General features: G+C 50.3%; 110 protein-coding genes and 4 pseudogenes (2 of these 114 running past the window's edge). 47 read left to right on the top strand and 67 right to left on the bottom strand.

Features of this window, described 5'->3' with window-relative positions; translation table 11 throughout:
• From tssI (KGP21_RS00430) to KGP21_RS00475, 10 genes are all read right to left on the bottom strand, one after another.
• On the bottom strand, positions 1–825 hold the 5' end (the start) of the coding sequence (gene tssI, locus KGP21_RS00430; protein ID WP_223536815.1) for a type VI secretion system tip protein TssI/VgrG. The gene continues 1,476 nt to the left of window position 1, outside the view; 825 of the gene's 2,301 nt are visible here — the first part of the coding sequence; the start codon lies at positions 823–825; the stop codon falls past the left edge of the window.
• Between the two features lie 20 nt (positions 826–845).
• The gene (tssF, locus tag KGP21_RS00435) at positions 846–2,591 is read right to left on the bottom strand and encodes a type VI secretion system baseplate subunit TssF (RefSeq protein WP_223536817.1); all 1,746 of its coding nucleotides are present in this window, start codon (positions 2,589–2,591) and stop codon (positions 846–848) included.
• 20 nt (positions 2,592–2,611) lie between these two features.
• On the bottom strand, positions 2,612–3,640 hold the full coding sequence (gene tssG, locus KGP21_RS00440) for a type VI secretion system baseplate subunit TssG (RefSeq protein WP_037409155.1): 1,029 nt from the start codon (positions 3,638–3,640) through the stop codon (positions 2,612–2,614).
• A complete protein-coding gene (gene tssF / locus KGP21_RS00445; protein ID WP_223536819.1) occupies positions 3,637–5,379 on the bottom strand; it encodes a type VI secretion system baseplate subunit TssF in 1,743 nt (580 codons plus the stop codon). The genes tssG (KGP21_RS00440) and tssF (KGP21_RS00445) overlap by 4 nt, the downstream gene beginning before the upstream one ends.
• Before the next feature lie 24 nt (positions 5,380–5,403).
• Positions 5,404–6,864, bottom strand: coding sequence for a type VI secretion system contractile sheath large subunit (tssC, locus tag KGP21_RS00450; RefSeq protein ID WP_223536822.1), 1,461 nt, complete (start codon positions 6,862–6,864; stop codon positions 5,404–5,406).
• Positions 6,865–6,928: 64 nt separating this feature from the next.
• Positions 6,929–7,192, bottom strand: a complete 264-nt coding sequence (locus tag KGP21_RS00455; protein ID WP_223536824.1) for a PAAR domain-containing protein — start codon at positions 7,190–7,192, stop codon at positions 6,929–6,931.
• Between the two features lie 192 nt (positions 7,193–7,384).
• The gene (locus KGP21_RS00460; protein ID WP_223536828.1) at positions 7,385–7,930 is read right to left on the bottom strand and encodes an inovirus-type Gp2 protein; all 546 of its coding nucleotides are present in this window, start codon (positions 7,928–7,930) and stop codon (positions 7,385–7,387) included.
• 155 nt (positions 7,931–8,085) lie between these two features.
• The gene (locus KGP21_RS00465; protein WP_223536830.1) at positions 8,086–8,664 is read right to left on the bottom strand and encodes an inovirus-type Gp2 protein; all 579 of its coding nucleotides are present in this window, start codon (positions 8,662–8,664) and stop codon (positions 8,086–8,088) included.
• A 168-nt stretch (positions 8,665–8,832) separates the two neighbouring features.
• Positions 8,833–9,435: a hypothetical protein gene (locus tag KGP21_RS00470; protein WP_223536832.1), complete on the bottom strand. Its 603-nt coding sequence runs from the start codon at positions 9,433–9,435 to the stop codon at positions 8,833–8,835.
• A gap of 79 nt (positions 9,436–9,514) precedes the next feature.
• Entirely contained in the window at positions 9,515–9,739 is a 225-nt protein-coding gene (locus KGP21_RS00475; RefSeq protein ID WP_223536833.1) for an AlpA family transcriptional regulator, read from the bottom strand.
• Positions 9,740–10,191: 452 nt separating this feature from the next.
• On the opposite strand from KGP21_RS00475, the gene KGP21_RS00480 reads away from it, so the two are divergent.
• The 12 genes from KGP21_RS00480 to KGP21_RS00530 all read left to right on the top strand — a co-directional run bounded on the left by KGP21_RS00480 (position 10,192) and on the right by KGP21_RS00530 (position 18,568).
• On the top strand, positions 10,192–11,019 hold the full coding sequence (locus KGP21_RS00480) for a CopG family transcriptional regulator (RefSeq protein WP_223536834.1): 828 nt from the start codon (positions 10,192–10,194) through the stop codon (positions 11,017–11,019).
• A gap of 490 nt (positions 11,020–11,509) precedes the next feature.
• Positions 11,510–12,391: a GTPase family protein gene (locus KGP21_RS00485; RefSeq protein WP_223536835.1), complete on the top strand. Its 882-nt coding sequence runs from the start codon at positions 11,510–11,512 to the stop codon at positions 12,389–12,391.
• A 654-nt stretch (positions 12,392–13,045) separates the two neighbouring features.
• Positions 13,046–13,456: a hypothetical protein gene (locus tag KGP21_RS00490; protein WP_223536836.1), complete on the top strand. Its 411-nt coding sequence runs from the start codon at positions 13,046–13,048 to the stop codon at positions 13,454–13,456.
• Between the two features lie 65 nt (positions 13,457–13,521).
• Entirely contained in the window at positions 13,522–14,463 is a 942-nt protein-coding gene (locus tag KGP21_RS00495) for a hypothetical protein (RefSeq protein ID WP_223536837.1), read from the top strand.
• 135 nt (positions 14,464–14,598) lie between these two features.
• Entirely contained in the window at positions 14,599–14,724 is a 126-nt protein-coding gene (locus KGP21_RS29610) for a hypothetical protein (protein ID WP_256461389.1), read from the top strand.
• Between the two features lie 374 nt (positions 14,725–15,098).
• The gene (locus KGP21_RS00500) at positions 15,099–15,545 is read left to right on the top strand and encodes an antirestriction protein (RefSeq protein ID WP_223536838.1); all 447 of its coding nucleotides are present in this window, start codon (positions 15,099–15,101) and stop codon (positions 15,543–15,545) included.
• A gap of 17 nt (positions 15,546–15,562) precedes the next feature.
• On the top strand, positions 15,563–16,051 hold the full coding sequence (radC, locus tag KGP21_RS00505) for a DNA repair protein RadC (RefSeq protein ID WP_223536841.1): 489 nt from the start codon (positions 15,563–15,565) through the stop codon (positions 16,049–16,051).
• Positions 16,045–16,365, top strand: a complete 321-nt coding sequence (locus KGP21_RS00510) for a DUF5983 family protein (protein WP_223536844.1) — start codon at positions 16,045–16,047, stop codon at positions 16,363–16,365. The genes radC (KGP21_RS00505) and KGP21_RS00510 overlap by 7 nt, the downstream gene beginning before the upstream one ends.
• Before the next feature lie 63 nt (positions 16,366–16,428).
• The gene (locus tag KGP21_RS00515; protein WP_223536847.1) at positions 16,429–16,911 is read left to right on the top strand and encodes a hypothetical protein; all 483 of its coding nucleotides are present in this window, start codon (positions 16,429–16,431) and stop codon (positions 16,909–16,911) included.
• Between the two features lie 13 nt (positions 16,912–16,924).
• Complete coding sequence (locus tag KGP21_RS00520) at positions 16,925–17,260, top strand: TA system toxin CbtA family protein (protein ID WP_223536849.1); 336 nt, start codon at positions 16,925–16,927, stop codon at positions 17,258–17,260.
• A 76-nt stretch (positions 17,261–17,336) separates the two neighbouring features.
• The gene (locus KGP21_RS00525) at positions 17,337–17,621 is read left to right on the top strand and encodes a type IV toxin-antitoxin system YeeU family antitoxin (protein WP_223536852.1); all 285 of its coding nucleotides are present in this window, start codon (positions 17,337–17,339) and stop codon (positions 17,619–17,621) included.
• 89 nt (positions 17,622–17,710) lie between these two features.
• Positions 17,711–18,568: a DUF4942 domain-containing protein gene (locus tag KGP21_RS00530; protein WP_223536855.1), complete on the top strand. Its 858-nt coding sequence runs from the start codon at positions 17,711–17,713 to the stop codon at positions 18,566–18,568.
• Between the two features lie 425 nt (positions 18,569–18,993).
• Here KGP21_RS00530 and KGP21_RS00535 read toward each other — a convergent pair.
• From KGP21_RS00535 to KGP21_RS00555, 5 genes and pseudogenes are all read right to left on the bottom strand, one after another.
• Positions 18,994–19,262: pseudogene (locus KGP21_RS00535) on the bottom strand (transposase); the annotation flags it as partial.
• A gap of 278 nt (positions 19,263–19,540) precedes the next feature.
• A complete protein-coding gene (locus KGP21_RS00540) occupies positions 19,541–20,704 on the bottom strand; it encodes a DUF4238 domain-containing protein (RefSeq protein ID WP_223536857.1) in 1,164 nt (387 codons plus the stop codon).
• 476 nt (positions 20,705–21,180) lie between these two features.
• A complete protein-coding gene (locus KGP21_RS00545; RefSeq protein ID WP_223536860.1) occupies positions 21,181–22,065 on the bottom strand; it encodes an HNH endonuclease in 885 nt (294 codons plus the stop codon).
• A gap of 1 nt (position 22,066) precedes the next feature.
• Complete coding sequence (locus KGP21_RS00550) at positions 22,067–23,194, bottom strand: AAA family ATPase (RefSeq protein ID WP_223536862.1); 1,128 nt, start codon at positions 23,192–23,194, stop codon at positions 22,067–22,069.
• A 93-nt stretch (positions 23,195–23,287) separates the two neighbouring features.
• Entirely contained in the window at positions 23,288–23,608 is a 321-nt protein-coding gene (locus KGP21_RS00555; protein WP_223536864.1) for a hypothetical protein, read from the bottom strand.
• A gap of 445 nt (positions 23,609–24,053) precedes the next feature.
• On the opposite strand from KGP21_RS00555, the gene KGP21_RS00560 reads away from it, so the two are divergent.
• From KGP21_RS00560 to KGP21_RS00590, 6 genes are all read left to right on the top strand, one after another.
• Positions 24,054–24,488, top strand: a complete 435-nt coding sequence (locus KGP21_RS00560) for a hypothetical protein (protein WP_223536866.1) — start codon at positions 24,054–24,056, stop codon at positions 24,486–24,488.
• A 214-nt stretch (positions 24,489–24,702) separates the two neighbouring features.
• On the top strand, positions 24,703–25,740 hold the full coding sequence (locus tag KGP21_RS00565; RefSeq protein WP_223536867.1) for a tyrosine-type recombinase/integrase: 1,038 nt from the start codon (positions 24,703–24,705) through the stop codon (positions 25,738–25,740).
• A gap of 432 nt (positions 25,741–26,172) precedes the next feature.
• Entirely contained in the window at positions 26,173–27,753 is a 1,581-nt protein-coding gene (locus tag KGP21_RS00575; protein ID WP_223536868.1) for a type I restriction-modification system subunit M, read from the top strand.
• On the top strand, positions 27,750–28,880 hold the full coding sequence (locus KGP21_RS00580; protein WP_223536869.1) for a restriction endonuclease subunit S: 1,131 nt from the start codon (positions 27,750–27,752) through the stop codon (positions 28,878–28,880). Before KGP21_RS00575 ends, KGP21_RS00580 begins: the two co-directional genes overlap by 4 nt.
• Before the next feature lies 1 nt (position 28,881).
• On the top strand, positions 28,882–30,051 hold the full coding sequence (locus tag KGP21_RS00585; RefSeq protein WP_223536871.1) for an anticodon nuclease: 1,170 nt from the start codon (positions 28,882–28,884) through the stop codon (positions 30,049–30,051).
• A complete protein-coding gene (locus KGP21_RS00590; protein WP_223536872.1) occupies positions 30,044–33,145 on the top strand; it encodes a type I restriction endonuclease subunit R in 3,102 nt (1,033 codons plus the stop codon). Before KGP21_RS00585 ends, KGP21_RS00590 begins: the two co-directional genes overlap by 8 nt.
• Positions 33,146–33,836: 691 nt before the next feature.
• On the opposite strand, the gene KGP21_RS00595 is transcribed toward KGP21_RS00590, so the two are convergent.
• The 3 genes and pseudogenes from KGP21_RS00595 to KGP21_RS00605 form a co-directional block, all read right to left on the bottom strand.
• A complete protein-coding gene (locus KGP21_RS00595) occupies positions 33,837–34,151 on the bottom strand; it encodes a hypothetical protein (protein WP_039996087.1) in 315 nt (104 codons plus the stop codon).
• A gap of 548 nt (positions 34,152–34,699) precedes the next feature.
• A pseudogene (locus KGP21_RS00600) lies at positions 34,700–34,964 on the bottom strand (IS5/IS1182 family transposase); the annotation flags it as partial.
• Positions 34,965–35,021: 57 nt separating this feature from the next.
• Positions 35,022–35,384, bottom strand: coding sequence for a hypothetical protein (locus KGP21_RS00605; RefSeq protein ID WP_223536873.1), 363 nt, complete (start codon positions 35,382–35,384; stop codon positions 35,022–35,024).
• A 22-nt stretch (positions 35,385–35,406) separates the two neighbouring features.
• Between KGP21_RS00605 and KGP21_RS00610 the strand changes: the two are divergent.
• Positions 35,407–35,535 (top strand): annotated as a pseudogene (locus KGP21_RS00610) (integrase); the annotation flags it as partial.
• A gap of 497 nt (positions 35,536–36,032) precedes the next feature.
• Positions 36,033–39,329 carry a P-loop NTPase fold protein gene (locus KGP21_RS00615; protein ID WP_223536875.1) on the top strand — a complete coding sequence of 1,099 codons (3,297 nt, stop codon included), beginning with the start codon at positions 36,033–36,035 and terminating at the stop codon, positions 39,327–39,329.
• A 385-nt stretch (positions 39,330–39,714) separates the two neighbouring features.
• Here the strand turns inward: KGP21_RS00615 and KGP21_RS00620 are convergent, their stop codons facing one another.
• The 10 genes from KGP21_RS00620 to KGP21_RS00665 all read right to left on the bottom strand — a co-directional run bounded on the left by KGP21_RS00620 (position 39,715) and on the right by KGP21_RS00665 (position 45,157).
• Complete coding sequence (locus KGP21_RS00620) at positions 39,715–40,671, bottom strand: hypothetical protein (protein WP_223536877.1); 957 nt, start codon at positions 40,669–40,671, stop codon at positions 39,715–39,717.
• Positions 40,672–41,247: 576 nt separating this feature from the next.
• Positions 41,248–41,496: a hypothetical protein gene (locus KGP21_RS00625; protein ID WP_223536879.1), complete on the bottom strand. Its 249-nt coding sequence runs from the start codon at positions 41,494–41,496 to the stop codon at positions 41,248–41,250.
• Positions 41,497–41,505: 9 nt separating this feature from the next.
• Positions 41,506–41,784 (bottom strand): hypothetical protein, encoded by a 279-nt coding sequence (locus tag KGP21_RS00630; RefSeq protein WP_223536881.1) that lies wholly within the window; start codon positions 41,782–41,784, stop codon positions 41,506–41,508.
• Positions 41,769–41,948: a ClpX C4-type zinc finger protein gene (locus KGP21_RS29660; protein ID WP_371824834.1), complete on the bottom strand. Its 180-nt coding sequence runs from the start codon at positions 41,946–41,948 to the stop codon at positions 41,769–41,771. Before KGP21_RS29660 ends, KGP21_RS00630 begins: the two co-directional genes overlap by 16 nt.
• Positions 41,949–42,127: 179 nt before the next feature.
• A complete protein-coding gene (locus tag KGP21_RS00640; protein WP_223536884.1) occupies positions 42,128–42,532 on the bottom strand; it encodes a zinc-ribbon domain-containing protein in 405 nt (134 codons plus the stop codon).
• On the bottom strand, positions 42,520–42,924 hold the full coding sequence (locus KGP21_RS00645; protein WP_223538555.1) for a zinc-ribbon domain-containing protein: 405 nt from the start codon (positions 42,922–42,924) through the stop codon (positions 42,520–42,522). The genes KGP21_RS00640 and KGP21_RS00645 overlap by 13 nt, the downstream gene beginning before the upstream one ends.
• 94 nt (positions 42,925–43,018) lie before the next feature.
• Positions 43,019–43,636 carry an inovirus-type Gp2 protein gene (locus KGP21_RS00650; RefSeq protein WP_223536886.1) on the bottom strand — a complete coding sequence of 206 codons (618 nt, stop codon included), beginning with the start codon at positions 43,634–43,636 and terminating at the stop codon, positions 43,019–43,021.
• Positions 43,596–43,763: a zinc-ribbon domain-containing protein gene (locus KGP21_RS29665; protein ID WP_223536888.1), complete on the bottom strand. Its 168-nt coding sequence runs from the start codon at positions 43,761–43,763 to the stop codon at positions 43,596–43,598. The genes KGP21_RS00650 and KGP21_RS29665 overlap by 41 nt, the downstream gene beginning before the upstream one ends.
• Before the next feature lie 382 nt (positions 43,764–44,145).
• Positions 44,146–44,409 carry an AlpA family transcriptional regulator gene (locus KGP21_RS00660; RefSeq protein ID WP_223536890.1) on the bottom strand — a complete coding sequence of 88 codons (264 nt, stop codon included), beginning with the start codon at positions 44,407–44,409 and terminating at the stop codon, positions 44,146–44,148.
• Positions 44,410–44,554: 145 nt separating this feature from the next.
• Positions 44,555–45,157, bottom strand: coding sequence for an inovirus Gp2 family protein (locus KGP21_RS00665; protein WP_223536892.1), 603 nt, complete (start codon positions 45,155–45,157; stop codon positions 44,555–44,557).
• 1,494 nt (positions 45,158–46,651) lie between these two features.
• Here KGP21_RS00665 and KGP21_RS00670 point away from each other — a divergent pair.
• Positions 46,652–47,515, top strand: a complete 864-nt coding sequence (locus tag KGP21_RS00670) for a hypothetical protein (protein ID WP_223536895.1) — start codon at positions 46,652–46,654, stop codon at positions 47,513–47,515.
• A gap of 64 nt (positions 47,516–47,579) precedes the next feature.
• On the opposite strand, the gene KGP21_RS00675 is transcribed toward KGP21_RS00670, so the two are convergent.
• The 3 genes from KGP21_RS00675 to KGP21_RS00685 form a co-directional block, all read right to left on the bottom strand.
• Complete coding sequence (locus KGP21_RS00675) at positions 47,580–48,062, bottom strand: hypothetical protein (RefSeq protein ID WP_223536897.1); 483 nt, start codon at positions 48,060–48,062, stop codon at positions 47,580–47,582.
• 258 nt (positions 48,063–48,320) lie between these two features.
• Positions 48,321–48,728, bottom strand: a complete 408-nt coding sequence (locus KGP21_RS00680; RefSeq protein WP_223538559.1) for a hypothetical protein — start codon at positions 48,726–48,728, stop codon at positions 48,321–48,323.
• Between the two features lie 91 nt (positions 48,729–48,819).
• A complete protein-coding gene (locus KGP21_RS00685) occupies positions 48,820–49,428 on the bottom strand; it encodes a hypothetical protein (RefSeq protein WP_223536898.1) in 609 nt (202 codons plus the stop codon).
• 435 nt (positions 49,429–49,863) lie between these two features.
• On the opposite strand from KGP21_RS00685, the gene KGP21_RS00690 reads away from it, so the two are divergent.
• From KGP21_RS00690 to KGP21_RS00740, 11 genes are all read left to right on the top strand, one after another.
• A complete protein-coding gene (locus tag KGP21_RS00690; protein WP_223536901.1) occupies positions 49,864–50,751 on the top strand; it encodes a GTPase family protein in 888 nt (295 codons plus the stop codon).
• A gap of 62 nt (positions 50,752–50,813) precedes the next feature.
• Positions 50,814–51,284 carry a hypothetical protein gene (locus tag KGP21_RS00695; RefSeq protein WP_223536903.1) on the top strand — a complete coding sequence of 157 codons (471 nt, stop codon included), beginning with the start codon at positions 50,814–50,816 and terminating at the stop codon, positions 51,282–51,284.
• A 131-nt stretch (positions 51,285–51,415) separates the two neighbouring features.
• On the top strand, positions 51,416–51,772 hold the full coding sequence (locus KGP21_RS00700; protein ID WP_223536905.1) for a hypothetical protein: 357 nt from the start codon (positions 51,416–51,418) through the stop codon (positions 51,770–51,772).
• Positions 51,773–51,961: 189 nt separating this feature from the next.
• Positions 51,962–52,399, top strand: a complete 438-nt coding sequence (locus KGP21_RS00705) for an antirestriction protein (protein WP_223536907.1) — start codon at positions 51,962–51,964, stop codon at positions 52,397–52,399.
• 18 nt (positions 52,400–52,417) lie between these two features.
• A complete protein-coding gene (gene radC / locus KGP21_RS00710; protein WP_223536909.1) occupies positions 52,418–52,906 on the top strand; it encodes a DNA repair protein RadC in 489 nt (162 codons plus the stop codon).
• Positions 52,900–53,232, top strand: coding sequence for a DUF5983 family protein (locus KGP21_RS00715; RefSeq protein ID WP_223536911.1), 333 nt, complete (start codon positions 52,900–52,902; stop codon positions 53,230–53,232). Before radC (KGP21_RS00710) ends, KGP21_RS00715 begins: the two co-directional genes overlap by 7 nt.
• Positions 53,233–53,294: 62 nt before the next feature.
• Entirely contained in the window at positions 53,295–53,780 is a 486-nt protein-coding gene (locus tag KGP21_RS00720) for a hypothetical protein (protein WP_223536913.1), read from the top strand.
• A 5-nt stretch (positions 53,781–53,785) separates the two neighbouring features.
• Positions 53,786–54,118: a TA system toxin CbtA family protein gene (locus KGP21_RS00725; RefSeq protein WP_223536916.1), complete on the top strand. Its 333-nt coding sequence runs from the start codon at positions 53,786–53,788 to the stop codon at positions 54,116–54,118.
• 76 nt (positions 54,119–54,194) lie between these two features.
• Entirely contained in the window at positions 54,195–54,569 is a 375-nt protein-coding gene (locus KGP21_RS00730; RefSeq protein ID WP_223536919.1) for a type IV toxin-antitoxin system YeeU family antitoxin, read from the top strand.
• An 87-nt stretch (positions 54,570–54,656) separates the two neighbouring features.
• Positions 54,657–55,514 (top strand): DUF4942 domain-containing protein, encoded by an 858-nt coding sequence (locus tag KGP21_RS00735; protein WP_223536922.1) that lies wholly within the window; start codon positions 54,657–54,659, stop codon positions 55,512–55,514.
• A gap of 485 nt (positions 55,515–55,999) precedes the next feature.
• On the top strand, positions 56,000–57,118 hold the full coding sequence (locus KGP21_RS00740) for a PIN domain-containing protein (protein ID WP_223536926.1): 1,119 nt from the start codon (positions 56,000–56,002) through the stop codon (positions 57,116–57,118).
• Between the two features lie 115 nt (positions 57,119–57,233).
• On the opposite strand, the gene KGP21_RS00745 is transcribed toward KGP21_RS00740, so the two are convergent.
• The 4 genes from KGP21_RS00745 to KGP21_RS00760 all read right to left on the bottom strand — a co-directional run bounded on the left by KGP21_RS00745 (position 57,234) and on the right by KGP21_RS00760 (position 62,699).
• Positions 57,234–58,394, bottom strand: coding sequence for an IS30 family transposase (locus tag KGP21_RS00745; RefSeq protein ID WP_223536928.1), 1,161 nt, complete (start codon positions 58,392–58,394; stop codon positions 57,234–57,236).
• A 589-nt stretch (positions 58,395–58,983) separates the two neighbouring features.
• Positions 58,984–59,913 (bottom strand): hypothetical protein, encoded by a 930-nt coding sequence (locus KGP21_RS00750; RefSeq protein ID WP_223536930.1) that lies wholly within the window; start codon positions 59,911–59,913, stop codon positions 58,984–58,986.
• A 416-nt stretch (positions 59,914–60,329) separates the two neighbouring features.
• Entirely contained in the window at positions 60,330–61,085 is a 756-nt protein-coding gene (locus KGP21_RS00755; protein ID WP_223536932.1) for a DUF2971 domain-containing protein, read from the bottom strand.
• 348 nt (positions 61,086–61,433) lie between these two features.
• A complete protein-coding gene (locus tag KGP21_RS00760) occupies positions 61,434–62,699 on the bottom strand; it encodes a hypothetical protein (protein WP_223536934.1) in 1,266 nt (421 codons plus the stop codon).
• A 458-nt stretch (positions 62,700–63,157) separates the two neighbouring features.
• Between KGP21_RS00760 and KGP21_RS29670 the strand changes: the two are divergent.
• Positions 63,158–63,298: pseudogene (locus KGP21_RS29670) on the top strand (hypothetical protein); the annotation flags it as partial.
• A 203-nt stretch (positions 63,299–63,501) separates the two neighbouring features.
• On the opposite strand, the gene KGP21_RS00770 reads toward KGP21_RS29670, so the two are convergent.
• The 11 genes from KGP21_RS00770 to KGP21_RS00820 all read right to left on the bottom strand — a co-directional run bounded on the left by KGP21_RS00770 (position 63,502) and on the right by KGP21_RS00820 (position 79,441).
• Entirely contained in the window at positions 63,502–64,128 is a 627-nt protein-coding gene (locus KGP21_RS00770) for a DNA-binding protein (protein ID WP_179252641.1), read from the bottom strand.
• A 757-nt stretch (positions 64,129–64,885) separates the two neighbouring features.
• Complete coding sequence (locus KGP21_RS00775) at positions 64,886–65,269, bottom strand: hypothetical protein (protein WP_223500619.1); 384 nt, start codon at positions 65,267–65,269, stop codon at positions 64,886–64,888.
• Positions 65,266–69,174: an RHS repeat-associated core domain-containing protein gene (locus tag KGP21_RS00780; protein WP_223536938.1), complete on the bottom strand. Its 3,909-nt coding sequence runs from the start codon at positions 69,172–69,174 to the stop codon at positions 65,266–65,268. Before KGP21_RS00780 ends, KGP21_RS00775 begins: the two co-directional genes overlap by 4 nt.
• 13 nt (positions 69,175–69,187) lie before the next feature.
• Positions 69,188–70,321, bottom strand: a complete 1,134-nt coding sequence (locus KGP21_RS00785; RefSeq protein WP_179252652.1) for a hypothetical protein — start codon at positions 70,319–70,321, stop codon at positions 69,188–69,190.
• A complete protein-coding gene (locus KGP21_RS00790; protein WP_223536941.1) occupies positions 70,321–71,037 on the bottom strand; it encodes a DUF4123 domain-containing protein in 717 nt (238 codons plus the stop codon). Before KGP21_RS00790 ends, KGP21_RS00785 begins: the two co-directional genes overlap by 1 nt.
• Positions 71,038–71,067: 30 nt before the next feature.
• Complete coding sequence (gene tssI, locus KGP21_RS00795) at positions 71,068–73,050, bottom strand: type VI secretion system tip protein TssI/VgrG (RefSeq protein ID WP_223536944.1); 1,983 nt, start codon at positions 73,048–73,050, stop codon at positions 71,068–71,070.
• A gap of 20 nt (positions 73,051–73,070) precedes the next feature.
• A complete protein-coding gene (tssF, locus tag KGP21_RS00800) occupies positions 73,071–74,816 on the bottom strand; it encodes a type VI secretion system baseplate subunit TssF (RefSeq protein WP_223536946.1) in 1,746 nt (581 codons plus the stop codon).
• A gap of 18 nt (positions 74,817–74,834) precedes the next feature.
• Positions 74,835–75,863 (bottom strand): type VI secretion system baseplate subunit TssG, encoded by a 1,029-nt coding sequence (tssG, locus tag KGP21_RS00805; protein WP_059199175.1) that lies wholly within the window; start codon positions 75,861–75,863, stop codon positions 74,835–74,837.
• Positions 75,860–77,602 carry a type VI secretion system baseplate subunit TssF gene (tssF, locus tag KGP21_RS00810; RefSeq protein ID WP_223536948.1) on the bottom strand — a complete coding sequence of 581 codons (1,743 nt, stop codon included), beginning with the start codon at positions 77,600–77,602 and terminating at the stop codon, positions 75,860–75,862. The genes tssG (KGP21_RS00805) and tssF (KGP21_RS00810) overlap by 4 nt, the downstream gene beginning before the upstream one ends.
• A gap of 24 nt (positions 77,603–77,626) precedes the next feature.
• A complete protein-coding gene (gene tssC, locus KGP21_RS00815) occupies positions 77,627–79,087 on the bottom strand; it encodes a type VI secretion system contractile sheath large subunit (protein ID WP_223500633.1) in 1,461 nt (486 codons plus the stop codon).
• A 90-nt stretch (positions 79,088–79,177) separates the two neighbouring features.
• The gene (locus tag KGP21_RS00820; protein ID WP_037376478.1) at positions 79,178–79,441 is read right to left on the bottom strand and encodes a PAAR domain-containing protein; all 264 of its coding nucleotides are present in this window, start codon (positions 79,439–79,441) and stop codon (positions 79,178–79,180) included.
• A gap of 268 nt (positions 79,442–79,709) precedes the next feature.
• On the opposite strand from KGP21_RS00820, the gene KGP21_RS00825 reads away from it, so the two are divergent.
• A complete protein-coding gene (locus KGP21_RS00825) occupies positions 79,710–80,747 on the top strand; it encodes a virulence RhuM family protein (protein WP_223498693.1) in 1,038 nt (345 codons plus the stop codon).
• Between the two features lie 106 nt (positions 80,748–80,853).
• Here the strand turns inward: KGP21_RS00825 and KGP21_RS00830 are convergent, their stop codons facing one another.
• The 7 genes from KGP21_RS00830 to KGP21_RS00860 form a co-directional block, all read right to left on the bottom strand.
• Positions 80,854–81,960 carry a hypothetical protein gene (locus KGP21_RS00830; protein ID WP_223536950.1) on the bottom strand — a complete coding sequence of 369 codons (1,107 nt, stop codon included), beginning with the start codon at positions 81,958–81,960 and terminating at the stop codon, positions 80,854–80,856.
• Entirely contained in the window at positions 81,957–84,548 is a 2,592-nt protein-coding gene (locus KGP21_RS00835) for a fimbria/pilus outer membrane usher protein (protein WP_223498695.1), read from the bottom strand. The genes KGP21_RS00830 and KGP21_RS00835 overlap by 4 nt, the downstream gene beginning before the upstream one ends.
• A 61-nt stretch (positions 84,549–84,609) precedes the next feature.
• Positions 84,610–85,344, bottom strand: coding sequence for a molecular chaperone (locus KGP21_RS00840; protein WP_021807351.1), 735 nt, complete (start codon positions 85,342–85,344; stop codon positions 84,610–84,612).
• Positions 85,341–86,060 (bottom strand): molecular chaperone, encoded by a 720-nt coding sequence (locus KGP21_RS00845; protein WP_059199169.1) that lies wholly within the window; start codon positions 86,058–86,060, stop codon positions 85,341–85,343. The genes KGP21_RS00840 and KGP21_RS00845 overlap by 4 nt, the downstream gene beginning before the upstream one ends.
• Positions 86,061–86,067: 7 nt before the next feature.
• On the bottom strand, positions 86,068–86,628 hold the full coding sequence (locus KGP21_RS00850) for a fimbrial protein (protein WP_223536951.1): 561 nt from the start codon (positions 86,626–86,628) through the stop codon (positions 86,068–86,070).
• A complete protein-coding gene (locus tag KGP21_RS00855; protein ID WP_094982571.1) occupies positions 86,603–87,328 on the bottom strand; it encodes a molecular chaperone in 726 nt (241 codons plus the stop codon). Before KGP21_RS00855 ends, KGP21_RS00850 begins: the two co-directional genes overlap by 26 nt.
• Before the next feature lie 44 nt (positions 87,329–87,372).
• On the bottom strand, positions 87,373–87,921 hold the full coding sequence (locus KGP21_RS00860) for a fimbrial protein (protein ID WP_094982572.1): 549 nt from the start codon (positions 87,919–87,921) through the stop codon (positions 87,373–87,375).
• A 775-nt stretch (positions 87,922–88,696) separates the two neighbouring features.
• Here KGP21_RS00860 and KGP21_RS00865 point away from each other — a divergent pair.
• The gene (locus KGP21_RS00865) at positions 88,697–88,954 is read left to right on the top strand and encodes a FaeA/PapI family transcriptional regulator (RefSeq protein ID WP_021181614.1); all 258 of its coding nucleotides are present in this window, start codon (positions 88,697–88,699) and stop codon (positions 88,952–88,954) included.
• 76 nt (positions 88,955–89,030) lie between these two features.
• Positions 89,031–89,603, top strand: coding sequence for a response regulator transcription factor (locus KGP21_RS00870; RefSeq protein ID WP_179252661.1), 573 nt, complete (start codon positions 89,031–89,033; stop codon positions 89,601–89,603).
• 110 nt (positions 89,604–89,713) lie between these two features.
• Here the strand turns inward: KGP21_RS00870 and KGP21_RS00875 are convergent, their stop codons facing one another.
• From KGP21_RS00875 to KGP21_RS00930, 12 genes are all read right to left on the bottom strand, one after another.
• Entirely contained in the window at positions 89,714–91,213 is a 1,500-nt protein-coding gene (locus KGP21_RS00875; protein WP_218520008.1) for a helix-hairpin-helix domain-containing protein, read from the bottom strand.
• A gap of 30 nt (positions 91,214–91,243) precedes the next feature.
• Positions 91,244–92,845, bottom strand: coding sequence for a PP2C family serine/threonine-protein phosphatase (locus tag KGP21_RS00880; protein WP_209529096.1), 1,602 nt, complete (start codon positions 92,843–92,845; stop codon positions 91,244–91,246).
• Positions 92,845–93,885 (bottom strand): TerY-C metal binding domain-containing protein, encoded by a 1,041-nt coding sequence (locus tag KGP21_RS00885; protein ID WP_071682766.1) that lies wholly within the window; start codon positions 93,883–93,885, stop codon positions 92,845–92,847. Before KGP21_RS00885 ends, KGP21_RS00880 begins: the two co-directional genes overlap by 1 nt.
• A gap of 95 nt (positions 93,886–93,980) precedes the next feature.
• Entirely contained in the window at positions 93,981–94,619 is a 639-nt protein-coding gene (locus tag KGP21_RS00890) for a VWA domain-containing protein (RefSeq protein WP_021807360.1), read from the bottom strand.
• Positions 94,616–95,260, bottom strand: coding sequence for a TerD family protein (locus KGP21_RS00895; protein ID WP_021181609.1), 645 nt, complete (start codon positions 95,258–95,260; stop codon positions 94,616–94,618). Before KGP21_RS00895 ends, KGP21_RS00890 begins: the two co-directional genes overlap by 4 nt.
• 20 nt (positions 95,261–95,280) lie before the next feature.
• Positions 95,281–95,919 carry a VWA domain-containing protein gene (locus tag KGP21_RS00900; RefSeq protein ID WP_021807361.1) on the bottom strand — a complete coding sequence of 213 codons (639 nt, stop codon included), beginning with the start codon at positions 95,917–95,919 and terminating at the stop codon, positions 95,281–95,283.
• Between the two features lie 508 nt (positions 95,920–96,427).
• Entirely contained in the window at positions 96,428–96,901 is a 474-nt protein-coding gene (locus KGP21_RS00905) for an HTH domain-containing protein (protein ID WP_223536952.1), read from the bottom strand.
• A 2-nt stretch (positions 96,902–96,903) separates the two neighbouring features.
• On the bottom strand, positions 96,904–97,860 hold the full coding sequence (locus KGP21_RS00910; RefSeq protein WP_021807707.1) for an HpcH/HpaI aldolase/citrate lyase family protein: 957 nt from the start codon (positions 97,858–97,860) through the stop codon (positions 96,904–96,906).
• Positions 97,860–98,939, bottom strand: coding sequence for a cysteine protease StiP family protein (locus KGP21_RS00915; RefSeq protein WP_021807708.1), 1,080 nt, complete (start codon positions 98,937–98,939; stop codon positions 97,860–97,862). The genes KGP21_RS00910 and KGP21_RS00915 overlap by 1 nt, the downstream gene beginning before the upstream one ends.
• A gap of 1 nt (position 98,940) precedes the next feature.
• Entirely contained in the window at positions 98,941–99,714 is a 774-nt protein-coding gene (locus tag KGP21_RS00920) for a hypothetical protein (RefSeq protein WP_059199160.1), read from the bottom strand.
• Positions 99,707–100,837, bottom strand: coding sequence for a phosphoribosyltransferase domain-containing protein (locus KGP21_RS00925; RefSeq protein ID WP_179249318.1), 1,131 nt, complete (start codon positions 100,835–100,837; stop codon positions 99,707–99,709). Before KGP21_RS00925 ends, KGP21_RS00920 begins: the two co-directional genes overlap by 8 nt.
• Before the next feature lie 3 nt (positions 100,838–100,840).
• Positions 100,841–101,905 (bottom strand): ATP-grasp domain-containing protein, encoded by a 1,065-nt coding sequence (locus tag KGP21_RS00930; RefSeq protein WP_037376572.1) that lies wholly within the window; start codon positions 101,903–101,905, stop codon positions 100,841–100,843.
• A gap of 322 nt (positions 101,906–102,227) precedes the next feature.
• Between KGP21_RS00930 and KGP21_RS00935 the strand changes: the two genes are divergently transcribed.
• The 7 genes from KGP21_RS00935 (at position 102,228) to KGP21_RS00965 (ending at position 108,249) form a co-directional block, all read left to right on the top strand.
• Positions 102,228–102,815, top strand: coding sequence for a TerD family protein (locus tag KGP21_RS00935; RefSeq protein ID WP_021181601.1), 588 nt, complete (start codon positions 102,228–102,230; stop codon positions 102,813–102,815).
• On the top strand, positions 102,815–103,981 hold the full coding sequence (locus tag KGP21_RS00940) for a TerD family protein (protein WP_021807712.1): 1,167 nt from the start codon (positions 102,815–102,817) through the stop codon (positions 103,979–103,981). Before KGP21_RS00935 ends, KGP21_RS00940 begins: the two co-directional genes overlap by 1 nt.
• A gap of 23 nt (positions 103,982–104,004) precedes the next feature.
• Positions 104,005–104,460, top strand: a complete 456-nt coding sequence (locus KGP21_RS00945) for a tellurite resistance TerB family protein (protein WP_059199156.1) — start codon at positions 104,005–104,007, stop codon at positions 104,458–104,460.
• Positions 104,461–104,483: 23 nt separating this feature from the next.
• The gene (locus KGP21_RS00950; RefSeq protein WP_021807714.1) at positions 104,484–105,527 is read left to right on the top strand and encodes a TerC/Alx family metal homeostasis membrane protein; all 1,044 of its coding nucleotides are present in this window, start codon (positions 104,484–104,486) and stop codon (positions 105,525–105,527) included.
• A 57-nt stretch (positions 105,528–105,584) separates the two neighbouring features.
• Entirely contained in the window at positions 105,585–106,163 is a 579-nt protein-coding gene (gene terD / locus KGP21_RS00955) for a tellurium resistance membrane protein TerD (protein WP_021807715.1), read from the top strand.
• Positions 106,164–106,235: 72 nt separating this feature from the next.
• Positions 106,236–106,811, top strand: a complete 576-nt coding sequence (locus KGP21_RS00960; RefSeq protein ID WP_021807716.1) for a TerD family protein — start codon at positions 106,236–106,238, stop codon at positions 106,809–106,811.
• 193 nt (positions 106,812–107,004) lie between these two features.
• Positions 107,005–108,249 carry a VWA domain-containing protein gene (locus tag KGP21_RS00965; RefSeq protein WP_223536953.1) on the top strand — a complete coding sequence of 415 codons (1,245 nt, stop codon included), beginning with the start codon at positions 107,005–107,007 and terminating at the stop codon, positions 108,247–108,249.
• 70 nt (positions 108,250–108,319) lie between these two features.
• Here KGP21_RS00965 and KGP21_RS00970 read toward each other — a convergent pair whose 3' ends face one another.
• The gene (locus KGP21_RS00970; protein WP_037376573.1) at positions 108,320–109,018 is read right to left on the bottom strand and encodes an HAD family hydrolase; all 699 of its coding nucleotides are present in this window, start codon (positions 109,016–109,018) and stop codon (positions 108,320–108,322) included.
• Positions 109,019–109,460: 442 nt separating this feature from the next.
• Here KGP21_RS00970 and KGP21_RS00975 point away from each other — a divergent pair, with 442 nt between their 5' ends.
• The gene (locus KGP21_RS00975) at positions 109,461–109,697 is read left to right on the top strand and encodes a DUF4282 domain-containing protein (protein ID WP_021807719.1); all 237 of its coding nucleotides are present in this window, start codon (positions 109,461–109,463) and stop codon (positions 109,695–109,697) included.
• A gap of 65 nt (positions 109,698–109,762) precedes the next feature.
• Here the strand turns inward: KGP21_RS00975 and KGP21_RS00980 are convergent, their stop codons facing one another.
• The gene (locus KGP21_RS00980; protein ID WP_179253824.1) at positions 109,763–110,512 is read right to left on the bottom strand and encodes an NAD(P)-dependent oxidoreductase; all 750 of its coding nucleotides are present in this window, start codon (positions 110,510–110,512) and stop codon (positions 109,763–109,765) included.
• A gap of 629 nt (positions 110,513–111,141) precedes the next feature.
• Between KGP21_RS00980 and bglF the strand changes: the two genes are divergently transcribed.
• The 3 genes from bglF to KGP21_RS00995 form a co-directional block, all read left to right on the top strand.
• A complete protein-coding gene (gene bglF / locus KGP21_RS00985) occupies positions 111,142–113,019 on the top strand; it encodes a PTS beta-glucoside transporter subunit IIABC (protein WP_094983250.1) in 1,878 nt (625 codons plus the stop codon).
• A gap of 23 nt (positions 113,020–113,042) precedes the next feature.
• Positions 113,043–114,443, top strand: a complete 1,401-nt coding sequence (locus KGP21_RS00990) for a glycoside hydrolase family 1 protein (protein WP_179249313.1) — start codon at positions 113,043–113,045, stop codon at positions 114,441–114,443.
• 369 nt (positions 114,444–114,812) lie between these two features.
• Positions 114,813–115,343, top strand: the 5' portion of a protein-coding gene (locus KGP21_RS00995) for an IS110 family transposase (protein ID WP_059199132.1). The gene runs 405 nt beyond the window's last position; only the first 531 of its 936 coding nucleotides appear in the window; its start codon is at positions 114,813–114,815; the stop codon falls past the right edge of the window.

Below are 115,343 nucleotides of genomic sequence, written 5' to 3' on the forward strand. Positions count from 1 at the left end.
AGCCTGCATCGCTTCCAGCCGCAGGGTACTGAACTGTGGCCCGGTCTGGTCATCCTGATAACGGCCATAGCTCTCAAACACCGAGTATTGGGTGGCTTCACCGCCCAGTTCAGGGTCGCTCTGCTTGAATTGCAGGGGATGGTCGGGCCGACGATGCTCGCGATCTTTGAGCACGCTTTCCCGTGACTGCATATACGCCCCCAGGGTCAGCCGGTGGGCGATATCCCCCTGAGTGGGCGACTGGATATGCGGGTTGAAGGTCACCGGGACACCCTCGGTCATCCCCAGATGCGAGTCGCCGTACACCAGTTCGTTATCTTCAAACCAGAAGGTGATCCCCACCTCGGCCATCAACCGCAGGATGAAATCCAGATCGCTTTCACGTTTCTGGGTCACGTACTCACGCGGTGGATAGGTCTGCTGGAGTTGACTCTGGTACGGGATGTGGTGCTCATCCAACACTTGGTTGACGATGTCGGGCACCGACAGGAAATGGAAAATGCGGCTGTCCTGCTTCAGGCTCAGGACCCAGACATCCGGGCGGATCACCGCCTGATAATAGGTACGACGAAAACCGCTTTCCCCCTGGGTCAGGCTGGCAATCAACCCCGGTATGGTACGCTGTTCTTCGCCACTGACGGTGACGGTCAGCGACCCCGGCTGCAGCAATTGTGCCGCCAGGTCGATATCCGACCGGGTGCTGACCAGGCTCACCGTCAGGGTGAACAGGGTCGACAGCCCTTCCTCCAGGGTAAAACCGGCCACGTCGAAAGTGTCCTCGGGCAGTTCACCGAGTTGACTGCTGAAAAATAATCCGTTGTCCATTGCTCACTCCTTGTGGTGTCTCACATCATGGCCCGTTGGCCGCGCGCCTGGGGTAATGCCCAGCGTTGCTGTGAAGGTTCGGTTATCACATCCAGCAACAGGAAGCTGTTGGTGGTCAGACAATGGGTAAAGAACACGCTCAACGCCGCCGCAAAGGTGTAGCCTTCGCCCGGGCTGTCGAACGCCGTGTCATCCAGCGTCAGGGTCATCTGCAGGCCACGCCGCAACCGTTCGCCCATCAGGGTATTCACCGGTTTGGTCTTGACGGCCAATATGCCCTCCACTGCCCGCCGGATGTGCCGAACCTGGGGCAGGTTGTGCCGGGCATGCAGGCAAAAGTCGTCGATCGCCCGCTGCACCGTTTCCCGGTGGTTGAGCAAGGCCGGACTGAACGACAGGCAGGCCATCAGCCGCCAATGGTGATGACTATCCACCACCGCCGGGTAGGGCGTTGAAAATCGTGTCACGGTGGTGACATCCAGGGTATCGGTCACTGCCATGCCGAGCAGGAAAGGCGAGCCAATGGGTAACGCGGGCGTACTGGCCGTCGTGGTGAGCAGGTCGCAGACCACCGCGCGACACGGCGGCTCAATCAACGGTTCCCCAGCACTGTTGCACAACACCAGCTCATGCTGCATCCGCCCCAGCACATCTCCGCGGACCTGCACGCGGTAAAACAGCGCCAATGCGGCGTCGGGCGCATAACGCGATTCCGGTGTCAGTTCGCTGTCGGGCAGAAAATGCACCCGTCGGCCTCGCCTCAGCGTGTCTGGCTCCTCCAGCATGCTGACGCCGGTAATGGCATACACCCAGCGATCGTCGGCATACGGCAACGGGTAGACACTCTGCCCGGGTAACAGCCGCAGAGGCGTGCTTTTCTGCGCCGCCAGGCTGATCACCGGAACGCAATGCAGCTGAAAGGCCGAGGCCACCTGCGCCTGCGTGAGCGGGATCTCCCCGTCGAATGAGAGGATGACGGTAAAGATGCGGCTGTTCCCCAACATCAGTCCGGAACGAACCGCGCCAAAATCCAGCGTCAGGAAATCATTCACATGGGGCAGATACAAATACTCGGCCAGGCTTTGCAACGCCCAGGTGGTTTCCCCCTCGTGGGGCAGAATGCGATTATTCGCATCAGGCTGCGGTGCTGAAATCACCGTTTCCAGCACCGTCTGCCGTCCTTCCACCTGCAAGACCGGCCGGCCCTGATGCTGTTCGCACCACAGCGTCAGCGTCGCCGCCACTTGTGGATCGTCGCCCAGAAACAGTGACAGCGGCTGGGTTGGCCACACGTCCCCCGGTCCCTGGTAGTGAAACGTCAGGTGGATCTCGCTGTGGGCATTGGTGACGATCAACTGCCGGTCAATCAGGGCTAAGGGTTGCAGCGTCAGGGCATGACAGGTCTGGAATACCTGCGTGCGGCCATCAGCTGACAGGGAAAGCGACTCGCCCGCGGGCAACGTCAACGGCGCATCCAGCGTGCCCGCCTTGGCGCTGATGTTCACCACGCCACAGGCCGGAATGGGCCGCAACGGGAAGGGCCAGATACGGGAAAGATGCCCCTGCGTCACTTCGGGGAAACCGTCTTCCAGCCGTTGGCGCAGCCCGGCATTGAGCAGCGCCGCCCCCTGGATCAGGCATTCCACATCCGGATCGCCGGCATGGCGGCCCAACTGCGCGGCCAATGCCGGGCTTTCCTGTGCCACCTTGTCCGCCAGTGCCCGCAGGTAGGCATGTTCTTCTCGAAGGTGATCGGTAAAGTTCATCAGTCAATCCTTGACGTTGGTTACCTGCGGACAGGCAACAGGGTGTAAGGCTTCGCTTCAGGTTGCCCCACAAAGGTGGTCCAGCCCAACTGGGTACGCTGGGGATCGCCGAGCTTCAATCCCCCGGCCTGTTGCTGGGCCAGCGTCAGACGCAGATCCCACACCAGCGGTTCACGCAGGATGTATTCGACAAAATTGACCAGCAGGCGATGCTGCGTTCCCCCAGGCAAGAACGTCAGGTACTGTTCCTGCGTAAGTTCATTGATCGACAGCTGGAATTTGACACTGCGATCCCGCATCCGGCTGCCAATGACAAAATTGCCCCCCAGCAGCGAACGGGGTTGATGGCGCTGCCCGCGCACGGCGGTGACCTGCCCCAGGCGATTTTGCTGTTCGTCACTCAGCGTCATGATGTGAGGCATGCAAGACTGCACCGTCACGTCCGAGAGCGAGAAGAAGTGGCCCACCAACCGGGCGATCACCTCTGGCGAGCGGCCCGGCGAGGCCAACAGACCGGCGTAGGCCAGCATGGCCTCGGCATTGATGCCCAGTTGCTCGCGTGTCTGTGGATGGCCCAGGCCGATCAGGGCAAAAATACGTCCCGAGGTCGCATCGCGGCCCCCCGGTTTAAAGGTGATCTCATAGCGGTACTTACGCCAAATCTGGTGCGCGAGAGACAGTGGCCGGTGGTTGAACACCGCCAGAAACGCATTGAGCCGTGTCTCTCCCTGCGCCGTACTGCTGGCAATGTCATCCAGATAGTAATAGGGCAAGGGTGACTGGCTGCCCTGCAGGCCAAGAAAACTCACCGTCAGACGCAACGGACCACCCGGTTCATGGTGCAGCTCAACCACATCGCTGGCGGCAAAGCCAAGCCCGGCCGCGGCGGTAAAACGCAATGCCTCCCGGTTCGGCGGCAGGCCGAGCGTGCGGGCTGGATCGAGGCCCGCCAGCCGGTTCAGCCCCTCCACCAGACGGTAGAAGTCATACTGGCTGGCGTTTTCGGCGATAACCTGGAGCTGTTGCTCCTGCTCTGCAGTGGGGATCATGGAAATCGGTAAGCCTCCTGGTTATCGTGGTTGATCACGGTGAGGGTATGGAAATGGTTGACGCTGACGCGCTGGGCCAGGAAGTGCGCCAACACCCGGCCATACAGATACAGCTCACCTTCCGAATCAAATGCCCCCTGTAACTGCACACGCAGCTCCGAGGCCAGGCCATCGATGGGCACACCGTCGACAAGGCGTTCAGCCGGGCGCACGGTCAGGGTGAGTAACCCGGCTCTGCGCCGCCGGGAGACCCCGGCCGCCAGTTCACTGTGCCAGGCGGGCAGATCGCAGGCGCTCAACACCTGTCGCAATGCCGTCAGCGTCAGCAGTGAACGGCTGTTCAGCGAGAGGTTGCGCAGCAGCGCGGCCTGCAAGGTGGCATCCAGCCGGGGGCTCAACGGTACCGACGGGCGGGTGATATTGTGGACACGTACACCCGGCGGGCAGCCGGTGGCCGGTTGACGCAGGTCACCCACTTTCAGTTGCAACGGCAAGCGGCGGTGGCTGCACGTGAGCCGTACCGACACCGATTCCGGCGGCAGGTTGTCCTGGTTTTCACCATGGCGCACCAACACCAGATGATGGTTCAAGCCGCCTGCCGAGGATGGCGTGACCCGTGAATGGTAATACCCCGCGCCCTGCTGATGGGTGAAGCGCTCAAACGGCAGATAGTGTCGAGGGGTATCACTCTGTTCTGACACACCAGCTACCTCATCCACCGAGAACACGTCGTAATCTTCGGGGTGGCGCACGCTGGGGGTGAGCGGCAGTTCGGACTGCGTGCCGTCCAGGCTGACGCCGTCGCTGTAATGGCTGAACAGGTTGATGGCCGGGGTACAATGCAGGCGCACCGTCTGGCGGTTGATGACCAGTGCGGACGGCAAGGGCCGGGAGAACGTAAACCGCAGGGTAAAACCGTGCGAGGCCGACAGCGGAGGCAGGTTGGGGAAGCCCGTCACGTCCATAAATAAAAACGCGCTGGGGAAACAGGCGTGTTCCTGCAGCAGGCGATAGCCCGGATCGGCATTCTGTGGCCACGGCAGCAGCGCCTCGTCATCGTTGAAACCGACTGGGGTGAGCGCCAACTCCGGCAGTGGCCAGCTCTTGCCGCTCACTTCCAGCGTGGCCTGGCTCAGGTATTCGCTCAGCCATAAATGCAACTGTTTGCCGGTGTGGCCGTCCTCTCCCAGATACAGCCTCAACCCATTTAACGTGCTGAGATCCAGCGGTTGATCCGCCGTGGTGACCAGGTGCAGGCACAGGCTGTCGTGACCGTGGCGCTGCTCGCGGCTGACCGCCTGAACCTGGAGCGGCCACAGCCGGGTATCGCGGCAGGTACGAAAATGGCAACGCAGCATCTCCTTACCGGTGGTGACCGGCAGCGGGACACTGACCACCGTGGCCCCTTTGGCAATGTGGGTGCAGGCCTGTGCGGGATCGGTTTGAAAGTCCTGCTGCCATTCCAGCACGGTCATGCTGGGCGTCGGGCGCAGAAAATAGGGCCACAGCAGGGTCAGCATATGGTGGGTCAGGACCGGTAACTGGTCGGCCAACTGCCCCTCCAACTGCCCGGTCATCCAGGCCATCCCCTCCAGTTGCCGCTCGACATCGGGATCGTGACCGGAGGCGGTCAGAAAGGAGACCAGCGGCGCATGCGTCTGCTGCAGTGCTTTGGCCGCCTGTTGTAACGCGTTGCGCCGACGTGCCTGAGAGGATTGCCGATTTTTATCCCGGTTCATGGTAAAGACGTCCTGTCTGTAAGATTATTTATCCAGACGCCCGGTCAGGGCGAGGACGAAGTTGGAGCCCATGTGCTTGAAATGCGGCTGCACATGCAGTTGTGTCAGATACCAGCCTGGGTCGTGCTCCACTTCCTGCACCTCAATGCGGGCCGCACGCAGTGGGCGACGGCTGCGCACGCTGGCAGGCGGGTTCTCCTGATCGGAGACAAACCGTTTGAGCCAGTTATTGAGCTGAAGCTGCAGGTCACCGCGATTTTTCCAGCCACCCAGCCGTTCACGTTGCAGCACCTTGATGGTGTGCGCCAGCCGGGTGATGATAAACAGGTAAGGCAACTGCGCCCCCAACTGTGCGTTGACCCGGGCGTTCATCCCTTCTGGCGTGTTATCTGTCTCGAGTGGCGACTGAACGGAGTTGGCGGAATAGAACACCACGTCCTGCCCTTGCTTGCGCACCCCGAGCGGAATGAAGCCCGCCATCGACAAGGTGTACTGCCACTGGTCTGAGAGCAGCGTCTCGGTCGGGATTTTTTCCTGCCAACGCCCCAGCGCCGGGTAGTATTGAGCAGGCAGGTTGCGGAACGCCCCGCCGCTGTCTGCTCCGATAATGTTCGGGCACCAGCGATAACGGGCAAAACTGCCCGCCAGGCAAATGGCCAGCAAAAAAGCGCTGTTGCCCCACAGCAGATGTTGATGAGAAGCCACCTGTTCCTGATAGGTAAACTGCCGAACCTGCTGTGACGCCTGGGTGTACGGCTCACGCTGCAGAAAACGGCACACCGTCAGCCCCAGGTAGCGGGCATCGGCGGTGTCTCTGAGTGCCCGCCAGCGCAGGTGTGTCGGCGAGGCCATGACCGCATCCAGGTCAAGAAGGGTGGGCAAATCGGCCAGGGTATCGACGCCGAAGAAACTGGCATCTGCCGCCGACAAGAACGGCGCATGCGCCATGGCGCTGACCACGCTCAGGTAGTGCAACAGTTTGATATCGGCAGCACCGGGGGTGAAATCGTAGCAGCCAATCACCGCCGCCACCGGTACTCCGCCAAACTGGCCGTAGCCTGCCGAATAGACATGGCGATAATAGCCCGACGAGGTGATATCGATGGAGAACTCGAAATCCGCCCGCAGTTCTTCCTGGGTGGCATGAAGCAGCGTCAGTTGAATGTTTTCATGAAACGGGATGTTATCCACCAGCAGGGACAGCCCACGCCAGGTCGATTCCAGCCGCTGAAATGCCGGGGCATGCAGGATGGCATCCATCTGGGCGCTCAGACGCTTATCTAGCTCCCGTAGCAGACGGTCAATAAACAAAATGTTGAGGGAGACGTCGCAGCCTTGCTCCGGCAAGGTGCCCAGTAATAGCGCGATATCCGCGTAGCTGACCACATACTCACTGCCGTTCAGCGGTGCGAGTAGCCAGGCAACCCGTGGGGTGTGCGGTTGAAAAACGGCGGGTTCGGTCTCTAAGGTGTCTAACGTTGCCACGGCATCCTTGCTCCCTGTGCTCCTGCCGTTCTGGCGGAGTGATTAGCGCTGAACGAAATCCCCGTCAGGCGTTACATTCATGTTGTGAAGCAATCAACTCGGCTCCACAGGCGGTTTTCATTCCTTCCAGCACCAAAGGCAACCCGCCAACCTGTACAGTTGGGGCCCCCATCACAATGGGGAAGACGCCTTTGCATTGTGGGCAGGACACCAAATGCCCCACCAGTGCTACGTTGGTACCGCGAAACTGCATGACGGGTGAGCCCTGAAGCACCACACCCCCATGAGAGGTTTTGTCACCTTGTAAAATCACGGCCTTCCCTGCCATACGCCCTCCATACTTGGCATTTTCTTATCAGATTACAGGATGTTTTGAATCGAAAGAAGCGGAAGGGTAATAATTTCTAATGAATATTATACGCAATGTGAGGGATGCCAATCTTTGAGGGTAATCTGGGCCATTGTTGCATTGCTGGGTTCGCGAACGTTGGTCAGATAAACCGACCGCTATTGTTCTGCGTTACGCATTGCTCCGGTTGAAGGCAACAGGCGCAGGAAGTTGCCTAGCGATATTTCTCAGTACTTCGTGTTGCGCAGTAAATTTGGCCAGTATTGTGCGACAGGCCAAAAAACACGGTTTTAATGGAAAGAAAACCTGGGGCTCTATTGTAAAGGGGATTTCACGGTAGGTAGCAGCCCATGCCTGGCGAATGAGAGCCAGAACTGTTTCCTCGCCTTCCTGCTGTTGCCTGCAACAGAACGTACTGAGATTGAGCATCAGCATGACCTGAATATCGCTTGAGGTACCCATCCCCCATAATACCCTGAGCATAGTAGGTGGTGCTGCTTTGCCTTCTGATTGCCGTATCTCGATGTATCGATGGGTCTTCTGCTGAAGCGCATGAATAAATTGCACGACAGCCTCTTCAGGAAGTCGCAATGCGTCAACATCGGGTTGTCGCAAGCTAAACTGAAAAGCTGCCAGTCGTGGGTAATGGTCAATGGCTGACTGTAGTTCACGATGGATCAACTGCGCATCTGTCAGTTTTTCATTAAGTCGTTCCATGGGATATCTCTGGTCGAGGTCAAAAGAAGGGAGTGTTACGTAATTAAATCGTGAGCACGCCGATATGCCCCAGGCTTCCTGAAGCAGCTACGCTGACAGCGGATATCAGTGGCGTAGTCACGCCACTGCAGGCGTTTAACATTGTGATTTCACATTTAGCTGAGTGCTGGCGGAAGCCGTGGGCGACCCGTTAGAGGGCGTTCAGGCACCTCGTTACAGCCGTGAAGTAACAATCCCTCTTTCTGCTGAGTTTTAGTCAGATATTCCAGTATCAGCCGGATGTTAGTGATGCTGTCTGGATCGTTGTAGTGCACCGGGATATTGATATTTGCCCTGTAATGCTCTTTAAATTCACAGCGATGATGCCAGCCATCGCCATCGGTAATAACGTGCCACAACTCACCCGCTTTCTCTGCCCAGGGGTAGGGAGTTTGGGTTCGATTACCATCCAGCCAGAAGACCACATGACCATGGTAGTGATGATCCTCTGTCCACTCGATGACCCAGAAATACCCCACTACTGCTTGAAGGTTCATCATTTTGTCCATCAGTGACCGGATATCCCTTTCCAGTTGGCAGTGATCCTTTTGATGATATTGGGTTGTGTGGTGCCGATAGAACAGGTCTATACGGATAGCCAGCAGGCAGGCATAGCGATTTACCATTTCCCCGGTATGCCAGTCCAGGACAGACGACAAAAACCAGTCTGGCGTCCAGGTTAGTTTAGTATTCATATGATTAACTCTTGATAGCTGGTAGAGACCAGCAGGAGAGATGAAGGTAACCCCTTGAAAGAGGGACGATTGACCGGACGATCTGCAAGGAGTTACTGAGGTGGTTATAAAAAGGGAGTGCCTATTAATAATATTAATTAACCGATATTAATTTTAACTCCCAAGGCATCAAGCCAAATTCAATGGTTCGGCTGTCGTTCGCCATGCGAAGCAGAGATACTCGTCCATTATGTTGGTAAGGGCTGGATTCTCTGCCTTCCTTTCATTAATCCAGATATCCACCTCTTTGCTCTTTTTGAACCGGAGTTTCTCAGTCCAGTCTTCCAGGTTATTCCCCAGCATCAAATCGTACCAGCACAGCCAGACAAGCTTCAGGCGCAACTCTGTTCCGCTGAATTGCCTGAATAGGCTGATAAGCTTATTTGCCAGCGGGCGTTGTTTTAACCGCACACATTCTGAAAGCAGAACACCCTCCAGCATGGGGTGATGAGCCAGCAGGTGCTCCTGCGTACACAGACTGACGCTCAGATCATCCTCAAGAGATAATGATGCTGCCGCTGTTTTACCGTAAATGATCCGGTGCAGGCACTGCGGAACAATCGCAATAGCTGACGCTTTCCCGGGGAACGTTAGACTGCCAACCGTCAGGGTATGATGGTGGTATATATTCTGGTGACACATGCCCGACCTGACTGTCAGCTTCGTAAAATCCGTCAGCCAGGTCTGGTAATATCTGTGTAGCTCTTCGTAACGGGGTTTATTTTCTTTCATGGCGCATATTCCTTCGAGTATGAATGACAGGTAGCAGAAAATCACCGGTTAGCCGGATAATTAATTGCGTGCGGTTGAATTAGTTCTGGCTGGGGGGGTACTGACGGGACTGGTTTATACGCTCCTGAAGCCAGGCTTCCACTTCACTTTTTAACCAGCGGGAACTGCGACCCAGCTTAATTGGCTTCGGAAAGAGGCCATCTTTAATAAGTTTGTAGAACCATTGATATGTTAATCCAGTCAGGTTGGTAATAAATGCCAGATCGACAAACTGGTCTTCAAGCAGAGAGGGTTTGATTGTCATGGTTGAGTTCTCCGGTTTAAAAGGTAAGCCGGAGTGGTTGTGAATGACTGTTACCCCTGCTCCGACATACAAACCGGGCGTGACGTAAAAAAGCTGATTTATTTCTCAGACCGGTATGTTGGGCCGTGGCCCGACAAAATACATGGCTTCTGTTTACTTATTACTCACCTGAACTGGCATGCTGATTGCTCCACGGTCACCGCTTCCATACCCTCTACACTGTTCTCAGCATGGTATGCGCCCTGCAATACACCCCACGACAGACCTTAGATTTAGTGCTAAATAAAATGCGATATTAGTTGTATAACTAATTGTTTATCATTAGTTTTACTTGATAGTTAATAACTATATTATACTGTAGGCGCTTAATCGTGTAGTCTGGGAACTGGACATTTTTCTCTCAGGAACAGCGGTAAGGGGGAGGAGAATAAGGGAAACAAGCGAGAAGGTTGATGATGGAAAAGCACACTAAAATTCGATCGTTCAGTATCCGGAAAACAACGCTCAAAGTGCTGGACGAATACTTTGTTACGAGTGGAAAACGCTCGCAGTCCGAATTAGTTGGTGAACTGCTTGATTTTGCTCTTGAACAGAAAAGGCACCAACCTGAAACTGAGGCTGCTGTTAGTGATGGAGTCATTCCTGAAGGGATATACCTTAAATGGCATAAGTCTCTGTATTTTAATACGCTACGTCATTATCTCTACACTAGCGAAAGTTGGTTTGAAGTTACTCTTTCAGGCATCAGGATGTATGACGAGAGCGAAGAGCATGAAAGTCTTGTCGACAAACTGCGTGAGCTATACGGAGAGATTGTAAGGAAGCGCCATATCAAATCACCACAAGGGCTCCTTTTAGCCCGTATATTCATGCGGGAGATCCGAAAGGATAAAATAAAAATTTTGGCTGTCAGGATAAAAGCCACGCAAAGCCACATTGAAAGGGGTATTCCGGTATGCAGTTTTGTGTATGCCGTTACGCTCGTTGATGTTAAAAGCAACACTGATTCAAAAGACCATTTCTACCTAGATTATCATTCTATTCAGGTGTTCGATTTGAGAGAGGTGGGCCGTTCCCCCCTAAGAACCCTCGTGGCAAAGAAGAAAAAACTGGCACCTATTAACTATATGTACTGGATGCCAGTGAGCATCTTCCAAAATAAAATGTTGGTTATCGGCGTAAAAAAACGTTCACTTTCCGACAATGAAATTTCACTCGTCAAAGCCGAAAAAGTCATTATGGTCAACACTCAGGAAATTAGTAAAAACAGGCTTAAATAATTTGAGTGATCAACGTTGACCCGCAGGAAGTTACCATGCTGCCTTGTTGAATAAATCGAGCTTTTGGCCGTAATTAGAGGTAGATCACCGTGATCCTGACTATAATCGGATACCCCGTGGCCAAACAAAAGTTCAAAATCAACAACGGGACAATCTAAAATAAAGCACTTATCAACCGAGGCGCACTGGCATTCTAGCTTGATGAATCGACCATCAAAGCTTGGCATGACGGACCCATCAGGTCTTCGTGAAAGAGTTTCCAACGTTATTCTCAGGCGGCTATTTGCGTATTCCGACTCAAACGCGTCTTCCCCCGTCACATAACAGTCCTTGCGGTCAGTCGCCAACTGACACCACCTCCGGCATACGGGTAAGCTGGTATCGAAAACGCCGCTAAACCTGCATTCAAAAAAATCTCAGACCTATATTACCACTGTGAGAACGGCAGCAGAAATGTTGCTGTCTTGTTATTTCACTCACGGAGGTTAATGTGTCAGATAAAACCGAACAGGGTATTGACGCCCTGAAACAGCAGCTATCCTTTCTTCCCGGAGTCCTCTCCCGCACCATACTGGAGCGCATCCTCCAGACCATCAATTACGAACCCGTGATTGGCATCATGGGTAAAACAGGTGCCGGTAAATCCTCACTCTGCAACGCCCTGTTTCATGGGGACGTTTCCCCGATCAGCGATGTGACCGCCTGCACTCGTGAGCCCTTACGCTTTCGCCTGCGCAGCGGCAACCACAGCCTGATACTGATGGATTTGCCCGGTGTGGGAGAAAGTGAGCAACGGGACCGAGAATACGAAGCACTCTACCATCGTACCCTGCCGGAACTTGATCTGGTCCTGTGGGTTATCAAAGCCGACGATCGGGCGCTGTCGGTAGATGAACAGTTCTACTGCCGCGTGATTGACGGCTACCGGCATCGGGTGCTGTTTGTTGTTAACCAGGCCGACAAGATCGAACCTTGCCACAAATGGAATACCACAAGCAACATTCCCTCCCCACACCAGTCGATTAATATCGAAGCAAAGCTAAACGCCATTCGCCAGTTATTCTCACCGTACCATCCCGTGTGCGCTGTCTCAGTCCGAACAGGCTGGAATCTGCCGTCAATGGTAGAAACAATGATGTGCTGCCTCCCTGACCTTGCCACCAGCCCACTGGCGATGCAACTGCAGGGGAAGTTATGCAATGAATCGGTAAAAAAGCAGGCACGTGAGGGCTTTGGGTCTGCTGTGGGTAGTGTATTTGATACCGCTGAGTCTTCCTCTTTTATCCCGGCCCCTGTCCAAGTCGTGATCCGCAAGGTGAGAGAGGCTGTAGTATCGGTCGCCAGCTCCATCTGGGACTGGATTTTCTTCTGAGGTGGGCCAATGCCCCCATCCATCGCTGCGTTGTCATCACCCCACCTGTCCTCCCCCTTTTAAACCCATACGCCCGGCTATGGGACCAGAATACCTTATGTCTCTTCTTTTCACTGCCACACATTTTTCAGTGACAGAACCGCCCTCGATCAATAGACTATAACGATCGATTATCGATTATTGATCGTTATAATAGATCAATGTGGTGGTTAGATAAATCACTATGACGGGAACTGCTCGTGAGACGAAAAGATGGTAACCAAATGAAAATAAAAGCATTGTGATAAATCAGGACAACGGTGGCAGACGTTGTCCTGACTGTTGCTCATCCGGTGACATCCCCCAGAGGGAATGGCTGGATGTGTCGCAACTACGGAGGTAAATGGGGTAAGGACAATAGATATCGCCAAAGGAGAAGTGCATGAGATCCTGGAGACAAAGAGCAGCGCGGAGTTGAAGAGAATTGTCACTGACAACGGCATTTTTCAGCAGCGTAACCGGGGCGAGCTTTAATCCCCAGCCTGGCTCGTTGCAGGCTCTCCGTTGAGTTCATGAGTAGGGTAACGGAAAAATAACACCTCATCTGAAGATGAAAACAGGACTGCAATTTAAGCCATATAAGAATTTCAATTGAACAATAAACAGGATGAATATATGAAAGCGTTTATAGTGCCATTAATGATTTCAGGTTTTTTATTGAGTACCTCAGTCAATGCTGCAGCGGTTAAATTACCCCAAAAAGTCATTGATGTAAAAGACGGCAGTGAGCAGATGTGCGGAAGTGAGGATGTGAAAAATGGGACGTGCAGTCTCATTAGTGTCTCTAATGATGGCCAGTATGCATTGCTGAGCAGTCCCGGTGGCTCAGCCTGTTATGACCCTTATATCATCGTTGTCAGGCTTGCCACCGGCAAAGGAAAAATGATGGAGTATAACCGCCATGCAACATGCAGCGGTGAGGCTGTCCCAAAATTCTCACGGTCTTCAGACGGCAACACACTCACGGTGACTATTTACGACCCCACCATCAAAAAGAATGTCGGTCTTAATACTGTTGATTTTTAAGTCTGTTACAGGGCTCTGTATGGAGCCCATTTATTTTTCATAAACAGAATGGAGTCGAGTTAATAATGTCTCTTAAATTACGTCAATTAAAACAAACAATACTGATATCCACGCTTTGCCTTATTACCACCGGGGTCTGCGCAGCCGGTGTTGCCAGAACTGCAGCAGACGCAATGAACTGTCAGCCTGATGTCGGTGGCAATGATAATGGGTATGGGTCATGTCCCTTTCTGGGCAGCATTTACGATGCTGACCCGATATTTATGAAAGACATTGATGACGCGCTGAAATCTGCAGGACTTACCGGATTACTGGGACGACATGGTTCAATGAACGGCCCGGACAGTGGGTTGTTTCCGGTGGACGTTGGTGGCGAGAAGTGGTTGCAGGGCTCTGTCTGTGAGCGAGGTAATTGTGGTGACCATTATTTGAAAATTTTGTATATCCCCTCAGAACATGTTGTTGCTGGTTTTTATTACGACAGGGGTAAGGAAAAAATGTTTGGCGACGTTGGGGATGCAGAAGCAAGAGTCTTGCGTCGTGACATACAAGAAGAGACGCCACAGCAACAGACTCCGGCGATGGCAACAGCGACATCCCCGGATGGTGCACCAGCTAATACTATCTGGACCTTTAAGGGAGATGGAGGAAAATCACTCTGGCAGGTCTGTGGTGGAGAGAACAGCAGTTGTACCATTATTGCCAACACCAAATATTACGTAGCCATCCTGAATCGTAAATCAACACACAGCTGTGCCTTTGGTGACTTCTATATTGTAGCCCGCGATACAACCTCATGGAAACAATACGATACCGGTACCTGTAGCCCGGATGCGTGGATACGCAAAGGGACTATCAACAACGGGCAATACCTCTCGGTCGATATTGGTGTGAACGACACGCGGGTTCAGCAGTACCCCATTGGTTACTGGTCAATGCAGAAGGAGTTTTCGGGAAAACGACGCCCTTCCTGGGATAAAGTAAAAGCCAAAAATCAGCAGCACTGATAAACCAAGCAGAAAAACCTGCGTAACTGTACCGTCAGCGCATCACCAACACCATTGTTATAAACAGAGTCAGGCCACATCTCCTTCGGGAAGTGTGGCCTTTTGTATTTTTACCGACTGAATAAGGAGTTAACCATGCTATTAGCCTTCCGCTTAGGTGCGGTGAATCAGATACGCCGCAACAGTCCCTTAACCTGTTATGAACTGGCGCATTACAGAACCAACAACCGTGATTTGCGGCCACAGCACATGGTGGCCTAATGTGGTCGCTCCCTGCCAACGCGCGACAGGCAGTTTGGCATCCAGAGTCACTGGACAACTAACCCGGCAGTCGTTTGATATCCGATGACGATTTCTGCGCCTGGTGCAATCATCTTTGCTATCGACCTGGTGAGCTCAGCCTGTGCTGATTAGTCGAAGTAGAGGGCTATTGACCCGCCTGCTTTGACGCTGATGGCTATGCCCAATTTTGCACCCAACTGCGCCTGATCTTCACTTTTCCACAATTGCCAGATCGTGGGTGAACAGCCCTTGTAAGCACTAACTTACCTTTACACCACACCCTCCAGGCAGGCTCCCCGGTTTCCGGTGGGGCCTGTTTTGTTATTTATCAATAATAAATAAGGATATTTTTCATGAATACACATCTTACCGCGTCTACGGCAATGCCTCAGACCAATGCACTGATCGCCACTGTAGTGCCTGGCAACCAGCGCTCTCGTTTCTGGCCGCAGCACTTTGGCAACATACCGCAATGGCTCGTTCTGGAGCCCCGCGTTTTCGGCTGGCTGGACAGATTTTGTGCGGATTACCACGGTGGACTGTGGGATTTCTACACGATCAGTAACGGCGGTGCCTTCCTGGTGCCAGATACTGATAAAGAGTATGTGCTGTTCAATGCCCTCAACGGCAACGGGGCTACAGTGGGCCAGGAGGCTGCGGGTATTACCGCCTGCCTAATGGCCTACAGCCACCATGCTTGCCGGACCGAAAGCGAGGCCATGACCGATCACTTCTACCGGTTACGAGAATACGCGCTGCACCATCCTGAAAGCCGTGCCATCTTCGCCCTAATCGACTGAACTTCCGGAGGTTTATCATGCTATTCTCCCAGATGCTCACATCTCCGCCGCACTTCACCGCCGATCAACAACAGGTTATCAGCCAGGCGTTAGCAATACTCGAAACCCAGTTGCAGCACCGGTCCTATACCTTTAGCTCACCAGAGGCGGTCAAGGCCTGGCTTCGACTCCATCTTCAATCCCAAAGTCGCGAATGCTTTATGGTGCTGTACCTGGATAATCGCCATAGGCTGAAGGCCAGTGAAACCGTCTCGGTCGGGACGTTCAATGCCACCATCGTCCATCCTCGTGAAATCGTGATCCGAGCATTACACCACCAGGCTGCTGCGGTGATACTGGCCCATAATCACCCGTCGGGAGATCCCACTCCCAGTGAGGCCGATCGTACGCTCACCGATAGGCTGATCAATGTGCTCGACATGGTTGATGTCCGCGTGCTGGATCACCTGATTGTGGGGGACGGAGATCTGATCTCACTGGCCGAACGAGGGTGGTTGTTATGTTAGTCACCACACCCATGATACTTCGTGGTCTGCAATGCAGTTCGGCCCATATCAGTGAGGACGACAATACACTGCTGTACAGGATCTCACACTGTCAAGATGAGTTCAGTGATGGTGAGTGGATCCACTTTTCGGGGACCGGATATTTGATACGCCTGGATGCCTGGAGCCATCCGGTGTTGCAACTCAAACGACTGGGGCTCTCCAAGACTTGCCGCCGTCTGGTCATCACGCTGATGAAACGCCATCAAATGACTTACCTGCATATTGATGCTCTGGGTGATGTGTTGCCCGACTTTGTCACCTTCGGCTGGTAATACGGCTCCACGGTCAACGTTTCGCTTTCGTATTGCCCCGTAATTTCCCAAGGAAAATGCCCAATGAACACAAGCACAACGCCCGTGCCTGGCGTATTTCACTTTCTTCAGCATCACACCGTTCTTCCGCAAGACTGGCACACCCTATGCCAAGCCATCACTACCGCCTACTTGAAGATGCGAGAGCATCCCAACAGTCTGGGCTTAGCCACCTCCCCGGTTATTTGTGAACATACCGGTAACCATCCGCTACGTTACGACGACAGTGCGATTGGGTTGGGTCTGATCAGCTTCAATGGCGAGCGTGCTGCCCACCTGGCGGGTGATCCCTTTTTACTGTACCGACGTCAAATACCCCATGCCCCCATCCGATGCGATACACGGGGTTATCCCTATCAATGGCTGGTGATGGCCGTATTGCTATTGGCGAATACCCACAGTCCGAATACCTGGACAATCGAATCCGGCGTGCCATTGAAGCAGTGGCGCTCCGTCACCCACTGGTTGGCTCACTACTGCAAGCTACCGGTCTCACCGCTTTATTAAGGTAAATCATTCAATGAAGGCCATCGACAAAATTCCCCATACCGCACCTAACGCCAATCAGGCGTTAGCCGAATACGAGCAATTGCTTACCTGGTTGCTGAACCACTGTTATGGATTAGAACTCAACGATACGCCGTATCACGACCCACAAGCTATCGCTCAACAGATTGAGTACGGAATGACAGTACGGGAAACCATCAACGAGCTGGTCGAGAAATTCGACCTGGTACGTATTGACCGCCCCGGTTTCAGTCTGCTGGCACAGGACCCTACGCTGAGTGGTGGGGATATGCTACTCGCCCGTAGTGCGTTAGGGCTGCGAAACCCCGTAAATCGCCGCCTCGCCTGATACTCCGGCTCACCTTAATGATCTACCGACACGCCAGCCTCACGGCTGGCGTTGTGCTATTTAAGGAAAACTCATAATGAAAAATCTCGAACCTGATATCCCACCCACGGCTCCGGTCTGGGGTCTGCAATGTGCTATTACGCCACGTCTGGGGGCCAGACTGGTTCAACAGGGTCGCCACCTGCATTTTCTGGCTGACCGCGCCGGTTTGATTGGCACGTTCACACCCGAAGCCATCAAGGCTCTCGATGTGGCTTTTCCGGTGTTGATTGAACAGTTGGAGAACTATCTGCGATCTGGCGAGCTCGATCCACGTCGCCAGCATTGTGTCACTGTTCAGCTGTCACCCAGTACAGAGTGATAACCAACCCTAGTAGAGGTGGAACCATGCTCTCTAATTTCCCCCAGCCCGCGAAGATGCGGGCATTTTTGTTTTTGAGGATCCCGATTATGTCTCATTCGTTAAATATGGTTATTGAAACCCCTGAAGTTCTCACCGGCCACACCGGACTTATCTGTTCGAGCGACATTGAACGCCTGGTAACAGGCCGTGAGGTTGCATTGAAACAGATTGAGGCGTTGATGGCTCAACTACAAGAAATTGGTAATCTGATATTTAGTATTGGTGGCGGTAAATTGGAAGATTGGGCAGTGCAATCTGGCCATCGTTACGGGTGTCATCTCACTCTGGAGCAGGGTAAGGGCCTGGCTGCTATCACTCATCAGATCGACCGCAAACTCTGGCAAGACCTAATGAATCACTCTGGGATGCTGTCACTGATGGATGCGCAAGCCCGTGACCAGTGGTACAAGAGCTTAGAGAGTAAAGACCTGCCCGCCATCAGTGCAGAAAGCATCTACAGCACGTTTGAGCAGTTGCACCATGAAAAGGGTGAGATGTTCGAACGTGGCGTGATTAACGTTTTCAAGTCGCTTTCCTGGGATTATAAGACCAACAATCCATGTTGCTTCGGTAAGAAAATTATCGTCAGCAATCTGGTCAGCTACAACCAATGGGGATTCACGCTGAACCACAGTTACCGGCGTGACCAACTGGCGGATCTGGAACGGATATTACACTTGCTAGATGGCAAATCGCTGCCTGACAATCGAGGGGATATCACCACTCGGTTATATGAACATATCTGCGCCAATAGGCTGGTGGCTAAGGATTACCAAGATGACTACCTGAGTATCCGGTACTTCATGAAAGGGTCTGCGCATATCGTATTCAGTAAACCGGAATTGATTGTCCGTATGAATGATATTGTCGCGAAATATTATCCAGGAATGCTAGCCGCAAGGTAGGTTGTGTGTTTGCTAAGGTGAAAGCATAACCAAAGGAGATTGGTAAGACGATCAAAGCTCGTATTCTGGCTAGGCTAAAACGATTAAAGTGTCATGCTTTTACTTGTGAAGGCTCCAAAGGTCCTGTTGGTAACAATCAGATTGACTGAGCACTGCACAAACTGTTGAACGATTAAGTCGGCGACGGTGCCTACGCTTGCTGAGGGCTAGTCAGGCCTGAAAGTCCGCTCAGTGCCCAGGCCGTGTGAAAACTCGGTTTTGCAGTATCTGGGTACTATCCCCAGTCGGGAGGGTAAGAATATTCTCAATATTGGCTGTATTCGTAATGATTTGTGTTCGGAGGCAGTTCGGAGCTTTTAAAGCCTGGTGCTGAGTACTATTGAGTGGTTATTAGGGGCTAAAGCGGTTATACCCGCTAGTTGTATTGCTCTCGCAGCTTTAATGGTCAATCCTTCATTACTCAAGATCGACATCATTCTTTTCAGGTTATAAGCCAGCACATGCAGACTGATTTCTGTGCTGACGTTTTTAAATCGTTGCATCAGGAATTGAGTTGCCCCATCCACATTTTAATTGTTCCGAACGGATGCTCTACCGTTTGCTTTCGCACTACAGCTGTTTGTGGCGATGCATCAAGCTTGGTCTGCATATCTTCCATTTCAGCTTCATGAACCCAGCGTCTTATAAGTCTCGGATTGAGCAAAAGTACAGCTTTGTGCGAATCGAGTGCGTAAAGCGAGCTGTAAGCTTTGACCATCTGAGACTAACGCTAACGAGGACATGTATAAACCCCCGCCAGTCTTCAATATCGGATCGTTTCTGGCCGGTAGCGGCCTTTAGTGAAGGACGGCTATAGGTTGTGCAACTCCATACGATGTTGGAACTGGTGCCCCCTCCGGACCTAGATGTAGACCCGGAGGGGGCAGTCAGAAGGGGGGAGATAATCCCTACAAAATTAGCATCGCAAGAGATTTATTCAACAGGATCATCCTGATCGGAAAGTCGATCCACCAAGTGGTTGAGATTCGGAGTCTCTATTCCAGGAGGCAGCTGTGATTGGATAAAAGAAGAGCGATAGGGAATGCGGGAGTTCGAAAGGTCTTTTAATGTGATGAAGCTTAGATCTGGATAGAAGTTTGGCTCAGGGTGAGCAATTGCGTGGACAATTCGACCTGTAGGCATCCCATTTAAAGTAATTTCAGGAGCTGGCGTGACTGATTTCTTCTCTCGGCTCAGCCTGCTTGTCTCTTCCTGCCACAGTGCAGTCAAATAATTTTCATGTATGTGACTGCCGAAATATACTGAGTTATAAGACTCGTGAATTTGCAGCTTGTTGATTTGACGTACGTCTTCTTCGTTGTGGATGTCGATGACGATGCTTGCTGAGCCTCCAGTAATTTCATACGCCTCGGGATCGTACAGGAAGGCTAGCAGTGATGGGCTTAGCGGAAAAAATATCATCAACCCCAAGTTGATATTACCCAGCTTGCTGCACTTATAGTCACTCAGGGCGATGTTGGTAAATGATACTGGAGAGTCGCTAAAAATGAATGGGCGACCTGTAGTGTTTTTCAGAATGATTAATCTTAAGTCACTGACTTCATCTACCTTGTCTGGCACACCCATAAGATTTAAATACTGCATTTTTTTAGGATCGCTAAAGGAGGAAAGCACTTGTTCCAATACTTGCCTTACAGCGTCGGTAGCTTCTTGCGAGTGTCCAGAGTCATAGTTTGCCAAGTCATCAATCTGGGGCTGGAGAAAATCTTTATAAAAGCTCTGCACAGGCGTTTCGTTGCTTCTGTATGTCAGCGTGCGCTCTCGCTGAAAAAGAATATTTTCAATGAGCGTGTTGATGTGCTCACTCGATAACTCATCGACAGATTCGGTTTTAAGGACTTCAAGAATGGAGTGATGGTTCTTAGCGTACTTGGTATCAAAGGAAGTAATCTCAGCTTCTGTTTCAGTGCTTCCATAAAAATTATTTTTTGAAGATTGAGTATCGATAGCCGTAGGGTATATTAACTTTCCGTTCTTTCTAAGCAGCATATATATGCTGTTTTCATCCTCGGAAAATAAGCGAAAATAATATTGAGGTACATAATGCTGATTTTGTGGTTTCTGATCGTCTACCATGACCATTTCCTTGATGCCTCTGTTGTAAGTCCATGATATAAGTGGTTACCCATTAATCTACAGTTTATCTAGAGATATGAAAAACATATCAAATGAGGGTGTTTGAATCAAGCTGTAACATACTTAGGCGAAGCTAACTCAGTTCTCCCATAGGCGTAAGCTCCGAGAGGTCGCTGCTGAGCTACTAGCAACCAGAGATTGAATGACCGCATCTTGCCAAATCCTCCCGGCTAGGGATAGTACCCAGATACTGCAAAAACGAGTTTTTACACAGCCTGTGCCAGGAGCGCACATTGCCACTCATCTTGAACTATTTAATAGATAGTAGTACACAACTTATGAAAAGAGGAGTACAGGCTAAAAGAAGGCACCTGAAATTTTACAAGTTCATACTTTTAAGCACATATATTTGTGTATGAAAGCTTACCTGATATTGAAGTATAGCGCCTTCACAGAGGCGCTAATGTTGGGATATATCACGGGTTCACCGCAACCAAATCACGTGGTTCACCACATAATTTAAATCCAGAACTTATGAACCACTGGGATTTAACTAATGCAGCGAACATTGCACTTTGCCATGAATTTACATTGATTGTACTCCATGTAATGTAATGTTCCTCAAGAGCTATCCTCAAACTATTCTCCCCCCCTTGTTCCCATTCTCTTTTTAAGGATTCAGCAATACCAGTTAACTGTCTTCCTGATTGAGATGTGTACAATTCAGCTAGTTTGAATTTATTAAAATGCCATATGATCCTTTCGGAAAATGGGGTGGGAATTCTGTTTCCTGGCTCTGCTTTAAATAACAAAACAGGTGGTTTTCTCCCTTGTTTTTTAATGGTTGCAATCAACCAAACATCTTCAATTAAATCATCAAAATAAGGGTTTAGGATTTGCTCTTCATTATTCTTTGGATAATGCTCCCTCTTTATATGATTACATTCCATGCAGCACGGTATTAAATTAAGTGGATTAACTACCAGTTTGGGATAGAGGCTTTTAGGTAAATAATGGTCTAGAGTGCTAACATTACGCTGAGCACAATAGGGGCAAATATCATACTTTGCATTTAACTTAATTTTATCGTAATACTTTTTCCTTACTATCTTACTTTGTGAAAAACTACTTTCATAAAGATCTTCCATTTCCTCCTTTGTCACATCAGGTGGTATACCATTCCCTTGCATCATTTGAAAAAAAAGACTAGTATTACCCTTGGTTTTAAAAACTTTATTTTCCTTTGTAATTTCAGTTCTAATGCTTCTAAGTTTTATTTTCAAGTTTTCTGATTGTTTTGCTTCAACACATGAATCAAAAACAGTGCCGGGTCTAAAAGATGGTTTAATGACCTCATTCATTTTAATCTTCCTTATCCCTATTGCTTAAAAGCCCTCTTAAAATCATTCTCGCTTCGGAACCTAAAGCTCCATCAAATTTATTTAACACACTTTTATAGGAAGATCCCACTTCAAGAGCATCCTCTAAAACTTTATGAAAACCAGATCTTGTCACTTCAAGACCAAATATCTCACTTGTGAGAATACCAACATTTTCTCCAAAGGTTTCAATGCGGGGCCTTTGTGCTGATGATGAACTTCCTGAGCGCGAAATTTTCCAAACACAATCTTTTGGTACCTCTTGAAGCAACACAGGGGAATGCGTAGCAACAAGACCAACACCATTCCGTTTTGTGAGGAGATCTGATAATGCCCGTGTGAATGCTGAAAGGAGTGGTGGATGGAGATGACTTTCTGGTTCATCTAAAATAACTAATGTCATTTCATCAACTAATTCCACTAGTTTAGTAATTGTAAGCAGCACAATAGCATGCCCAGAACTCAATTTATTAAATTTCGTTCTTGCGTACATCTCCCAGTTATCATCATTATACCCTAGAAGTTGACAGAAATCAGCTTCTTCAAAAAGAGGGTCTGACTCTAACGCTTTGATTGCTTCACTCCATCGCGTGCGCCTTGGTCCGAGGCGACAAATACTAAAACTTTCGACTAAGTCGTTCTTAAGCATTGATGGCGATTTAATCAAAACTTCAGTGCTGGAATTATCTTTAAAATATCTTAATCCTATTTGATAAGCTTTCATCCCTTTAACTTTTATTTTTGGAAGATCAAAGTCATCAAATGCACTAAAGGAAACAGATATTATCCCTGAGAAATTCCATTTACTCTCATTCCTCCTAATTATACGCCCATAATCCTCAATATTATCATTATCTTCAATGATGGAACGAACAAGATTTTGTATGCATCGTGTTTTTCCTACTCCATTTCTGCCAATTAATACATGAACATTACTTGATGGTAATGAAATGGGTTCGACAACAAACTCAAGTACAGGATCATCATCATTACTGCGTGGAAATTCAAACTTAAAATTAAAACGAGTTAACTCTGCATATCCATGCGATAATCTATAAAATTTGTTTTTAATATTTTCTATACTGAAATCACGTAACAGAGACTCCCCCATGACTTCTTCTCGGATGTTTTCATCGAGAATAGTAAGGTTGAATGCGCAATCCTTGATCGCTGTAAGTATCTCATTTTTTAATTCCTCATCAAGTTAATTTAATGCTTCGTAATAAGTCTCACTTTGCCCCAGCGAGAAAAAATCATTATCAAGAGACGAAAAAACATTATCTAGCTCGACTCTTCTAGATCCTTTTTCTTGAGAGGATGAAATCGCTGGCTTAAGCCCCTTTTTACCAATTTTCAGTGTTCCTATGTCTTTCATTTTTCCATTATCATCTACTACTCTCATATAGTATTTTGTTTCATATTTACCCCAGTCATCCCAATTATCATTAGTTAAATAAACACATGGCTTAATATCAACTGTTATAAGCCCCTTACTCTCAACTAGTTTAAATATAAGATTATTCATAGTTACCTTGTATATGATTTCACAAAATACATTTTGTGAAGTTAATGTTATTTATAATAAAATCACGCAATCTTAATTTATATAAAAACATATGATTGTCAATCACAATTGAGTTCCCTATAAAATCAACCTTTGCGATGCTCCCCGTTTCACTCACTTGAGGGATCGTCTCCTGCATAGCAAGAGTATGTCAGCGGTCTACTGGATACCGAACTCTGGGAGATCACGCGCGACGAATGGAACTGGCTAATATAAGTTATGGAATGCCCGCTCTACTCATAGCGGACCTGACAGCCAACTGGTCTGACAGTTTCGTGCCAGGACCGGAAGTGGCTAACAACAACCAGTGTTGTTCAAAGGGGAACGGGTCATTCAATTGACCTGATCATTTAGTACTGTAGGATTGCTAATTATCTTTCTGATGCACCACTAACAAGGAAAAGGCATGTTCGGATTCTTTAGAAAGAAAAGACCTGAAACTGAGCCCGGGCAAGGTTCCTCAATAACGGCAAAACAGTTTATTGCGCTGACGTTGAGTGATGGAAAGCTGTCTATGCCCGTCTATCTTCCGGGGATCCATAACGAAGATGATTGCGAGGATATTGGGCTAGGTCCTCTCATTTATATCTGGAATGTGGATCGCGCTGCTGGCACATTCAGCCTCTCTGTTAACGGTAAAGAGATTGCCCACCTCCTTGAGCCATTTGTGCCCCGAGATAACCCTGCGTATGTTGAAATCCGTGATGAGGTGATGAAGGTTATCGCTGAAGTATCTACTCAATCCGTGCTGGCAACCATAGAGAAAACTGGCCTCATGCCCGATGTTTTGTTTGCTTACCACGCTGAGGATGCACATCAGGAGTGTCCTGCTCCCCGTTGATTTAGTACACCGTGATGTTAGTAATGTCTTCACGGGGGAAGGGGCGATTGCGAGCCGTTATAACTAACTGTGAGGTAAGCGATCGAGCTAGCCTTCAATACCTACCGCTCCCCACAAGCAAAATCATTTGGGGGCACAATAGGGGGCACCAACCAAAATCCAACACGATAAAACTAAGTAAATTCAATAGCGTTAGCTATCAAATGCGACTCCTGTGATTGCAGATGCGCGTGAAAAGCGCGATGCGGCCAAAAAGATCCTGGCGGCAGGCGGTGACCCTAGTGAAACCAAAAAGGCCGAGAAGCTTGCTCAGAAGCTGAATGCGGAAAACACCTTTGAAGCCATCGCCCGCGAGTGGCATCAGACTAAGGCCGACCGCTGGTCACTGCGCTACCGTGATGAAATCATTGATACCTTCGAAAAAGACATCTTCCCCTATATTGGCAAGCGGCCTATTGCCGATCTCAAGCCGATGGAGTTGCTGGAAGCGCTGCGCAAAATGGAGAAGCGCGGGGCGCTGGAGAAAATGCGTAAGGTTCGCCAACGCTGCGGAGAAGTGTTTCGCTTTGCCATTATCACTGGCAGAGCTAATTACAATCCTGCTCCCGATCTCGCCAGCGCACTGGCAACGCCGAAGAAGGAGCATTTCCCCTTCCTAACGGCTCAGGAACTGCCATTTTTCCTCAAAGACTTATCTGGTTACACCGGCAGTGTAATCACTAAAACTGCAACTAAGATCATCATGCTGACGGGCGTAAGAACCCAGGAGCTGAGATTCGCGCGTTGGCAGGATATAGACCTAGATAAGGGCGTATGGAGCATTCCGCCTGAAGTGATGAAAATGAAGCGACCGCATGTCGTTCCATTATCGACGCAGGTTATCGAGCTGTTCAGCTCTCTCAAGCCGATCACTGGAGGTTATCCCTTGGTGTTTATTGGCCGGAACGATCAGCGTAAGCCAATCAGCAAGGAAAGCATCAATCAGGTTATCGAACTGCTAGGTTACAAAGGGCGGCTGACTGGCCACGGCTTCCGCCACACCATGAGCACTATCCTGCATGAGCAAGGCTATAACTCGGCTTGGATTGAGACGCAGCTAGCTCATGTGGATAAGAACAGCATTCGTGGCACTTACAACCATGCGAAGTATCTGGATGGCAGGCGCGAGATGCTGCAGTGGTATGCGGACTATATGGATAGCTTGGAGCGGGATGGGAATGTGGTGCATGGGGAGTTTGGGCGTAGTGCTTAGTTGAGGTGGATTTTCTGAGGGGAGCGGCAGCGCCAGCAGTGATGCTGGTGCTGCTGGTCTTAGCAGGTGATTATTTTTTGTCTTGTTTCGTGAAATGGAAGTCCTGAATTCAGTGTTGTCGGTATACCATAGCCTTTCAAAGGAGGTGTCTAGCTGGTATAGCTATTTACCCGTTGCTATCTCGCCCACATAATGGGCGAACGTAAGATGCGTATTGCTGATGTAGCCAGAGAAACGAGATTAAGCCGTGCCGCGCATCCTTGTTCTAAAAGATACGGCGTAGAAAGTGTATCTGGAGCCTATTGAGAAATTCTGCCTACTGTTTGGATGCTAGGCTTGAACTCAGCAAGGGTCTGCCGCTTACACAAGACAAACCATATTTCAGCAAGACATTCGAGAATCAATCGAACGATTTTTAACAGGAACAACAGCATGACAAGTATTCAACAACGCGCCGCACTACAGCGCCAGATTTGGGCCATTGCCAACGAGGTACGCGGCGCTGTTGATGGTTGGGACTTTAAGCAGTATGTCTTGGGAGCCCTGTTTTATCGCTTTATCAGCGAGAACTTTATCAGCTACATAGAAGCGGGTGATGACAGCATCAACTACGCAGAACTGCCGGATAGCGTTATTACCCGAGAGATCAGAGAAGACGCCATCAAGACCAAAGGCTACTTTATTCGCCCCAGTGATCTCTTCGTAAACGTAGTCAAAGATGCCAATGATAATGAGAGTCTGAATACCGATCTTGCCCATATCTTTGCCGACATTGAAGCTTCGGCCAGCGGCTTTCCTTCAGAGCGCGATATCAAAGGGTTGTTTGCTGACTTTGATACCACTAGCAACCGCTTGGGTAACACGGTAAAAGACAAAAACGCTCGCTTGGCTGCGGTACTTAAAGGCGTAGCCGGGCTGGATTTTGGTGACTTTACTGCAAGCCAGATCGATCTGTTTGGTGATGCCTACGAGTTCCTTATTTCCAACTATGCCGCCAATGCTGGTAAATCGGGTGGCGAGTTCTTCACCCCGCAGCATGTTTCCAAGTTAATCGCGCAGCTCGCTATGCACGGGCAAACCAGCGTCAACAAGATTTATGATCCGGCCTGTGGATCTGGTTCACTGTTGTTGCAAGCTAAAAAGCACTTTGATGCGCACATCATTGAAGAGGGTTTTTTTGGGCAAGAGATCAACCACACCACCTACAACCTGGCGCGGATGAACATGTTCTTGCACAACATCAACTACGACAAGTTCAATATCCAGTTGGGTAATACCTTAACAGAGCCACATTTTGGAGACGATAAGCCCTTTGATGCCATTGTCTCTAACCCACCCTATTCGGTGAAATGGATAGGTTCAGATGACCCGACGCTGATCAACGATGAACGCTTCGCCCCTGCCGGAGTACTGGCCCCCAAATCCAAGGCCGATTTTGCTTTTGTGCTGCATGCCCTGAGTTACCTTTCCAGCAAAGGCCGCGCTGCCATCGTCTGTTTCCCCGGCATCTTTTATCGCGGTGGAGCCGAGCAAAAGATTCGCCAATATTTGGTGGACAACAACTATGTGGAGACTGTGATCTCCCTCGCGCCCAACCTGTTCTACGGCACCACTATTGCGGTGAATATTCTGGTGCTGGCGAAGAATAAAACAGAGACCACAACCCAGTTTATTGATGCCAGTGGTCTGTTTAAAAAAGAAACCAATAACAACGTATTGACTGACAATGAGGACGAGAACAACCTAGGGCATATTCAGCAAATAATGAGGGTGTTTGCTAGCAAAGAGAATGTCGAGCACTTTGCGAGGTCGGTGCCTTACGAAGAAATAGTAAATGAAAAAGACTACAATCTATCGGTAAGTAGCTATATTGAGGCGAAAGATACTCGTGAGGCGGTGGATATCGTCCAACTTAATGCTGAACTGAACACCACCGTTGCTAGGATTGATCAACTGCGCAAAGAGATTGATGCGATTGTGGCAGAAATCGAAGGCGAGGGGGACGGAGCATGAGCCACATTAACTTTTTGGAGAAGCTAATGGATGGCTGCACTGTGAAGTGGCTGGAGCTCGAACAAGTTGCAAAAATAAAGCATGGAAAAGACTGGAAGGGCCTAAATGCAGGTGAGGTTCCAGTTTATGGGTCAGGCGGCGTTATGGGATACGTCGATGAATATTCATACGATAAACCAACCGTTTTGATACCGAGAAAAGGGTCAATTACAAATATCTTTTATGTCGAGACTCCATTTTGGAATGTTGACACTATCTACTATACGGATATTGATACCTCAAAGATTGTTCCGAAATATCTGTATTATTTTATTAAAACTACAAACTTGATGGCGTTGGATACCGGATCGGGACGGCCTAGCCTTACGCAGGCAATCTTGAATCAAATTCAGGTTCCCATCCCTTGCCCAGAGAACCCCAAAAAATCGCTGGAAATTCAGGTAGAAATCGTCCGCATTCTGGATACCTTTACCGAGCTTACCACCGAGCTTACCACCGAGCTTAATGCCCGCAAAAAACAATACAACTACTATCGCGATAAGTTGCTCAGTTTTGAAGAGGGGAAAGTGGAGTGGAAGACTTTGGGGGAACTGGCAAAAAATCTTGACTCAAAGCGAAAACCTATCACCAGTGGCCTGAGAGAGACCGGTGATATTCCTTACTATGGTGCTTCGGGGATTGTTGATTACGTCAAAGACTATATTTTTGATGGTGATTTTTTGCTTGTTTCTGAAGATGGCGCAAATTTATTGGCTCGTAATACCCCGATAGCATTTAGTATCAGCGGTAAGACATGGGTCAACAATCATGCTCACGTTCTTAAATTCGAGACTTATGCTGAACGCAGGTATGTTGAGTATTATCTAAACAGTATTGACTTAGCGCCATACATCTCAGGATCAGCCCAACCTAAACTAAACAAAAAAAATTTAGAGAGTATCATTATTCCAAACCCTTCGCCTGAAGAGAAAGAGCGTATTGTTATAATACTCGATAAATTTGAAACACTAACCAGCTCAATCAACGAAGGTTTACCCCGCGAAATAGAACTGCGCCAAAAGCAATACGAGTATTATCGCGATTTGTTATTGGGCCTCCCAAAACCGGACTCGGAGGTAGCGGCCTGATATGAGCAAGACGCTAACGGAAATAGCCCAGCAGCTAAAAGACGCCAATAAAAAAGTGCAGCTGATTTATGCCTTTAATGGTACGGGTAAAACTCGCCTATCTCGTGAATTTAAAGCTCTTATTGCGCCGAAAAATTCGGGCGATGAGCAGGTTGATGAAGCCGAGCTCTCACGAAATAAAATCCTTTATTACAACGCATTTACCGAAGATCTCTTCTATTGGGATAACGATTTACAGGATGATGCCGAACCCAAGTTGAAAATTCAGACGAATTCTTTCACCGACTGGGTGTTGATTGAACAGGGGCAAGACCAAAATATCATCACCAATTTTCAGCGTTACGCTAATGATAAGCTCACACCACGGTTTAACGAAGAATATAAAACCAAAGACAAAGATGAAAAAGAAGTTACAGTAAAAGCATTTTCAGAAGTGACATTTTCTCTTGAGCGAGGGGATGATGACCACTTTGGTAATCTGAAAATATCTAAAGGTGAGCAAAGTAACTTTATTTGGAGTGTCTTTTACACCCTGTTAGATCAAGTGATAACAATTTTAAATGTGGCCGAACCTGATGAGCGTGAATCGAATCAGTTTGACCAGTTGGAATATGTTTTTATTGACGACCCGGTAAGCTCATTGGATGAAAACCACTTAATTGAGCTGGCTCTTGATCTGGCACAACTAATAAAATCCAGCGAATCGGGGCTTAAATTCATTGTTTCCACGCACAATCCTTTATTTTATAACGTGCTTTACAATGAGGTTAAAGCCAAGGGCGGTTACATCCTAAAACGCTTTGAAGATGGTACCTTTGAAATTGAGGATAAGAAAGGCGATTCCAATAAAAGTTTTTCTTATCATTTGTATATTAAGCGCCTCATTGAACAAGCCATCGAAAAGAATGAAGTTCAACGCTACCATTTTACTTTGCTTCGTAACTTGTACGAAAAATCTGCTAATTTTCTAGGCTACCCTCAATGGTCTGATTTACTGCCTGAAAATAAACAGTCTTATTCAAGGTTGGTGATGAATTTTTATAGCCATCGCACATTGTCCAATGAAGAAGTGGCCGAGCCTACAGAGCCCGAGAAGCAAACGGTAAAGTTGTTGCTTGAACATTTGAAAAATGAGCATGGCTTTTGGAAGCAGGAGGAACAACATGGTTGATTACACTAAGCCCATCGCCGAATCCAACAACTTCATCGTATTGGACAAGTACAAGAAAGAATGGATGGCGGCAGAAAGCTACCAAAGCGAGAACGATCTGGAGCGGGAGCTGATCCAGGACTTAGTTAACCAAGGCTATGAGTTCCTGCTCAGTCTGAATACTCCCGAAGCCATACTAGCCAATGTGCGAGTGCAATTGCAAACGCTCAATAATGTGCAATTTGCTGATGGTGAATGGACGCGTTTTGTAGAAACCTACCTCGATAAGCCCAGCGATACCATTGTGGATAAGACCCGCAAAATTCACGATGACTACATCTACGACTTCGTTTTCGATGATGGCCGCATCAAGAACATCTATCTGCTGGATAAGAAGAATATCGCCCGTAACAAGGTACAGGTGATCAAGCAGTTTGAACAAACCGGCAGCTATGCCAATCGCTACGATGTGACCATTCTGGTCAATGGCTTGCCTTTGGTGCAGATTGAACTGAAAAAACGTGGCGTTGCTATTCGAGAAGCCTTTAACCAGGTACACCGTTACAGCAAGGAGAGTTTTAACAGCGGGCATTCTCTCTATAAGTATTTGCAACTGTTTGTCATATCTAACGGTACTGATAGTCGCTATTTTGCCAACACCACGGCACGCAATAAAAACAGCTTCGACTTCACCATGAACTGGGCGAAGGCAGATAACAACCTGATCAAGGATTTGAAGGACTTTACAGCTACCTTCTTTCAGAAGCATACTTTGCTAAATGTGTTGCTGCATTATTCAGTGTTTGACGTGAGTAACACTCTGTTGGTGATGCGCCCTTACCAGATTGCCGCCACTGAACGCATCTTGTGGAAAATTAAAAGCGCCTTTGAGGCGAAAAACTGGAGCAAGCTGGAAAGCGGCGGCTTTATCTGGCACACCACAGGTTCTGGCAAGACCCTCACCAGTTTTAAGGTGGCGCGTTTGGCCACCGAGCTGGAGTTTATCGACAAGGTATTCTTCGTTGTGGACCGCAAGGATCTGGATTACCAGACCATGAAGGAATACCAGCGCTTTTCGCCGGATAGCGTAAATGGCTCTGACAGTACCGCAAGTCTCAAGCGTAATTTGGATAAAGATGATAACAAGATTATTGTCACCACTATCCAGAAGCTCAACAATTTGATGAAAAGCGAAAGTGAACTGTCCATTTATACCAAACAGGTCGTATTCATTTTTGATGAGTGCCACCGCAGTCAGTTTGGTGAGGCGCAGAAGAACCTGAAGAAGAAATTTAAACGCTTCTATCAATTTGGTTTTACCGGCACTCCCATCTTCCCACAAAACGCGCTTGGCGCAGACACCACTGCCAGCGTGTTTGGCCGGGAGTTGCACTCGTATGTCATCACCGATGCTATTCGTGATGAAAAGGTGCTCAAGTTCAAGGTGGACTACAACGATGTCCGCCCACAGTTCAAAGCCATCGAAACCGAACAGGATGAGACAAAGCTCAGTGCTGCTGAAAACAGGCAGGTCTTGTTGCACCCTGACCGTATTCGCGAAATTACCCTGTACATCCTAAACCATTTCCGGCAAAAGACGCATCGCCTACAAGCGAACGCCAAGGGCTTTAATGCTATGTTTGCGGTAAGTAGCGTGGATGCGGCCAAGCTCTATTACGAGTCGTTCAAGGAGTTGCAGAAGAAGAGCGAAAAACCACTGAAAGTGGCCACCATCTTCTCGTTTGTAGCCAATGAAGAGCAAGATGCCGTGGGTGATATTCAGGATGAAAGCTTTGATGTTTCGGCCATGAATAGCAGCGCCAAAGAGTTTTTAAGCGCGGCCATCGCCGACTACAACGCGCTGTTCAAAACCAATTTCAGCATAAATAGCAATGGGTTCCAGAATTATTACCGCGACCTGGCCAAACAGGTTAAAGCCAAGGAGATCGATCTGCTGATTGTGGTGGGCATGTTCCTGACTGGCTTCGATGCTCCGACGCTGAACACTCTGTTTGTGGATAAAAACTTGCGCTATCACGGTCTGATGCAAGCCTATTCGCGCACCAACCGAATTTACGACGCTACCAAGACCTTTGGTAATATCGTTACCTTCCGTGACCTGGAACAAGCGACCGTGGATGCCATCACCCTATTTGGTGACAAAAATACCAAGAACGTGGTGCTGGAAAAGAGCTACAAGGAATACATGGAAGGTTTTACCGATGTGGTGACTGGTCAGGCGCGACGCGGTTTTGTGGATGTGGTCAGCGAGCTGGAGCAGCGTTTTCCTGATCCCGCCACCATTGAAAAAGAAGCTGACAAAAAAGCCTTTGCCAAACTCTTTGGTGAATACTTGCGCGTTGAGCATGTGCTACAAAACTACGATGAGTTTGCTAGCCTGAAAGCCCTGCAAAGCGTTGATATGAACGACCCTGAAGCGATTGAAGTGTTTAAAGCCGAACACTATCTGGATGATGAAAAGCTAGCCGAGTTGCAGGCCATACGCCTGCCAGTCGAGCGCAAGATCCAGGATTACCGCTCGACCTACAACGACATCCGCGATTGGCAGCGTCGTCAAAAATCGGCAGAGGACAAAGACAAATCCACCATCGACTGGGATGATGTGGTGTTCGAAGTGGATCTGCTGAAATCTCAGGAGATCAACCTCGATTACATTCTGGAGCTGATCTTTGAGCACAACAAAAAAACTAGAAGCAAAGCCGATCTGGTTGATGAAGTGCGTCGGTTGATCCGTGCCAGCCTCGGTAACCGAGCCAAGGAGAGTTTGCTGGTTGATTTTATCAATCAAACCGACCTGGATCAGATTGGCGATAAAGCCAGCGTGATCGAAGCCTTCTTCGCCTTTGCCCAGATCGAGCAACAGCGTGAAGCTGACGAGCTGATTAATTCTGAGAATTTGAATGCTGAGGCGGCTAGGCGCTATATTACCACCTCGCTTAAGCGTGAATTCGCAAGCGAAAACGGCACCGAGCTTAATTCCATCCTGCCCAAGATGAGCCCACTAAACCCACAGTATCTTACTAAAAAGCAAAGTGTATTCCAGAAGATCGCGGTGTTTGTCGAGAAGTTCAAAGGTGTGGGAGGGAAAGTTTGATAAATGAGCAAAGTAGCCCTTATTGCGGCATTATGCACTTGTAGCACAACGTTATAAAAATCAGCTACTTGCTATGCTCTGTGTGTATCATTAGCTGATTTTTTGTATTTTTAATTTTATTAAAGTACTTTATTTTACCTTGAAGCAGGACTAATCATATTAACATTTAGTTATTAATATGACTAGCCTATAAACTTTTCATTCAGGTGAAGATGCACTTTCATATGTATTAATTTTTATTGCTGCATAAAGTACTTTGATACTATTTGACATTGAATATAAGAGCAAGAAAGAGCAAATAACAAGAATAGAGCCTATATCTATATTATCAAAATTAAAGAAATAAATTTTATCTTCAAAGACTTTCTGAATGTAAATTCCTTTAATGATAGAAACTGAGGTAGTAGTAGCTAAACCGAACGTTATGACAGAAAAAATTGCATTAGAAAAAACGCCATAATGAATAGGAAAATTGTTTATATATACCGTTTTATTTTTCTCAAATTTATCAATAGATAAGTAATGTACTATAAAGCAAATTGAAATAAAAATCCAAAGAGACAAATTTAAATTTTTCCATTCAAGAAAATCTCTAACATTCTGATGTACATAGTCTTTATAATTTACATAAAAAATAGAAAGTAAAACCAATAAAAAAGGACAATCAACAATTTATTATTGAATTTGCACATTATTTTTTACTCTTATTGAAATTTTCTACTTTATTTTTTTCTTCTTCATCGGATTTTACACCAACAATAGCACCAATAGTTGCTCCGATAGCAATGCCAGCAATACCAAATAGTACACCTACTACTCCCCCCATAGCAGTGGTATAAGCTAGACTGCTACCACTTTCAGCTTGAACAGAGTTTACTGAATATATTTTATCTTTTACTTTCAGTTTGCTTGAACCAATGTTTTTTGCTAAATCCTCCCTATCCTTTGCTATGTTTTTAAGATAGACTTTATCTCCAGTCCCTTCATCTTTTACAAATAATTTCATGTTATTACCTTTTTATATTTAATATTGTCTTCTTACTAATTTTTCTTTATTACCTTCACAACCTTTATGTGAATTAGTGATGTAATAATTATTACGCACCACATTCTTTAGTATAATAACCAACCAGAATATAATCAATTACCAAGTTTAACATTAAACTTATTTAAATTCATAGGGATATGAGTTTGTCAAAGAATATCTATGCGCTTGCTCTCATTTTGTCATTCGTTATATTTATACTTCTACTTTAAGCTATTTGTATTTGATATGATTTATCAATTGTTTTCACAGATCGATCGGCATCAATTGATAGCATCTGACTATCATAATTTATTTATTGATCGTTAATAACGATTAATTTATTGGGTTTTAGTACTGAATCGGGTTATCATGATTAGATGAAAACTTGCAAGGAATACTGAAAAGTGTTTTAAAATCAAGTGCAACTACATTGTAGTTACTGTGATGAATTAGTGTCCCCCAAGGCTAAGAAGGGCTTTGTTAAATAAATAGGATTTAGATAATAGCTCCTCCTGTCAGTCATTTTCTCAGACAATCCGTACACTTTCTGGCATTCCTCCACGCGTCATTTTTGTTCAATGCACGGATCATGGCCATCGCCTCACCGACCTGTGCATCATAGTCACGCAGTGTAAGGTGCCCGCCGAACAGTTGTTTTACACGATACATCGCCGTTTCCGCCACCGACCGCCGGTTGTAAGCCGTGTTCCATTTCCAGTAGGCGTTACTCCCCGTAAGCCGCTGCCTCGCTACCGCCTGATTTCGCTCTGCGTACTCCGTTGGCCAGTAACCTCCATGGTATAAGGAGTACATAAGGTAATGGAGGAAAGTTTCTCACGCTCAGGAGCATCATACCTTTGGTGGTTCGAGAGAAATAAGCCACTGCGTCATATCCGTTAAAGACTCATCACTACTGTGTTTCAGGCCGAACAGCAAATCCTCTTGGCGGGGTTGGCCGAAGACAATACGGTAGAGCGCCAGCTCTCGCTTAAGCCGTTTAAACTTAATGTTCTCTTTGCTGTACGGCAGCATGGGAACCCGGCGTTCTATGCGAGCGGTTCCCTCTTCAAAAATCCAGTAGGGAATCAGGTCAGACTGTCCCTCTTTGCGTTGGCTTGCCGCAAGCGCGAAGAGCTGTGCCCATGGATCTGCACTTTCCGCCAGAGAATGAAGCGCACTCAAGCCATAATGCTCGGCAATATTCTTCCTCACAGCATGGCCCTTGTAACGATGTATCCATAAGGCAGAGCATTTGGATGAGCGCAGGCTGATGCTGCAGTGGTGGGCGGATTTTCTGGATACGAACCGGGTGAGGGCGGTTAGCCCGTTTGATTATGCACGATTACAGAAATCGAAGATGTAATAACTGCAATATTGATTGAGATGAGTAAGAGAGATAAATTTATGAGCGAGCCATATTTCTGTGGTTTATTTGTATTTATTAGTTGATTCTGTAATAGATACTGTTTCATGTGTTCGATACCATGATCGATTTCACTACGTTTTCAATAGGGTTGAGTAATATCAGCCTTGAAGTGGCCGTATCATCAACAAAATTCAAATAGAGACTTGCATTTGCCATGTTTATCCATTTAACCATTTATTCGTCAACCTCGCTATCAGTGTTTTAAACGTATCATTCCGCCTTTTGGAAATGGCAAAGTCAAGTTCCGTAAGCCTGACTTATGTCCTGCTTTTTGTACACGCCTTTTAGAATGAGATCATTCAATAATTTTCCTTATCTGCAGATAATCTCTATTTTGTGAGTAATATCAAGACAACTTGGAGGTAAATCGATATGCTATCTATAGGTGGTCATTATTGTCATGAGGACACCTTTTACATTCATCATGAGAATGGATGATTATTAATTTATTTAGTGGGGTTATTATGGGATTGAAACTGCAAACTGAGACTCCGTCGGAACATGATATATTTGAAGGGCAGAGTCATGAAAAAGTAGCGTCTATGATGGCGGGCGTAATGCGACAGCCTGGGATTAATATTGTTGGGTTGGAGGGGGAGCTTGGTTCTGGTAAATCCACAATTATTCATTTTTTGCAGAAAAAACTTCACAGTGAATTTACTTTTATTAACTTTGACGCTGAACGCTATCATCATGGCTCTACGAAAAAAGCATTAATTGATGTTATTCATAAGGGTATAAGTAAAAGTGATGGAGTTAATATACGTGCTCTTGATAAATTTAAAAATAAAGCTCTAGGTAATATTGTTGAATATGAAAAAAAAGTAAAAAGTAGATTGAGTTGGTGGACTGTTGCTTTTGTTTTTCTTTCTTTATTGTCAGTTCAAATGATCCGATATCTGATTGCTGATGTGAATTACTATTTAACTGAAACTAAGCCTCTCAGTGGATTTGTCTTAATTGCTGAAAGTATTGGGTTTGCATCACCTATTATATTACTATTTTCACTTTGGGTTAGAGGAATATGTTGTAAAAATAGGAAGCATGATGATGCAATTACTACTGTTGGAGATCTATTCAAACAGAATAGCGTGGATAGGATATCTGAAACATGGCTTATTAGTCGAGAGGTTGGAACTATAGAACTGACTGAGGCTCTTTCCGGATTTACTTCGTCAGAAACTTTAGCTATTGGCACTAGATTTATCCTGATTATAGATAATCTTGACCGCATAAGTGCAGAAAAGGTCAAAGAATTGTGGAGTGATATGGAGCTCATCGCTGGTGCAACGCATGAGCAATTCAGGATAATTATTCCATACTCAGCTAGGCAGGTGGCAACTTCACTTTCAGTCGAGGGACATAGTGGCAGAGAGTTCATTGCTAAACGTATTCCTGTATGCTTTAGTGTCCCCCCTTTGATAACTGCAGGCTGGCAGGATGCATTTCAGAAATTGTGGCAGGAGTCCGTGCATGCCTCTGACTTGCAGTCCTGTTTGGAAGCAATACAGTTGTTGGAACGTTGGAGGCCTACTGAGTATCCACGTATTACGCCAAGGCTGATGAAGAAATTCGTTAATGATATTCACATCTTAGATTTGACAGTCCCAGCCCAAGATGATTTTAGACATATTTTGATAGCTCTTTATATTCTCGTCGTTCGCTATGGTGAGAAGGATATAAGCAATCTCTTACGAGTGCCTGTAGATGATAGTGAAGATTTTCATCCACCAACCCCTGATGATGTACTCACTGACCGTTTACAGGCGACGGTGAAACAACTCAATCGGATTTTTAATAATGACACAATTAGGTGGAGTGAATTCTTAATGAGTGTTCATTATCAAGCTGAGAAAGATTTGGCTAGAAGTGAGCTTTTTGATACACCACTAACTGAAGCTGTTAAGGAGCATAATGGGGGTAAGTTGGAATTGCTTATTAACTTATGGGGATTCAATCATGCATGGGCACGGGTGGCTAGTCGTATTAATATGTCAGACGGATTAATAACATTGGGAAGTTTGCCGGTTGATATGTTAGATGTTGTTATCAAGGAAGTTAACTCAACTATGCAGAGTTTGAATGCCACTTATGCTCTAAAACATAGGGCATCACTGAACGAGAAATTTAGTAAAACGCTTCTAAATCTATTGAGTCTGGAGAAAATAGAGAAAAAAGCGTTCATGATGCGTCAGCGAAATTTTATTGTTGCTGATTTAAATACTATCCACTCTGCTGATGATTACAATGCTTTGATTATACCAGAGTTATTATGCGAAGCTAACATATACTCTGCTATATTTGATGAGAATTTACTGGGTGAAATTGATTATGAATTGGATGGTAATATTTATGCTAATCATCTGCTAAATAAGGAGGTTGAATTAATAAATCTTAGAATAGATAAGTTGATTCTTTGTGATGATAGTATTGAAAGTATGTTGCGTGTTATTTTAGATGATGTTCTTGGTGATATATTTTTAGCAGGAGTTTTAAGGCATATTAATTTGTCCACTTCGGCAGTGCAACGCATAGTTGTTAATAAGAAAAATGACCTCCCTAAACAAGTAAGTGCATCTTATAATAAATTTTCACAACAGACAGTAATAGAAGGCGTTTTGGAGTTTAGAAAAATAATTTTCTTCCCGGGATGGAGTAATACTAATCATCTATCTTATTATGATAATCAAATACATATTAGAGAGAAACATCCTGCAGATTTCTCCGCACAAATTGTGGCTCATATGGTTGCAATTAACAACTACGATGGTATTGAAAATCATGAAGCGCAAAGAGAAAGTGAAGATTTTTTAGAATATCTTGAGAATTATTTTTGCTACTCGGTATCATTTGATTCGGTAATTAAATCACTATCTAATGATAGAGCTTTACCATTTGTTTGTGAAGCTATAAAAAATATAATTAATGGCTATAAAATATATTCAATATCAACGCCTAACTTTATCAGGCAACAATATTCTTTAATTAAAATGCGCCTCCCAGATGCTTTGCCTTTACAGATTGTAGAAAAGAGAGAAACTGCTGCATTGGCTAGTTTAGACGTGAATAGTATTGAAAAAATAAGTCCGTTGTTCCTTAATGATCTTTTCTCTTCGGAAGGGCTTACCAAAATTAAGCAAAAACTATACATCCTGAGTCAGGATGTATACAGCAGTGAACAACATCTTTATGAGGCATTTGGTAATATCGAGGCTAACAGAATTATAGTTCTTAAAGATATGGAAAAAAGTGGTGTTTACGTAAGCATGTCTGAGAATATTAACCTCTTTGCAGACTGGTACCGTCATATGGATGAAAAGGAGATCGAAAAAGCCGTAAATATTCATCTGCTATGGACTCTGTTGAAAGAGGAACAACGCATCGAAATTATTGAAGAACTGCATGATGTTCTTCTTGAAAGAGAAACTGGTCTGCAAAGGCGCATATTTATTATTCATGACTTTTATCAAGAGTTAACATACAAAGAACCTGAGGACTCCAATGATCGTCGTAGTATTGCTGCACTTTTCAACGCATCTCTTGAGGACCCTATACTGGCTGAGTGGCTTGATAAGCAAACTTTCAATTTTTCTAAATGGCCAAAGGGCGATGCAAGAACTGCTACTGTACATATCATTGAAAATAAAGGTGTGTTTCCAAATATATGTGCCTCATCTCTATACATTAAAAATAGAATTGATGAAAAAAAGACTTCTGATACTGTTGAGTGATTTATGTGACTAGCAGTTAATATAGACTGAGATCAAGAATGTGATGGTGTAAAGGGGAGCGAAAAATTTACTATTTTTATACTGGCGGGGTGACCCGCCTTTATTTATATCCTGCGTGTAAAAAGCCTTCAGCTAATTACCCCGTCAGCTTATTACATTATTTAAATCGAGCAACACGAGTTCACTGTTCGGTTACGTTACTTTGGCGTAATGTAGTAACTCATTGGGCCGGCTCTTGTGCCAAGCCGGCAAGCGGGTAGCACATCGCGAAACCAGATATACGGGTTGCGACCATTGATTTTTGTGGTTTTCAACAGACTCAGAATAAGCGCTCAGTAAAACATCTGCGATTGCCAGTAATAAAATTTGGTTCAATGCTCTTCCCTCAGTTAACCGGTGCGTAGAGACCAAGTGATGCGCGAGCAATACGTGAAGCTTGTTCTAAGGGGGTCCCAGGCCGTTCAGATTCCCAGTGGAAAAACTGATTTGTTGCTGCTTTTTTATTGCGGGAATAATTCCAGTATTTAACGAAACTTTCAGCAGCCCATGCTACATAACCCCTTGCGGAAAGTACTAGCCCAAGATTATTCCAAGTGGAACCACGTTTAGGACTTATACGTAAAGATGCTGTCAAATTGTTTTGTGCACTCACCAAATCGCCTACCATGTAATAGGCATAACCCAGATTACCTAACACCTCAGCATCGATGGGATATAAGGATTTAGATAATTCAAGGGTGTTGATAGCAATTGCATATTGCTGACTATTAATAAGTAAAATCCCTTGTTTGTTATATCTTCTTGCCTGGGCTCTGTCCTCGCTGGTAACTCCTTTGGGACGCGGTGTAATATTGGTGTGTTTAACAAGTTGAAGTGCAGATCCAGTATTAGGCAGTAATTGACTCATTAACCGCTTATCTTGTGGGGTGAGAAAATAGACCTCTTGTGGAGCTGTGGAGATCATTTGCAATTGAATCTCAGGAGGGACTTTTAGCAGTTTATAAAGTTCCAGCATATCAATTGAAACTGAGCGAGCTCGATCCGAATCAGATCCGCCTACATTGGCACGATGTACGCCAATGATACTGTTTACCTCAGAGAAACGTCGGGTTCCTGAAGCGAAAATAGCAAAACAGGCGCTTATGCACTGTTGGCCTGCCGCAACGTAGGTATCTATTCTATTTGCGAGCACATCACTGAATATTATCTTACTTTCATCAACTACTCCGCCAGGAGAATTAAGGAAGACTATTTGTATGGGGTGATTGATTTGCCGGTACTGTTCTACCAGGAAATGGAACTTTTGAGCATCACCAGGCTGAATTGCTCCATCAAGCGTCATGTAAATCGTACTGTCTCTCAAGACCCCAACATCAATGGTGGCAGCGTGCGTGTTCAGGGAGAACAACGACGCTGCTGTGAACAAGGTCCCTGCCAGGTAGAGATTGCCAATTATGCGAAGTAAGCGCACGCATGACCTGAACTCGCTATTGTACTTCCAATTGACCAACATAGCTGATACTCAATAATCCATAATGATAAAAAATTATCTGGCTAAAGCAAAGTTATTGTCAATAGTGATACCACTAAGGACTAAAGAACGGTGAAAGCCAATATGGAACAAAAGGGAATGACTCAGTCGAAAAGCGGTAGATTATCCTAATGCTCAGGTGACATGTTTGCTGGCACTACTCAAGTTGATACGCAAAAACGGTTCTTTGTGTTAGGGTCAGGCTATCATAAACCTCAACCTCAACCTCAACCTCAACCTCAACCTCAACCTCAACCTCAGACGTGGCAATTATCATGCCGGATTGCCGCAGCTTTAAGACATCGGCAGCGATGCACTAATACCTAGCCAGAAAAGACCATCCAGCGCATTCACCTGTAGTCCAGCCTCTAATGCCAACCTCGACGTTCACGTGGCTCTTTTATCTGCAGTGGTTCCTGCTGATGGAACACGGCGGATACGGTTTACAAGCAGATAGCGAAATGTTTCAGGAATATGGCTTAAATCGGCTTTAAGGCTATAAACCCGTCCCCGGCTTTTTCCGTTCATCATGACGGTTTTCTGGTTGAGCTGTAACTCAACGTTCAACCTGAAACAAAGCGTTATCTGGGAAGAACCAGCCAAAAAGTACTTTCCCTTGGCTGGCAGTGGTTTCATGGCAACAGCTTAAACTTCGGATTCGGTTTCAACATGAGATGAACGGCAATGCGGTAGGATATCTTCACTTTCGATATAGTCTTTCGTGACGTCTTTTCCGTTCACCAGGTACATGTTAAAACCCGCCATCACCGGCACAACGGTGATTTTTTTCTTTCGGGTAAGAAGTTTCTCCGATTTCTTTAAAGCTTCTGTATCAGTATCCAGCTTTTCAGCCAGTAGGTTATCTGATATGGCGACGGCTTTATCAATTAACGCGCCAGAATGTTTATCTAAAAAATGCAACATTTTGGCCGCCAGTGGATCTTTGGCTCCATTTCGCTGCGCGCATGAATGATTTTACAGCTCAGCGAAATGCACCCATCACAGATACAAACCTTAGGCCCGGCAATCAAATGCGCCACTTCTGCATTTGACTTACCACAAAACGAGCAATAGGCAACGTCTTTCATACATTCGCCTCATCGGGGAGAGTGACAAGCAAATCATATCCCATTGAACTCCGCAAGATGCTGCGGTCCTTCGTTCAGATCGAAGGCTGATATTTATGCTGTCGCTGATTGCGCCAACCCGGCATTCGACGAGCCCGCCTGACAAAAAATACCTCAACGGATCCGTAACAGTGTTACGTTCAGCGGTAATTCTCACGCCACGTTGCTTCTGTAATGCTGTATATCCCGGTGCTACACGTAATGCAGTGTTTTTCCCCCTGGTAATGGCTCTGGCACCTGACGCAGTACCAAGACTGTACCGCGGCAGGCGCTGCAAGCCAGCCCACCGTTTTGCGCAACTGCGCGTGTCTTTCATCAGCCTTAACCTGCGGGTCCAGATTTGCACACTTCATCAGCGTCGCTACCGGAACGGTCTGCTGATCATGTTCGAACCAAGGGGCCACGCCGGGCTCGCCAACATGCAATATCAGCCTACAACCACAGGAAACGCAGGTGAGCACGCCACTGTCCCTGTTGATGGCCTCTTTTGTTGTTACAAAATGCCCGGAGTTGTCATTGGCCAGGTAACATTTCAACATGCGCATACGGTGACCTCTGACGGGTTGGCATGACGGCTGTGTTTACCGGTATGGCAAATCAGGCAATTTTGTTCCCCGTGGTAGTGGCTATCACAGCCTGCGCAAAGCCAGTCGGTTTTTCGTATCAGCGCCCTGGCATCAGGTACGTAACGACGTAGCTGCTTGATACGCTGCATTTCTACACGCTTAGGCTTGACGTAGGGGCAGTGTCGGCCTCGGGCGGTTAACGTGTTCTGCCGATGTTCAAACCAGGGGCGTTCCGCGTGATATTCCGGATGGAACGTCATCGCGCTACCGCAAAGAGGGCAACGGTAGCGGTCGTAAAGGGCAGACTGTGCTGTGAGGGCCCCGGTCAGGCGTTCATTGCCGTCTAATACCATAAAGGATTTTGCATACATCATATTGGTTCTCCGCACGACCTTACGCTTAAGGGACATCCGTCCCTGTATGGGCAGAAAGTCGTGCTATCGAAGGGAAGTGAGTGAAATCAGGTCAACGAGCGGGGTGACGTAAATAGTTAATGATTGCTGGTTTGTCAGGTAAAGATAACTGCATCGCGTTGTTGCTAAGCGCAGCATACTGGGATGGATAGGTATCGGGTTCACCACGAGCAACCCGGAGGCAAATGGTTTCCGACAGCTGAACCTGCACCCACTCGTTAGACGGGCCGATAGCTGATGACCAGGCTTTGCTGATGAGGGCGTTAACAGCACAAACTTGCGTCTGTAACGCCGCATCATGGCGGACGCTGTAGAACGTATCCTGGTTGAGCAGCAATAACATAGGGATCCCCCCATCACCCTCAGTTCCCCATAACAGGCTGATTTGGGTAGGTGGTGTTGGTTTACCTGCTAATTGGCGGCTGTTGAGAAATACGTTGATACGCTGGAGTAATGCAGCGTAAAACCGGGTTGTCAGCGTGTCGAGGGGCTGAGTTGAAGGATCGGGTAAGCGTAGTGTGATACGTAATGCGATCAGCCTCGGATAATGATCAATGGTCGCTTGCAGGGTGCGTTTGATACCGTGTTCGTCGAGTTGAGTGGTTGAGTGGGGGAATGAAGCTCTCTCATTAACATTGCCATCTCTTATTAGGCGTACCCTGGGAGCCAACCGGTACGCTGAATAGGGCGCTGTGGCAGAAAGAGCACGGTTTGGCACCCGTGTATTGCCGGTGGCATTGCGTACATATCCAGCGGGTGGGTGCGCTAACTGGATTTACGGCGTTGATCTTTTGCATGTGAGTTTCCTTGTTTGAACCATGAGAAACGCTGGCCTTGCGACATGTTCAGAGAACATCGCATACAGCAGGGAGCGCGGGATTTTTATTGAGTAAGATTGGGGGGGGCGAATGATGTTACCGACGGTGGTTGTTGCTAATACCATCCATAAATACAGGCCGTTATGCCGAATGCAGTCTTTCAACCAGGGGGGAAATGGGGTCGGGAACATCAAAATAGTCACGAAGGAAGATAAACCAACGCGCTGTCGACATACGCTTTATTGGTCTTCTAGGGGCTCCAAAGACATGATTGGGAAGAAAACCTGCATACACCCGGGCATTGGACGTTAAAACGGCACAGTGGGCCTGTGGTGATGCTTTATTCATTGATCTTAATTCGTTATCGACTACCTGCCCATTGCTTTACCAGAGATATCTCGGCTTGCTGTTGCCCTCGAGACTGTTCGATCCGCTGCCGCACCCAGGTATGAACCTCACTGTGTAGCCACCTTGAACTGCGGCCGAGCTTGATGGGCTTTGGGAACTTGCCTTCGCTGATCAGCTTGTAGAACCATTTGTCGGTCAATCCGGTAAAGCTGGTGATAAAGGTCATGTCCACCAGCTTGTCTTCCAGCAAATTTAATTCGGTAAGTTGATTACTCATGATGTCTCTCGCTGTCTCACGTTAATGGAAGACAGAAGCAAGCAGTTACCACAATCCCTTAGTTGGTCTGCGTTTATCGGTGGCTGCTTACTCTGTCATTACCATCGAGAGGTGAGTAATTAATTACTTATCGGGGATGATGCTTTCAGTTGCGGCTGGTACCAAAGTTACGTTCACCGTCCTTACTGATTTTTGAGGTTTCTTTCGCAAGGTAAGCGACTCGTTCGATAAGAGCGGTGAGTTTCTTGCCATCACGAGGATTCTTTTTGTCCAGGAAATAGCAAGGATTTCTGGGGAAGAAGGTCAAAGACTGAAATTCTGGGTAAGCCACACCTAACGCACTGGCCCAGGCTTGCTTGATCATCGCTGCCAACGTTCCCTCTCCTTTATCGAAATCGCCTAAAAACGCATAGGCATCTTTGTTGAGCAGTAATGCCACGTGGTAATGCTTCTTCTTGCCATCCTGGTTAAATTCTCTGGCCCACATGTACCGTACCGTACAGGGGTGAACCCGTTTACCTTCTTTCTTTTTACGCGCAGCATCGGCTTTAAGTTTGGCGTTCAAGGCATCGAAAAAACGCGATATGCAGGCTGAGTCGGTGCGAGCAGGGATACCTTGGCCAGGAAGCCTCAAGTCAACACGTAATGCTAGCAACCTCGGATAGCATTCTGCTGCGCATTTGATTGTTTTAAGTATTTGCCGCATATAGTGGTCATTCATTGGGCCATACCAGGTAATCGAGTTCATTTATCTTACTCCTCAGTGATTGGATGGATCCGTTCAAACGCTGAACGTCCATTACCATCGACAGAGCAGTAATGATTTATTGAGTGAGTACTGTCGGTTGTTAAAACATGCTGTCATCGATGGAGAGGCTACAAGGGGGAGAGATAATGCAAAGACCCGTTCGATGATGATGAACGTCACCTAGGGGCTTCTGGTAAGGCATACGAAGGAAAATGGATAGCAAGACTAATTTCCATTGATTATTAAAGGATTATCCCTATCGGTTAACCCGTAATCGTTCCACATCAGCAATCATCAGGCAGAACACTTTCCCAATAGGACTTTAAAACGCGCTGTACGCCACGTAGAGAGGCTTAGGTAGCAAAGAGGTAACCTTGGTTACCCTGGAGGGTAACTAAACGCTCTGAAGGGTATTGGTAACGATTTGGGGTATATGACTGATATTATTTATAATTAATTATCATGACGACGACGTTAACCTGACTTCCTACGTGAATAACCTCAAATACCCGCCGTTAGCAGGCCTTATAGAGCGTCCCTTGTCTGGTAAGTAAACAGAATCAACGCAATCAGTACTACGAAGATTGGGAGAGATGGACCAACGATGGCTGTTACCTAAAGACCAGTCATTACCAGCAGATACTTAGTCATAAGGCCTGTGGATGAATCGATACCTGTACATAGAACGTTACTGCTCAGATGAACAGTAAGCTTCTAACTTAATCAGTTTGATGAACCTCTCGATAGGGAAGAGTCTAGATCCTGCATAACGTTGTCTTGTTAGTTACCTTTTACTGGCATCAACGCAGATACGATCCAAAACCCTTTACGGGTGAATGTTCGACTACTTGCTAGATGGCTCTTACGATAAGGGCCAACTCATGTTCCCTATGCATGTTCATAACATCAGATGGATCAACTCATTCCTACAGGTACACTGGTATCTTCGTATCGGTAATCTTGATGGTAACGATACGAAGTAAACCTCTCTTTGACTGGTAGGGTTCATATGGATAACTACCCTTCATGATACTTACCCCTACTGTTATATGTATATATTAAACAAACCGACGTAAAAGTGATGGTGATGACCTTTTCCTCATCCACGCTATAGCAAGCCACCTCTGGCTTTGAGCCGTTACTGATACCTAAAGTCATCTCAATAAATCACTCTGGAGTTAGTTCGAAGAGAGCGACTGCTGAGGACCGTTCATTACCCAGCAACGCATGCTGATTATAGCCTTGCTACCGCAGTAACTTTTCACTAAGAAATGAGCCGCCCCCCTTTTAAAGGCGTTGTACAGACCATTACCGTAGGCAATGACCATCGGAGCACAGGAGGACAAAATCGCAGGTCCAGGGGAGAACGTGTTTTTCATCACATAATAAATAACAGTAACTTGAAAAAAAGTGCAGCACCAAATAAAATCAAAATAAGTGCAGCACTTTAATTATTTAAAACTGCGTTTTGATTTTTATTTTTGAGGGTTTATTATGGTTAGTGAAAATAGAATTACGACGAATTTTAAATCAATTCAAATATATAATTTGGTTAGGGTTTTGGCGAAAAATAATAAAATTGGAGCTTCAAGAATTATTGAGGAAACGCTCAGGATTGCTTTTGATGAGCAACTAAAAGAACCTCAAAAACTATTAGATAATGGGACAGTTGGAAAAAACAGAAATTTACTTCCTAATAATTATTTTTTATCGGGATTAACATTGAATTTAGTTAATTTTACGGATGGGAAAGACTATACAGTTTCGCCGAGCGAGATTGTATTCGACATGAGTTTCCCATTGATAGAGTCTGAAGCTTTCAATTTCAATAGTAAAACGCAAAAATCAACCATAAACAGAATGGTGATACGAGGTGAAATCAATAGGCGATTGAAGTCAGAATTAGAGTCTTATATCTATGATTTCGCTTATCCTGACGCCATGCTGTTTTTCTTAACTAGAGCTGACGTTTCCTATAAAAAAGAAAAGCCTCTCTTTGTCAATTTTTATGCAACTGTAACCGTGTATATTCTGCCGATTCATTTAAATAAAAAGCATCTGGAAAAATATTCCTTGCTGGATTTCGCTAACATTACCTATAGGCAATTTAGTGATGTTGCTAAAAAAGGATGGAACAGATCAAAATACTCGCATCTGCTTTATATTGATGAAGTCTCACAGTCAAGATCCGGAGGGTATTTCATTGGGGTTCTCCATGAGCAAAAACAATTCACGCTGGAAGATTTCAAAAGGTTTGAAAAGGTAAGGATCCCCACTAGTGACAAGATATATTTTATTGACTTTCATCTTGATAACTCAAGAATGGTTATAAAAAGAAATCAGTCCAAGGAGAGATAAATGGCTGCTGCTTTTATGCATAATACAGATGAACCTTGGCCGTATTGGTCAAGGTTCCTTGTGCTTATTCGTTCACTACCCAGTCGATACTATCATTAGGGTCGTCTTGCTTTATTTTGCTACTCACAGGTTGATAAATATTCGCCAACTCAGTTTTGAAATAGCCCTTACATTTTATCTGTTTGATCAATTTCTTATCTTTAAAAATACCCAGGTTACTGACGGTACCGTCATTCTGTTCAGTGAAGTAAGTGACATAATCATAGTTGCCGTTACTGAAACGATAATAGACGGCCTCGCTACTGGCAAACGATACAGTTCCAAAATGCACGTTCTTCAGCTCGTTCGGTGGGTTGGGTAATTCGATCTCAGGGTTTTTGGCTGGTTTTCCATACGCGTACTTTAGATTATTGCCATCCCAGGTGATCCGGACGGCGCTGCCATTTTGTAACTGGCAGGACATGATATTGGTATCGGCTTCTGCCGATGCAGCAAATGCCAACAAGGTCACTGACAAGGAGATAACTAACTTAAAGCGATTTTTCATACTGTCATTCCTTTGTTGGAGACTTCTCCCTGCGGAGAGCTATTCATTGAGTAATGCACTAATGGCTGAAGGTCTCAGCCATTAGTGGTAAACGGGTTAACAACGACAACAGGCGCTGCACCCGTAGCAGATATCGCATAGTGAGCATGCGCTATCATCACAAAACTCACAGACGCCCATGAGTGTGCATATCCGGGTGTTGCTCGTTGAGCTGACGTTTCTTAGCGCGTTAATCTTCATTCATACCTCCGGTCTGGCTTACGAGTCGCTGGTTTTTGAGGGAGTGAGGATAGCTGTCGCGGTACCTCCAGCCACGGCTCCAGTGGTAGCGACTGCAACCGTGCCACCAGCCATACCTAACCCCCCTGCAGATATAGCCCCACCGCCCAATGCCGCCAGTGAAGCGTTTGTCAGGGCTGCACCAGAAAGTGTACCGATGGCGGTGCCTGTACTCGCCGTCCCTAAAAAACCCGCTGCACCAGCAGTAGCGGCGATGGCAGGGGCAAAGCAGAATGCGGCTCCACCTGTTGCTGCGGTCACGGCCACAGTCGCGATCACTTTCACCGGGTTTTCAGCCACATAATCAATCCCACCACTGACAGCTTCCTTTATGTCGTCAAAGAGACCGCACAGCCCGTAGGTACTGGTATTATCAAAAAGGCCCATTTGGGTACCTCGCTATATTGTTAAAAAAAGTCCGCATAAAAATCACCTCAAGTTTCACATTCATTTTTTCTGATCACTTTCCTCCTTGATGTTATAGGTCGCTTGCTTGTTGCTCTGCCGAGGCAGAGGCGTAGGTAACCCCTTCCTGATTCTGTAAAACTGACAGGAATACCATTACTGCGCTTTTCAAAGATGGGGGAAATAGTATGCCGTTAGTTAAGAATGCATCGGCCTGATAGGCGTTACCGTGAATATGCATCAGGTTATCGGCCATGATGCATTGTGCAGTACCGCCCACGGTTCTTGCATTATCCCGGATGATTTGGGTTGTGGTGCGGCATGCGATTTTAGAAAGCTCCCTGGTATTGGCTTTCTTTGAACTTAATTGACTGAATCCCGTCGTCAAAATGACGACGATAAAGATACTCCCCCCGATGATGTTGAGCCTTCTCAATAAATACCACGGGTAAAGCAGGGACCACCACGGACAGGGGGGCTTGTTAGCTGCTGCGGTAATCGCAACCCTATCTTGTTTAACAAAATACCAGTGAAATCCTAGCATTAAGAGAACAGTGGCAACCAAGGCCCGCACAGGCGATAAGAGAAGCAAGAGGGAAGCCAGCAGAGGGATTAACACCAAATTATTCGGTATGGGGCTTTTTGCCTCGCCCATAAAATTATTAAAAACAATGGGTAACATGGTCTCTTCATCCTTGTTGTTGAAACTGCAGTCCTGCATACAGAGGTCATACGGTTCCTGTTGCCTTCACTCTTCGCTGCCAGCCCTCCATCCATCACTAAAATCCCGCATCGTTATGCGCTCTCCAACGTGATAGGCCCAACCTGTGACAAGACAGGTTGCCGCTCCATAGATTAACATTGATCGTTAAAAGTGATCAATAATTAAATATTGATCGTTAAAATCGATCAAGAAAGTTATGCTAACACCCATTGCAAGGAGAGCGCTGATAAGGGGGTAAGGATGAAAAATCAATTAAAACAATATGGTTGTGAGTCCACCTTTGAGAATGGAACGGTGGCGGAGGACAAAATTCACTTGAAGGGAATTTCAGCCCTACATCACCTCAGTGAGGCCACTACCTCATTTTTCTTTTCCTTACTGAGGGTTCATACCATGAGTCAGCATTCAGGGTTCTCCCTGCTTGACCAACACCTTTCTGCACTGCCTGCTTCTCTGCGTGAGCATATCTTGCAGCGCTTGCGCCATTCCCTGTGTTACCAGCCGGTCATCGGCATCATGGGTAAAACAGGTGCCGGTAAATCGAGCCTGTGTAATGGGTTATTTAACGGTGAGTGTTGTGCCGTTAGCGATGTTGATGCTTGTACCCGAGAGCCTCAGCGTCTGACGCTAACCGTGGGGACACACTCGCTCACCCTGATGGATTTACCCGGGGTTGGGGAGAGTCAAGAACGGGACGCGGAATATGAAGCGCTCTATCAGCGATTACTCCCTGAGCTTGATCTTATCCTTTGGGTTATCCGGGCTGATGACCGGGCCCTGGCTGCTGATGAACATGTTTATCATCAGATACTTAAGGTCAGCCATACACCGCACCCCGCCATCCTGTTTGTACTCAGCCAGGCAGATAAGGTCGATCCTTCACTCACCTGGGATAGCGTGAGTCAGCAACCTTCACGGCAACAGCAAGACACGTTGCAGCGCAAGATCAATGCGGTTGCCGCCGGGTTCCAAGTCTCCCCCGCACATGTCATCGCTATCAGTGCCATCACCGGCTATCAGATGTCGTCTCTGGTGGAAGCCATGATTTATGCATTGCCTCGCTATGCCAGCAGCCATGTTTACGCCCATATCAATGCTTCTTGCCGCACCGAGATAGCCGTCGATAAAGCCAAGGAAGACTTTGGCGATACCGTGACGGAAATCGTGGATTGGGCCATTGGCTCCGTACCGGTACCTAACGCCCTAAAAGCACTGGTCCAGTCCGTTAAAAACACCGTTAAACAAGTGGCAAAGACGGTCTGGGACTGGTTTTTCGGTTAACCCTCCTGTTTTTGGCCTTGTGCCATTAAACAAAAAACACATCAACAACAAGGAAATAGACGATGAATAAATTACCTAGCATGACATTGGCTGCGCTGCTGGTTACGGCGAGTGCATCCGCTGCGGTCAGTGAGCAAACGTGGGGCGATTGGTTCGGCAATACCGGCGGTATGGAGTTCGCGCTGAACAGCATGAACAAAGCGGGGGAGCAATTGACAATCAGCTGCGGTGATCACCAGATGGTAGTGACGTATCAACAGCTTAAGGAAAACTACAGTGCGAGCTCGGTAGAGGGGTTGAAGGATGTTTACCTGATGATCAACGGTAAAAAGTACGGACTGGACAATGACGAACCAGCGGTCGGGGGTAGCATCCCGGCGCAGCAGGCATTTGACGCGCTAAAACAGTCCGGCCCGAAAGACAAGATTGCGTTTACCTCGCTTCAGTCAGGGGAATCAAAACCATTCAGTGCCCGTGGTTTGGCTCAAGCTTTGAAGGCGGTTTCCTGGCAGGACTGTCTGGACCAGCCTTAATCAACGTGGAATAACAGGCGTATGGATATCCGCAGCCTGACAGTAGAAGCGCGTTCTATTACGCCGCTTCATAACACCTCAGCAAACATACCTAACCCACTATCCGTGGAGCTCAGTAAGGAAACTTAACCATGTTAAAAACTGTTCTTGCAATCACATTACTTGCTACCAGCATAAGTACCTTCGCCGCCAACTCCCCTATAACGGTTCAATCTCGGGGGATTTATATTGGCAATAATGCCAATCTTCCTGCCTGGCAGTTGACGCTGACAAGTGTGGATAACGACATTACCGTTCAGTCGTTCACCCTTAACCGAGGTAACTGCGTTATTTCTTATCCGGGACGGGGGAAAGGCGTCAATAAACGGCTGCAATACGGTCAGAGCCTATCGTTCTCCACACCCAGTAATAGCGGCTTCACACAATGTAGACCCTTGGAGTTAACGGTACAGACCAACAAAGGCGCATTTACCTTTAACTGGCAATAATTGAATGTCTTAAAGCGACAATATGCGTTGACGTACAAGATCGTCATCACCCCATAAATAACGGTGTTACGAAGGCTTGTAGTACGCGTAGCTGATCCACTGAAACATTTATCCCCTATGAACAGGCTCCCCGGTTTTTCCGGCGGAGCCTGTTTTGTTATTGGCTTGTTCCACATCAAGAGAGTGAAAATGAACGCTCAGGTAAACACAAATACAGACATCGGCATGATCACGTCTACCGTAGTCTCCGATCGTCAAAGAATGAATTTCTGGCCCCGGCATTTTGGTCAGGTTTCTCGCTGGATACTGATAGAACCCCAAGTCTTCAGTTGGTTAGATCGCTTATGTGATGACTATCAAGGTGACTACTGGGATTTTCGTACGTTATCCAACGGTGGAGCCTACCTGATCCCCTCAACAGACCAGGTATACACGCTGTTCAATGCACTCAACGGTAACGAGGCAACGATGAATCGGGAAGCGGTGGGCATCACTGCCTGCCTGATGACCTACAGTCACCACGCCTGTCGGACCGAAAGTGAGGCTATGACGGATCATTTCTATCGACTGCGTGCATACGCTCTACAACACCCGGAAAGTAACGCCATCTTCTCTTTAATTGATTGACGTTCCAGGAGGTTCTCCATGCCTTATGCCCAGATGCTTTCACCCTCACCGGTATTTACTCGTGATCAGCAGAACATCATTAGCCAGGCTCTAGCGATACTCGAAACCCAGTTGCAGTGCCGACCTTATGCAATGACCTCACCCGAAGTGGTCAAAACCTGGTTGCGGCTCCATCTGCACCCACAAACGCGAGAATGCTTTATGGTGCTGTATCTCGATAACCGCCATCGGCTGATTGCCAGTGAAACGGTCTCCGTGGGCACTTTTAATGCCACTATCGTCTACCCCCGAGAAGTCGTGATACAGGCTTTGCGTCATCAGTCCGCTGCTGTCGTTATTGCACATAACCATCCTGCTGGAGATCCGACACCGAGCGAATCTGATCGTACGCTCACCGATCGGTTGGTCAATGCGTTGGATATGGTCGGTATCCGGGTATTGGACCATCTGATAATTGGCGACGGTGAACCGGTATCACTGGCTGAACGAGGGTGGTTACCATGTTAGCAACTTTCCCACAGCAAGAGCCTGCACTGTCTCGAGGCCTGCAATGCAGTTCGGCGCATATCAGTGAGGAGGACAATGCGTTGCTGTACCAGGTTTCCCATTATCAGGATGAGTTTAGCGATGGGGAGTGGATACATTTTACGGGGACGGGTTACTTGATCCGGCTGGATGCGTGGACGCATCCGATATTGCAACTCAGGCGGCTTGGGCTTTCTAAAGCCTGTCGTTATCTGGTTATCACGCTGATGAAACGCCATCAACTGACCTATCTGCATATTGATGCTCTGGGTGAGGTATTACCCGGTTTTGCCACGTTCGGTTGGTAACGCTTCTCCACGTTCAATGCCTCATCTCCCTATTATTCCGCTACTTTCTAGGACATTCCAACATGAATAGACATGCTGCGCCTACGTCTGGCGTATTCCATTTTCTTCAGCACAATACTGTTCTCCCGCAGGCTTGGCATTCCTTCTGCCAGGTCGCCATCCAGGCTTACCTGAAGATGCGGGAATATCCCGATACGTTGGGCTTAACCACTGCTCCGGTTATCTGTGAACACACAGGCAATCGCCCGTTACGCTTTGACGACAGTGTGATTGGGTTAGGTATGATCGGCTTCAATGGGGATCGCGCAGCCCACCAGGCGGGGGATCCGTTTTTACTGTACCGACGTCAAACACCCCATGCGCCGATCCGGTGTGATACGCGGGGATATCCTTACCAATGGCTGGTGGTGGCTACGCTATTACTGGCGAATACCTACAGTCCGAATTCCTGGACGATTGAATCCGATGTACCCCTGAAACAGTGGCACTCAGTCGCTTACTGGCTGGCCCAACGCTGCCAGTTACCGGTTTCTCCGCTTAAAGGTTAATCGCTATGAAGGCTATCGATAAAGTACTCCATACCGCCCCCAAAAAGCCTGCCTTGATCGAATACCAACAATTGCTCGCTTGGTTACTGGACCACTGCTACGGACTCACGCTCAACGACACGCCATACCACGACCCACTGGCTATTGCCCAACAGATTGAGTATGGGGTGACCGTACGTGAAACCATCAACGAACTGGTTCAAAAGTTCGACCTGGTACGCGTTGACCGTCCTGGATTCAGTTTGTTGGCACAAGATCCGACCCTGAGCGGCAGCGATATGTTGCGGGTTCGCAGCGCTCTGGGGCTGCGAACCCCCATTAATTCCCGCCTGGTTTAACCCGTCTAAACACATCTCGTTAATTCACTGACTCACCAGCCAGGCTGGTGGTGTTGTGCATATTAAGGAAAATATCATGGTGAAAATCCCCGATCCAAAAGCCCCGAACAACATTCCTGACCCTACACCATTCTGGGGCCTGCAACCTGACATCACACCGCGCTTGGGAGCTCGGCTGGTACAGCAGGGGGCTCATCTGCATTTTCTGAGTGACCGAGCTGGCTGTGTGGGTGCTTTTTCCCCTGAGGCTATCCAGGCTCTTGAGCTGGCATTTCCTGTGTTGGTTGAAACGCTGGAGACACTATTACGGTCTGGTGAGCTCGGTCCACGCCGCCAACATTGTGTTGCTGTTCAGCATGCGGGTTTTACCTGTGAAGCCGATACGTTGGGCAGTTTTGGTTATGTGTATATCGCCGTCTATCAAACGGCACGGCCACCCGTTGCAGAGTAATAGCCCAAACAGGCACAGAACATCCTATCTCAACCTTTCCCCCAGCTCGCGCAGATGCGGGCATTTTTGTTTTTGAGGATCCCGATAATGTCTCATTCGTTAAGTACGGTTACTGAAAACTCTGAAGTTCTTATCGGCCACACCGAACTCATCTGTTCGACTGACATCGAACGTTTGGTAACAGGCCGTGAAGTTGCATTGAAACAGATTGAAGCGTTGATGGTTCAACTGCAGGAGATTGGCAGTCTGATATTCAGTATCGGTGGCGGTAAGCTGGAAGATTGGGCAGTGCAATCTGGCCATCGTTACGGATGCCACCTCACTCTGGAACAAGATAAAGGTCTGGCTGCAATCACTCGCCAGATCGATCGCAAACTCTGGCAAGACCTGATGAATCGCTCTGGGATGCTGGCGTTGATGGACGCGCAAGCCCGCGATCATTGGTACAAGAGTCTGGAGAGTAAAGACCTACCCGCCATCAGTGAGGAAAGCATCTACAGCACGTTTGAGCAGTTGCACCATGATAAGGGGGAGGTGTTTGAACGTGGTGTGATTAACGTTTTTAAAGCGCTTTCCTGGGACTATAAAACCAACAATCCTTGCTGCTTCGGCAAGAAAATTATCGTTAGCAATTTGGTCAGCTACAACAAGTGGGGGTTTACTCTGAACCACAGTTACCGGCGTGACCAACTGGCGGATCTGGAACGTGTGCTGCACTTGCTAGATGGCAAGCCGTTGCCTGATAATCGAGGGGATATCACCAGTCGGTTATATGAGCATATCTGTGCAAATAGGCTGGTGGCTAAGGATTACCAAGATGATTACCTGAGCATTCGGTACTTTATGAAAGGATCGGCGCATATCGTATTCAGAAAGCCCGAATTGATTGATAGGATGAATGATATTGTCGCTAAGCATTACCCAGGAATGTTAGCCGAAAAATAGGTGGAGTGTAGTATGTTTGCTACGGTGAAAGCATAGCTAAAGGAGAAATGGCAGGACATGAAAGCCCGCATTCATTCCAAGCTAATATGTTTAAGACGTTACACTTTCATTCGTGATTGATTTTAAAGGTCTTGTTGATTTCGATCAAGCTGACTGAGCACTGTATGGACTGTTGAACGAAGACTAACGACTTTAAGTGGGCGACGGTATCTGCAGCTTTGCTGCGGAGACCGTCCGCTCAGTGCCAAAAGCAGACCTTTCTAAAGCTATTGCGTGTAAAACAACTAGACGCATGTTAGCCACGCAAATTTTATTACGTTGTTTTTACGATGGGTTTTTGACAAAATGGCTCACTAGTCATTAATTTTATTTAAGAAATGAAGCAGAACAGAAGGATTTTTGTTTATATTTATAAATTTCAAAAAGTAGTGCTATGAGGTGATTTCAGGTTCAGTAGTTTATCAGGGTGTAATGGAAGATATAAAATGTTAATATTAATAGATACGAACATATTTTATAATAATTGGAAAATGTCTAGCGCTATGTTTCAAGTCCTGTCTAATTTTATTAAAAACACGACAGGAAACCAACTTGTTATACCTTTCGTTGTATTCAGGGAGGTTCAAAAAAAATACAATGAGGAACTCGAAAAGTTACAAAAAGAAATACTTCAACTGAAAGGACGAGTAAAGAAACTCTCAGAGAATGAGTTTCATATCGATGATTTTAATGATGAAATTAAAAAATTTAGCTTTCAAAATGAATTGTTAAAAATGTTCCCCCGCACACACATTATATCATCATCATACATTGATAATGACCTGTTATTAGATAAGGCAATTTTTTCCAAGCGGCCATTTAGAGACAATGAAAAAGGCTATAGAGATGCGCTAATCTGGAATGGGCTGACGCAATATTTACACAATAATAAAAAAGGAGATGAAATTGTTTTTATTACAAATAACTCACATGATTTTATGTCTCCTGACAAACAAAAAAAAGAGTTCCATTCTGATTTAATTGAAGATCTAACCAATCTTGGTTTACATAATGTTTTTTCAATCTATAATTCATTAAGTGAATTTATAACTGAGCATGTAGATCAAGAACTACATAGTTTTTCACATAGAAATATTGAGGAGATAGAAGAGAGGTACATAGAAGCTATTGAGAGTGAATTTGAAAGTTTCACTCCTGTTTATATGGAGAATTTAAGTTTAGATGACTGTGCATCTCTATATGATTCATCTGGTTTTAATGGGGCAATAATTAGGAAGTGTAAACACTTTGACTTTGATGTTATAGAAGGAACAGAAGACCCTTCAATGTATTCAGGATATAAACTACCTGATAATAAATATGCATTTGAATATTCTTATAATTTTAGAATATGTAGCTTTGAATTTTACATTGATACGGGTATTTATCATCAAAATAAAGATGTTATAATCAGTGAGTTTATGAATATTGAAATCGGTCAAACAATCACAAGATTTTACTCTTATCCAAGAATCTATTTCTATGGAAGTGGTATTATTGATTTAGTCAGTAATAACATTGAGAAAGTAAATATTGATAACTTGGATGTGAGAATAAAATTCTAATTCGAACATTTGTTTTACGAAAGTATTGCTGTAAGTATCTCGATTTACCGGGCTAATAATTTTTAGAACCCCTCCAGTTTCCCCTGGAGGTAAATGTCCGCTATTCGCTGTGAGTTCAACCGATGGATGCAACACATTGGTTAAAACGCTCAGCGGGTGATTCATAGTCTAGCGTTTTTCTTGGCCTCTCGTTGAGCTGCCTGGCAACACTGTTTAGTCTTTGCTGGCTGTGAACCGATAAGTCAGTTCCTTTTGGAAAATACTGCCTGAGCAATCTGTTCGTGTTTTCATTTGAGCCACGTTGCCAGGGGGATTGAGGATCACAGAAGTAAACCTGTATATCTGTGGCTACAGTAAACCGGGTGTGGCTGGTCATTTCAGCGCCCCGATCCCATGTTAATGTTTTATAAAGTTCAACAGGTAATTCCCGGGCTTGTTTGATAAGTGCAGATATGACCGTTATGGTCTTGTTGTCCCTGATTTTGGCCAGCATAACAAAGCGGGAATGGCGTTCTACGAGGGTGACGATATAGGAGTTTTTCGAGCCCTGGATCAGGTCACCTTCCCAGTGACCTGGTATAGCTCTTTCTGCGGCTTCAGGTGGCCTTTCGCTGATAGGTATCGCATCAGGGATTGACCCTAATCCTTTCCCTTTTAGCGATGACGTTCTGGATCTACGCACTACTCTTCCGCTTCTGAGGCATTGCTGCAGTTCTTTTTTTAATGCTCCCCGGGTTTGTATAAAAAGCGTTTTATAAATCGTTTCGTGTGACACATGCATTTCCTGATTATCCGGATAACAGCGTTTCAGCCAACCGGCGATTTGTTCCGGCGACCAGTCCTGATGCATCTTCTCTGCAATGATTTTACACAATGTGGGGCTTTCAATTAGCTTGCAAGGTTTTGGTCTCAGGGCACTTTCCCACGCAGCAGTATCCGCTTTTGCTGCACGGTATTGTTTTGCACCACCGTGCCTCTTGATCTCGCGGCTAATCGTTGAGGGGGCTCTTGATAATTTATCAGCAATGTCCCTGATACTGCGTTTTTCTACCAGTCCTCTGGATATCTCCTCTCTTTCATCAAGCGAAAGCGCTAACCGGTGCCTCTTTCGGACAGGGGGACGGTATCCACCAGTCTGGTGGATAGTGGGCATGATAGAAGAATGATATCTGTCGAACATTCTGGCGATATCATGCAGGGAATCACCTTGCTTATACCTATCCCAGATAATCGCTTTCTGTTCTGGCGTGTAGTAAATGCGCGTTCTTCGTTTCATGGCAACGTCCCCCCTCGTTTAAGGATAGCGTTGCTTCGACCCATTGAACTCACAGCTCTTAGCAGACTACACGACTCTTCAAGCGGTCCGCGTCGTGCCAGATATAGTCATTCACACCCTGAGAATTACACTTTCAAGTGATCCAGGGTATGCGCTTATTGGTCGCGAATATTATGCTAGAATCATGTGATATGATGATTGCCACTTTTCAACAACCCCACCTTCGAATTGCGAATAATATAGTGATGTCACAGATTAAGGTGAATGCCAGTTAAAATATATTATGCCCAAAAGGCAGAGACTGGAACCAGGTACACGATGATTAACGCACGGCACATTTTTTAATGCACACGAAGGTGATAAAAATTGTGAGCTTCTGCTCTTCGATGACTTTACAGGTATACAATTTGGTTAATTAGTACCATAAGCGAAGGTTACTAAAATTACGGCATGTTAATCAATAAAGAACAACTCAGTACTAACACATGTCCGCTAATGCGGACATGTGTTAGAAAAGAATACAACAGATAATTAGATTTTGAATAACTTCAGATCAACATCTAAATGTTAAAGTAGCATAATAAACATATCATCTGTTTTTTGGTTCAAAGCTTAAACGTTCATTTGACCATATTTCATTATTCAATTTTATTTTAATACCATCTGGAAAACACTTAAATTCATAATTGTCAAATTCTGGCTGTTCAATGTCAGAATGGAAATTATCAAATGTTTTATTTTTGAGTGCTGAAGATAAGCTTTCAGAGAAATCAATTTCAATGCCAATTGACTTCAAAAGACTGGTGCTCACATCGTCTAAATCATCAAATAAGCTGTAGTACCCTTTAAGATAATGATTTAAATCCGTTTCAATTTCAAGTGAATTAATAGAGGTGTCTTCGGGATCTTGAATGTAAACCCTTAAGTATTCATCAAAGTAACTCTGACATGCAACTCTTAAAACGGGATACTTTCCACTAATTTTACTTATTACTTTTGTTTGATTTTTTGCTGTTATTTGTGCTGCGTCATCATATTTATTTGATCTTCCTTTTGCTTCAAAAACAACAAATTCTTGCCTTTTATTTAGACCAATTAAATCTGGTCTAGAACGTGTTGTTTTTCTTGTGAAAATATCTTTATTTACATATGCAACATGCTGTAACCAATGAATGCCTAATAATTTACATGCTAATAGTTTAGACATCGTCATCCCTAAAGAAAATGAAACAAATACTTTTTCTGTTGGATCCATTTCTTTGTAAACATTGGTTTTTTGAAGAAAATTTGATTCTAATTTCAATGATGTCCAAATTAACATTGCACGATTAATGATTTCATAAGCTGAATATATACCGTGCTTAGTTATGTGCCGCGTATTTCGTTTGCCAACGGTTATTGCAGCCCAAATAATTTCATGCCAGTCAGTATACAGGGTATGGCTGCCACTTAGTTGCTTTCCATATATTTTTTTCGGGAAATCATCAGCTATATAATTAATTTCAATCGTTTCTTTCAAAATATCCTCTCCTAATTAAGCTTAGCTTTACGATTAGAATAGCATCACTTAGATTTTAATTTTCGCAGTTTTGCCTTCATACGCTAAAAGTGCCGTTAATTGGTTTACTACTACTGATTGGAGTTGTAGGACCACCAACACTAAGAACCATGTTAACTGTAAGAATGATGCTAAACCTAAACAGCCATCACGAATACATATCCTCATAACTAATTGATAATTATGTTAGTTTCAACCCAATTGCTATACGTAGACAATGTCTTTGGCAAAAATCAGACTTTCTAAGAGAGTCGAGGCAGACAAAACTTCCGCTTTTCGCTCAGAGCGGACCTAGTCTCGTTCTTGTTGATGAGTGCCAAAGCGGATATTGCTAAACTTATATTATTTTCATTTTTGGGGAGATCAATCTTTCTCTTCTAAACGTCTCCTTGAAAAAACATATTTTTCTCCAAAGGTATTTTTTTCAAAGAGTAATTATCTTGGGATAGCCCCATCTTGCTCACCTCAATACCAGTGCCAATTAATTCACTAACGAAATTTTGAAGCTGAAATGGTGCTCGACAGCCTATCACTATTTCTTTAATTAATGATTTATCGATTTTTTTCACCCCCCATTTATCCGTAATAATTCTAAATTCTTTTTCGTAGGCCCATGGTAACCCTTTATGGAGGAATATTGCGGAAGCAAATTTTTCTAAATCTTCAGTAAAGTAATTAAATTTTGGAATCGAATTGGTATAATTGACGTCACCAAAGACAGCACAATCATCAATACAATTAACAATACTGTCATCAAAACCAATGCAAAATCCTGTATGAGAATGGGCGTAATGTGACCACATGAGATAATTATTATTATCTCTCGTTAAACAAATCGTACCATTCTGAGTGAGGTATGCTTCTCTAGTTGAATATCCCACATGCCATTTAGCATGGTCATCAAAACTGTCGTTCCATTTTTTAAAATCAGTATCTAAATGATTAGGGTTATCTGAAAAATACTTTCCCTTTATAATGTCAGGCTCAGCATCAAAATTAAATATCACCTTAAATTCAGCCGGATCATTAAAATAAACAGGCTTGCTTGCAAACATAGTACCTTTTTCAATAAAACACTTTAAATATTCTATAACTTGTTCAATATTTTCATGACCTACATATTTATATAACATTTTCACATCCGTCTATTTAATCTAAGATATACTTTTTAAGTATTAGTTCGGTCAATATCAGAGTCAGTTAATGAAGCCGACATGCCCTGCTATAGGATACCACTGATTTGAAGCACGGGGGAAATTCACCGGAAAGTACCAGCGTAGAGAGGAAACTAGTGGCCCGCTCTTCGTTGATCAATACACAGTAATGGAAGTAATTCTTTGCGAGCTTCCGTTCCTCGCTCATAGTAGATCAGAGGTCTCTTCGGTTGCTTACTAAGAGTTGAGAACTGGTGTTATACAATTCAAAGTAAGGTCCTTTTCCATAAGTCGAAATATTTTGGCTTTTCGCTAATATTATAATTATTACTTGTTCAATAGCTGAGCTAACTTTTCCCTGTCATTAATAAGTTGCTGTTTAATATGTGAGTGCCCTCTATTTTTATATCTTGAGTTAAAAGCATGAAATGTCTGTAAGGGTAATAGTCTCTGAAGCCGTTTTTCTCCCAGCTTTTCAACCAACCAATTTTGAATGTCATCATTGAAAATCACATGAATATAATGAGACTCTTTATGCAATGCAATAGCACTTACTTCGGTAACTTTGAGAATATCCATTACGTCTTTATCAAAAGTAACGATGTTCGCTACATAAAAGGCAGTTCCATTACGATCTGGGATTGAATTAGTAAGGAAATCCATCATTCTTACCATACCGAGATCTCTTGCACAATTCCTGATTAAACTTAAGGGGTCTTTCTGATTTTGCAAACTGTGTAGTTTTTGAGAAAGCTGTGTTTTATTGCTACGAAAAAGAATATCCGCACAAATAATTAGCTCTCGAAACATAAACATAGATAAATCATTGTTTGCCACATTCATAAGCTCCTCAAATTTGTTCTCTGATGAGCGATTCGAACCATACTCAATTAATTTGGTTTTGATTAGAATCAACTCCATAAAGTCGGTTAGAGAATCACTTTTCGAAATGCTACCAATCTCTAAGTCAGCGTAAAATTTGCTCAATAAAATATCTGCTTTTTTCTTAGCATCCTGCGAATAATTATTCCTAAATTCTTCACCCCATGCTAGGCTTAGATTTTTATTGATCATTTCAATGGCAATAATTGCACTAATTGTCTCTCTTACTTTCTCAATACTTTTCGCTGACTTATTATGCTGATTCTCAAGTAAGTATAAGTAAGGATTGAGATTTTTGATTTCATCAAAATCGATATTTCTAGCCATTGTAATACAATTATTAATTACGTCATTTGTAGGATTTTCCTCATATGCTAGTGAGCGGATATAGCTTGCAGCATTTGAATCCAAATAAGTTCCCATGCCAATTTTAAATGCTAAGGTTCCAGTATTGGAAATCACCTCATCATCAATAATCCAAAGAGAGTTTCCACGAAAGATAGTGGAAACAAAACATCTCTCATCGAATACCCGCCTTCTTAATTCGAAAGGGCCATTTTTGGAGGCGTCAGCATAAATGAATCTCCATTTTTTTAAAAAATCCTTTTTTTCAGCGTACCGACATAAAGCTTCAACTCGATCAATAGAAGAACCAACATATTGTAAAGTTGTAATTAAATCGTATTGTTCACCACTACTATTCATTTCCATAGACAATATCCTATGATAAAGGTAAGTTACTCATTAAAATTAACATATTAAATTGAGGCTGATAAATACCATATCACAAAGAAAATCTAATGCCAACTCTTCAAAAATGCAGGGTAACGAATCAAAACCATACCCACCTGCTTTGCGCCTATTTACACTCGTAGGAAAAGTAAATTATTATCTAAAGGGGCTTGTTATTCTAATCTGTATATGTGATTACATTTTTATCATGAATACATCTGTCTGGTTTAAAGTGGACTATTCATTAATAAAATATATAGTTTTTCGGAAACGATGAACAATGTGCCTAAGCTAACACCTACTTCTCTCCGACTGTCTGATTAGGTAGAGTCTTGCAACAGAATGCTGTTAGATCTAGCAACATAATGAGCTTCAAAATGGATCTCTGGCATACTAAACAGATACTGCATTGTAGGTTGGACTGAAGAGGAGGTGGCGTGACAGATAAACACTTAACCCAACTCCCTGTAGAGAAATTTTTTACGTTTGCCAGCGATGATTACGACATGCGCGTTGAATGCCGCTTTGAGCACAAAACATTGTGGCTGCTTCAAGCGACCATTGCGAAGCGTTACCAGGCACTTCTGAAACCGACACTAACAACTAGCCTCCATGCCCCACTCCCCACAAGCAAAATCATTTGGGGGCACAATAGGGGGCACCAACCAAAATCCAACACGATAAAACTGTGTAAATTCAATAGCGATAGCTATCAAATGCGACTCCTGTGATCGCCGAAAAAGCACACTAGGAAAAGATAACAACAGTGACAATGAGCGCATCAGACGCCGCTGTATACCGGGATGGGGCGGAGGGTAGCTGTGAGACTGTCCCATGCCTGAACCTCTGAGGTCGCAATACGCATCCCCTTTTTTCTGAGTATCGCCACGTCGGCTGCGATCCGCTGCATACCGAACCAAAACAGACCATCCAGCGCCGTTACCGCGAGTCCGTTCTCAAGTGCCTTTTTAAGCCGCTCGCGCGGCATTTTTATTTCCCTGGCAATCTCCCGGTAAGGCTCTGCGGTTTCGCCTGACGATACTTCCCTGCGAATGCGGGTTGACAGACGGTATTGAAATTCATCCGGTACCTTACTCAAATCAGACTTTACGCTGTAAACACAGCCAAAACGCTTGCCGTTGAACACTGCGCTTTTCTGACTGAGTTGCAGTTCATCCCGTAGCTCGGCAATCAGTTGTGGGGCACGCACCAACAGCAAACGAAAAGGCAGTTCAAAGCTGGTGACATAATCCACATTCAGCAATGCGATGCGCAGACGCTCGATACTTCCAGCCCGCACCTGACGGCATTCTTTGAGGACTTCAGCCCATTGCTGCGCAATACGCGGCGTTTCATTAACTTCCGCGAAGCTATATTTTTCAATCTGGTAATCAATACGTTCGACCATGCTGGTTTCCCTTCGCCTACCCGTCGGTCACTTTATCAACGGTCTACGATAATCGGAAGCCAATTTGTTGTTGGTATTGAGGTGGCGCACAAGCGCCTGACACATTTCCGGGTTCCAGCCGAAACTAGCAGGAAGCAAATCGGTGTGTTCGGATACAGTATCAGGTCTAGCCGCAAATCGTTGCGGTGGAACGCGCCTTCCGGGGCGACCTTTTTGATGAAGCGGCGGAATCGGATGTCATGTTGCTAGGTCTCCCGTGAAACCGTCCTGGTGGACCACGGTGCCGGTTTCGGGTTGGTTATCTTACAGAAAACGCTACTCAAGGTTCGGCAGGTTGCTCCAGTGGCGGGCCGTGCGGGCCTGTTTGCCTTCCCTCTGTCATTCCCCGTAAAACTCAGCCCCAAGCCCCCCATGTTAGAATTAATAAGTACAGGGGGGAGGTAATTTAAAAATTAATGAACGGGAAAGTATCCCTGAAACGCTGCTCAATCTCAGGATGTTTTTCTAATGCTTGCAATGCAGCTTAGGGGGACATTCCTCTCCCAGATCTTTACCACGTTTTAATGCTATACCGCACAAATTTTTTTTGAGAAGCTGAACCTTTCCAATAACAAACCCAATGACACCATGGTCGTCTTTGGTTAGTCCATGTAACATAGTTAACTACCTCCCCTTACTCATTTTATCACCACCAATATTTCCAGTCGCCAAAAAATCATCCATTGATGATGATGGTATTTTAGGTATAGCACAAAATCTACTTTCTTCTTAAATTATGCATTTCCCTTTCAATCTCTTCTGGAGTTCTTTTACGCTTTTCAAAGCCAACCACACCAATAACATTATGATTTAGATCCATAAAAACTTTTAATACATGATTTTCATTGTGGCAATTTATAATTAATATTTTCTCATCTGAAATCCTCATCAGCATATCTATTAGCTCATTAATTCCAAAGTATTTAACGCCAGCCTTGTCAAGGTATTTCTTGTGTATTTTAAATTCATTAATGGCTATGCTTTTATCATATTCGACCTCGATCAATTTTATCGAGGTCGAAAGTAAATCAATTGTCTCTTTAGACAATTTTTTATTATCAAAAAATCCGAGCCTGCTTATCAAGTAATCAATAGTTATCATGGTTTAAATACCTCAATGCCGCTATCACGAATCCCTTGCATAAGAACTTCTTGTTCAAAATACTTATCATCAGAAAACTCCCATGACCATTTTTCGTTACCCTTTGGAGCTTCAGCTTTAACTCTCAAAATTATACCATCAGTCTGAGCATAGAAACGAGCTATAGCAGGGTCTCGCGTCCAAGAAGTATATGGACTAATACCAGAAACATTTCCTTCGTTATGAAGTTCCGGAGTAATACCAGAATTTATATCACCAGGCTCAATCCGCCCATTAAAATTATTATCAGCATCAGGATGTCCTCGATGTACACCGCGATAGTTATAAGTACCAACCTCCGCCTCTGGTAGCACAGGGATATCATCATATTTATCCCAACTAAACTGTCCATTTGCTGAACCAATAGGTTCTGGCTTTGTTGATGTTTTGGTGTTAATGACATCAAGCCCTAATGGGTCAATGTACGATATCGGGTTACTATCGACATAGTGATAATTATTTAGCCCAGCTCTAAGTCCTATCGGATCCGCCGTCAGATACCGCCCAATCCCCGGATCATAATACCGGTTCAGGTTGTAATACAGTCCGCTTTCCGCATCTTCGTACTGCCCCTGAAAACGCAGTGGGTTGTTCACCTTCGGTTGTGGGTGTTCATCCCGAGTATCCGGCGGTGTCCATTCCTCCGTCAACTGCCCATAGGCGCTGTACTGCCCCCGCCATACGGTGTTGCCCTGGCTGTCTGTCAGGCTGTGCGGCGTGCCAAGGTGGTCATTCTGGTACCAATAGGTCCTGACCTTCGGGCTGTTCACCCGTGATGAGCCTACTATCGTCGCCATCGGTCGGTGGCTGCCCGGCTCATACAAGAACGTCTGCCAGTGCTGTTGATTGTCCGTTTCCGCAATCAGCTTATTGCCCTGCCACAGGTATTCCGTGGTCTGGCCCTCTACGGTTTTACTGGTCCGGCGGTTAAACGCATCATAGGTGTAAGTGGTTACTTGCCCGTGTGGATCGGTCCGCTTTATCAGCCGGTGCCGACAGTCATAGGCAAAGGTGGTCACCAATTTGTGGGCCTTGCCGCGTCGCTCTACCGTCAGGTTACCAAAGCGATCGTACTCGAAGTGCCTGTCACCAAAAAACGCCAGCCGGTTGCCAGGGGCGCTGTCCCGCTCGCCATGTTCACTGACCCGGTTACCGGCCCCGTCGTACAGGAAGTTTTCCCCTGCCACGCTGTGCCGATCTATCGCCGTGTGGCTGCTAGGGAATTGGGCGCTCAGCAACTGCCCCCGCGCATCATAGCCGTATTCCCGTGGGGCATTGCCCGTAATGCTCGCTAGTTCACCCTGTGCCTGGTAACGGTAATGCTGCTCCCACAGTGGCTGTAGCCCCATCTCGCCGGGCCCCTGCAAGCGGTGTTCCACCATACGCCCCAGACTATCGTACTGGTAGCGGTTGACCAGCCCGTTGCCCTGCCGCCGCTCCTGCTCGCGCCCGGCGTTGTCGTGGTTGAACGCCAGCAGCGGCTGTTCGTTTAGCGTGATCCCCTGTACCCGGCCATGCTGATAGTGGTAGCCCAGTTGTTGGCCGTCCGGCAGTCGGCTGCCTTTCAGCAACCCGCTATGTGGATCGTACTGATAACGTTGCGTTGCCCACCCTTGGTGCTCTGCCACCAGGCGATTGGCGATGTCGTATTCCCAGGCCAGCGGCATCTGCCCGTCATTGACGGCAATTAACCGCCCCAGGGCATCATAGTCGTACTGCTCTACCTGCCCATCCGGCAGGGTCTTACGCAGCAGTTTTCCCTGCCAGTCTCGCTGGTAGGTTGTGACCAGCGGCTCCGCATCTGGCTGATTACCGTATTCTCGCTTTTCAATCAGCCTGTCGTTCAGATCGTACGCATACGCGGTTTTAACCCCGTCAAACCCGATCTCTTCACTCAGCAGCCCCGTCGCCGTGTAAGCCAGGCGGTAACTTTCCCCTTTCGGGTTGAGGATCTCACTGACCTGCAGGTGCGTGTTGTCGTAACGATACTCCAGCGTACTGCCATCTGGCAGGATCTTGCGCGTCAGCAGATGCAGGGGGGCTGCGTACTCGTAGCGGGTAACCAAACCGGCCGGATCGCGCGATTCGGTCACCTTGCCATAGGCATTGTAACGGTATCGCTGGGTGCGGCCGTCCGGCGTGGTCTGCTCCAGCAACCGTTCCAACGCATCCCAGACAAAATGGGTGGTATTACCTGCTTCATCGGTGACGGCGATCGGCTGGGTGCCAAGGGGGGTATAACGGTAACGGCGCACGCTACCGCCACTGGTGGTACTCTCCAGTAAACGCCCTACGTTATCCCAACGATACGTTTGTGTCACCCCGTCAGGATGGGTAACGGCGCGCATCTGCCCGTTCGGGAAATAGTCGTACTCAGTCACCTGTTCCCCGGGTGAGCGCGCCGCGTAGATATCCCCATGTTCATTAATGCTATTGAGCCACACTTGCTCCAGGCGGCCACTACCCTTGGCCACCCGCTTGAGCTGACCGTCCAGATAGGTGTAGCGCGTCATGCTGCCATCCGGGCTCAGTTCGAGCACCAGGTTACCCGCGTCGTCATAAAAATAACGGGTCTGCTGGCCCAATGCATCGGTGGTGCTGACGCGTAACCCCTCTTCGTTGTACGTATGGCGGGTTTCCGCACCGTTCGCTGCCCGCCGGAAAATCAGCCGGGCCTGGCCGTCGTATTGATAGATCTCCTGGCTGCCGTCGCAGCGCCTTAGCGTCACCTGCCGCTGGTTATCGTCCCACAGGTAACGGGTATCTAACTGGGCGAAATTGCCATACTGACGGATACAGCGTGATGCTGGCCCCACGCCTTCCCAGGCCCAGTTAAAACAGGCGCCGCCCGCCAACTGGCGCTGTGTGATGATATGGGCCTCGTTGTACTGGTAGTGCTCTTGCTCCCCACAGGCGTTCAGGGCGCTGGCCAGTTGCCCGGCCGCGTTGTAGGTGTAATGTGCTAGCACTTGCTGCGTCACCCAGACCGCATCACGATAGGCCTCTTCACGGATCAGTGCCTGCAAATGGACCTGCGCGATGTGCGCCGAGTCATCATCCGTGTACTGGAACAACAACCGGCCCTGCGCATGCTGTAGGTGGATCAGGCGCTGCTGGCGATCGTATTCCAGTTGCAGACGGTTGTGATATTTGTCGCTGAGGGCGGTCAACCGCCCCCATTCTCCCTCACGCACAAAGGTATACACCCCTGCGCCACCGCCAAAGGTGAGGCTGTATTCGTTCTCGTGGCTACCGAGGGCCAGCACCGCGCCCCCGAGCACATTGGTCAGGATTGGGTGTTCGGCATTCGGATAGGGGAAGGGGGTCCGCTGGTTTTCATCGTTATGCCAGACAATGGTGTCGTCGGTAAAATGCAGGCGGTGGGAAAGGCTATGGCTCCAGCCGTACCCCAAACCCAGATCCAACTCACAGGCGCTGGTGCGGTAAAAACGCTGCCAGGTGAAGGGCAGCAGCCCCGGCAGGCTGCCTTCGCTGATCGTCAACAGTTCTTCGCCGGTGCACAACGAAACCGGATCGCCGTCCTTATCAGTGTGCTCGCTTCTTGGCGTCGCCTTGCCCTGCGGATTTTGACCGCTGCTGTTGGCTTGGGTGACCGGCGATTCAAACCTGGTTTCATGCAGGTTATTGGACCCAGTGGGTAGACTGCTCTGATTTTCCAGGCTCTTGCCCAAGCCAGCGGAGTCGATATTCGCGGTTTTTTTGATATTTAACGGAACAGCCCCTGCCCGAATAGGGTTCTTGGCCAAATAATGGGGGACGTGTTCATTGATCAGGGAAATGATTTCTTTTATCCCCCCCATGATCGCTTTCCCTGCACCGGCATTGGCACGAAATAACGGTTTCATTGACTCTCCTTGATTATCGGGCCGGGCTAATACCGGCTAAGCTATCCAACCCATCCAGGGCTAATTTGGCTACGGCACCGGGTAGCACGATGTAAAGCAACAGCATCATGACCAATTCGCCTGCCGCTCCCCCGGCAAAATCGGCGATCTGTTGCGGTGTCAGCAGGCAAAAGTAGCTGTACAGGGCGTGGGCACAGATAAACATCAGCATCTCATCGGAGAGGATCACCAACGTATCGGCAATCTCTTTTTTGCCGGTGTCATACAGCTCTTTCATTTTATCCACCCCCTTTTTGCCGATATAAGCCAGCATGGCGTCCAGGTTCTCGCTGGTGACCCATTGCACGATCTTTTTGGCTGTCTCGTACAGTTCGAGGATTTTGTCGCGTAACCCGGCAAAAAACGCTTTGAACGCCTGGGTAAAGTCCACCTGAGCGCCTCTGTCTGTAAAATCCTTCCAGGCTGCCTGCTGGTGTGTTTTCCACTGGGTTTCCAGCAGGTTGGTACACTTGACGATCAGCTCGCTGTAGGATTCATCCAGCCGCTGGAGGTTACTTTCACTGCTGGCCTGGGCGTTGACGACAACGTGATAGGTATACGCATCGTCGCACTCGGGCAGATTAATGGTGGCCATCCCGTTATCATCGAAAGCCAGGCCATCTAGCACGGTGATGTCCTCAAAGTCCGAGGACGCCATGTTGTTGTAATAAGGCCCGTACGCCTGGTTGACACTCATGTAGGCTATCTGCCGAAATTGCTCCGGGGTCTTTTTCTTACGTTTGATGATCTTGAAGGGCGAACCCGCGATTGGGATATACCCCTTGGCTTCAAAGGCGTGCGTCAGGGTAATGGGTTGATTAAGGGTGCACTGCATGACGCCGTTAAGCGTGCCCTTGTCTATCCGCTTGGTGGCAATGACAAAGTCCCCGACCTTCACCTCTTGATCCATCAACAGCAAGCTGCCCAATAGCGGAAACTCTGTCGTATCGTGGTAACGCGTCAGGCAGGATTTAAAATTGTTCAGCGTCTTCTGGAAAAGCCTCTCAGGGTCGATGGGGGCAGAAGGGATCGTCACCCGTTTGTTGTAATTCCCGTATGCGCTGCTGGTATACGTCGTCGAGTTGTTGCCATACCCATAATAACTCATCACTCACTCTCCAATGTGGTGACGATGCGAGCCATCAGCCCTTCACGCTGCCCATGGCTTTGCACCAGTAAATGTCGGATCTTCATCTCCAGTAAGGTAGGGGAAAAACGCCCATAGAGATCGGCACGGGTTACCTGCAATTGCTGTAATGCCTGGGCAATCACCGGCCCAGGATCCGTTTTCAGAAGTTGGTCAATCAGACGTTGCGGCACCTGCCACCAGGGGCTGACCTGGGCTTGCGCCGTGGGATCTACCGGGCAGGTAAGCACCTCGCCGTTTATCCAGTAATCCGAGAACACCGGCAGAACATCTATCCAGTGCTCTCCCATATAACGCAGGTGTGCTGGCAGATAACGCCCATCCCAGTAGCGGAAAAACACCGCTTTACCCCCAGGCATGATCACCTGAGTCAAACCGGCAAGGTGGGCCGCCAGGGCAACCTGCGGCAACGGTGAACGTGCCAACCAGCCCCAGTTGCGCAGGGGCGTTTCTGCCACCCAGCGCAGAAACGGGCTGCCGTCAGTGAGCGGCACCAGCACCGGCATCACCTCGAACCAGTTGGCATACGGCGTATTGGCGTAAAGCCCGTACGGCGTGCGGCTTCCATCCTCCCGGTAATAGGCCTTGATACCTTGCGCACCGTTGGTATTGGCCAATACGGCGTACAACGGCGTTCCCGACGTGTTTCTTGCCCAGTCCTGTACGGTCTGTTGCATCTTTATTCCTCCTTGACGATGAGTGGCCAATTAAATTGCGCACCCTTCCTCTTTGCATTTCTCACACTCTTCGCAATAAGGGGCATCACTACTAAGCACATCCTGCTGGATCAGCGTGGGAGCGGCCAACAACGGCACCACACCCGGCATCTTCAGGTTGACGCCCTGACCGCTACCCGCGGAGCCACTGCCTACCAGCAACGACGACGACGTGAAAATGGCCCCCGGTGCCAGTTTGATAAAGCTGCCCCCGGCCTTGAGCGTCAGTTCACTGCCCGCCGAGAGGGTGATTTTGGCCCCGGCTTCTACCGACACTTCCTGCCCAGCCTTCACCACATAGGCGCTGCCAACCTGCAAATGGGATTCGCCGTCGGCCAGTTCAGACTTTTTGCCGCTGGTGTGGAGCGTGAGTTCGCCCTTGATGCGGTTTTCCCGGTTGCCCTCGATTTCGCTCAGGCTGTTGCCACCAATCTTGCTGCTCTGGTTGGCGCGAATGTCCCAGTGCGCATCGTTGTTGACCAGGGCCTTGAGGTCTTTCTGCGCGTGCAGGTAAATCTCTTCGCTGCCCGCCTCATCCTCAAACGACAGTTCGTTAAAGCCCTCGGCCTTGTGCGATTTGGTGCGCCAGACCGATTTGGTCTTGTTGGCGGGCAGCGGGTAGGGCGGTTTGTTCAGGCCGTTGTAGTAACGTCCGCTCACTACCGGGCGATCGATATCGCCGTTCAGGTAGCTGATCAGCACTTCCTGGCCAATCCTTGGCAGCGTCACCGAGCCAAAGCCGTCCCCCGCCCACTGGTTGGAGACCGGCACCCAGCAGGAGGCCTTTTCATCCGCCGGGTCGTAACGGTTCCAGTGGAAATGCACCCGCACCCAGCCCAGTTCGTTGACATACAGCTCTTCGCCCTTTGGCCCGACGATCGTGGCCACTTCGTCCCCGTCGGCTAGCGGTTTGTAACGGTAACTTGGCCGCCAGTCGATATTCCCCGGCGCAAAGGTCAGCGAGTTGGTGAAGGTGGTGCCGCTGCCGTTACTCTCTTCTTCCAGCGCGGCAGGCTGCTCCCCACGGTGGTTGACGGTGATCACCTGCCAGCGATCGTTACGCGCCTGCACCGGGTGGCCCTGCAAGGTAAAAATCGTGCCCGGCATCAGCCGGATGCTGTTGGTTTCTGCCGCGCCCTGTTGGGAGCCCGCTTGCATGGCCTCCAGCCGCACGGCGCTGAGCTGCGGCCCGGTCTGGTCATCCTGATAACGGCCATAGCTTTCAAATACCGAGTACTGGGTGGCTTCACCGCCCAATGCAGGGTCGCTTTGCTTAAACTGCAGAGGATGGTCTGGCCGCCGGTGTTCACGATCTTTCAGCACGCTTTCCCGTGACTGCATGAACGCCCCCAGGGTCAGCCGATGGGCGATGTCGCCCTGGGTTGGCGACTGGATATGCGGGTTGAAGGTCAGCGGGATACCTTCCGTCATGCTCAGGTGCGAATCGCCATACACCAGTTCGTTATCTTCAAACCAGAAGCTGATCCCCACCTCGGCCATCAGCCGCAGGATGAAGTCCAGGTCGCTTTCACGCTTCTGGGTCACGTACTCACGCGGTGGATAGGTCTGTTGGATATGGCTCTGGTAAGGAATGCGGTGTTCGTCCAATACCTGATTGACGATGTCCGGCACCGACAGGAAATGGAAGATCCGGCTGTCCTGTTTCAGGCTGAGTACCCAGACATCCGGGCGGATCACCGCCTGATAGTAGGTGCGGCGAAAACCGCTTTCTCCCTGAGTCAGGCTGGCAATCAGCCCAGGGATCGTGCGCTGTTCCTTACCACTGACGGTGACGGTCAATGCCCCCGGCTGCAGCAACTGTGCTTCCAGTTCGATGTCTGACCGGGTGCTGACCAGGTTTACCGTCAAGGTAAACAGGGTCGACAACCCTTCTTCCAGGGTAAAACCGGCCACGTCAAAGGTGTCCGGAGGCAGTTCACCGAGTTGGCTGCTGAAAAATAATCCGCTGTCCATCGTTCACTCCTTGTGGTGTCTCACATCATGGCTCGTTGGCCGCGCGCCAGGGGCAATGCCCAGCGTCGCTGTGAAGGTTCGGTTATCACATCCAGCAGCAGGAAGCTGTTGGTGGTCAGGCAATGGGTAAAGAAGACGCTCAGCGCCGCCGCAAAGGTGTAGGCTTCGCCGGGGCTGTCGAACGCCTGATCGTCGAGCGTCAGGGTCATCTGCAAACCGCGCCGCAGCCGTTCCCCCATCAGGGTATTCACCGGTTCGGTCTTGACGGCGGTGATGCCCTCCACCGCCCGGCGGATGTGTCGGACCTGCGGCAGGTTATGTCGGGCGTGCAGGCAGAAATCGTCGATCGCCCGCTGCACCGTTTCCCGGTGATTGAGAAGCGCGGGGCTGAACGACAGGCAGGCCATCAGCCGCCAATGGTGATGGCTGTCCACCACTGCCGGGTACGGGGTCGAAAATCTGGTGACGGTTGTGACGTCCAACGTATCGGTCACCGCCATGCCGAGCAGGAAAGGGGAGCCAAGCGGTAACGTGGGCGATTGCGCCGAGGTGGTGAGCAGATCGCAGACCACGGCCCGGCAAGGGGGCTCTATCAGCGGTTCTCCGGCACTGTTGCACAGCACCAGTTCATGCTGCATCCGCCCCAGGACATCACCGCTGACCCGGACGGTGTAAAACAGCGCCAACGCGGCGTCGGGTGCATAACGCGATTCCGGCGTCAGTTCGCTGTCGGGCTGGAATTGCACCCGTCGGCCCCGCCGCAGGGTATCCGGCTCTTCCAGCATGCTGACGCCCGTAATGGCATACACCCAGCGATCGTCGGCATACGGCAGCGGGTAAACGCTCTGCCCGGGTAGCAGCCGTATGGGGGCGCTTTTTTGTGCCGCCAGGCTGATGACCGGGACGCAGTGCAACATAAAGGCCGACGCCAGTTGGGCCTGGGTGAGCGGGATCTCCCCGTTGAACGTGAGGATGACGGTAAAGGTGCGGCTATTCCCCAACGTCAGCCCTGAGTGCATCGGGCCAAAATCCAGCGTCAGGAAATCATTCACATGGGGTAGGTACAGGTATTCTGCCAGGCTCTGCAGCGCCCAGGTGGTTTCCCCCTCGTGGGGCAGAATGCGGTTATCCGCAGTTGGCCGTGGGGAGGATAACACTGTTTCCAGCATCCATTGTCGTCCTTCCACCTGTAGCACGGGCCGGTCCTGATGCTGTTCACACCACAGGGTCAGCGTCGCCGCCACCTGGGGATCATCGCCCAGAAACAGCGATAGCGGCTGGGTTGGCCAGGTGTCACCCGGCCCCTGGTACTGAAACGTCAGGCGGATCTCGCTGTGGGAGTTGGTGACCAGCAACTGCCGGTCAATCAGGGCCAGCGGCTGCAGCGTCAAGGCATGGCAGGTCTGGAACACCTGCGTACGTCCGTCGGATAACAGGGAGAGCGATTCTCCCGCGGGTAACGTCAACGGTGCATCCAGCGTGCTGGCTTTGGCGCTGACGTTCACCACGCCACAGGCTGGAATAGGCCGCAAGGGGAAGGGCCAGGTACGCTCAAGATGCCCCTGCGTGACCTCGGGGAAGCCGTCCTCCAGGCGTTGACGCAGGCCGGCATTCAGCATTGCCGCCCCCTGGATCAGGCATTCCACATCCGGATCGCCCGCATGGCGACCCAGTTGCGCGGCCAGTGCGGGTTTTTCCTGCCCCACCTTGTCCGCCAGCGCACGCAGGTAGGCATGTTCCTCTCTGAGATGATCGGTAAAGTTCATATCAATCCTTGACGTTGGCTACCTGCGCACAGGCAACAGGGTGTAGGGTTTCTCTTCGGGTTGCCCCACAAAGGTGGTCCACCCCAACTGGGTCCGCTGTGTGTCGCCGAGCTTCAGCCCCCCGGCTTGATGCCGTGCCAGCGTCAGGCGCAGATCCCAGACCAGCGGTTCGCGCAGGATGTACTCGACAAAATTGACCAGCAGACGATGCTGCTTACCGTCAGGTAAAAACGACAGGTACTGTTCCTGCGTGAGCTCATTGATCGACAGTTGAAATTTGACGCTGCGATCGCGCATCCGGCTGCCGATCACAAAGTTGCCCCCCAGCAGCGAACGGGGTTGATGTCGTTGCCCGCGTACGGCGGTGACCTGGCCCAAGCGATTTTGCTGCTCGTCACTCAACGTCATGACGTGGGGCATACAAGACTGCACCGTCACGTCTGGGAGTGAAAAGAAGTGACCGACCAGGCGGGCGATCACCTCCGGCGAGCGGCCCGGTGAGGCCAGCAGACCGGCGTAGGCCAGCATGGCTTCGGCGTTGATACCCAACTGCTCTCGCGTCTGCGGATGGCCCAGGCCTATCAGGGCAAAAATACGCCCCGAGGTGGCATCGCGGCCCCCCGGTTTGAAAGTGATCTCATAGCGGTATTTGCGCCAAATCTGGTGCGCCAACGACAGGGGGCGATGGTTGAACACCGCCAGAAAATCGTTGAGCCGCGTTTCTCCCTGCGCCGTGCTCCCGGCAATGTCATCCAGATAGTAATAAGGTAAGGGCGACTGGCTGCCTTGCAGACCTAGAAAGCTCACCTCCAGGCGCAGTGGCCCACCTGGCTCATGTTGCAACGCCACCACATCGCTGGCGGCAAAGCCCAACCCGGCAGCGGCGGTAAAGCGCAACGCCTCCCGGTTCGGCGGTAGGCCGAGCGTGCGGGCCGGATCGATGCCTGCCAGCCGGTTCAGCCCTTCCACCAGGCGGTAGAAGTCATACTGGCTAACGTTATCGGCGATAACCTGGAGCTGCTGCTCCTGCTCTGCACTGGGGATCATAGAAAGCGGTAAGACTCCTGATTATCTTGGTTAACCACGGTGAGGGTATGGAAATGGTTGACGCTGGCACGCTGGGCCAGGAACCGTGCCAGTACCCGGCCATACAGATAGAGCTCGCCTTCCGAGTCAAACGCCCCTTGGAGCCGCACCGTCAGTGTGGAGGCCAGGCCATCGATCGGCACACCGTCGATATGACGCTCAGCCGGGCGCACAGTCAGGCTGAGTAACCCCGCTCTGCGCCGCCGGGAGACCCCTGCCGCCAGTTCACTGTGCCAGGCGGGCAGATCGCAGGCGCTCAGCACCTGCCGCAGCGCCGTTAGCGTCAGCAGTGAGCGGCTGTTCAATGAGAGATTGCGCAGCAGGGCCGCCTGCAAGGTGGCATCCAACCTTGGGCTAAGGGGGACCGACGGGCGGGTGATATTGTGCACGCGCACCCCCGGCGGGCAGCCGGTGGCCGGTTGGCGGAGTTCTCCTACTTTCAGGTGCAACGGCAAGCGGCGGTGGCTGCACGTGAGCCGTACGGACACCGACTCCGGCGGCAGGTTGTCCAGGTTTTCTCCGTGGCGGATCAACGCCAGGTGATGGTTCAAGCCCCCCACGGGCGACGAAGTGACCCGTACGTGGTAATACCCCGCGTCTTGTTGCTGGCTGAAGCGTTCAAACGGCGCATAGCGGCGGGGGGTATCACTCAGGGCTGATACGCCGGTCACTTCATCTACCGAGAAAACATCGTAATCCTCAGGATGGCGCACGCTGGGGAATAACGGCAGTTCTGACTGCGTACCATCGAGGCTGACTCCGTCAGCGTAATGGCTAAACAGGTTGATGGCAGGCGTGCAATGCAGGCGCACCGTCTGGCGGTTGATAACCAGGGCAGACGGCAAAGGCCGGGAGAAGGTGAACCGCAGGGTAAAGCCGTGAGAGGCTGATAGCGGAGGCAGGCTAGGGAAGCCCGTCACGTCCATAAATAAAAAGGCGTTGGGGAAGCAGGCGTGCTCCTGCAACAGGCGATAGCCGGGATCGGCATTCTGTGGCCAGGGCAGCAGGGCCTCTTCGTCGTTGAAACCGACCGGGGTGAGCGCCAGCTCAGGCAGCGGCCACGTCTTTCCCCCCACTTCCAGCGTGGCGTGGCTCAGGTATTCACTCAGCCATAAATGCAGCTGTTGCCCGGTGTGCAGGTCTTCCCCCAGATACAGCCGCAGGCCGTTCAAGCTAGTGAGATCCAATGGCCTATCCGCCGTGGTGACCAGTTGTAGACACATGCTGTCATGGCCGTGCCGTTGCTCGCGGCTTACCGCCTGCATCTGTAACGGCCACAGCCGGGTATCACGGCAGGTGCGGAAATGGCAACGTAGCGTTTCCTTACCGGTTGTCACCGGCAGCGGGATACTGACCACCGTGGCCCCCTTGGCAATCTGGGGGCAAGCCTGCGCGGGATCCGACAGGTAATCCTGCTGCCATTCCAGCACGGTCATGCTGGGGGTGGGCCGCAGAAAATAGGGCCACAGCAGGGCCAGCATATGGTGGGTGAGGTTCGGTAGCTGGTCTGCCAACTGCCCCTCTAACTGCCCGGTCATCCAGGCCATGCCCTCCAATTGCCGCTCCACATCGGGGTCGTGGTTGGGTGCTGTCAGGAAGGAAACCAGCGGGGCATGTGTTTGTTGCAGCACCTCGGCAGCCTGATGTAGCGCTTTGCGCCGACGGGCTGGAGGGAATTGCCGATGTTTATCCCGGTTCATGCTGAAGACATCCTGTCTTGGAGGTTATTTATCCAGACGCCCGGTCAAGGCGAGGACGAAGTTGGAGCCCATGTGTTTGAAATGCGGCTGCACATGCAGCTGTGTCAGATACCAGCCGGGATCATTCGCGACTTCCTGCACCTCAATGCGTGCAGCGCGTAACGGGCGGCGGCTGCGTACGCTGGCGGGTGGGTTCTCCTGATCGGAGACAAAGCGTTTTAACCAGTTGTTGAGCTGATGCTGCAGGTCGCCCCGATTGCGCCAGCTACCCAGCCGCTCACGCTGCAGCACTTTGATGGTGTGCGCCAGCCGGGTGATGATAAACAGGTAAGGCAGTTGCGCCCCCAACTGGTCATTGACCCGGGCGTTCATCCCTTCAGGCGTGAGGTCGGTATATTGCGGCGACTGGATTGAGTTGGCCGAATAAAACACCACGTCCTGCCCTTGCTTGCGCACCCCAAGCGGAATAAACCCGGCCATCGACAAGCGGTACTGCCACTGGTCCGACAACAGCGTCTCGGTTGGGATCTTCTCTTGCCAACGCCCCAGCGCCGCATAGTAGCGAGCGGGCAGGTTACGGAACGCTCCGCCGCTCTCCGCCCCGATAATATTCGGGCACCAGCGATAACGGGCAAAGCTGCCCGCCAGGCAGAGCGCCAGTAAAAAGGCGCTGTTGCCCCACAGCAGGTGCTGATGTGTGGCAATCTGTTCCTGATAGACAAATTGCCGGACCTGCTGTGACGCCGGGGTATAAGGCTCACGCTGCAAAAAACGGCACACGGTCAGCCCCAAATAGCGGGCATCCGGAGTAGCTCTGAGTGCCTGCCAGCGGATATGTGTCGGTGCAGCCATGACCGCATCCAAATCAAGAATGGCGGGCAGGTCGGCTAATGAATCAACGCCGAAGAAGGTGGCGTCTGCCGCCGACAGAAACGGCGCATGCGCCATGGCGCTGACCACGCTGAGGTAGTGCAGCAGTTTGATATCGGCGGCACCGGGGGTGAAATCATAGCAGCCAATCACCGCCGCTACCGGCACTCCACCAAACTGGCCGTAGCCTGCCGAATAGACATGCTGGTAATAGCCCGAGGAGGTAATGTCTGGGGAGAATTCGAAATCCGCCAGCAGCTCTTCCTGAGTGGCATGGAGGAGCGTCAGCTGAATGTTCTCGTGAAACGGGATGTTATCGACCAGCAGGGCCAGCCCGCGCCAGGTTGATTCCAGGCGCTGAAACGCCGGAGCATGCAGGATCGCATCCATCTGGGCACTCAGGCGCCGATCAAGTTCCCGCAGCAGGCGATCAATCAGCAGAATATTGAGAGTGACGCCACGACCTTGTTCCGGCAGGGCGCGCAGCAACAATGCGATGTCCGCGTGGCTCACCGCAAATTCACTGCCGTTCAGCGTCGCAAGCAGCCCGGCGGCCAGTGAGGTGCGCGGTGGGAAAATGTCTGAATCGGTCTGTAGCGTATCTAACGTAGCCACGGCATCCTTGCTCCCTGGTAAAGCGTCTTGTCCATTATTTTGCGACTCTGCCGCTTCTGGCGGAGTGATTAGCGCTGAACGACGTTGCCGTCAGGCATTACATTCATGTTGTGAAGCAATCAGAGCGGCCCCGCAGGCGGTTTTCATGCCTTCCAGCGCCACAGGCACCCCGCCGACCAGCGCGGTTTCTGCACCACTGACAATCGGAAAGACCCCTTTGCATTGCGGGCAGGACACCAAATGCCCTACCAGCGCTACGTTTGTTCCGCAGAACTGCATCATTGACGATCCCTGTAACACGACCCCACCATGAGAGGTTTTGTCGCCTTGTAAAATCACGGCCTTCCCTGCCATACGCCCACCATAGTTAGTATTTTCTTATCAGATTACAGGATGTTTAGAATGGAAAAAAGTTGAAATATAACGGTGAGTAATGAATCTGTGAGCAGCATAGGAATAAAGGGGATCTTTTAGCATCAATCTGGGGGCATTGATGAAGCGTTTATTTGTTTCTGCGTGACTGCCCGCAAAATAAACGCCATTCGCGTAATGAGCCTCCATCTGTATATCTGGCATACTAAGCGAATGGCCGTAGTGTCAGTCAGATAAAAACGGAGGCTGCATGACAAATGAACATTTACCTCTGGCTCCTGTCGGGGAATTTCTGCTGTTTAAAAGTGCAGATGGGAGTACCCGGGTTGAATGTCGGTTTGAAGCGGAAACCCTCTGGCTATCCCAAGCGTCGATGGCCGAGCTGTATGATAAAGACGTTCGAACCATCAATGAACACCTTATTAATATCTACAAAGAAGGCGAGCTTGAGCAAAATGCAACCATCCGGAAATTCCGGATAGTTCGTCAGGAGGGTACTCGCCAGGTCTCCAGGGAGATCGAACACTACAACCTTGAGGCCATACTCGCCGTTGGCTACCGCGTCCGTTCAGCCCGAGGCACCCAATTCCGTCAGTGGGCCACCCAAACCCTCCAGGAATACCTGATCAAAGGCTTCGTGATGGATGACGAGCGGTTGAAAAATCCGCCCGTTGGCGCATCGGCTGTGCCTGACTATTTCGACGAGATGCTGGAACGCATCCGCGATATCCGCGCCAGCGAGCGCCGGGTTTATTTGCGGGTGCGGGAGATCTTTGCGCTAGCCGCCGACTACCAGCCCTCACTCAAAGAGACCACGCAGTTTTTTCAAACCATCCAGAACAAGCTGCATTTTGCCTGTACCGGCCATACCGCTGCAGAACTCATCCATCAGCGTGCCGATGCCAGCCAGCCTCATATGGGGTTGAGCAGCTATAAAGGTGAAGAGGTGCGTAAAAGCGATGTGACGGTGGCGAAAAACTACCTCAATCAGGACGAAGTTGGTGAGCTCAACCGCGTGGTCAACATGTGGCTGGATTTTGCCGAAGACCAGGCCCGGCGTCGCCAGCAGGTGTTCTTGCGTGACTGGCAGGAAAAGCTGGATCAGTTCCTGCAATTTAACGACCGCGATGTGTTACAGGGCGCAGGTAGTGTCAGCAAGAAAGAGGCAGATGAAAAAGCACAGGCCGAATATGTCCAGTTTGCCGAGCAGCAGCGCCGTTTAAAAGAGGCCGAAGGGGAAAAGGATATTGCCGGTTTGCTGCAGTTAAAAACCGACGCTAAAAAGTAGTCTTGAATGCCCTGGAATTTTGCAAAATTTGAATGTTCGACCTTGTTAACCCCAAACCGCTGGACGGCTGGAAAACAACCCAACCGTCAGCAGCGCCAAATGCGGCTCAGTTAAACGTCACCAGCATTTCTGTAGAGGCAGTGACCGCACCGAATGGCACGCTACTGCCTCCTGAACACAGTCGCCAGGTGAGCTGATTGGTCAAGGTTTTGCTGCTTTCTGCACTGGTGATACTGCCCAGTTTTATGAGGGAGTTATCAAAGCGCAAGCCGGTTGTGGCCTTGCAGTCGCCACTGCCGGTCACCCCGTTATCAATTTCCCCGGTGATATAGCCTCCCTTCTGGTTTAATGCCAGCCTCGAAGCGGTACTGTCGTACAGGCCGCTGATGGCGCGGAACTGCAGATTGATATTGGCATTTATCCGGTCAGTTGGCTGCCCGCAGGTGGCAACCAGTTGCACGGGCTTCACCGCCAGTTCCGCATTGGTCTGAGTATTGCGAATGACCGATCCGAAGTTGATGGCCGTCGGGGTATTCACGCTACATTCCAGCGTGGAGATGCGCAGGGAAATATTGGTGGGCAGTATAGAGGTCCTTCTATCCCCTGAGGTAGTGGCGGAAAAGCTACCAAAATACATGGGGGGAACTGAACCCTCTCCAGCTTTTTGGCTGCCGTCCGCCACCAGTACCCAGGTGCCTGAGAGCGTCGCCGTACGAGTACCGGAACTTGAGTAAAATGTATCATTCGACGACATGGCAGGGGGCAGGCACCATGTATAGTCTGGCGGTGAGGTAATATTCCCTTGTGACGTTGAGGAGCCTCTGGTTTCTGGCTGGCCAATGGTGCCAGTCAACTTCCCCTGTGAATTGTTACTTAGGGTATAAGTGGCGCTACCCGAGGCCCGAGGCATCAATCCGACTCCAGGTACCCCGGTCAGCGGGAAGGCCAAATAGCCACCAATGCTTTTCAATTCATTTGAGGCCATACACCGGGTCATTGACTTGGAGACTGACAAGAGTCCGTATATGGGATCAAGTTTCGGATGATCGAGAGGGCCACTTAATGTCGCGTTAAACGGCATGCCCTCCCATAGGATCCCCGTGCCCTTGCCGATGGTGATGGTTTCCGCCAGAACGGGGGCCGCAAGGGGCATCATTAACGCCATGCTGGCGATACCGCATGATGCGGTCTTTATTAATCGTTGTTTAATCACTGTCCTTCCTCACATTGCACATTCAGCATGCGCACCGGATTATTTGCTGATACTGCTGCCTTGCTCAGGCTGAAGTGGGCCAGGCACTGCTGTGCAGTCCCACGGCCCCACGCCGCGCGCAATTTTCCCTGTTCCGGCAACCCGCTCAGGTAGACCTGGCCGGCATCACCCACGATGCCGCTGTTGATCTCCGCTCCTTCCCCGGCCAGTGTCACCAGCGTGCCGAAGGGTACCGGCATGCCAGCCTGGGTCAGGGTTATCAGCGCCTGATAGCCGGTGCGTGGCGTAAACGTGGCTGCTACCACCGCCCCTTTGGTGGGATAGACATTGGTGCTGCTCTGCGGCAGGTCGACATCTTCCGGCAGCGTCGACGGGTTCAGGCTCACCGTGTTGTTTTGGTAAGGCGACAGGTACGGCACTACCGCATAACCGCGACTGTCGGTACGGACTCCGCCGTTCATCACACTCACCCCGGCAGCGCCCGGTGCGCGGACCACGGCCACCGAGGTGCCCAGTTGCTGGCTTAGCGTCACCCCGTTGGGGTGTACCACCAGACCCCCGTTACCACTCACATTCAGCGAGTTATAGCGGCTGCTGTGGCTGTACCCGGCGCTGACCATGCCCTGGCTCCCCTGCCAACCCAGATTCAGGTTGCTGGTGCTACCCCCGTTGCCACTCTGATTGTTGTTACTCCACCCCTGCATCAGGCTGTAGGACAGGCGGTCTTCCGCCGCCGAGCCGCTCACCCCCACTTGTTGCCGTACACGACCTTCACTGTCGTGCGTCATCTGATAACTGGCGTAGCTGCGGTTGAGGGCGGGTTGCGCGCTGAACAGGCTGAAGGGTACCTGCATATTGAACGCCAACTGGCGGTTCTGCGGCCAATCCCCGTCGGATTTTATCCGGTCAACGCTGTAGGCCAGGCCATAGCTCACGCCGTGCCAACTGCCGTTGTAACCTGCCGACAGGGTATTGTTCACCCGCTCATCGCCCCAGTAATCACTGCGCGCACCCGACAGGTACAGCGATCCAAAATCCCCCAGTTGCTGGGTTACCCGCACCTGGAAATCCGAACGCTGTCGGGCCAGTGCCCAGGGCACCTGGCCTTCACTGAGCTGATAACCGCTGTTGTTGAAGTCGGCAAAGTTGTAATAGTGCCGGGTGGAGTAACGATAAGCCGTCAGGTCCACCGAGGTGCCCGTGCTGAGCAGGCTTTTGGCATAACGTACCCGGTATGACTGGCCGCTCTGTCTTTCGTCATACATACGGGCCGATGAGAGGGTCACGTCTGCCGACATGGCGCCGAAATCCCCCAGCGAAATCCCGCTGCCCGCCACCGCCGAGGCGTATTTCTCCGCTATCAGCCCGCCGCCGTACAACGTGATGTCATGGGGCAGCCCGTAAATCAGGGTGCCCAACGCAAAATGGGCCTCTCTGGAGCCGGTGGTGATGCCGCCGTTGTAGCGCCCAGCGGTCAGTTCGTACTTCAACCCACCCGGACGTTGCATCACCGGCAGAGCCGAGAAGGCCTGGGTCCAGGTACGTACGCTGCCATCCGCTTCGGTCACCGTGACCGTCAGGTCTCCCCCTTGTCCGGTCTGGTACAGGTCATTAATCCGAAACGGCCCCGGGGCGACATACGCCTGGTACACCACGTTACCGTTCTGGCTGACGGTCACCCGGGCGTTGCTCTGTGCAATGCCGCTGATCACCGGGGCAAATCCCCGCAGGCTGAGCGGCAGCATGTCTTCGCTGGAGCTCAATTTCACCCCACGAAACGGAATGCTGTCGAAAACGTCATTGCCGGTGTTGTTTTCCCCAGCCAGCACATCCGAACGCCAGGCCTGGATATCGCGTTGCAGGTAGGTATTTGAGAAACGGGTTTGCTGGTTGCTTTGCCTGTCGGCATAGCCACTGCGGCTGTTATTGTAGGTGTAGGTCATGTCACTGCGCAGGCGCCAGGCCTGCCAGTTTAATCCGCTGTGCAGCCCCAGGAACAGGTTGGTCTGTTCGCTGTTGGATTGGCCCCACTGTCCGTCCTGGCGGCTGCGCCCGCCGTTGAGGGTATAGTTGAGTAAAAACGCAGTCATGCCCTGGTCCCATAGCGCAGGGTTTACCACGCTGCTGGCGTCTGGCTTCATCGCCACCTGGGGAATGCTGAGTTCCAGGCGCTGTTGCTGAAAATCAAAGTGCACCCTGGCATCAGGGATCAGGGTGGCCAGGTCACGGACTGGCTTGTCGACCGGCAATCCGCCAAAAGCGGGCAATGCGGGGGTATTGATCCCCATCTCCGCCAGGAAGGCCGGAGTCAATTCCGCGCTGACCTGGCCCTTGTCACCTGGGGTGAATACGACGCGGTATTGGCCACGCTCGCTGCGGTTGACCAACACCGTCACCAGATAAGTCCCCGGCGGGGTCTGTCCGGCGCTTTCAAACGCACTCAGGTCGGTGACGGCTTCCAGGCCACCACCCAGCGACAACAGCGCCGGGTCAAAGTAGTCGCGGCCCCAGGCTGGAGACGTGCCTGCAATCAATGCGCTGCCCACCAGGAGTGGGGAAAGCGCAAGGGCAAGAGGGTGAATTTTCATTATTATCCTATCCGTCTGAAAGAACGTGGCTCCCCGTAACGAGCCAGGAAGGGAGAAATCGTCAGTCCTGTTGGGCAACCGGAGTATCCCAGCCATCTTCATCGATCAGCTGCCAGCTGACTTTCCCGCTCGCGGTGGCGGGCAGGGTGTAAGACTGCTTGCCGAAAGGGGGCACCATCAGGCGCAGAGCCGGTTTGTCCAACGCCATATTCCCCACCGACAGGCGGGAGAAGGTGAGCCAGTAGGGGGTCGGGTTGGTGGCTGTCAATTGGTCGCCTGCCCGGCTGAAGGTCAGCTTCGGGGCCATGTCTGCCACAGCGCGTTTCACTAATCCCGCCGGGCGGTAAAACAGTTTGATATTGCTCACGACCGTCATCACCATCTGCTTACCGTCGGGTTGCTGAGTGGGCAGCGCCTTCATGGAGATAAAAAACACCGATTCACGGTCGTTAGGCAGCGGCATATCGTTGCGCCGGATTCGCAGCGCCAGTTCACCGTTCGCTTCCAGGCGAGCCAGCGGCGGCGTGACAATAAACGGCATCACTGGGGTGCCATGCCAGCTCAGATCGACGTCCCCGGTGGCCGGATCGACCGGGCGGATCCATGACTGCATCAGGTACGGTGCCGGGCTTTTGTTGTAGGCGGTCAGCGTTACGCCCTGCTTTTCGCCCTCCGGGTAAATCACCCGCAGCACGTAAAAAGAAATCCCCGGCGAGGCGTTGTCCTGAGCCTGTGCCAGGCCCATTTTGTTGACCAACAGGCATAGGCCCATCAGAAGATAAATCGGGTATTTCATGGTGTGGTCTCCGTGGAGGCTGAGCCTGTCTGCTGGCAGGACTTGGAGAGTCCGCCATAGTCGGTGAGCGTCTGCCAGGCCACCTTATTCACCGGCCCGTCAACGGCCAGGATGATACTGCTGTGCGGAGGCACCATCGCCGGTTGCTGAACTAATGCCACGGTATGCCCGTCAACGGCCAGCATCCCCAGGGTCTGAAAATAGCCAGTGGGATTAATGGCCCGCACGCCGTGCGCTTCACGCTTGAACGTCAGCAGGCACGGGGTGTTGTCCGCAGGTAACGCCAAACCTTGCGGGCGATAAAACAGCTTGAGCACGAAACGTACCCCAACTGACAGCCGATCGGCCGCCGTTACGGGTTCAGCCTGTGCAGGAATGGCCGAGATAGAGAGATAAAACAGCGATTCCTGGTCGGAGGGCAGCGTGGCGTCCTGCGGCAATAGTCGTAGCAGTTGGCGGCTATCGCCTTGCAGCGAGAACAGCGGTGGCGTAACGATAAACGGCGCGGGGGTCGTATCGTCCAGGCCGTTCTGTACTCGGGCTTGGACCAGATAAGCCTGTTGCCCGCTATTGCTGACGGTGAGGGTTTGCGCTTTATCCGCGGCAGAAAAAATAACGCGTGTCTGCCCCAGGCTGATGCCGCCGCTCCCGGCCTGTGCAGACAGGCTGAAAGTGAGCAGCAGGCTTGATAGCACCTGATGAAATTGCTGTGTCATCGGGCCCTCACTGATAGAGAAACGTAAACATCAGCGTGGCCGTCACGTCACCGGTCGCAACCGTGGCACACCCGGTGCTGCCGCCACAACTGGCACCGGCATAAAAGGTGAACGCCTGGTTGACCGGTATCTGTCCGGGATTAGCCAGTGACAGCACGCTGTTGTTTTTGACTTCGGGCTGGCTGTAATCCGGCACGGTGGCACTCTGGATCACCAAAATCCCGGTATTCGCCGCCGATCCGGCATTGCGAAACAGCCATTTACCGTCTTGGGTGGTGCCAGTGCCGGCGATAGTCACGACAGGTTTAAGGCTGCCGCCCGCTGAACCGGTGCAGTCCTGCACGGAGAGGGTAAAGGGCTGTGGAGCAACCAGCTGGTTTGGGCGCAGCTGTGATTTAGCGATGACACCCAAAGGCAGAGTGCTTTTATCCAGGCTGAGCGTGCAGGTGCCATTGGTCAGCACGGCTGAGAAATCCAGCGTTACGGCCTGCACCGGGGCGGATACCGCTCCACCACCTGCCAGCACTACAGCCAGCACGGCCTTAAGGTAGCGTTGCGCTGAACGCATCGGTGCCTCCGGTATCATTAATGGTCTGCCACTGCACCCGCTTGCCGGTTGCCAACGGTGTTTTAACCGGCCAGATATGGTTGCCGAAAGGGGGGATCATGAGTGCAGCCGGCGTGTCCAAAGCCAGTTGTTGCCCATTCACCGTCAAGCCGGCCAGGCTGACAAAATAGGGAGAGGGATTGGTCACCTTCAGCCCCCCAGCCACGCGGGAGAACTGCAACTCTTTTTGGGCGGCGGCAGAGGAACCGCTCAGGCTCGCAGGCCGGTAGAACAGCTTGATAATGTTGCCCACGCCGAAGCGCAGCTGGGCCTGCACGTCATTACGCTGCTGAGTCGGATCCATTTGCGTACTGGTTGGAATAGCGGTGGCATGCAAATAAAACACCGACTCCCGATCGCCGGGTAGCGGCTGGCCGGTAAAGGCGATACGTAACTGATTGGTGCTTTGCGGTTCCAGACGGAACAGCGGCGGCGTTACGGTGAACGGGGCCGTGGTCTGTGCATCCTGTTTACCGCTGACAGCCGTTTGCACCAGATACGGTTCGTGGTTAAGGGTGTTGCGTACCGCGACGTTGATACTGCTAGCCCCTTCAGGGTAAATCAGGCGTGTGGCATTAATGCCAAACCCGGCGGACCAGCCTGCCAACGGCGTACCCAGCAGGGCCACTAGCAGCGAAAACAGGGAGATAAAGCGCGTCATATTGCGGATCCTGAAAAGGCGGGCCATCGGCCCGCTAGAACACATCAGTTGTAGGCAAAGCTGAACAGGATCGGCGCGCTAACCATACCGATATCTGGCGTGAGAGACGTAGAGGCTAAACCAGCCTGCAGGCTCAAGGATTTCGTGTTGAAATCGGCTGCTTCCGGAGTCTCACCTGCTTTGGCTACCAATAATTTCTGGCCGGCGCTAATGTAGGTGGTTGGTGAGGTCACTTCACTTAACATAACGCCGGTATTGGTGCCGGTGCTGTTAAAGATGTTCTGGTTGCCCCCTAGTGTCTGGCCGGTGACGATCAGGCTTGCTGTATCACCTGCTGCTGCCGGGGTTTCACAGTTGTTCAGACCCACGGTGAAGGTTTTTATACTGCTGGCAACCGGGGTGGCTACTGCGGTGAAGGCGGACTTGGAATAGTTACCCAGGTCCAGGCTAGGGTTGGAGAGAGAAACGTCACAGGTCGCCGCTACAACGTTGGCGGTAATGGTCATCTGGGCGTTAGATGCGGCCTGAGCCACGCCAGATCCTGCCAACAGAGCCGCAACCACCGGAGCCAGAGTAAAAATAGACTTACGCATAATGAATTCCTTATTTACGTATTAAAAAGGTGAATACAATCATTTCGTAGCTGATTATTAGCCACGAGCCATCATTTATCTGAACAGTCCGAACAGACAAAGTATCTTCAATAAAATCATCACTCCTGATGCCGTCAATTTTTTTAGACGTGAGTAAGGCATCCTGATGCTATTTTCATGCGTTTTTATGCCAAGGCTCTGTGCCTAATGGATTGAGAGCGGTTGGCTATCCATCAAACATGAAAGACTTGTTAAGTTTTAGTGTGCGGCTGTCTTCCCATCACTGGAGACACAGTTTGACTGAGCTGGAAATGGAGGGCTTTCCTGATCCAATGATTTCCTAAATCGAAAGCCAGATATTTCATTTTTTATTAAGACTAATCTCGCGATTTATTGCCTATGTTCTTAAGATTTTTCCTACCCATCGATTTAGGCCGGAATTATTACGGCCAACCTTATTTTTGAAAAGTGTTTTTTGATAGGAAAAGCAATTTCGCAATAAATGCCTTGGCAGATGGTTTTTATGGTCAAATTGCGAGTTATTATCGTATGTATCATTATGTTTCCGATATGTTATATCGCAAATTTAATTTAGACAGATTTAAAACTCGTTATTGTAACGTTTATAAATACTTTACTCCGATGTGGTATTAAATACGCTCAGAAAGCCAAGCAGACGGGACCTGCATGCCGTTTGCCGTTTTGATCGGTGAGCTTTGGCCTGTAGCGCGGGCTGACGCATCACTAAAGCTCGTAAGAGAAAAGGTTTAACCTCATGAAATATAAAAAACATAATGCAGCCTGCGACAAGGTTCTGACGGCGCTGCAGGTGTTGAGCCGTGTTGATTGCCCTCTGGGCACATTGCCCCCGCAAGATAAATGGCCCAAGACCCGGGATATTGCCGACTACTGTGATACCAACATTTATGTGTCCCGCTACTACCTGATGAAACTGGTGAAGAAAAAGAAGGCGCATGTCTCATCGGTACCAGACCAAAAGAGCCTACGCTGGTGTATTGCAACACCTACCTGAGGTGGGGATTTATCCCAATGATGTATCACCTAATCAACGGTGTCATTTAAAAAAATCAGGCTGTTAAGGTGTCAATATGAACTCACGCATCGTTATTGCTCTGTGGGGCAAAAATTTCTATTTCTTACAAGGCATTCGCCACCTTTTTGAACGGTATTTTTATCTCCGGGGAGTATCTCCTCTATTTGTCCATGCAGATTGCAATGATATTATTCATCTGAAAGTTGCGGATCTGATTGTCAGGAGCAACGCCAGCTGGCGGGGTGATGGATATCAACGGTACCAAATCCTTATACGAAAAAATATAGAAGGGGTCACCTATCAACAGGGAGAAATCGGCCTGAATGATAAACCCGAGGCGGTGATGCAACTGCTGGATAGGCTGTTCGACGTGCAGCTCAATAATAATGCCACCTGCGTACCTGACTACGAAAAGATCACTCGGCGAGAGCGAGAGGTCTTGCAGGCGATAGCAGCAGGCTTATCGCCTACACAGATCGCCAGAAAGTTGCAGATCAGCACCAAGACCGTCAGCGCCCATAAGCAGGCATCCATGCGAAAATTGGGATTCCAGCGCAGTCACGATCTGTACCATTGGTTGTGGCAAGGCAATCCGAATATCTCGAGGAGCACTGTGGGAGAGGGATAGTGCTACCTAAGGGTGAAAGGTTGAGTGAATTTTAATGGGGTGCAGGTGGGAGGTCTTCCTTTCCCCCATAACCCAGTGCGAGGCGCGCCGCACCCCGCACTCACCAACGCTTAGTTCTCCACCAACTGCACCACCACCAACCTGCCGCCCTCCTCGGTAGAAAGCACGAACTGGACACCGTCGTTCAGCGCCAGCTTGTCACCGATCGCCACCGGGGTCTTATCCGGCAAGGAGAGCAGCCCACTGATGCCTTCATTCACCAGCCACCACTGATCGTTATGGAACACGAAATAGCCCACGCGTTTTTTCTGCGCGTCTGGCGTGCGTTCGTTGGGGGCGATCAGGCGGTTAACGTGCCAGGCATAAATCGACTGGCCGCTCCACACCATCAGGCGATGATCGTCGGGGCGGAAGCTCCCGGCTTTACGCGAGGAGTAAAGGTTCAGGATCGGCAGCTTACCCTTGAACGGCGTGCCGCAATACGGGCAGGCAGGGCGATTTTTACCGGAGAACACGTACCATTTCTGTTCGCAGGCAGCGTTTTGACACGGCTGGATCAGATCGACCGTTTTCACCAGCGCCGTTTCCCACTCATCGGCAGTTGGCCGTCTGGTGGGTTCATGTAGACCCTCAATAAACGCCCTTTCAAACAGCGGCGTCAGGTAGGGACCCATAATGGTGTAGGGCACTTTTTGCGGATCAGCCCAAGGCAGTGAAGAAGGGCTAACCTGGTTGATTTTGACCGCATTGCTGCGGTCGGTCGGGTGCTCTATAAACAGCGCCCTCTCACCCATCGCCAGCGATTCGTCGCGCATCTCATCGTCCATGTCATGGATCTTGCCGCCGCGCAGTGGGTGGCGGAAGAACAGATACATGTAGATCAGCACGGATAACGCATGCCTGTCGGTGGCGATGCTTGGCAGTATGCGCTGCGGATCTTCCTTCGGCAGATGGCTGGTTTTCACCACTTCCGGAGCAATAAAGTCCGGCGTACCGACCACGTCTGGGGGATATTTGCCTGGCACCACCAGCCCGTCGACGTCAATGATGCAGGCGTGGCCCTGCTCGGGGTCGATCAGCACGTTTTTATAGCTCAGATCGCTATGGCACAGGCCCGCGGCGTGCATACGCCGGACGGCCCGGGTCAGCAGCAGGCATACCTTCAGGTAATTCAGCGTGTTGCCACGTTCGCGCGGATCCAGGAACTTGTTCTGGTTATTGGCGCTGGCGAACCATTTACCTTCCTTCTCGCGGCCTTTAATCCCCAGGAAGTCGTTATTCTTGGAGCCGTATTTAAAGAAGAAGTGGCTTTGGTAGGTGGGCACTACGATGCCGATTTTGCCGTCGTGTTCCACTATGCTGGTGGGCCAACAAAACAGCCCTTGCCAGTAATCCCCGCCGGCTTGCTCAAAGATGTTCTGCCGGTAGCGGCCAGTGATCATCTCGATGCGCTCTTTCGCCTGCTCGTTCTGCGGCTTTTTATAGAACGCCACTACGTATGACTTATCCGGCGAAAAGTAGACGTCCTTCATGGAGCCGGAGCCGATGATCTCATCGACATACTGGATGGTTTCGCCATCCCTGGTGGTACAGGTAACAATATTTGCCATTTTACTCACCCGCTATGTAGTCCAATCCATTCACCACGCCACGATCAGGGTCCGATCGTCGTGATTGCCCGGGGAGAAGAAGTTCAGCCATTCGGCCAGCCGCTCTGCGGGCTGCGAGGGATCGCTCAGGCAGGGCGCCAGCTCCGCGATCAGGTCATCCCACTTCTGGCTATTTTGCAGGCCATTATCCGTTTCAAACCGGGGATCGGAGACGCCGTCGGTCATCAGCACCAGATGAGAGACCTCGGTCCATTTACCGATGCTGATGCGCTTACTGAAGTTCGCATCGTTCACGGCGTCGGCATCCAGGAAGCGTGTTTGGCCCGCATACTCACCGCTGTCTGGTGTGCCCAGTACACGCACTTTGCCCACCGGCCCGTAGGCCGCAATGGCACCGTCACCCAACCAGAATGAGGCGGCGAACAGCTCGGCCCCGGTACGGAAGGAAACGGTGACCAGCAGCGTGGTCGAATAGGATTTGGCGCTCTCTTCGGCCCGGATGGATTCATTGCTGATGTTGTTGACGGCCATGATCGCGGCCTGGCGGAACAGGCGATTAAATGCCTCCCAGACTATCCGCTGATCGTCGGTTCCCCAGTTTTCAACGCAGGCTTTGAGTTCCAGCCCTTTGTCGCTATTCAGCAGGGTAGTCAGGTAGTCGCCAACGGTTTGAGTTGCGATGCGCGAGCCCTCGCGCGAGTTTTTAGCGCTACCGGCTCCGTCGGCTACCAGCAGGATGTTCCAACCGGTATCGCTATTGCTGGCGATATAAAAGTCATCATCCCGGAAGGTGCCCGCATGCTCGTGTGAACGCCCTCTGCGGCTGGCCGCCACGATGTTCACCCCAGGCCCCTGGATCTGCTGATGGGCGACATGCGGTTTGAAATAGCGCGAATCGGCAGGCGGCTCGAGGATTTTCCACAGGCTGCGTGGGTCTGGGTTAACGATAAAGGGCACCTGGGTTGAGCATTGCGGCGCAGTAGGGCAAGACCAGGTGACCGTGATGTCAAAGTCGCCGCTTTCGGTAGCGGTTCCTGCCAGTGAAGAGGTCGCCGGATCAAAGGTGATACCGATATCTTTGGAGAACGCGACGGCCAGTACTTCGGCGGTCGTTCCATCATCAAGCACGATATCTATTTCAGAGTGGAAGGGGACGCCGGTACGGGCATTGGCTACGTTGATTTTTGCCTGCGGCTGAATGTTCTGCGGCGTGCTAATCGGGATAGCGGTGCCGGACGGTATCTGGCCTGGCTTCAGGTTTTCTTTGGCGGTTTCTTCAGGCAATGCGGCATCTCCTTGCACGTCCAGCGGATCAAACTGTGCTTTCTGCCAGTCGTCTGGTGTTGGCAGATCTGCGGTATCTGGCGAGGCAACAGGGGTGTCATCGTCCTTGGTGAGGACCACTTTTGGCTCGTCGGCCAAGGTATCGTCATTGGCAACCAACGGCGGAGCTTCTGTTGTCTCAAGCGTTGCGGGGGTCTTGGCCGTCACTTTCGTGATGAGGTTGGTCAGCAAGGTGCCGATCTCATCATCGGCTTGCAGGCTGGCAAGCTGGGCGTCATCCGTCGTTGCGCCCGTTTCAGCCAGGATCAGCATGAGTACGTTTTGGCGCAGTTTATCCACGTCTTGCATCAGCCTTTCCCTCGCGTCACGTCGAAATCGGAGTCGCCGCCGTTTTCCCTGAACGTCAGCCCCTTATCGCACCACGGGCAGATAACGTCATCGGGCCCGTTGACGCACAGCAGTTTGCCGCAGGTACACATCGCAAAGGCGCTGGCATTGCCGCAGTACGGGCAACCCGGCACGCCGTGCAGTTCGCTGGTATTGACCTGAATGGCAGACGCCGATTCATCGCTCCAGGCAAAATAATCCTCATCGATCGGGAAGCAGCCGTTGAGGTTAAAGCCGTTGATATTGAGCTTGAAATCCAGCGTGGAGAGGTTAATGGCCGGGCGTTCGTATTTCATCAGATAAGGGCGGCGTGACTTGCTGCAACGGCCCGTCAGGGTGACGCAGTTTTCGTCGTAGGCTCTGGCAATATCGTCTTTGGCCAGCCGCACAATGTGATCGGTGTGGGTGAGCAACGGAGGTGCATCCTCCCCCACGCTGCGGCTGTGGGCAGAGACAGACGCGGTGATCCACTTAATGAACTGGGCGAAATCCCCTTCCTGACTGTCGGTGAACAGCAAGACGTTATCGGTCAGTTGCCGCAGGATGTTCATATCCGCCGAAGGGCCAAGGCCGATGGCGATCAGGTTGACCTTATTGGCGTAGTTTTCTTTCCAGCGCCTGATTTCGGGGGCGGTATCATCCGTTGGGCGACCATCGGTGAGTAAGTACACCACCGGTTTCCAGTCGCCTTTGCGTTCCTGGGTGGTTTTTCTGACCTGTTGATCCAACTGACGGGTAAGTTCCCGCAATGCCGCGCCCAGGTTGGTGCCACCGCCGATCGGCAGGCGAGGGGGATAAAATGACACCACCTCGACCAGCGGTACGATGGTTTTTGCCACCCCGGCGAAGGCGATCACCGATATCCAGGCGGTTTCAAGCGCGTGGGGGTCTTTTTTCAGGTCGCTGACGATCCTTTGCAGGCCATCATTCATTTTCTTCAGGCTTTCCCCGATCATGGACTCTGAGCAGTCCAAGACCAGGAAGATGGGCAGTCTTCTCATGGTTAAAAACCTCGTCAGGCGGATGCTTCTTGCAATGCGCGTCATGGGGCAATGAAAAAACAGGCAAAGCTCCGGGTAGAGGCTTTGCCTGTTGGCTACAGAACCAGCTGTATTTCCGGTGGTGGTGGCGGGAGGTTATCCTGCCCGGCGTTAACACCCGCACTGGAACTGCCTGACGCGACGCTGGCCGACACCCATTTGAAGAAGCCGGAAAAGGCCGTTGAATCCAGAGTTTCGAGGGCCACAACCTGAGAGGTCAGTTGCTTGAGGTGTTCATGCTTGGCCTTCGGCCCGACCGCACAGGCGATAATGGAGCCGAAGGAACGTTTTTTGACTTCTTTGATCGCCTCGCCATAGGCATAGCTGTCTGACGGGGTGCCATCGGTCATCAGGAATACCAGTGGCCGCCAATCGCCTTTCTGATCGCCATCGGAGCGGTGGATATCCCGATCGACACATTTGATCAGGCACTCAAGCGCGGCCCCGGTGAAGGTGCCACCCGCGCTGGGGACGACAATGTCGGAGAACTGGAACTCTTCCAATGAGGTTAGCGGGATAAACTCACGGGCTTCGTTATCAAAGGTGATGATGGAGATATGCACGCTTTCCAGCGCATACGGGTCCTGGCGCAGCGCGCTCATCATTGACTGAATGCCCACGTTAACGGCATGGATAGATTCCCCGCGCATCGACCCGGAGGTATCAATCAGCAGGTAAACGGGTAATCTTCTCATTGCAGGTAGTTCTTCAAGTGGGACACGAAGGAGTCGGACTCGGAAGGTTCGCCAATGGCGTTCAGCTTCCAGCCGGTGCTTTCACGTACCAACTCGGCAAACAGCATGGAACGCTGGCCATCAAAGGCGGCCCCGCCCGAAAGATCGAAACGCGCCATTTCCACGTTTTTGGCATCCACCGCGCGGATAAAGGCGTTTTGCACCTTGCCGAAGTGCTGCTTCAGCTCCTGGCCGTTATAGATCTGCACGATGAAGACGATTTTTTCGTACTTGGGATCGAGGGAGTTCAACTGGGCGATAATCTGCTCGTCATCACCGTCACCCGCGCCGGTGCGGTTATCGCCGGTCAGCCAGATGTGGCCAGACTTATGGCGCTGGCTGTTGAAGAAAATGATGTCTCCGTTAACCAGCGAAGGCCGGCCGTTTTCCACATCGCCCAGGTCGGCGACTTTGCCTTGGGCATTACACAGGAAGGCGATAACGTCGAGATCATACTCCGGCTCTTTCTTGCCAAACAGACCACCCAGCAAACCTTTCTTCTCTTCATTGATATCCCAGCCGAGCCCAATGGTGACTGAGGAAAGGTCGTGTTCGTTTTTACGCAGGCTGACGCTTTGTCCTTTACGCAAACTGACTGACATAAAATCTCCTTGAAAATATTTTATAGAACAACGTTAACTTCGGGTGGTGGTGGCGGTAAATCGTCCAGGCCAATAACTTCCTTTTTGCCTGACTCGACTTTCTGGCTGCCGACGGAGATGCTGGCCGACACCCATTTAAAGAAGGCTTTGATCGAGGTGGAGTCAGCCGTATCCAGCTGGAGGACGATCTCGGTGATTTCCTGCAGTACTTTGGTTTCGGCGCTGTGGCCAGCGGCACAGGCAACGACCACGCCGGTTCTGGCGGCTTTAAAGTCGCTGACGCCTTTGCGCCAGTCATCCGTGGGTGAGCCATCGGTCATGATGAACACCAGCGGGCGCCAATCGCCTTTGGTCTCGGCGGTGGTTTTCTGCACTTCGTTGCTGATGCTGGTGGCGACCAGTGAGAGTGCCTCACCCAGCGCGGTAGTGCCGCTGGCGACCAGTTCTGGCAGCTTGAAGCTCAGCAGATCGGTAAGGGGCACAGCCTGGCGTGCGGAAGAATCGAAGGTGATCACGGAAACATAGGCGGTTTCAAGGGCGTAGGGATCTTGTCGCAGGGTGGAAAGCAGCGTTTGCACCCCATTTTTGACCGCTTCAATGGGTTCGCCCGTCATGGAGCCCGAAGTATCAAGTAGCAGATAGACCGGAAGTCTTCTCATCGTATTCCCTTATTGAGTGCCGAGTTTACATAATAAGTGTTCTGGTCGTTATCTCAACAGAAATACCCATGTTTGCAGGAGTAGATTTGTTGATTTTGCGATCGCTTTATCCCCTCACCCCGACCCTCTCCCACAGGGAGAGGGAGCCAGCGCGGAGTCGTGGTCGTGGGCGGGAGTTGATCTTTAACAGGGCTGATAGAGAGGATGCCGTTGAGTTGTAGCACGGACCGTCCTCTTTTCCACAGGGAGAGGGAGCCAGCGTGGAGTCGTGGTCGTGGGCGGGAATTGATCTGTAACAGGGCTGATAGAGAGGATGTCGTTGAGTTGTAGCACTTTTCCACAGGGAGAGGGAGCTGTCCTGCGTTGTGGATTAGTCTGTGCTGTTTCTGGAAGTGGGGAGCCTCAGTGAACTCGATCGTCCCCTTGCCCAAGGTGCGTTACCGAGCTTTCAGATCTACTCGGTCGGTCCCCTCTCCCTGTGGGAGAGGGTTAGGGTGAGGGGAAGGTATTACGGTTTTTGCTTGCTGGCCTGAATGCTGCGCACCAGGTCGTCGATACAGCGCTCAACAATCATATCCACCGCTTCGCTGCGGGTCGTTTCCGTCACTCTGGATAAGCGATCGATTTTGCGTAGCACCGACATTTTTAATGACAGCGACACGGCTTTCTTCTTCTCTTTATCCAGATAGACACGGCTGATGACTTCACCGGTTTTCAGCTCAGAATTGGCCGCTAACGCATCCTGCATACGGCGAAAGTTCTTCTTGTCCAGATGCCCAGGTTGCGTCAACTGATAGGAATGGGTGGCCTTGCGGTATTTGATCTCCGCCTCGTAGGACTCTCTCAGTTCCTTAAGCACGCGTGTCAGGGTTGGCCCCGAGCAGTTTAACTCGGTGATGATCTTGTCAGCGGATACGGGTTTACCCGCACTGAGTAAAATGGCCAGCTTATAGATCCGTGCCTGTCGCGTATTGAGTTGCATGATTAATGACTGCCTGCGTTGATGCTAAACCGGTGGCTTTCCTGAGATGACTCGTTGGCAATTCCATATACCTGAGCACGCGCCAGAATTTCTGACGCCCAGCGGCGATGGGTTGCCGGTTCGCACATGGTTCCCTGCGATTTAAACACCGCCTGTGAGGAGTTGAGGATCCGCAGCGCATCGGTATGATCGTTGGCCTGCACCATCAGCGCCTTTTCGATCTTGCCGATCTGATTCGGGTGGATCGCCGTCTTGCCGACCAGGCCATGGGCGATATCGAGCGCCAATTCCCTATCCATAATCTGATGATCGTCAATATGCTCGCAAACCGGTGCCGTCAGGGCGAAATCACGCGGGGAAAACACGGCAACCAGCATTTTTATCACATAGCCCATCGGGCCGTCATACAGCGTCAGGTTGCGCGGCCTTCTGAGTGCCACCACGTTCATCAGATCGTTGCCACCGATACGCAGGGCGATGATGCGCCGATAGCACGGGTGGTGATGCAGGGTGTTGGCTAACTCACGCATTTGCACTACATCAAACACTTCTTCTGTCTCGAGCGTGGGCATCATGCACAGGTGCGAGTCCTGCATCATGTTCCACCAGTAAGGCAGCGAAGCCAGCGTGAATTTGGGCAGTACCAAGCCGTCCACCGCGCTGAAATCCATGCTCGCCAGCAGCTGTTTACCCATTTCTTTATGACGTGGCCGCACGAACACCAGTGGCCAGTGGTCATTGCCCTCCGCTGCCTTGGCTTGGGCCAACGTCTGGGTGAGTTCGCGCAGGTTGTCCAGCGCCTGGGGAAGATCTTCGTCGCTGACCGCGTCTTCCAGGCAGACGATCAGAGAGCGTAAACCGGCGATCTTGTTATTGAGGATCGTCTCGGCGATATCCGTTCTGGTGGCGGGCATATAGAGTGAAGCACCCAGCCGCCAAGGGGAAAGACGTTGGTTCATTAGAGCACCTTCTTGATAATGGTCACCGCACGGTACTGCCCGATCTCATCACCGACTTCGGTAATGGTCAGCCCCTTTTCGCGTGCCAGATAGATCAGCAGCGCGACGTCGGGATCGTCTACCGCACGGACCAAGACGTGATCCGGTACTCTGCGTAGCACAGCGCGCGTAGCCTCTGCGATCCCTGGTTTAATTCGGTTAATGCTGGCAACCTGATATTTTTCGGCGAGGTGGTTAACCACCCTCTCACTTTGTTGTTTCAGGTAAGCCTTTCTCTCTGCATTCTGTGTGCAGGGCTCAAGCGCTGCTGTGTCTAGCGTCGCGCGATACTGCGCCACGGTATCTACCAGCAGACGGCTGCATTCAAACTGGGCGAGATGATCGCACTGTACGCAGCCGTGCAGGCCTTCGTTTGACCAGATGGAGCGTGAAATCATGCCGGAAACCGGCGCGCCCATAATGCCAAACGGGATCAGCCAGTCGTCGTCGCTGGCGGCCAGCCACGAACACCCACACGGGTCGGCAAGCACCACCAGGCGGGGCTGGGCAGGATAGCCAGGCCGGTTGTTGAGGGAGCGGATCAGTTCGCCGGTAATGGCTCCTTTGCCCGTCCAGCCATCGACAAAGACTATCCCTTCGGTGCCGTGACGCGCTTCAATCCAGTCGAGCGCGACCGAGTCAATGCCCCGGTCACGAATGATGCTGATGCCGTAGTGATACGACTCTTTACCCATGGCCCGCAGCGTTTGCTGGAGCATCACCCCTAGAGGAACCCCGGCACGCACCAGGCTGGCCAGAACTATCGGCGTATCGCCGAACCGCTCAATCAGCGCAAGGGCCAGCATCGAGACTTCTTTTGCCAGGCGTCCTGCACCCTGATCGAGTGCGCGGGCAAACAGGTCGAGGTGTGAAGGGGTCGGCTCCGGTTCCTGGCTCAACATCTCCGAGTAGTGACGGGCACCGGACTGGATCAGCTGTTCTTTCTGATCGACCGGCGTCATTTCCATTTCTACCGGTTGCAGCAGAAAGTGAACGTCCTCGGGCAGGTATGAGCCGGAAAAGGGCACAAAATCAGACATATTACTGCTCTCCGAAAATATGGCGGGAGATCGCTTCGGCAAACTGGCTCTGGCGCGGCAGGCCAAACCAGGTGCAAAGCTTCATAAAACGATGATCGCTGAGGCTGTCGCCCAACCCGATAACCGGGAACACGCCGCGTTCAAGGCGCAGTTTTTCCAGCAAGAAGGTGACGGCCAGCCCTTTCTCTACCACGGTCGGCAACCAGGCAACGTTGTTGCTGTTACGGTGGACGTAATAGCCTTCAGTGGGGAATAGCTGCTCAATCTCATCGGCGATGGCGTAAAGCTCGTCCAGGCGGGTGCTGTCGCGGTGCTTCATCACCAGATAGACCGGCGTGTCGCCGTATTCATAGTTGATACGCGCCCAGCCATTGATGTTGCGTTCGGCCATCAGCTCGGTGATCTTGCGCTGCATCGCCAGCAGGTCAGCGGCATAAGGTTGCAGTTTTTCCAGCATCAGCGCCTGCCATGCCGGGTCTGGCTGCCCCTGCGGGGTGAGGATCACTGCACCGTGTGTGGTAACCGCCCATGACTTGAACGGGATACTCACCCGGGCAATCTCTTCGGTTCCACGCGCGGTGACCGGGATCAGCTCCGCATGTTCCAGCATCCAGTCCACCAGCATTGACTGTTCTTCGGTCATAAAGCTGCGGGGTTCCAGGCTGCGATCCAAGGCACCGGTGCGATACGGGGCAAGGTCGAGCTCATCGACCATCTTGCGGCGCGTCTGGAACAGGGTGTCGTCCAGATCGGAGAAAATGACCGGCTTATTCATAGCTTACGACCTCAACGGTTGGGGCGACCTGTTTTAACGCCTCAATTAACGCGGGATCAACGCTTGCCGCAGGGGTTTCGATACACAACAGGATCCGGTCAAACTGCTGGTGGGCCACGTTGTAGACAAAGTTGGGGATGCCGAGCCCATAGTTATCGCCAAAGGCGATGGCGGACTGGATGGCGAACCCGGTGGCAATCGGCGAACGGGTGGTGGAGCTGAATTTAACCTCGGCCCCTTGTTTTTCCAGGCGTTCAGCCAGCAGGAAGGGCTCCCAGACAAACTCGCTGCTGCCCAGCACCAGCAATTTCTCCCCTGGATGCGTCTGAATATCGCGCCCCAGATCCGCACTTGGCGATGAGATGCCCAAGCGGCCCCAGCTTTGTTTACCGGTGATCGGCACGCTGCCGGTGGCGGTAACGTTGACTGCGGGCATCACCGGCACCGGAGCATCGGGATTTTTTTCCCAGTGCCAGTCACCCTGAACCAGTGACACATACTGGATCGGGATTGGGCTGCGTTGGGCGAGCGCATCGCCGCTCCAGTCGGTCAGCGTGACGGTGATGGCGCGGGCAATGTTGTGTAACCCGGCATCCTGCTGTAAAGCCTGGAGCAGGTTGATGAAGGTGTTGCCGGTGGTGGCCTCATCGTCGATCAGCACCACGGTTTTGGCTTCCAGCACGCGGCGGCGTAGTTCGGCATCCTGTGGCAGATAAAGCAGGTGGTCGGTGGCATGGCTGTGATTTTCTTTGAATTCGCACAGCAGCTCACCCCCCTCTACCGGATGGCGGGTGGAGGTGAGGTATACCGGGTCGCTAACGCTGCCCCGGACTTCGTCAAACACACCTGCACCGAATCCGACGGCGGTTTCCGCCATGCCGATAAACAGCACCGGGCCTTGATCGCAGGCCGGGAACAACGCGGCCAATTGCTGATAGACGGCGCGCATGACGCTCGGCTTCACCGGAATATGGCGGCCCAACACTTTGCTGACGAACAGAAACGCGCGTTTCGGGTTGCGCCTTTCGGCTACGTCAAACAGCTCATCCAGCGCGATCGTGCCGCCCGTTGGGGTTACTTTCAGCGTGCCGCAGGACAGCGTGCGGGAATAGGTATTTAGCATGGGTTAGTCCTTCACCAGCAGGTTGTCGAGCTCGGGGTGATATCTGACGACATCGGTAATAGAACGGACGATCGCTGGGGAGAATGCAGATTTAGCCTCATCAATCACTTGCTGCTGGCTCATTACGCCAAGCTTATACAGGGCGAACAGGCCCGGCAGATTGACGCCGCTAAAACGGGTATAGCCGATACCACCAGACGGGCGCAGGTTGATTTCCAGCAGTACCGGGCGCCCGCTGGTGTCGTTGCGGGTTTGCACGTTGACCAGGCCATCGGCCTGCATCGCGGTAGCACAGGCTTTAGCCAGTTCAAACGCCTCGCCGTGGTTTTCCAGATATTGCAGCGCCCCTTCTTTTCTACGTGCGACGGCAGCCAGCACGGTGCCCCGATCAACCAACATGTCGACGGAGTATTCAGGGCCAGGCAGGTAAGGCATCAGCACCAATGGCTCAAACTCGCCAGCGTCTGCCAGCGCGCTGAGGTAGCGCTGTGGGTTCACTTTGCGGTTTTCCGGATGGGTAAAGGCGGCCATCGGGCCTACGCTTTCATCAAAACGCCAAAATCCCATGCCATAAATACCCTTCACCGGTTTGACGCACAGCTGCGCGCCAGAGAAAGGGGAACGGCTAATCAGATCGCGCAGCTCGGCCACCGACTCAATGCGCAGAGAGGGGACGACCGGCAAGCCATGTCGCTCCATGGCCTGGGCAAATGCCACTTTGTCATCGGCCAGCTCAAACATCGCCTGGCTGGTGGCACCGGTGGTCAGTGTGACACCGGCAGCCTCGATCTGTTGGCGATGAGCTTCGAACCACTGCGTGTTACGGCCCGTGTGGATGGCATTGATGCCGCACTGTTCCACCGTAGACAGAATGAAGGGTAGCCGCTGTTCGTCTTCTTTCGGTTCGAACAAGGCGACGTCTGCCTGGGAGAGGATCTCGTTACGTTCATTACGGTGTGAGGCAACCACCGTCACGGCAGTTTGCTTGGCTTTCACCAATGAAACGATGCCCTGAATAATATCCCGCTGGGAAGATAAACCTTCCATAAGCCACATTTTGAGTGTCATTTTTTGATTTTACCGTTCAAGGCTTGATGGTTAAAAGGATCGCTGTGGGGTGAGGCCACCCAATGGCGATGTCAATCATAACATGATGTCAGTCTGGAAGTGAAAATATACGTGAAAAAGTCACATAAAATGAATGTTATAGCCAAGTTGTTACCAAGCGTGAAAAAAATAAATCCATTTAAAACATCGAATTAACTAAAATAAAGCCGTTGGGCATCAAAAATGGGTTGTGCAAGAACAACATCATGATATGATTTTTTACTCATGGAATTTGGTGTAAAAAAATCACTGTTTTCAATACCAACTTGAAGGAACTTAAACCATGGTGTCATTAACCAAGAACCAGACCGTTTCGCTCAGCAAGCAGTCATCTGCCATCAACCAGCTGCACTTCGGCCTGGGGTGGGATCCGATCAAGAAGAAAGGCGGCCTGTTGAGCAAGATGTTCGGCGGCGGCAGTGATGCCATCGATCTCGATGCTGGCTGCGTATTGCTGGATAAAGATGGCAATACCCTCGACACAATCTGGTTCCGCCAGCTTAAGTCTCGCTGCGGCGCTGTGGTGCACAGCGGCGACAACCTGACCGGTGAAGGTGATGGCGATGACGAAGTCATCCTGGTCGAGCTGGCAAAGCTGCCTGCTCAGGTGGAATACCTGGCCTTTACCGTCAACAGCTTCCGTGGGCAGTCGTTCAACGATGTGGAAAACGCGTTTTGCCGCGTGGTCGATCAGGCCAAAAAGGAGCTGGCACGTTATGAGCTGAAAGAGCAGGGCGCTCATACCGGTATCGTGATTGCTTCACTTCGTCGTAACAATGGCCAGTGGGATTTTACCGCGCATGGCAAAGCCTGCAGTGGCAGAACCATTGATGACATGCATGCAGACATCAAAGCTACCGTGGTGCGCTAATGAATATGACTCCGGGGGCCAATGCCCCAGTTCCATCTAAATTACTGAAGGTTCGCGTGCTGTCCGGCGCACCGGTTGATGCCTCCGCTTTCCGCCTGTATGCCGATGGCAAAGTGAAAGGCGACGCGGACATGATCTTTTATGGTCAGCCCAATAGCGATGACGCCACGGTGTCTTTGACCAATGAAGGTCATAACGCCAACTTCGCGGTAGACGTCAGCCGCTTGCACCCAGACGTGCAGAAAGTCGCCTTTACGGTGACCTGTGAAGGGGCTCAGACCGTCGCGGGCCTGCAACGTTTGCTGATCCAGATTGAAGCGGATAACGAAGTACTGCTGGTGGGCACTGTTGAGCTGAATGGCCGCCAGGAAGCCGCATTGATCCTGGGTGAGCTTTACCGTCGCAACAGCGAATGGAAGTTCCGCTTTATCGCTCAGGGCTTCAACGGCGGGCTGAAACCGCTGGCTGAGCATTTTGGTGTGGATGTGGCGGATTCTCCTGCCCCGGCAGCGGCTCCTGCGCCAACGCCTGCACCGGCCCCAACGCCGGAGCCAGCTAAAATCAGCCTGAGCAAAGTGTCGTTGACCAAAGAAAAACCGGCTATCAGCCTGACCAAGCGGGATAACTTTGGGGAAATCCGTATCAACCTGAACTGGCATCGCGGCAGCGGCCCGACGGGTTTACGGGCGATGTTCAGTTCGAACAAGGGCGTCGATCTCGATCTCGGGGCGTTTGTTGAAATGGCCAACGGGGAAAAAACGGTGATCCAGGCGCTCGGTAAGCGTTTTGGTGACTACAACCGCGAGCCGTTTGTCCAACTGCAAGGCGATGACCGCACCGGTGATATCTCGGACGGCGAATGGCTGCACATCAACGGGCGCGAATGGAAACATATCCGCGAAGTGCTGGTTTATGCCTTCATCTACGAAGGGGTCGCGAGCTGGGATAAAACGGACGGCGTGGTGACATTGCATGTGCCAGATCAGCCACCGATTGAAACCCGCATGTCGGAAGGCCAGAACAACCGCAACATGTGCGCCATTGCGCGCCTGGTTAACGAGAACGGTAGCATCAAGGTTGAGCGTGTTAACCGCTTCTTTAACGGTCACAGTGACATGGATCAGGCTTTCGGCTGGGGTTTCAGCTGGAGAGCAGGGTCAAAGTAATCAATTTCACAGAGGATTTCACCATGAGTTTTTTCAACAAGGTTAAAGGGGCATTCAATGCCAGCCGCGACGAACTGACCAAGCAGGTCAGCCGTTTCAAGAATAAAAAGTTCATGCAGGGTACCGTGGCCGTGTGTGCCCGTATCTCCGTGGCCAGCGGCGGTGTCAGCACTGAAGAAAAACAGAAGATGATTGGGTTCCTCCAGGCATCTGATGAGCTGAAAGTGTTCGAGACTTCTGAAGTCATCGAATTCTTTAACAAGCTGATCGCCAGCTTCGAGTTCGATGTCGAAATCGGCAAAGGCGAAACCATGAAGTACATCCTGGCGCTGAAAGATCAGCCGGAAGCGGCCCAACTGGCCATCCGTGTGGGTATTGCCGTAGCCAAAAGCGACGGTGACTTCGACCAGGATGAGCAAAAAGCGGTACGCGAAATCGTGGCTGCTCTGGGCTTTGATGCGGCCGAATTCGGTCTTTAATGTAATATCTTCAGAAGGTTAATATGGTATCCACGCACATCGGCTTCCCGACCGAAACCGTCATTGTTTTCATTGTATTGGCTGTCGGGGCCATTTTTATCGACTTGTTTATGCACCGCGATGACAAGCCTATTTCGCTGAAGAGCGCAGCCCTATGGTCTGTGTTCTGGGTTGCCATAGCGATGGCCTTTGCCGGTTTCCTGTATATCCACCACGGCGCCGAAGTGGCCAGCCTGTTTGTCACCGGTTATGCCTTAGAGAAAGTGCTGTCGGTTGATAACCTGTTTGTCATGATGGCGATCTTCTCCTGGTTTGCCGTGCCGGATCGTTTCCGTCACCGCGTGCTCTACTGGGGCATTATCGGGGCTATCGTGTTCCGCGGCATCTTCGTTGCCATCGGTACCGGTTTGCTCAGCCTCGGGCCATACGTTGAAATTGTCTTTGCGCTGATCGTGGCCTGGACGGCGGTGATGATGTTGCGCAGCGGCGATGACGGTGATGAGATCGAAGACTACTCGCAGCACTTGGCGTACCGCATGGTGAAACGGTTCTTCCCGATTTGGCCGAAACTGCGGGGCCACGCTTTCCTGTTAAGCCAGAAAGAAGTTGATGAAGAGTTGGCTAAACCGGAAAACAAAGATGTGACGATTGGCCGTGGTGCCAAAGCCTGGCGGTACGCTACACCGCTGATGCTGTGTGTGGCTGTGGTTGAGCTTTCCGACGTGATGTTTGCGTTTGACTCGGTACCGGCCATCATCGCCGTGAGCCGTGAGCCGCTGATTGTCTACAGCGCCATGATGTTCGCCATCCTCGGCCTGCGTACGTTGTATTTTGTGCTGGAAGCCCTGAAGCAGTACCTGACGCATCTGGAAAAAGCCGTTATTGTGTTGCTGTTCTTCATTGCGGTGAAACTGGGTCTTAATGCCACCGACCACATCTGGCATCATGGGTACAGCATTTCAGCAACGGCGAGCCTGTTTGTCGTGCTGGGCGTTCTTGCGGTGGGTATTATCGCGAGCGTCATGTTCCCAGGCAAACCCGACGCCGAGGAGAAAAAGGAGAGCTGATCTCCTATCCAGCTGAAATCAATTCGCATGAGTTTACTTTTTTGAGAGGTTAGAACAATGAGTGTTTCTTTATCTAAAGGCGGTAATGTTTCCCTGAGTAAAGCAGCCCCAACCATGAAGAATGTGTTGATTGGTCTGGGTTGGGACGCACGCTCCACCGATGGTCAAGACTTTGACCTGGATGCCTCTGCATTCCTGCTGGCCGCAAACGGGAAAGTGCGCGGTGATGCTGACTTCATTTTTTATAACAACCTGACTTCTTCTGACGGTTCCGTTACCCATACCGGTGACAACCGTACGGGTGAAGGCGACGGTGATGACGAATCTCTGAAAATCAAACTGGATATGATCCCAGCGGATGTCGACAAAATCGTGTTTGTGGTCACTATCCACGATGCGCAGGCTCGTCGTCAGAGCTTCGGCCAGGTATCCGGTGCCTTTATCCGTTTGGTGAACGATGACAACCAGACCGAAGTGGCCCGTTACGACCTGACAGAAGATGCGTCCACCGAAACCGCCATGCTGTTTGGTGAGCTGTATCGCAACAACGCCGAGTGGAAATTCCGCGCGGTAGGTCAGGGTTATGCCGGTGGCTTGGCTTCCGTGTGTGCTCAGTACGGCATCAACGCGTCCTGATCGATAAGCTAGTTAATATGACGGGCAGTACACTACTGCCCGTATCATCCCCTACAAAGCAGGAGCTTTAAAATGGCAGTTTCTCTCGTAAAAGGCGGTAACGTATCCCTGACCAAAGAAGCACCAACCATGAACATTGCCATGGCTGGCTTAGGTTGGGATGCGCGTGTCACCGATGGCCAAGGGTTTGACCTGGACGCCTCCGTATTTATGGTTGGTGATGACGGTAAGGTGCTGGGCGACAGCAGCTTTATCTTCTTCAACAACAAGAAGAGTGCCTGTGGTTCCGTTGAGCACCAGGGCGACAACCGCACCGGTGAAGGCGATGGCGACGATGAGCAGGTCAAAATTGAGCTGAGCAAAGTGCCTGCTGAAGTCAAGAAACTGGTTTTCGCCGTGACCATCTATGATGCCGAAGCGCGTAAACAGAACTTTGGCATGGTCAGCAACAGCTACATGCGTATCTTCAACAACGATAACGGCACCGAAATCGCCCGCTTCGACCTGTCTGAAGATGCCTCTACCGAAACCGCGATGGTGTTCGGCGAGCTGTATCGCAACGGTGCCGAGTGGAAATTCAAGGCAGTAGGCCAAGGTTTTGCCGGTGGCCTGTCCGCTCTGGCTTCACAGCATGGCGTGAATATCTAAGATAGGCTCGTTGCCAGTGTGAGAACCGAGGTCAGGGGCTACAGATTAACCCCTGCATCTGATTATGGCTCCGCATCAGCTCCCTCTCCCTGTGGGAGAGGGTTGGGGTGAGGGGGATTACACGCTCCCCTTGCCCAGTCCCACCATCAATATCCCCGTTATGGAAAAGCTATTTTAACAGGAGGTTATCCTGATGATTTTACAGTCCGGCCAGAATCTGGTGGTCAATGGCACCCAGCTCAACCTGACCCTGCAGTATCCCGCCAACCCTGGTTTTAAGAGTGAGCCTGATACCGCAGTATTCCTGCTGAATGCCGAGGGCAAAGTCCGTGGCGATGCCGATTTTATCTTCTTCAATCAAACCGCTACCCCCAACCGCAGCGTCGTTTTACAAACCACCCACCAAAGCAGCACCCTCTCGTTAGATCTAAGCAAAATTGACGCCGATGTTAGCAAAATTGCCATCACTTTGGTGATTGATGGCTTGGACGCGATCTCTGGGCTGCAACACCTGAAAATGGATGCGCAGAACGTTGCCCAATACAGCGTAGAAACCCCGGGTCGTCAGGAGAAGGCGCTGATTGTCGCTGAAATTTATCGCCATGCTGGTAACTGGAAGCTGCGCGCACTGGGGCAAGGGTTTAACGGTGGCCTGGAGCCGCTGGCGTTAAACTATGGCGTTGATGTGGCTCAGCCAGCGGCGCCTGCTACTCCGCCGCCGACCGTCAGCCTAGAGAAAAAACTGCAGGATAAAGCCCCGCATTTGGTGAGCCTGGCGAAGAACGTCACCGTCAGCCTGGCTAAATTCAATCTGCAGTCGCTAAAAGCCAAGGTTGCGTTCGTGCTGGATGCTTCAGGATCGATGAGCGGGCAGTTCAAAAAGGGCAATGTGCAGGCGGTACTGGATCGCATCGCCGTGCTGGCCGTACAGTTTGATGATGACGGCTCGATGGACGTCTGGGGCTTTGCCGAAAAACATGCCAAATATCCCGATGTGACGCTGGATAATCTTGATGGCTATATCAAGGCGATCCAGGGCAGCGGCAAGCGCTCAATGTGGGAGATCCTGCCAAAACTGGGTGGCACCAATAATGAGCCGCCGGTGATGGAGGAGCTGATCGATACGTTTAAGCATAGCGATATGCCGGTGTATGTGGTGTTTATTACCGACGGTGGCATCAGCAAAACGCGCCAGATCAAAGAGGCGATCAAGCGTTCGGCCAATTATCCGATTTTCTGGAAGTTTGTCGGCCTGGGTGGCTCGAATTACGGCGTGCTGGAAAAGCTGGATACCTTCACCGATCGCCGGGTGGATAACACCAACTTCTTCGCGATTGACGACTTTGCCACGATGAAGGAAGACCGTTTGTACGATCTGCTGCTGGAAGAGTTTAAAGAGTGGTATGACGCGGCCAAGGCGGACCGGATTATTGTGTAGCCATGAGCCCTGGCCCTTCTCCCACAAGGGAAGGGCTAGGGGGAAATAGTGTTGCTGGGGCTGGTAATGGTTACCGTTGTTGGTTCGTCTTGCCGATGACATTAGGCTCCGCCACGCGCAACCTTTTGATCGCAGAGCGGCGCTTTGACCAGGCCGGATGGAAATGCCGCCAGTGCGCATCCTGGGCAGCCGCCAACAGTTCGTAGTCCCCACGGGTATCGCCCCAGGCTCTGAGATGATAGTTCCCCAATGGGCCGTAGATACTTTCCAGGCGTTCAACCTTCTGCCCACAGCGGCAGTTATGGCCGGTGATGCGCCCGGTGAGTTTACCGTCGACCACTTCCAACTGAGTACCAATCAGCTTGATGCCCAAACGATCGGCAAACGGCTGTAGCACCAGGGCTGGTGAAGCAGAACAAATCGTGACTTCAGCGCCGGAGCTGACCTCCATGGCAACCGCAATCAGCCCGGAAGGGCGCATCAGCTTGGTCCAATAGGCCGAACAAAAGGCTTCCGCCTGCTGGCGGAACCAGTGCTCATCAACCCCGGTCAGGAAAACCTTAATCAGGGTTTCTTTTAGCTCGTCGCGGGTGAGTTTTTTGCGCATATGCTTAAATGCAGGCTGCGCCAGCCGCAATAAGCGACGGGCAAATACGCGCCGGCCAAAAGCGAAACGCAGGAATGGGATAAAACTGTCGTGGTGAGTCAGCGTTCCGTCAAAATCAAAAACCGACAAAACTTGCGTTGTCCGACTTGCCTCTGTATCCATTTTTAAATCATACCTCTACTGTGCAACACAGGGCATTCCCCCCAATCCTGTGGATGATAGCAGAACTCCCCCGCAGGTTGAATTTTTGCCAGCCAAGCCTGCGGCGGTGGCGCTAACCCTAGTGACGGGCATGTCACCCCATTAAAGCATATGGGGTTCAAGGGCTATGAAAACCAGCAATCTAGCTACCACCGGTAAACCTTGCCCATTCCTGCTGATGCTCGCTGGCAGATTAGCATTCAGAAAGGGTAGCTCATCTGACCTGGCTCGGGAGTTTTCCCAGGTAACATCAGATTTGAGCATCGCTACGCCCTTAAACGTAGGGATAACAATCCATCACATCTTCTTACCTTTTGTCATCTTTGGCCAGTATACTTAATTCCAGCTTGAGGGCACTTTGCCGCTCAGGAATGGTCAACCTTAACGAATGAAGGGATACACAATGAAAAATATTTTCTTTTTTGATGCGATGCTGACGCCGAAAATCATTACCGGCGTTTATTGGCTTTGCCTGCTGGGCATCCTGGTCGGTGGCATCGGGTCGATGTTCTATGGTGAGTTTTTCCGTGGGCTACTGGCCATGATCATTGGCGGTGTCTTTACCCGTGTCTGTTTTGAAATGGTGATCATCGCCTTCAAAAATAACGAGTACCTACGCAAGATTGCTGAAAAGCCGTAATGTGGTGAACGGCAGACATTTCCTCACCGGGCTCACAACGCAGAGGCGCAGCGTACTGCGCCCACTCAGCTAAACCCGAGCAGGGTAAACGCATCGTCCTCGGGGTAGTAATCCAGCAGTCGCGTGGTCTCCTCTAACGACAGTCGCTTATAGCGATTGTTAGAGATGCCATGCACCACCGCATGCTGCACGTTGGTAACGCGGATGCAGCGATCGAGCAGATCGGCGGCATCCCGGTGGCTCAGGAAGGCGCTCATATCCCGCGCGCTGATCTGTTGCCCCGCTTCCAACGTCGTGAAGTTGGCAATCCGCACCGACAGTGCAGAAAGCCCCTCCTGATGGGCAAAATAGGCGGCGATCCCTTCGCCAAACGCCTTGCTGGCCCCGTACATATTCTTCGGCTTCGGCGCATCGTCCGGGCGCACCTGGTAATCCAATGGATAGCCTTCCACCGCTTGTGCACTGCTGGCAAACACCACGCGTTGGCAGCCTGCGTCTTTCGCTGCCCGGAAGATGTTGAATGTACCAAGGATGTTGTTGTTCATCAGTGAAGAACAGAAATCGGCATCCGCCGAAGGATCGGCAGCCAAATGCAGCACGGTATCGATGTTGACGCAGGCTGCCCGGCAAGCGTCGATATCGGTGATATCGAACGTCAGTACCTCGTCATTGGGCCGCAAATGAGAGATCAGGCCAGCTTTTTTTTCCGCCAGGCGAAAATCGTAACGATGGCCAGCGAACTGCCTGAACACGGTAGCCACTCGGCCACCGGCACCGGTAATCAACACCCGCCCAAGCTCTGTACGTAATGCCATGGCGACTACGTTCCCTAAAACAAATTTTCTGGAGTCTAGTAATAATACTCCGAACTATATTTGTCCATCTTTAGTTAGTACTTCTGATGTGTTTTCTGGGCTAATTAAGATTTTACTTAGTATTTATACGGGTTTTAAGAGGGTTTTTAGGCTACTCAAAAATGAGTATAATGATAAGATCGATGAAACAAACAGGTCGAAAATAAATCGTAATTCGATGTTATTTAATGGTTTTAGTCTTTATTGATTATGTTTTGTTGCGTGTTAAGACATGTCTTTACTGTAAATTACACTCCGGAAATAGGTTAAATTATGTAATGTTTTTGTGGCTGGGTAGCGCTACAAAAGTGCTGAAGGGATGACAGGGGATTTTGTCTACCGGATCACACTTCGGCAACTTTGTGGCGGAAAGCCTTGCCGCACTGAAAAACAGAATGTTACCGTCATAGCTCAACCGATTTAGGATTGTCACTGCTTTGGCAGGCAAAACCTAAACCTCGAGTTTCTGTTTCCCCATGTTGGGATCAGAGGCCGCGAGGTTTAGGTTTTTTTTTGCGCTGAATTCCTCCACGACGATTGGCCATCGCCGTGGCTGGGGAGCAGCAAGGTTAAGCGTTAAGGATGCAACCATGAAATATCAGGAATTAGCCAGTGAGATCTTGGCCGGCGTCGGTGGCCGCGACAATGTGAAAAGCCTGGTGCATTGCGCCACCCGCCTGCGTTTTAAACTGCAAGAACACGGTAAGGCGGATGCGGAGGCGCTGAAGAAAAATCCGGGCGTCATCATGGTCGTGGAAAGCGGTGGCCAGTTCCAGGTGGTGGTAGGTAACCACGTCGGGGAGGTTTATAACGCCTTGAATGCGCAGCTTGGTGCGGGTGAGGAAACGCCCGCCAATGCACAAGAAGATAAACAGGAAAACCTGCTCAGCCGCTTTATCGACGTGGTTTCCGGCATTTTTACCCCGTTGCTTGGTGTGATGGCGGCTTCGGGGATCCTGAAGGGCTTCCTGGCGTTGAGCCTGGCCTGTGGTTGGCTGTTGGAGAGTAGCGGCACCTACAAGCTGCTGTTTGCGTCGAGTGACGCGCTGTTCTATTTCTTACCGATCATGCTGGGTTACACCGCAGGTAAGAAATTTGGCGGTAACGTTTTTGTCACCATGGCTATTGGTGGAGCGTTGACGCATCCGCTGATGATGGGGGCTTTTGAGGCGGCTCAGCTTCCGGGTGCCCAGCCGGAGTATTTCCTCGGCATCCCTATTACCTTTATCAACTACAGCTCGTCGGTCATTCCGATCATTTTTGCCGCCTGGGTATCCTGCCGCCTGGAGCCGCTATTTAACCGCGTGTTGCACAGCGCACTGCGTAATTTCGTGACGCCGTTGATGTGCCTGGTGATCACCGTGCCGCTCACCTTCCTGCTGATTGGCCCGGCGGCTACCTGGCTGAGCCTGATGTTGGCCAATGGCTATCAGGCTATCTATGCCTTCAACCCGATCGTGGCCGGTGCCTTTATGGGCGCGGCCTGGCAGGTCTGTGTGATCTTCGGCCTGCATTGGGGGCTGATACCGCTGATGCTCAACAATATGAGCGTGTTTGGCCGTGACACTCTGTCTCCACTGCTGCTGCCTGCGGTGATGGGGCAAGTGGGGGCTACGTTGGGCGTGATGCTGCGTACCCGCGATGCCAAGCTGCGGGTGATGGCGGGCTCTGCCGTTACCGCCGGTATCTTCGGTATTACTGAGCCTGCTGTATACGGGGTCACGCTGCCAAACAAACGGCCATTTATTTTCGGCTGTATTGGCGGGGCGCTGGGTGGTGCGGTGATCGGTTACTTCCACACGGCAACCTACTCGTTTGGTTTGGTCAGTATTTTCACCTTTGCCCAGATCATTCCGGCGGGCGGCTTTGATGCGACGGTCCTGGGGGCGATTGCCGGTACCTTGGTATCGTTTGTGTTTGCGACCATTGCCAGCTATCTGTTCGGCCTCGTACCGCCAGCGGAACAACCGGCTGAAGCGGCCCCGGCCCCAGCTCCACAGGCATCTCTCAACCGCAAGCAGCAGGTCACCAGCCCGATTGCTGGCGACATCATCCCGTTGGAACAGGTTCAGGATGCCACCTTTGCCAGCGGCCTGCTGGGTAAAGGCGTGGCCATTATGCCGCACCAGGGCCGTGTGGTGGCCCCAGTCAATGGCTATGTGGCATCGCTGTTCAAAACCAAGCACGCCATCGGCATTGAATCGGATGAGGGGGCTGAGGTGCTCATCCACGTGGGTATCGATACCGTCAAGCTTAACGGCCTGCATTTTACCGCCCACATCAAAGAGGGCGATCGCGTTAAACAGGGCGATCTGCTGATCGAGTTTGACCAAGAGGCGATCCGTGCCGCAGGTTTCGATACCACCACGCCGATCATCATCAGCAACAGTGACGACTATGTCGATGTGCTCACCAGCGGCCAAAGCCCGGTGCAGGAACAGGCACCGCTGCTGACACTATTACGTTAATCAGGTTTATTGAGGAGAAAGCGATGAGTTGCAAATTTCCACAGCATTTTCTATGGGGCGGCGCGGTCGCGGCAAATCAGGTAGAAGGCGCGTATCTGGAGGATGGCAAAGGCCTTTCGACGTCAGATCTGCAACCCCAAGGGATCTTTGGTGGGCTGACGCCGCGCGTTGCCGGAGACAGCGGTATCAAGGATGTGGCGATCGATTTCTACCACCGTTACCCTGAAGATATCGCGTTGTTTGCCGAGATGGGCTTCAAGTGCCTGCGTACCTCGATCGCCTGGACGCGTATCTTCCCGCAAGGGGACGAAGAAGTGCCGAATGAAGCCGGGCTGGCATTTTATGATCGACTGTTCGACGAGATGGCAAAATACGGCATTCAGCCGTTGATCACCCTGTCGCATTACGAAATGCCCTATGCATTGACGCAAAAGTATGGCGGTTGGGGCAATCGCCAACTTATTGAGTTCTTCGAGCGTTACGCCCGCACGGTGTTCGAGCGTTACAAGCACAAGGTCAAACACTGGCTGACCTTCAATGAGATCAACATGTCGCTGCATGCGCCGTTCACCGGCGTGGGTCTGCCGGAAGACAGCAGCAAAAGCGAGATTTACCAGGCGATCCACCATCAGTTGGTAGCCAGCGCCAAGGCGGTAAAAGCCTGCCATGAGATCGTGCCGGACGGTAAGATCGGCAATATGTTGCTGGGCGGTATTCTTTATCCGCTGAGCTGCAAGCCGGAAGACCTGTTGGAAACCCAGCGCCAGAACCGCGACTGGATGTTCTTTGGTGACGTGCAGGTGCGCGGTGCGTACCCGGCCTATATGAAGCGCTTCTTCCGTGAGAACGGCATTCAGGTAACGATCACCGAGGAAGACAAGCAGGCGCTGCGCGAAACCGTCGACTTTATCTCCTTCAGTTACTATATGAGCGGCTGTGTCACCACCGACGAAGAAAAGAACCAGACCGCCCGGGCCAATATCCTCAACATGGTGCCTAACCCGCATCTGGCAAGCTCGGAATGGGGCTGGCAGATTGACCCGGTGGGGCTGCGCTATCTGCTCAACGTGCTGTATGACCGCTATCAGAAACCGCTGTTTATCGTCGAGAACGGCCTGGGGGCGAAAGACCGCATCGAGGCCGACGGCAGCATCAACGACGATTACCGCATTGACTATATCAACGATCATCTGGTGCAGGTTGCGGAAGCGATCGACGATGGAGTTGAGGTGATGGGTTATACCAGTTGGGGGCCGATCGATCTTGTCAGTGCTTCCAAAGCGGAGATGGCGAAGCGCTACGGCTTTATTTATGTCGATCGCGATGATGCAGGTAAGGGCAGCCTGGAGCGCCGCCGCAAGAAGAGTTTCTACTGGTATCGTGATGTGATCCACAGCAACGGCAGCAGCTTGAAGATCAAGTAATTACTCAGGAAAACAGGCCCCTCACCCCAACCCTCTCCCACAGGGAGAGGGAGCTGCCCCGGTGTTGCGGTCGGGTGCTGCGATCGCTTTGTCCTGCCTAAAAGGGATCTGATTGGGGGCAATGGCCAGGTAATTTCTGCAAATGATAGTCAACTCGATCGGTCCCCTTGTATGTTTAAGGTACTTTAATTACCCGCCCAAAGGCGGGTAGACTTTAACCGAGTTGTACCTGACGCTACAGCCCGATTCCCCTCTGGGACAACAAGCCCGTGGGAGAGCTTATGGCGTGGCGTCAGTTTTCCTGTTAACCCGAACAGCTGCCAGGGCGGCATCAGCCAGCCCGTATCTTACAAGGCCGGGAGACTTGAAATGACTGAACATGCAACCGTCGGTATCGACATTGCCAAAGACACTTTTGACGTATACATCGACCCAACTCGGCAGCTTCTGCATCTGGATAACACACCGGAAGGCCATCAGCAGTTGCTGAGTTCGCTCTCTGCCATCACCGTCAAGCTTGTCGTGATGGAGGCGACAGGCCGATATCACTCATTACTGGCCGCCACGCTTGAGTTGGCTGGGTTACCCGTGGCCGTGGTCAATCCACGCCAGGTAAAAAACTTCGCTCGTGCGCTAGGGACCCTGTACAAAACCGACCCGAATGATGCGCGTATCATCTGCGAGTTTGGCCGGAGAATGGAGCCCGAAGCCCGCCCCACACCGGATGAACAGACGCAGCGTCTGGCCGGGATGGTGACCCGCCGTCGCCAACTGGTCGATAACAGGACCATGGAGATAAACCGCTATAAAAGCTGCGATGACGTGGTGGTCTCAGCGGGCATCAAGCGGCATATCGACTGGCTGACCGCTGAAATCCGGGATGCAGATGACGATATCGAC

Origin of the sequence: Serratia sp. JSRIV004, assembly GCF_019968705.1 — a bacterium.
Lineage (GTDB): Bacteria > Pseudomonadota > Gammaproteobacteria > Enterobacterales > Enterobacteriaceae > Chania > Chania fonticola_B.

Bases quoted from the DNA above. Each gene is read 5' to 3' on its own strand.
- KGP21_RS00555 (WP_223536864.1), bottom strand. From the start codon at position 23,608: ATGAATAATCTTATATTTAAACTAGTTGAGAGTAAGGGGCTTATAACA.
- KGP21_RS00455 (WP_223536824.1), bottom strand. From the start codon at position 7,192: ATGGCAGGGAAGGCCGTGATTTTACAAGGTGACAAAACCTCTCATGGG.
- KGP21_RS00480 (WP_223536834.1), top strand. From the start codon at position 10,192: ATGATGGAAAAGCACACTAAAATTCGATCGTTCAGTATCCGGAAAACA.
- tssF (WP_223536946.1), bottom strand. From the start codon at position 74,816: ATGAACTTTACCGATCATCTCAGAGAGGAACATGCCTACCTGCGTGCG.
- KGP21_RS00520 (WP_223536849.1), top strand. From the start codon at position 16,925: ATGAAGGCCATCGACAAAATTCCCCATACCGCACCTAACGCCAATCAG.
- tssF (WP_223536817.1), bottom strand. From the start codon at position 2,591: ATGAACTTTACCGATCACCTTCGAGAAGAACATGCCTACCTGCGGGCA.
- KGP21_RS00970 (WP_037376573.1), bottom strand. From the start codon at position 109,018: ATGGATACAGAGGCAAGTCGGACAACGCAAGTTTTGTCGGTTTTTGAT.
- KGP21_RS00915 (WP_021807708.1), bottom strand. From the start codon at position 98,939: ATGTCTGATTTTGTGCCCTTTTCCGGCTCATACCTGCCCGAGGACGTT.
- KGP21_RS00875 (WP_218520008.1), bottom strand. From the start codon at position 91,213: ATGGCAAATATTGTTACCTGTACCACCAGGGATGGCGAAACCATCCAG.
- KGP21_RS00665 (WP_223536892.1), bottom strand. From the start codon at position 45,157: ATGAACTCGATTACCTGGTATGGCCCAATGAATGACCACTATATGCGG.
- KGP21_RS00715 (WP_223536911.1), top strand. From the start codon at position 52,900: ATGTTAGCAACTTTCCCACAGCAAGAGCCTGCACTGTCTCGAGGCCTG.
- KGP21_RS00935 (WP_021181601.1), top strand. From the start codon at position 102,228: ATGGTGTCATTAACCAAGAACCAGACCGTTTCGCTCAGCAAGCAGTCA.
- KGP21_RS00755 (WP_223536932.1), bottom strand. From the start codon at position 61,085: ATGTTATATAAATATGTAGGTCATGAAAATATTGAACAAGTTATAGAA.
- KGP21_RS00975 (WP_021807719.1), top strand. From the start codon at position 109,461: ATGAAAAATATTTTCTTTTTTGATGCGATGCTGACGCCGAAAATCATT.
- KGP21_RS00950 (WP_021807714.1), top strand. From the start codon at position 104,484: ATGGTATCCACGCACATCGGCTTCCCGACCGAAACCGTCATTGTTTTC.
- KGP21_RS00940 (WP_021807712.1), top strand. From the start codon at position 102,815: ATGAATATGACTCCGGGGGCCAATGCCCCAGTTCCATCTAAATTACTG.
- KGP21_RS00615 (WP_223536875.1), top strand. From the start codon at position 36,033: ATGATTATTAATTTATTTAGTGGGGTTATTATGGGATTGAAACTGCAA.
- KGP21_RS00495 (WP_223536837.1), top strand. From the start codon at position 13,522: ATGTCTCTTAAATTACGTCAATTAAAACAAACAATACTGATATCCACG.
- KGP21_RS00530 (WP_223536855.1), top strand. From the start codon at position 17,711: ATGTCTCATTCGTTAAATATGGTTATTGAAACCCCTGAAGTTCTCACC.
- KGP21_RS00990 (WP_179249313.1), top strand. From the start codon at position 113,043: ATGAGTTGCAAATTTCCACAGCATTTTCTATGGGGCGGCGCGGTCGCG.
- tssF (WP_223536819.1), bottom strand. From the start codon at position 5,379: ATGAACCGGGATAAAAATCGGCAATCCTCTCAGGCACGTCGGCGCAAC.
- KGP21_RS29660 (WP_371824834.1), bottom strand. From the start codon at position 41,948: ATGAAAGACGTTGCCTATTGCTCGTTTTGTGGTAAGTCAAATGCAGAA.
- KGP21_RS00910 (WP_021807707.1), bottom strand. From the start codon at position 97,860: ATGAACCAACGTCTTTCCCCTTGGCGGCTGGGTGCTTCACTCTATATG.
- KGP21_RS00885 (WP_071682766.1), bottom strand. From the start codon at position 93,885: ATGAGAAGACTGCCCATCTTCCTGGTCTTGGACTGCTCAGAGTCCATG.
- KGP21_RS00675 (WP_223536897.1), bottom strand. From the start codon at position 48,062: ATGAAAAATCGCTTTAAGTTAGTTATCTCCTTGTCAGTGACCTTGTTG.
- KGP21_RS00790 (WP_223536941.1), bottom strand. From the start codon at position 71,037: ATGCAACAGACCGTACAGGACTGGGCAAGAAACACGTCGGGAACGCCG.
- KGP21_RS00585 (WP_223536871.1), top strand. From the start codon at position 28,882: ATGAGCAAGACGCTAACGGAAATAGCCCAGCAGCTAAAAGACGCCAAT.
- KGP21_RS00690 (WP_223536901.1), top strand. From the start codon at position 49,864: ATGAGTCAGCATTCAGGGTTCTCCCTGCTTGACCAACACCTTTCTGCA.
- KGP21_RS00645 (WP_223538555.1), bottom strand. From the start codon at position 42,924: ATGTATGCAAAATCCTTTATGGTATTAGACGGCAATGAACGCCTGACC.
- KGP21_RS00660 (WP_223536890.1), bottom strand. From the start codon at position 44,409: ATGAGTAATCAACTTACCGAATTAAATTTGCTGGAAGACAAGCTGGTG.
- KGP21_RS00695 (WP_223536903.1), top strand. From the start codon at position 50,814: ATGAATAAATTACCTAGCATGACATTGGCTGCGCTGCTGGTTACGGCG.
- KGP21_RS00720 (WP_223536913.1), top strand. From the start codon at position 53,295: ATGAATAGACATGCTGCGCCTACGTCTGGCGTATTCCATTTTCTTCAG.
- KGP21_RS00595 (WP_039996087.1), bottom strand. From the start codon at position 34,151: ATGAAATTATTTGTAAAAGATGAAGGGACTGGAGATAAAGTCTATCTT.
- KGP21_RS00900 (WP_021807361.1), bottom strand. From the start codon at position 95,919: ATGAGAAGACTTCCGGTCTATCTGCTACTTGATACTTCGGGCTCCATG.
- KGP21_RS00980 (WP_179253824.1), bottom strand. From the start codon at position 110,512: ATGGCATTACGTACAGAGCTTGGGCGGGTGTTGATTACCGGTGCCGGT.
- KGP21_RS00870 (WP_179252661.1), top strand. From the start codon at position 89,031: ATGAACTCACGCATCGTTATTGCTCTGTGGGGCAAAAATTTCTATTTC.
- KGP21_RS00890 (WP_021807360.1), bottom strand. From the start codon at position 94,619: ATGAGAAGATTACCCGTTTACCTGCTGATTGATACCTCCGGGTCGATG.
- KGP21_RS00740 (WP_223536926.1), top strand. From the start codon at position 56,000: ATGTTAATATTAATAGATACGAACATATTTTATAATAATTGGAAAATG.
- KGP21_RS00490 (WP_223536836.1), top strand. From the start codon at position 13,046: ATGAAAGCGTTTATAGTGCCATTAATGATTTCAGGTTTTTTATTGAGT.
- KGP21_RS00775 (WP_223500619.1), bottom strand. From the start codon at position 65,269: ATGATAACTATTGATTACTTGATAAGCAGGCTCGGATTTTTTGATAAT.
- KGP21_RS00905 (WP_223536952.1), bottom strand. From the start codon at position 96,901: ATGCAACTCAATACGCGACAGGCACGGATCTATAAGCTGGCCATTTTA.
- KGP21_RS00620 (WP_223536877.1), bottom strand. From the start codon at position 40,671: ATGACGCTTGATGGAGCAATTCAGCCTGGTGATGCTCAAAAGTTCCAT.
- KGP21_RS00540 (WP_223536857.1), bottom strand. From the start codon at position 20,704: ATGGTAGACGATCAGAAACCACAAAATCAGCATTATGTACCTCAATAT.
- KGP21_RS00785 (WP_179252652.1), bottom strand. From the start codon at position 70,321: ATGAGTTATTATGGGTATGGCAACAACTCGACGACGTATACCAGCAGC.
- KGP21_RS00820 (WP_037376478.1), bottom strand. From the start codon at position 79,441: ATGGCAGGGAAGGCCGTGATTTTACAAGGCGACAAAACCTCTCATGGT.
- KGP21_RS00680 (WP_223538559.1), bottom strand. From the start codon at position 48,728: ATGGGCCTTTTTGATAATACCAGTACCTACGGGCTGTGCGGTCTCTTT.
- KGP21_RS00640 (WP_223536884.1), bottom strand. From the start codon at position 42,532: ATGCGCATGTTGAAATGTTACCTGGCCAATGACAACTCCGGGCATTTT.
- KGP21_RS00770 (WP_179252641.1), bottom strand. From the start codon at position 64,128: ATGGTCGAACGTATTGATTACCAGATTGAAAAATATAGCTTCGCGGAA.
- KGP21_RS29665 (WP_223536888.1), bottom strand. From the start codon at position 43,763: ATGCAAAAGATCAACGCCGTAAATCCAGTTAGCGCACCCACCCGCTGG.
- terD (WP_021807715.1), top strand. From the start codon at position 105,585: ATGAGTGTTTCTTTATCTAAAGGCGGTAATGTTTCCCTGAGTAAAGCA.
- KGP21_RS00860 (WP_094982572.1), bottom strand. From the start codon at position 87,921: ATGCGTAAGTCTATTTTTACTCTGGCTCCGGTGGTTGCGGCTCTGTTG.
- KGP21_RS00470 (WP_223536832.1), bottom strand. From the start codon at position 9,435: ATGAAAGAAAATAAACCCCGTTACGAAGAGCTACACAGATATTACCAG.
- tssG (WP_037409155.1), bottom strand. From the start codon at position 3,640: ATGATCCCCACTGCAGAGCAGGAGCAACAGCTCCAGGTTATCGCCGAA.
- KGP21_RS00780 (WP_223536938.1), bottom strand. From the start codon at position 69,174: ATGAAACCGTTATTTCGTGCCAATGCCGGTGCAGGGAAAGCGATCATG.
- KGP21_RS00625 (WP_223536879.1), bottom strand. From the start codon at position 41,496: ATGAAACCACTGCCAGCCAAGGGAAAGTACTTTTTGGCTGGTTCTTCC.
- KGP21_RS00550 (WP_223536862.1), bottom strand. From the start codon at position 23,194: ATGGGGGAGTCTCTGTTACGTGATTTCAGTATAGAAAATATTAAAAAC.
- KGP21_RS00725 (WP_223536916.1), top strand. From the start codon at position 53,786: ATGAAGGCTATCGATAAAGTACTCCATACCGCCCCCAAAAAGCCTGCC.
- KGP21_RS00700 (WP_223536905.1), top strand. From the start codon at position 51,416: ATGTTAAAAACTGTTCTTGCAATCACATTACTTGCTACCAGCATAAGT.
- KGP21_RS00925 (WP_179249318.1), bottom strand. From the start codon at position 100,837: ATGCTAAATACCTATTCCCGCACGCTGTCCTGCGGCACGCTGAAAGTA.
- KGP21_RS00835 (WP_223498695.1), bottom strand. From the start codon at position 84,548: ATGAAAATTCACCCTCTTGCCCTTGCGCTTTCCCCACTCCTGGTGGGC.
- KGP21_RS00745 (WP_223536928.1), bottom strand. From the start codon at position 58,394: ATGAAACGAAGAACGCGCATTTACTACACGCCAGAACAGAAAGCGATT.
- KGP21_RS00545 (WP_223536860.1), bottom strand. From the start codon at position 22,065: ATGAATGAGGTCATTAAACCATCTTTTAGACCCGGCACTGTTTTTGAT.
- KGP21_RS00825 (WP_223498693.1), top strand. From the start codon at position 79,710: ATGACAAATGAACATTTACCTCTGGCTCCTGTCGGGGAATTTCTGCTG.
- KGP21_RS00920 (WP_059199160.1), bottom strand. From the start codon at position 99,714: ATGAATAAGCCGGTCATTTTCTCCGATCTGGACGACACCCTGTTCCAG.
- KGP21_RS00465 (WP_223536830.1), bottom strand. From the start codon at position 8,664: ATGAATACTAAACTAACCTGGACGCCAGACTGGTTTTTGTCGTCTGTC.
- KGP21_RS00560 (WP_223536866.1), top strand. From the start codon at position 24,054: ATGTTCGGATTCTTTAGAAAGAAAAGACCTGAAACTGAGCCCGGGCAA.
- KGP21_RS00930 (WP_037376572.1), bottom strand. From the start codon at position 101,905: ATGACACTCAAAATGTGGCTTATGGAAGGTTTATCTTCCCAGCGGGAT.
- KGP21_RS00845 (WP_059199169.1), bottom strand. From the start codon at position 86,060: ATGACACAGCAATTTCATCAGGTGCTATCAAGCCTGCTGCTCACTTTC.
- tssI (WP_223536944.1), bottom strand. From the start codon at position 73,050: ATGGACAGCGGATTATTTTTCAGCAGCCAACTCGGTGAACTGCCTCCG.
- bglF (WP_094983250.1), top strand. From the start codon at position 111,142: ATGAAATATCAGGAATTAGCCAGTGAGATCTTGGCCGGCGTCGGTGGC.
- tssF (WP_223536948.1), bottom strand. From the start codon at position 77,602: ATGAACCGGGATAAACATCGGCAATTCCCTCCAGCCCGTCGGCGCAAA.
- KGP21_RS00895 (WP_021181609.1), bottom strand. From the start codon at position 95,260: ATGTCAGTCAGTTTGCGTAAAGGACAAAGCGTCAGCCTGCGTAAAAAC.
- KGP21_RS00945 (WP_059199156.1), top strand. From the start codon at position 104,005: ATGAGTTTTTTCAACAAGGTTAAAGGGGCATTCAATGCCAGCCGCGAC.
- KGP21_RS00865 (WP_021181614.1), top strand. From the start codon at position 88,697: ATGAAATATAAAAAACATAATGCAGCCTGCGACAAGGTTCTGACGGCG.
- KGP21_RS00580 (WP_223536869.1), top strand. From the start codon at position 27,750: ATGAGCCACATTAACTTTTTGGAGAAGCTAATGGATGGCTGCACTGTG.
- KGP21_RS00670 (WP_223536895.1), top strand. From the start codon at position 46,652: ATGGTTAGTGAAAATAGAATTACGACGAATTTTAAATCAATTCAAATA.
- tssG (WP_059199175.1), bottom strand. From the start codon at position 75,863: ATGATCCCCAGTGCAGAGCAGGAGCAGCAGCTCCAGGTTATCGCCGAT.
- KGP21_RS00705 (WP_223536907.1), top strand. From the start codon at position 51,962: ATGAACGCTCAGGTAAACACAAATACAGACATCGGCATGATCACGTCT.
- KGP21_RS00735 (WP_223536922.1), top strand. From the start codon at position 54,657: ATGTCTCATTCGTTAAGTACGGTTACTGAAAACTCTGAAGTTCTTATC.
- radC (WP_223536909.1), top strand. From the start codon at position 52,418: ATGCCTTATGCCCAGATGCTTTCACCCTCACCGGTATTTACTCGTGAT.
- KGP21_RS00760 (WP_223536934.1), bottom strand. From the start codon at position 62,699: ATGGAAATGAATAGTAGTGGTGAACAATACGATTTAATTACAACTTTA.
- KGP21_RS00525 (WP_223536852.1), top strand. From the start codon at position 17,337: ATGAAAAATCTCGAACCTGATATCCCACCCACGGCTCCGGTCTGGGGT.
- KGP21_RS00965 (WP_223536953.1), top strand. From the start codon at position 107,005: ATGATTTTACAGTCCGGCCAGAATCTGGTGGTCAATGGCACCCAGCTC.
- radC (WP_223536841.1), top strand. From the start codon at position 15,563: ATGCTATTCTCCCAGATGCTCACATCTCCGCCGCACTTCACCGCCGAT.
- KGP21_RS00730 (WP_223536919.1), top strand. From the start codon at position 54,195: ATGGTGAAAATCCCCGATCCAAAAGCCCCGAACAACATTCCTGACCCT.
- KGP21_RS00850 (WP_223536951.1), bottom strand. From the start codon at position 86,628: ATGCGTTCAGCGCAACGCTACCTTAAGGCCGTGCTGGCTGTAGTGCTG.
- KGP21_RS00515 (WP_223536847.1), top strand. From the start codon at position 16,429: ATGAACACAAGCACAACGCCCGTGCCTGGCGTATTTCACTTTCTTCAG.
- KGP21_RS00590 (WP_223536872.1), top strand. From the start codon at position 30,044: ATGGTTGATTACACTAAGCCCATCGCCGAATCCAACAACTTCATCGTA.
- KGP21_RS00880 (WP_209529096.1), bottom strand. From the start codon at position 92,845: ATGCAAGACGTGGATAAACTGCGCCAAAACGTACTCATGCTGATCCTG.
- KGP21_RS00855 (WP_094982571.1), bottom strand. From the start codon at position 87,328: ATGACGCGCTTTATCTCCCTGTTTTCGCTGCTAGTGGCCCTGCTGGGT.
- KGP21_RS00840 (WP_021807351.1), bottom strand. From the start codon at position 85,344: ATGAAATACCCGATTTATCTTCTGATGGGCCTATGCCTGTTGGTCAAC.
- KGP21_RS00500 (WP_223536838.1), top strand. From the start codon at position 15,099: ATGAATACACATCTTACCGCGTCTACGGCAATGCCTCAGACCAATGCA.
- KGP21_RS00575 (WP_223536868.1), top strand. From the start codon at position 26,173: ATGACAAGTATTCAACAACGCGCCGCACTACAGCGCCAGATTTGGGCC.
- KGP21_RS29610 (WP_256461389.1), top strand. From the start codon at position 14,599: ATGCTATTAGCCTTCCGCTTAGGTGCGGTGAATCAGATACGCCGCAAC.
- KGP21_RS00510 (WP_223536844.1), top strand. From the start codon at position 16,045: ATGTTAGTCACCACACCCATGATACTTCGTGGTCTGCAATGCAGTTCG.
- KGP21_RS00630 (WP_223536881.1), bottom strand. From the start codon at position 41,784: ATGTTGCATTTTTTAGATAAACATTCTGGCGCGTTAATTGATAAAGCC.
- KGP21_RS00475 (WP_223536833.1), bottom strand. From the start codon at position 9,739: ATGACAATCAAACCCTCTCTGCTTGAAGACCAGTTTGTCGATCTGGCA.
- KGP21_RS00960 (WP_021807716.1), top strand. From the start codon at position 106,236: ATGGCAGTTTCTCTCGTAAAAGGCGGTAACGTATCCCTGACCAAAGAA.
- KGP21_RS00685 (WP_223536898.1), bottom strand. From the start codon at position 49,428: ATGTTACCCATTGTTTTTAATAATTTTATGGGCGAGGCAAAAAGCCCC.
- KGP21_RS00460 (WP_223536828.1), bottom strand. From the start codon at position 7,930: ATGGAACGACTTAATGAAAAACTGACAGATGCGCAGTTGATCCATCGT.